This window comes from Lacticaseibacillus mingshuiensis, from assembly GCF_016861785.1.
In the GTDB taxonomy this organism is placed as follows: domain Bacteria; phylum Bacillota; class Bacilli; order Lactobacillales; family Lactobacillaceae; genus Lacticaseibacillus; species Lacticaseibacillus mingshuiensis.
On sequence record NZ_BOLS01000012.1, the window covers coordinates 1 to 86,502 of the forward strand.

The following is an 86,502-nucleotide window of genomic DNA, read 5'->3' on the forward strand; positions in this document are numbered from 1 at the left end:
TATGGTCGAGCAGCTAGTTTGGCCTAGACGCTTGGGGCCGGTCTTAGCCCCGAGTGACTGGGTCAACTAGATGTCTCGAGCATGCGCACCGAAGCCCGACTGAAATAGGGTGCGAAGGTGCGCGTATATGGTCGAGCAGCTAGTTTGGCCTAGACGCTTGGGGCCGGTCTTAGCCCCGAGTGACTGGGTCAACTAGATGTCTCGAGCATGCGCACCGAAGCCCAACTGGATAGGGTGCGAAGCCGAGCGTCTAGGTCTGAGCAGATAGTTCGGCCTGGGCGATTGATGGCGCCCTTGGCCATCGAACGACCAGGACGACTATCTGTCTCAGACCTGCTCGGCGAAGCCCAACTGGATAGGCTGCGAAGGCTCGCAATGAGCGTTGCCCAGCGCCAGCCAAAAAGTGGTGCACACGGTCAAACTCGTCTGTGCCACTTTTTGCGTCCTTCCGCAGCCGATTTTTAACGCTCGTATACGTTGGCAAAAAAAGGCAGAAATATGTAATCGGTTTCCGCTATAATGAGCAGGTAGAAGCCGCCTCGAGCGGGTCGATCTTTTCACTGAAGGAGTATGATCATGACACACTATATTGGAATCGCAGGCACAAATGCGGCGCATTCGACCAATCGCCAGCTGATCGCCTACATGAAGCAGCATTTTGCGGACCAGGCAACGATCGATATCGCCGAGATCGGCGGCTGGCCATTGTTCATGAAAAATCCGGGCAAAAAGTTGCCAGCCCAGGCGACCGCATTGGCCAAACAGATCGAAGAGGCGGATGGCGTGATCATCGCCACCCCCGAATATGACCATGCGGTGCCGGCCGTTTTGAGCTCGGCCTTGGCCTGGTTGTCGTATGGCATCGATCCGCTGGCCGGCAAGCCGGTGATGATTGTCGGCGCGTCATATGGCTCGCTGGGCACCTCGCGCGCGCAGGCCCAATTGCGCCAGATCCTCGATTCACCAGAAGTGCGTGCCAGTGTGATGCCGAGCTCCGAATTCTTGGTCGGCCATTCGCTGGATGCCTTTGATGAAAATGGTGACCTGAAGGATCCGCAATTGGTCGCCCCGCTGGATGTGTTGTTCAAGGAGTTTGGCGTGTTTGGCAAGATCACCCAGGAGCTCGTCGGGTCCCTGGCGGCCATCAAGAAGCAAGCCAGCTCTGTGAATTGGGTCAAAGATTAGGAGGAACGTCATGAAATTAGTTGCGATTGCCGGCTCCATTGCCGAAGAGTCTTTTAACCGCCAGCTCCTTGTATTTGCGGCCAATCAATATGCGGCCCAGGCGGACATTGAAGTGTTGAACATCAACGACGTGCCTGTTTTCAACCAGGACGAGGACACCGGCGCAAATGCCGCGGTCCTGTACCTGGCACGCAAGATCGAGCAGGCAGACGGCGTGATCTTCGCCACCCCAGAACATAACCACACCTTGGCCCCAGCCATGAAAAATATTATCGAGTGGCTGTCCAACAAGCTCCACCCCCTGGCCAACAAGCCGGTCCTGATTCTCGGCGCGTCCTGGCATGATCAAGGCTCCTCGCGCGCCCAGTTGTCCCTGCGGCAAGTGTTGGAAGCCCCAGGCGTCGGCGCCTTGGTGATGCCTGGCGACGAATTTTTGCTGGCCAACGCCAAGGATGCGTTTGATGAGTTAGGCAACCTCAAGGACCAGCGTACCGTCGCGTTTTTGGGCACGGTGATCACGAAGTTCGTCAAGTGGGTCCATGTGCTGGCGGCGATGCAGGAGAAAAAAGCGGCCCAACCGTGGCTGCAAGAGGATCTCACCGGCCACCATCCGGTCGATACCTCGATCGATCTCCCGCGCAGCGACGATTGGGTCGAGCAAGGCGCGGCCAAAACCGGCGCGGTCAATGGCGACAAATATGTCGAGCTCGATCGCGGGCTTTTGACGGTCGATCAGTTGAACTGGTTCCTCAACTCCATGCCGATGGAATTGACCTACATGGATGACAACGACCAATTCATCTATTACAACCACGCACTGGATCACGACGACATGTTGGCTTCGCGGTATCCAAAACAGGTCGGTGACATGGCCTCCGAGGTGCACCCGCCACGCGCCGTTGCCCATGTCCAACAGGTGATCTGGGCGCTTCGCCAACATCAGACTGACCTGGTATCCATGCCAGTGCCAGGCAACAAGGTCAATGAAAAATACATCATGCATTTTTATCGCGCCATGCGCGACGCCGACGATCGGTATCGCGGCGTGAACGAATGGGTGCTGGACATTTGGCCGATCATCGCGGACTACCTCAAGCGGACGGGCCAAAAACTCGTGCAGGATCCAAGCCACAAAGCGGATGCGACAACGGGCGCTTCTCAAGCCGGCGCCTCTGCCAAGCCAGATGCCTCAACGGGTGCTTCCGAATCAACCAGCACGCCAGCCGCAACGCCGACGCCGGATGCGTCAACTGGCGCATCCGAGTCCAGCGCGACGCCAACCCCAACGCCGGACGCCTCAACCGGGGCTTCTGAATCCGGCACCGACACAGCGGCCGATGCGTCGACGAGTGCTTCGAAAGCCGATGCGTCGACTGGCGCAAGTGAGTCGGTACCGACACCTGTTTTTCCAGATGCCGTGACCGGCGCGACGGAGATCTGATTTGAATGTAAATAAAAACCACGCCCGACTTTGGACGTGGTTTTTTGATTCCAGAAAAGCGAGGTCGATACTGCCTAAAATTCGACAGTCGATTCCTGATTTTTCACGGTGACATCCGCCTCGCTGAAAGTCAGGGTAAAGAAGGTGCCATGTGCCGCGTATTTTGCCGTCTGTGGGAATGCGGCCATGTATTGCGCGAGTTGGGCCTCATCCGGTGTGAGGCCATTGATCTTGGCGGCGTGGACCCGCACGACATCGTTGGTCTCACCGATCGGCAGGGTGGTGAAGGCGGCGGCGTCATGTGCGGCAAATTCCGCGACCTTGTTGGCATTGCCCGCCGTCATGAACAGCAAGGTGTTCACCTCTTTCAAATACGTGTACAAGACGATGCGGACATCTGGCGCGCTGCCATCCGTGGTCAAGCTGGCAACGGCGACCTGGCCGGATTCTGTCAAAATACGTTGTGCTTCTGTTTTTGCGTCCATAAGAAGGACCTCCATTTCTGTGTTCCCCTTCATTGTAGCCAGGCCTGCAAGCGCTTTTCAAGCCGCATCGCGATTTTGTCATAAAAGTGCGGACAAAGCTTGCAAGCCGGCCGCGTCTTGCTACAATAAAGCAGAAATCGAAAGCGCTTTATTGGAGGATAAAAATGACGACAACATTGCACGACGCGGCGCGGTTCACTCATCTGCCGCTGGGCGCGATTCACCCGGCCGGCTGGCTGCAGGACCAGCTGCGCATTCAGGCAAACGGCTTGACTGGCGGCCTTGAAGATCACTGGGACGATGTGAAAAATAGTGCCTGGAAGGGTGGCAACGGCGAGGATTGGGAGCGCGGCCCGTATTATCTCGACGGCCTGGTGCCACTGGCGTACCTGCTCAACGACGAAAAGCTGATCGCCAAGGCTCAACCATGGCTCGAGTGGATCTTAAACAGTCAACGCGAAGACGGTCAATTTGGCCCGACCACAAATGACGACTGGTGGCCGCGGATGGTCGCGCTGAAAGTTCTGATTCAGTATCAGGAAGCCACCGGCGATGCACGCGTCGTGCCCCTGATGACCAAGTACGCGCATTATCATTTGGCGCATGCCGAGGCGCAGCCGCTCACGGATTGGGGCGAGGCGCGCGGCTGGGATGAGATCATGAGCCTGCTTTGGCTTTATGGCAAGACGCAGGACGACCAGCTTCTCGACCTGATCGCGATCTTGCGTAACCAGACGGCCGATTGGGCAGATCTGTATAAGAATTTTCCGTTCCGCCGCTACACCCGCTTTTTCTCCCACCAAAATCATGTCGTGAACGTGGCGATGTCGCTGAAGAGTTATGCGCTGGCTTATGAACTGGATGGCGATGCGCAGGCCAAAGCCGATTTTGAAAATGCATGGGCGACGCTTCAGACTTATCACGGCCAGCTCCACGGCCTGTTTTCCGGCGACGAATGGCTGTCCGGTACCGATCCCACGCAGGGCACCGAATTGTGTTCGATCGTCGAGGCAATGTTCTCGTTTGAGACGTTGACCGCTGTTTTTGGCGACAGTAGTCTTGGCGACCGCCTCGAACGCCTGGCCTTCAACGCGCTGCCGGCTACGATCAGTCGTGACTGGACCGCGCATCAATATGATCAACAGGTCAACCAAGTTCGCGCCGATGTTGCCCATCGCAATTGGACGCAAAATGATGACCACGCCAACACCTTTGGCCTGGAACCGCATTTTGGCTGCTGCCTGGCCAACATGCATCAGGGTTGGCCAAAATTCGTGGCCAGCACCTGGCTCAAAGACCGCGATGGCCTCGTGTGCATCTCGCCGGTGCCGGCCACAGTGCAAGATGGTGCGCGCAGGATCGACGTCACCAGCAACTATCCCTTCACGCTGGGCGCCGGTTTCGCCGTGACCACTGATGCCCCGTTTACCTTGAAATTGCGTGTGCCGACCTGGGCGACAGGCACGACCCTGACCGTCAATGACGAGGCACAGCTGCTGACCCCGCAAGACGGCTATCTCGCGCTCACCGTCCAAGATGGCGATCAGCTGACCCTGGCATTTGCCGCAGAGGTCCGTTTTGCGCCGCGCGCCAACCGTGCCACCGGCGTGTTGTACGGCCCGCTGCTATTTGCCTTGCCGATCAAGGAACACTGGCAACGCCTTTTTGGCAACCAGCCGTATCCTGATTTTGGCCTGACCCCAGAATCCGAGTGGCGCTATGGCTTGTCCACCCATGCCAAGTTTGACGTCGTGGAAAATTCGGCGGCGGCACTCGTCAACGGCCAGGTCTTTGATAGCCTGCATTCGCCGATCAGCATTCGCACCACAGGCTGGCGCCTCAATAATTGGGACATGCGCGGCAACTCCGCGGACGAACCGCCGTACAACGTGGACGCAGGCGAGGCGACCGCACTTGAACTGGTCCCATATGGCGGTGCCAAACTGCGCATTGTGGAATTTCCGACGATCGATCCGCGGCCATAAGCGCATAGGCCGGCCCCGCACCAAACCGCTTCACCCGGCAAGGGACGCCGCCTGCTCTTTCGAAAGCTATTTCGCCGGCCCCTGCAAGCCGCTTCGCCGCACTTGACTCACCCAGCTGAATCAACTTGTTGGCCGCTTCGCTAGGTACCGGCGCGCCCTCCCCGTTATACTTTGCTTACAAGCAAACAACGGGGAGGGCTTTTGATGTGGATCGGGTTGCTTTACGCGGTGGTCATCGTCGTCTGCAATGCCCTTGGCGCGATCTCCGGCATGGGCGGTGGGGTGATCATCAAGCCAGTATTCGACGTGATCGGCTATGACAGCGTCGCCTCAGTCTCATTTCTGTCGACCGCGGCGGTGTTCACCATGTTGATCGTCTCGACTATCAGCCAGGTCAGCCATGGCATCCGGCTTCAGCTGAAAATGGTTCTCTGGCTGGCAGTCGGGGCGCTGGCCGGCGGGCTACTGGGGGAGCGTGCCCTCACCGGCTTGTTGGCCACGCTTGGCGATGCCCCAGTGCTCGCCATTCAGATCACGCTCACCATTTTGACCATTCTATTTGCGCTTCTCAATTCCGTTTACCACTGGGGAACGCTGGCGCTAAGGGGCGCCGGGTGGGTCATCGCGTGTGGCATCCTCTTAGGGTTTTTGGCCAGCTTGCTTGGCATCGGCGGGGGGCCGATCAACGTGGCGTTATTGATGCTCCTGTTCAACATGCCGATCAAGGCCGCCACGGTGTATTCCATCGCCACCATTTTTTTCTCCCAATTGGCAAAATTGGCCTCGATCGCGGTGGCTGGCCGGCTGGGCGATTTCGACTTGGGCATGCTGTGGTTTATCATTCCAGCGGCGATCATTGGCGGCTTGCTTGGCGCCCATTTCAGCCATGTGCTGAGCCCAGCCAAGGTCACACGCGTGTTTCAGCTGATGCTGGTGGCGGTGATCGTGATCAACCTGTATAACGGTGTGATGCTGGTGGTGCGGTGACCGTCCTGTATGGTGCACTAATGTGACAGCAGTGTCGTGGGCCAAATGTCAGGGCCCGAGCAGCTAAGGTTCCATTCACCTGGTCCAAAGTTCGGATCTGGCGATTGGAACACTTACCTGTCGGACCCAAGAGCGACATTTGTCCCACATCCAAAAAAGAGGCGCAGACTGAAAAATCGGTCTGCGCCTCTTTGAATCCGATGAAGCTTACAAAACAGAGATCTGCGAGTTCACATCGTAGCGGTCGGTCTTCAAGATGTCGGCCCCAGCGGCTGGCTTGCCGATCGCGATGGCCATTACAGGCACGAAGCGTTTCGGGTCAAGGCCCACTGCGGGAATGATCTTCTTGAAGTCGTAGCCGGACCACGCATTGGCCTCATAGCCATGTGCCCGGGCTGCCAGCAGGAGCTGCATGCCCACCATGGACCCGTCGATCGTCGCGTCCAAGGTCAAAAATTCTGGCGAGGCATTTTCATACAGCGGCAGGAAGGAGTTGAAGATCTGGTCCAATTTTTCCTTCGAGATCTTGCCGGCTTCATAGACCTTGGTCCAGACGTCGCGGTAGACCTTGTGCGATTGCGTGTCGCCGGCGATATAAATGATCGCCGAGCTGGAGTCGACTTGCGGGTAGTTGAACTTCATCGCCGCCTGCTTGAGTTTCTCCTTGGCTTCCGGCGTGTCGATGATGACAAAATGCCAGGACTGCAAGTTGCACGCGGATGGCGCGGTGGTTGCTTCTTGGATCATCGCGGTCAATTCGGCGCGGTCGATGGTCACGCTCGGGTCAAATTCGCGGACCGAATGGCGGTTGAGCATCACGTCTGCAAAATCATTGTTCTTAAATTCTTCTGTCAAAAGAATGCCTCCCTTTGCAAGCTATTGCCGATGGGGACGGCCCATATTCGCCGCCCGTTATGTTCAGTTTATCACCAATGAAACCGGTGTCAATTGGCCTGGCGACCCGATCCGTGCCCAGCCCCAGTCACAGAATCTCAAGTTGATCGCCGGTTAGCTCCTGCGCCAGCACGTCGCAACCCGGCGTTTCCAGATACAAAAAGGCGGTGGTGGCGAGGTCATCTTGTTGCGCCAAATAGCGGCCGCCACTGCGCCAGCCCAGCGACTGAAGTGTCACCCGCAGCCCCGTTGTGAAGCGAATCGCGTCGGCCAGATGCCAGCGATACAGGCCAAACCGCGGCTGACTTTGATACAGGCCATCTGGTTTGATCACCTGAGGCAACCCAAGAAATGGCGTCGAATAGCGCCCGTATTCGCCGGCGGGTTGTTCGAAGTTCCAGGCGCCGCCAAAATAGTCCTCAGTTCCGGTGCCACAGATCGTCGGAAATTCCCGGTCCTCATCGAGGTAGAACTTCATTTCGCCTTCTCCCCACCAGCCTGTGCTGTGGGATTCATACGCCAAGTACGTCCCGACATACTGCCCGCGCCCGCTGATCTGCGGCACCAGCTCGTGCACCGTTTTCGCAGGCAAGGGGTCACTGCGGCGCCAGGTCGCGTGAAAATAAAGCGTGTCAGCCGGTACTTCCTCAAGTGTGTAGTCGACCTGGTAGTAAAGCGGAAATTCCCGGTCGCCCAAATTGATCAGCTGAATGCGCGCATTTTTGCGAAACGGCATTGCCCAGTAACAATTCATTCCGCCGGCCGGATTGACCGCGATCGGCATGGAATTGACGTTGCACCGCTGGCCCCAGCCTTCGCAAAAAAAGTCGCCAAGTGGCACGTTCACGGCCGGCACCGTGGCATCGTCCCAGAAAAACTGCAGCACTGTTTCGCGCCAGACCTCAGGCGGGCAGGTGAGCCAGATGTGCCGAATCACACCCGGTCCGGTGATCGCTCCGACCAATTGCGTCGCGCCTGGTTCCACCATCACGGAAGGCGAGACCTTCCAGCCGACGCCGAGCTCGCGGGCGGCTGAAGCGCCTGTGCCAGTGGTGGCGCGCCCGCCGCCACCCGGTGTCCCCGTCGAATTTTCCGCGGAAATTGAGCGCGACCGTGCCTCGTGCCAGCGACTCGCATCTGTCAACAATGACATCTTGTTTCCTCCTATGAGACCGTTTTCATCAATATCATCCGACTTTGGCGCCGAAACACAAGTCTCAGTTTTGCGCCGCCGCGATACAACCACCGTCAAACCGCGCCGCGCCGGTGTTTTGAAAAAGACTACCCAACCTGCAAGCGCTGTCGTAGACTCGAGCTGACAAGAGAAATTAGGAGGAAATCCAATGAAGACGCTGTTTTTGATCAACCATTCGCACACGGATATCGGCTACACCGACCGCCAGGAAGATATCGCCTTGCAGCACGTCGAGTTCATTCGCCAGGCGATGGCAATCATCGACCAGGAACTCAAGGCAAATGGCCACACCGATTTCGTTTGGACCTGTGAAAATTACTGGCAGGTGCAGAACTTTTTTAGCGAAGCGACCGACGCCGAAAAACGCCGCTTCGATGAGTATGTCGAGCGCGGCTACATCGACGTGTCGCTCAATGCCTTCAACATGACCGAGTTGGTGGATAAAGACGTGTTGACGGATGTGCTCGGCGAAGGGCGCGCCTGGGCGAACACGCTGGAGCGCAAATTGGATTCCGGCATGGCCTGTGACGTCAACGGTTTCGGCTGGGCCTATGCCGACGCCTTGCTGGACAATCAGATCGACAATTTCTTTACCTGCGTGCACGGCCATCACGGCACCCCGCCGCTGTTTGAGGACCAGGTGCCGTTTTGGTGGCAAACCGCGGACGGCCGCAAGCTTCTTGTCTGGAACGGGACGCATTACCAGTTTGGCGACGAGCTGTACATCATTCCCGGCGGCCAAATGAGTTACCTGATCTCCGATGAACATAACGGCGACATCACTTCGCCTCAGATGCCGATCGCACACGAGCGCATTTTCAAGTACTTCGAGGCGCTGGCGGCGCGCGGTTATGCCTACGATTTTGCCCCGGCCATGATCTCCGGCTATGTCTCGGACAATGCCGGGCCCAATGAGGCGCTGCTGGCGTCAATCGCGGCCTGGAACGCGCAATATGGCGATGAGATCCGCATTCAGCTGATCGGCCTCAATCAATTTTTCGCGTATCTGCGCAGTCAGGACCTGAGCGCCTTGCCGACGTACAGCGGTGATTGGAACGATTGGTGGGCCGATGGGGTGGGTTCGACGCCGGCCGCCACAAAGATCTATCGCAACGCCCAGCGCCGGTATCACGTGGGGCAATTGCTCGCGACCCCAGCTGAAAAACAGCTCCCGACGGCGGCCGCGATTCGCCATCAATTGATGTTGTATGCCGAACACACTTGGGGCTATTCGTCTTCCGTTTCCGAGCCGTGGAACACGATGGTCAACGAGCTCTCGTTTCGCAAGGCCGCGTTTGCCACGCAGGCCTCAGTCTTGGCCAACAATTACCTCAACCAGCAGCTCCTTTACGACTACCACATGGCGACCCCGCGCGCCAATCGCCACAAGACGTACAAGGTGATCAATCCGCATGACCGTGCCGTCGACGTGCCGGCCGTGCTGAATTTCGAGTATCCGGAGCTGCTGGAGGGCCACCGGATGAGCGACGCGCTTCTGCCATATCTGGAGGTGGTGGATCTGCAGACCGGCGCCACGGTCCCACGCCAGATCGCAGGCACCCCGCGCGCCTATGAGGTGACCATCACCGCGCATCTCGCGCCAAAAGAGACTCGCCGTTACGCGATCAGGCTCGGGAAAAACGCGGCAGTCGATTCCCGTTATCTAGGTTTTGCCCGCGGCACAGAAGGCGTCCGCGACATCGCGCATTCCGGCGTGGCCAGCGACCTCGTCATCGAGACCGATGATTATGAATGCCGGCTGGATGGCACGATCGGCATCGCCTCACTCACCGACAAGTCAACGGGCCGCTCGCTGTTACGCGAGGACGCGCTGGTGCCTGCATTTTACGGGGTATACGAAGTGACCCCGGTGAAAACGGATCCATGTAACGAGCGCCGGCGGATGGGCCGCAACCGCAAAGGCAATGGCGTTCAGCGCAGTCTGTCGCAGCTGACCGACATTCGCACCATCGCGGATGGACCGATCTATCAGACGGTCGTACTCGATTTTTCACTGACCGGCACCCAGCTTTATTCGGTGCAACTCAAATTCTACAAGCACCTGCCGCTGATTCAGACCTCGGTGCGCGTCCACAAAGACAGCACCTGGGCGCCGGAAAATCTGTACGTCTCTTTGCCGTTTGCGGCGACCAGCGATCTGTATGCAGAAAAGATCGACCAACTCTTCCGCCCGGCGATCGACCAGCTGCCAGGCACCAACGCCGATTTCTGGGCGCTGGACTCGGGCTTCTTCTATCGCGATGAGGCGGGGAAAACGCTCGGCGTTTGCCCGCAGGATACGCCGCTGATCACCTTGGGCAGCTTACGCCCACACCAGATCGCGTTGGCTGGCCCAGAAACCGCGGCGAAAAATCACGAGCAGGTCTTCGCGTGGCTCATGAACAATTTCTGGGAGACCAATTTCAACGTCGACCTCGCCGGCTTCTACGAATTCGAGTTCGACCTCTTCACCACAACCACAACTGACCTCGACGATGCGCAGGCCGCACTGCGCACACAAGCACAAGGCGTGATCAGTATCGCAACGAATGAAAAGGAGGGTGCGTAGCCGAGCGTTTAGGGGAGGAAAGCTAGTTCGGCCTGGGCGGTTGATGGCGCACTAGGCCATCAGGCGACTGGGACGACTAGATGTCCCGCCCCTGCTCGGCGAAGCCCAACTGAGGGTGCGTAGCGCGGCGTTCAGGTCTGAGCAGCTAGTCGAGCCGCCCCAGTCGTACGCAAAAAGGCGCAGACCAACCTCTCTGCGCCTTTCTTGTGGCCAGCGAATCCATCCGACCCGCTAGACACAGCTCAACCCGCCAGAATCCGCTCAAAACGGTTCCGCCTCATGCCCATCGCTGGCGAAGTCCAAAATAAACCGATAGCGGTCCGCCGCATAGTAACAATCGCTGTATTCGCGATAATCCCCGCTGGCGCTGGCCACCACGCGCTGACGCCGAAGCAGCGGCCGGGCGTTTTTGAACCCGAAAATCGCGCGCAGTCCGGCATCCGCGTCCAGCGCCGTGACTTCTTCGCGCTGGACATGGGGGATGATCGCCTCCGCACGCAAAAAGGCATAAAATGAATGGCCACCGTTGAGACTTTGGCGTAAACGCCCAACAGAAAGCGCTTGTGCGGTAAAATAAGTCTGAAACAAGGCGACCATACCGTCCGCGTCAAACACATGGCGCGTCAGGCACAACAACGCCGTTCCAACTGGCACTTGAAGCCGCTGCGCCAGGCGTGCATCTGCATACGCCGGATTGAGCGTGAAGCGGGTCTGTTTTTCCGCGGCGAAGCGTTCCTGAATGAATCCGGTCGGCGGGGCGATCACCGTGGCGGCCGGCGCGAGCCGGGCCGCACTGGCGACCGTCGCGCTTGATCCGCGACGTTTCTGCACGGACTCGGCGGCGATCAAGACGCCGATCGCCTTGCGCACGGTAATGCGACTGACCGCATAATGCGCCGCCAAGACTTCCTCGGCGGGGAGCGCATTGCCAGGCGCCCATTCGCCGGCCTGAATGCGGCGCGTGAGATCGATCGCGACTTGTTGGTATAGGGGAGCTTGCGAGTTTGCCATAGAAGGCCTCCATGCCCCCGATTCTATCACGTATTAAGGAGAGAAAACTATTGAAGCAATATATCTTATTTGACGTTGGCGGCACCGGCATCAAGGGCAACACCTTCAGCGAAGACGGGCATTTCGGCTGGACGCAGCCAAAACACTATGCGGCCAAATCGGATCTGCCAACAGACGCGTTGCTCGCGCATTTTGCCGACTTGATCTGCGATGTCGTCGACGCCAGTGGCATCGCGCCTGCCGATATCGCGGGGCTCGCCTCGTCTTTTCCCGGCCCCTTCGACTATGCGGCGGGGAAGAGTTTGATGCACGGCCGGCGCAAATACGACAGCTTGTATGGCGTCGATCTCAAAGCGGCATTTGGCCAAGTGCTCGCCGATCATTACGGCGTGCACGTGCCCGTGTTGTTTGAAAATGACGCCACCGCATTTGGCCGCGGCGAATACGCGATGCGGCCGGACCCAGCCAGCAAGCGCGGGATGTACATCACCCTGGGCACCGGCACCGGGTCGTGTTTCATCATCGACGGCCAGGTGGTCACCGACGCCCAATACGGCTTGAACGATGAGGGGATGCTGTACCCGGTGCCGTTCAAAGATGGCGTGATCGATGATTGGCTGTGCAACCAGGGCTTGATGCGATTTGCCAAGGCCGCCGGAAGTGATGCGAGCGACGGCGCCGCGCTGGCTGGCCGCGCCGAAGCCGGCGACCCCGTGGCCCAACAGGCGTTCCGCGATTTTGGCGCCGCGATTCAAGACGCGCTTTTGCCATTTGTGTCGCGCTTTGCCCCAGATGACCTCGCGATCGGCGGCGGTGTCTCCGCTGGCTTTGCCCTGTTTGCACCGGGCATGCCCGAGCTCCAGGCGCAAGTGCCGGTCCGCAAGAGTGCCCAGACCAGCCTGAGCACCATGCGCGGCCTGGTCGCCATTTTGGAAGACGCACATGACTGAAAAACAGGCAGTGGCCGGCCTTCATCCAGGCGTGCCCTATGACCGCGACCCGCAGATCGAGGCCACCGGTCAAGTCGCAACAGGCACCGCCGCCATCGTGGCCGCCCTTCAACACGACCGCCTCAGTCGCCACGCCAAGCGCATCGTGATCGACTGTTTCCCCGGCGTGGACCAACAGGCGATCCGGCAACTCGCCGAAGCGACCTGGCCAAACGCCGACCTCGTGAGCGCCGACGACTTCGCCATTGCCCCAGCCGAATTGACCGCGCAACTCGCCCAGCAGCTCACCGATGACCGTGTCTTTGGCCGCCTCTCGCATCAAGTCTTCGCCGACTTTTTCCCGGCGACGACCCGTCAAGAAGTGAAAACATGTCTCGACGCAAGCGCGCGTCAGATTGTGGTGATTGGATGCGCCGCGAGCCTCTTTGTCGACCAGCCGGACCTGCTCCTCTACGCCGACATCACCCGCTGGCAGCTCCAACTGCGCCTGCGCGCCGGCCAACCGAATTGGCACGCGACCAACGGCGACGAAGACATGTTGCGCAAATATAAGCGCGGTTATTTCTTCGAATGGCGCCTTGGCGACCGCCAGCGCAACGCCGACATGCCGCACCTAAACTGGTACCTCGACACCACCGCGCGCGACGCCCCGCGCCTCGCCTCGGCCGTGACCCTGAACGCCTGCCTGGACAGCGCCGCGCACCGCCCATTTCGCCTTGTGCCCTATTTTGACCAAAGCGTCTGGGGCGGCCAGTGGATGAAACAGCAATTTGCCCTTGATCCAAGCGTCCCCAATTACGGCTGGGCGTTTGACGGCGTGCCCGAGGAAAATAGTCTGAAGTTCGCCCTCACCGGCGGCTTTCTTCGCGTGCCGGCCATCGCCCTGGTGCACCAACGACCGATGCAACTGTTAGGGGCGCTGGTCCAAGCGCGTTTTGGCAACGAGTTCCCGATTCGCTTCGATTATCTGGACACCATGGGCGGCGGCAACCTCAGCCTCCAGGTCCACCCGCGCATCGATTACATCCAAGACAAGTTTGGCATGACGTACACCCAAAGCGAGAGCTACTACATTCTCGAAGCAGGGGAAGGCGCCAGCGTCTATCTCGGCGTGAAAAATGGTTGCGAAAAGGAGCCACTTTTTGCGGCGCTCCATGCCGCCCAGGAAACCGAGCAGCCTTTTGATGACGCAAAATTCATCAACCGCGTGCCGGCCCACCGCGGGGATCATTTTTCCATTCCGGCGGGGACGATCCACAGCGGCGGGGCCAATACCGTGATTCTCGAGATCTCCCAGACGCCGTATATTTTCACCTTCAAGCTCTGGGACTGGGGCCGCATCGGCTTGGACGGCCGGCCGCGGCCCGTTCATCTGGCGCATGGCGAGGCCAATGCGAACATGGCCTTTGATGCCGATTTTGCCCGCCGCGAGCTGATCGATCCGATCGAACCTGTCGAAAGCGGGGATGGGCACATAGAGGAACACACCGGCCTGCAAGCCCTTGAGTTCATCGAGACGCGGCGCCATCACGTGGCCGCCAAGCCGATCACGATCGACGCCCACCACGGGGTGAACATGCTGAATCTCGTTTTGGGCACCGCCATTCGCATCGAGTCCCTGACGAATGAGTTTCCCGCCCAAACCTACCATTTCGGCGAGACCTTCATCGTTCCGGCCACGATCGGCGCGTACCGCGTGATCAATCTGACGCCAACGGAACCGGTCCTCTTGATGCAGGCCTTTGTGAGGGAACAACGATGACAAAACGCACACGGACATTACACGCCTTGGGCACCCGCATCAACCTGACCGTTTTCGGCGAGCAAGACGATGCGGCGCTTGAGGCAGCCGCCGTCTTGATTCAAAAAGAAGAGGACCGGCTCACCGTTAATCGACCGCAATCTGAAGTGATGGCGGTCAATCATGCGGCGGGGGAAAAGGCTGTCGCCGTTTCCAGCGCGACCTATGACCTGATCGATCAAGCCGTGGCCGCCAGTCGGGAAAATTTTGGCTTCAACGCCTTGATCGGGCCGCTGGTCAAACGCTGGCAGATCGGCTTTGCAGGCGCGCATGTGCCGGCGCCCGATGAGATCGCTGAAGGCCTGGCACTGAGCCACCCGGATGGCGTCCAGCTGGATGGGGCCGCGCAGACCGTGCGCCTGAACACCGCCGGCATGGAGCTGGATCTGGGCGGCATCGCCAAGGGCTTCATCGCCGATCAGATCAAGGTGCTCTGGCAGGCATATGGCGTAAGCGCAGGCATCATCGACCTGGGCGGGAATCTTTTGACAGTCGGACGGTCGCCACGCCGCGAAGATGGCCAGTGGGTGATCGGCGTGCAGGATCCCGGCCGCGCGCGCAGTGTCGACCTGGGCACAACGATTTTGCCGGCCTGCTCCGCCGTGACATCGGGCATTTATGAGCGCTTCTTGGTCAAAAATGGCGTGAAGTATCACCACCTGCTGGATCCGCGCACCGGCTGGCCGCTTCAGACCGACTTAGCCGGCGTCACGGTCTTCACGGCGACCTCCATTCAAGGGGAGCTGGAAGCCAAGCGCCTGTTTTTCGCCGGCCACGCCCCGGCGGACTGGCTCGCCGACCCGACGCATCTCGGGGCGGTCTTCGCCTATCAAGATGGCCGCAGTGAGGCGCTGGGATTGACGCTGGCCCGGTAGATTTTGCAGACGAGACAAAAAAACAGCGACCCGCAGCACGAAATCATGCATGCGGATCGCTGTTTTGTATTCGGTTTGGGTGCATCCTTGTACCCTGTAGTCAGGCTCCGGTGCGCATGGTCGAGACATCTAGGGACGCCCAGCACTCGGGGCAAAAAGCGCCCCAAGCACTAGACTAGCCTAGCTGCTCGACCATCCCGCGCCCCTCCGCACCCTAACGATGCCACGACATCTCCAGCACCGGCTCCCCCTGATCGACCGTCCGCCCGCTCACGTGAAAGTCGTGATGTAGGTAAAAATCACCCGCGCGCGAATTGGCCACATAGACCTCAAGTGATAAACGCGCATGGGCCGCTTGGCAGGCCGCCATCAACAGCCCGCCGATGCCGCGATCGCGCCACGTTGCGTCCACAAATAGGCCAGCCAAAAAGTCGCCTTGAAGCCCGGCAAAGCCGACGATCGCTGCGCCGTTTTTTGCGACGATCAATTCCGCCTCGCCCAGTGCCTCGCGCACCGCAGGAACATTGGCTTGCCAGTAATGCGGGTCAATAAAGCCATGAGCGTCGAGGTTGCTGGTGAGCCAGATCGACATCAATTGATCCAGTTCGGAGGCAGTCGGGTTTTCCAGTGTTGTGATCTCAATGGTCAATGTGGTGGCGCTCCTTTGTCAGTCGAGTTTAAGCATCAATTCTAGCACATGGCGCGCCGCCGTTTCCAGCTGTTCGCGCGTCAAGTCCCCGGACGCCAGCGCCTCGATCAAATTGCCTGCCTCGCCATCCGGCATCTTCAAGTCGTTGCCGGCCGCGATCTCTTTGGCGTGAAACGCCCGGTTCCACCAATCCGTCATGACCAGCCCGTCAAAGCCCCATTCGCCGCGCAGCACATCGTTTAACATCTCCCCGTTTTGCGCATTGAAGTTCTCGTTGAGCATATTGTAGCTGGTCATCACCGCCCACGGTTGGGCCAGGTGAACGGCGATCTCAAACGGCCGCAGATAGATCTCGCGCAGCGCCCGTTCGGACACACGCGAGTCGCTTTCGCCGCGATTTTCTTCCTTATTATTGCAGGCAAAATGCTTGATCGTCGCGCCGATATGCTGGTTCTGAATCCCAGTGATCTCAGCCGCCCCACACAGCCCATTTAAAAGCGGATCCTCGGAAAAATACTCAAAGTTGCGACCGCAGCGCGGATCTCGATGGATATTCAGCGCCGGCGCCAGCCAGACCTCCAAATTATTTTCCTTCATCTCGCTGGCCATCGCGGCGCCAAATTCTTGGAGCAACGCCGGTTCAAACGTTGAAGCGAGCAGCGTCTCGCACGGCCAGGCAGTGGCGGACTGGCCGATATTGCGCTCGACCCGAATACCGCCAGGGCCATCCGCCGTCATCACTTCCGGAATCCCATGTTGCGGGAGCCCGCCAAAGCCGCCAGTATTGGAGACACTTTGCTGAACATGAATGCCCGACACCAACGTCGCCAGTTCCCCATTGGTCATTTCGCCGACCAGATCTGCCAGCGACCCGCGACCCTCCGCAACATCCAGCAGATTGAGGCCGGCCACGCTTGGATCATTCCAGTCTTCCGGCCGGTCCACCGGCTGAGGCGTCAGACGCCGCACCTGGGTCAGCGGCAGCGTCGCATCCAGCGGCACACGGGCACTGCCATCATTGACGGCTGTCTTTTGCACGTCATCCGTCGGCAAGGCTTCGTAACTGCCATCCGCCAAGAGCCGCTTCGCCAGCTGATGCGGCGTCACAAGACTGGCCGCTTGGCGCACGATGCGATCGGCGGGCTCACGGTGATGCCAATCCAGCGTTTCAACGTCCGCAACTGAGGTGCCCAGGCTCAGCGCGTAGTCGCCGCGCTCCAGCACAAACGCGGATTTCGCGATCTTGCCGAGATCATCGAAGCTCGCGTGATCGTCCAAGTTGAAGCGGAGAAAAACAGTTTGCGCCTCGCCCGGCTGAAGTAGCCGGGTCTTTTGAAACGCGACGAGTTCCTTGGCCGGTTTGCCAAGCTGCCCCTGAGGCGCGGACAGATACAATTGCAGTGTCTCTTTGCCGGCGCGGTCGCCTGTGTTCAGCACCGTTGCCGTCACCTGGAAACCGTCGGACGCTTCGACTTGCCCGTCAGTGCCACCCGCCTTTGAAACGGTCGTGACGGTCGTGACAGCTTGCGGCGCAACACTGACGCCGCTGATCGCAAAATGGGTGTAGGATAACCCAAAGCCGAAGGGATAATTGACCTGTTTTCGCGCAGCGGCAAAGGTCTCGAAATAGCGATAGCCGACGAAGATATCCTCGGTGTAATCGACATAATCGAGGGAGTCGGTGAAATGCGCGGCGCCCGGGTAGGCATCGTCGCGGCCGGCAAAGGTGTCAGGGAGCTTGCCGCTCGGGGTCGTGTCGCCGACGAGCAGGTCCGCCGCGGCCGGGCCGCCTTCTTCGCCGCCTTGCCACGCCAAGAGGACAGCCTGAATTCGCGGATCATCCTTGAACCAGTTGGTATCGACGACGCCGCCGACATTCAAGACCACGATCACATGGGCAAAATTCACGGTCGCAGCGGCCACCATGGCGTCCTCTTCCGGTGCCAGATAATAGTCGCCATCGCCGGGCTTGAGCTGGCGGTCATTGCCTTCGCCGGAAAAACGGCCGATGGTGATGATCGCAGTGTCGGTGAAGCGCGCCGCGGCCTCGATCAGCGCGGGGTCCAGCGCCGGCTGCGTGGTGCGGCCGACTTCAATGTTCGCCGCGCGCTGCGTCTGCACACTTTCTCGGTAAAAATCGCTGAGTGGGGCAAACACGCTGAGTTGCCCGGCTGCCTCTTTTTCCGCAAGCCCGTCATTCAGGCCGTGTGCATAGGGAGCGACCACATCCGCGCTGCCACCGCCGCCTTTGACATAGTCGAATTGGTTGGTGCCAAACACTGCAAGCTTGACCCCATCCGTCAGTGGCAAGGCGTTGTCGTCATTCTTCAACAGCACCATCCCCTCGCGCGCCAGGCGCCGCGCCAGGTCCGCATGGGTCGTGGAGCTCGTGATTCGGGTACCGTTTGGGCCAAGTGTCGTGTTGGGATGATACTTGAGCCGCGTCCATTTTTTCATAGTATGTGTCCTTCCATCGCCAAATTTTCGCGTTCGCGTGAACGCTTTCATATGTATTTTGGGCTAATGGGCGGAAAAGGCAAGGGGAAGGGGCAAAGTTTTCGGCTGGTGCTGGGCAGAAAAATGAGCCAAAAAAATAGGCCATCGCTGACCTATCTGAATCTCGGCTGACCGATCCAGCACTAGCGACGAAAAAAGACGATCACTAAACCTTTCCGGAGGATGTGACTAGCCCTGTAGACTAAGATCGTAACTTCGACCGCTGTTTCGGTTCTGCGTTCCAGATGAGGGAACCCCGTTGTCGCATGGACCTCCTCGAATCTCAGATTACCATGGATATCGAGGGATGAAAAGCACTTTTGGGGAATACCAAAAAGTCGTTGGGAATACATAGAATCATTTTTAAAAATAACGTTAATGAAAACGGACAAGGCGCAGAATGTATTTCTCTAGAAGTCTGCATATTCTTTTAAAACAATAATTGTATTGAATTTATTTGAGCCGGTCCTACGATTTTTCTTCCCAAAAGATAACGAGCCGTGCTATCCTGATTAGACAGAACAGTGAACGGCGGTCGGCAGTTTCGATCGGAAGGAGATGGTGCCTATGGGCCCAACGAACGACTCTGACCGAAAGGGGGTGTCTGAGTGAGTGTCGCAGATTGCCTTGAACTGCTCCTTCAACTTGGTAGCTTCATTATCATGTTGATCGAGTTGGTTCATGGCCGAAGCAACACGAGCAATAAAAAAGACCGTCACTAACCTGTTGGGGGATGTGATGGTCTCGTAATATTGTGATCACCGAAACTCCGGCCGCTTTTAACGGTTCTGTAGCTTCAGGTTAGGGTCCGTGTTTGCCGCACGGGCTCTTTTCGTATTCAGTATATCATGGCCCAGCCAACTTTGGGAAGGGTTTTGAGCAGGGATATCTCTGCTTTTGGTTTGTCACTCAAACCCAACGCTCTGCCCGGTCTCGGTGGCCTGGAAGATCGCGTCGATCAGCCGCAAGAGGCGCAGGACTTCCTCATTTTTCACGATGCGCGCGGCGCCGGCCGTGATCACGTCATGGACATTGTCGTAGAAGCTCTCCGCAAGCGGCGTCCCGGCTGGCAGAGCGGCATGGCGCACCGCGTTTTCAGCCGGCGGGGCCATTGTTTTCGTCAGGCCGACGCCGGCTCTGATCGGGGCGGGCGCGGTGGTGTCAACGCCTGTCGCGATGACCTGCTCGCCGGCCAGGTCCCAGTCGATGATCTCGGCCGTGCCCTTGGTGCCCTTGACGTACCAGCGGGGCAGGGAGATGAAGTTCGTGGTGCCGACTTCGACCACGCAGCGGATGCCACTGGCAAAATCGAGCCGCACCGTGAAGCCATCGTCGCAATCATTCCCCAAAATGGTGCTGGTCTCCGCAGTCACGCGGCTGATCGGGCCATCCAGCAAAAATAGCAGCTGGTCCAGCAAATGCACGCCCCAATCGCGAATCATGCCGCCACCGTATTTGGCGTAATGCCGCCAATCGCCGGGAATTCCGTTGGCCCCATGCACGCGACTTTCGATGCGGAACACATCCCCGATCGAGTGGCTTTCAACGATCTCCGTGATCACGCGAAAATCGGGATCCCACCGCCGATTTTGATGCGTGAAAAATTCGCGGTGGGCGTCTTTTGCGACGGCGAGCACTTCCTCCAGTTCCGCCGGGCTCATCATCGCCGGCTTCTCCGAGATCACATGCTTGCCGGCGTTCAGCGCCTGAATCGCCAGCGGCTTGTGGCGGTCATTCGGCGTGGCGACCAGCACCAAGTCGATCTCTGGGTCGGCCAGCAGCGCGCCGTAACTCGGATACGACACGAAGCCGTCATCGGCGATCGCTTGCTGGCGCGCCGGGTCAATGTCGAACGCGCCTTTCAGGTGAATGTGGGCGGCGTCAGGAATCAGCGCGTGCGCATGATACGAGCCCATGCCGCCATACCCGACGATCGCCATCGTCAATTCTTTCATGAAAAATGCCTCCAGTTGTCAATTTAATAGTAGGAAAAATTCGCGGACCCGGACTTATGCTTCGCGGTCAAAACGCAAGCCAAAGCACTGTGTTGTCGTGGGCCAAATGTCCGGGTCCGAGCAGCTAAGGTCCTCAAGCGCCTGGTCCAAAGGGCGGACCTGGTGCTTGAGAACACTTACCTGTCGGACCCAAACCCGCCATTTGTCCCACTTCCCCTAGATCGTATCCCCCGTCCACCAGGTGGCGCCGGGGGTCTCCTTGATCAGGACGCTCTTCAGATTTTTCACCGCCTGATGCAGGCCTTCATCCACCGACATCAACGGGTCCTCGTGCTCGATCGACACCACATAGTCATACCCATACAGACGCAGGGCGGACATCATGTCGGACCACGTCTTCATATCATGCCCATAGCCGACCGTTCGGAACGTCCAGGCGCGGGACTTCATCGCCTCGTATGGCTGCATGTCCGTCAGCCCGTGCAGGTTGATGTTGTCCTGATCCAGGTACGTGTCCTTTGCGTGAAAATGCACCAGCGCGCCGGCCTCACCGAGAATCTTCACCGCCGCAACAGGATCGATGCCCTGCCACCACATATGACTCGGATCCAGATTGCAGCCGATATTCTCGCCAGCCGCATCGCGCAACTTCAACATCGTGTACGGCGTGTGGCACAAAAAGCCGCCGTGTAGCTCGATGCCGATCTTGACACCAGCCGCCCCGGCCTCGTCATTGATTCGTCGCCAATAAGGCACCAACCGTTTTTCCCACTGGAACTGATAACTATCGCTGTATTCAGTGGGCCACGCGATCGTCGGCCAATTAATAGAAGTATCCGTTTCATTCCCGCCGGACACCCCGGAAAATTCGTTGACCACTGGCACGTGCATCAGCTCCGCCAACCGAATCGCGTTGTGCAGCGTCCGGTCCGCCTCAGCCGCAACCGCCGGCACCGGCGAAATTGGATTATTGTGGCAGGACAGCGCCGAGATCGTCAGCCCATGCGCCGCCACCTTCTCCAGATACTCGCGCCGCTTGTCCGAGCTCGCGAGCAATTCTTCCGGATTCAAATGTGCCGTGCCGGGATTGCCGCCTGCGCCGATCTCGATCGCCTCAAGCCCCAGACTTTGCGCCTTGTCCAGCATCTCGTCAAACGACAACGCGTTGAATACAGGCGTAAATACACCGAGTTTCATTCTTCCAACCTCCCAATCAATTTCTTGAGATAAGACGCATTTTGCGCCGCGGCGGCCATGGGCGACATTTGGCTGAAGGTCTCCTGTTCGACCACCAGCCACTCGATTCCATGCGCCTGCGCGAATTTGGCGTAATCTTCTAATGGCAAGTCGCCTGTGCCAAGCACCACGCTTTCCCGCGCATCCCCGACACCGGCCATGTCCTTGATGTGCAACATCGCCACCCGGTCCGCATGCGCCTCAAGCCACGCCAGCACATTTTTCCCCGCATACGCGAGCCAGTAAGTGTCGACCTCCAGCTGCACATGCGGCGCCCGGCGCGTGAGCTCGTCCAGCAAGTCGACGCCCGCAAACGCCGTGAACTCGTGCCCATGGTTGTGATAGATCAGGGAAAAATCATGCGCGGCCAGCCGCAGCGCCAGCGCCTCGAGCCGAGCCATCGCATCCGCCCATTCATCAAGCGAGGCAAAATTCATCCAAGGCACGATCACATTGTGGTTCCCGAGTTTCGTCTCATAAGCCATTACCGACTCAAGATCCTCAAAGTTCTCCAGCCCGATGTGACTGCCTGCGACGACCATGCCATCGCACGCGACGTGATGGGCGAGGGTGCTCGCCGGCTGGTCAAAATAGCCCGCAAACTCGACCCCGTCATACCCCATGTCGCCGACTTGTTTGAGCGTGCCCAGCGAATCGGCCGCCATCGCCTCGCCCACGCTATAAAGCTGAAGGCCCGCCCGCAGCGGTTTACTGGTTGGCATCTGACAGATCCTCCAAGGCCTCGAAGTGGTCAAACAGCCGCTCGCGGGGATGATCCGGCGCACACCAGCGCACCGCGTTTTGAATCACGCGCTGCACATCCGGATTGTAATAACTCCGATACGTCTCATGCCCCGGCTGGAAATAGAAGATCTTGCCGTTGCCGCGATGATACGTCATCCCGCTGCGAAAGACCTCGCCGCCCGGGAACCAGCTGATGAAGATCAAGTCGTCCGGCGTCGGCACATCGAATTGCTCGCCGTACATTTCCTCTTGCTCAAGCTCGATATGATCGCCGATGCCCGCCGCGATCGGATGCGACGGCTTCACATTCCAGATCCGCGCGTGATGCCCGTCCTCGCGCCACTTCAGGTTGCAGGACGTGCCCATCAATTTCTTGAAGATCTTGGAAAAATGGCCAGAGTGCAGGACGATTAGCCCCATCCCGTCCATGACCCGTTGCCAGACCCGGTCCACCGTGGCGTCTTCAACGTCGCCATGCGCCATGTGTCCCCACCAAAGCAGGACATCCGTCTCGTCCAAAACACTTTGCGGCAGGCCGTTATCCGGCTCATCCAACGTCGCGGTGCGCACGCGCACATCCGGCGCCGCCAAAAAACTCGCCAGCTGGCCGTGAATGCCCTCCGGATAAACGGCGCGCACCGCGGGCTCACTTTTTTCATGCCGAAACTCGTTCCATACAGTCACACGAATCATGATCTATCCTCCTAGAAGAAAACTGGCTTGCGGGTACTGGACGACTGATAGATTCCCTCGAGAATCTGCGTGACCACCAGCGCCTGCGCCGGCTGCACGATCGGCTGCTTGCGGCTCTTCACTGCATCGATCCACTGCCGCGCCTCCGTCAGCGCCGGATCATCGCCTGCACCATCGAAAAAGTCCACCCCGCCGATCGTCAGATCCACGTCTTTTTGCCACAACATCTGATGGTCCTCGCCGTTGATCGTCAGGCCGTGGTTCATATCCGCGCCGCCCTTGGAGCCGGCCAGCGTCGTTTTGGCCTCGCGCACATCCAGCGTGTTGAGCGCCCAGCTGGATTCAAGAAAAATGCTGGCGCCATTTTTCATCACGACATAACCAAACGCGCTATCTTCCACCGTGAACTTCGCCGGATCCCAGGGTCCCCAGGCGTTGGCGGCATGCGGGTTGTCGCCGAGCTCGCGGTAGGTCTTGCCGACGACATAATCCGGCTCATAATTAGCCATCATCCACAGCGTCAGATCCAGCGCATGTGTGCCGATATCGATCAGCGGCCCGCCGCCTTGTGCCTCCTGGTTCAAAAAGACGCCCCACGTCGGCACCGCGCGCCGGCGAATGGCATGGGCCTTTGCAAAATAGATATCGCCCAGCGCGCCTTCCTCGCAGATCTCATGCAGATAAAGGGAATCCTTGCGAAAACGGTTCTGATAGCCAATCGTCAAAAGCTGGCCCGTGCGCTCCGCCGCCTCCAGCATCGCCTGCGCCTGCGCGTAAGTCTTCGCCATCGGTTTTTCGCACATCACATCCTTGCCCGCCTCAAGCGCCGCGATCGTGAGTGGGGCATGTTGGGCATTTTCCGTCAACACATGCACCACATCGAGATCCTGCTTGAGCAGTTCCTTATAATCCGTCCCCCAGGTCGCGCCCGGTGCGCCATACTCGTGGCACGCTTTCTCCGCGCGCTCCGGGATGAGGTCACAAAATGCGACAAGTGACACATCGGAAAGCTTGCTGAGAGCCGGCAAATGCTTCCCGTTGGCGATTCCGCCGCAACCAATGATGCCGATCTTGATAGTCATAAAGATCCTCCTTGCCGAAAAACCGGCTTTCTATTTGAGTCGGCTTTAGTATAATGATGACATGAAGCGCTTTCTTCCCAGGAACAAGACAAAATTGTGCCGAATAATGACAGGGTGCGGAGGCCCGCGGCGTTCAGGTCTGAGCAGCTAACAGGGTCTGGTGCTTGGGGCCGCTCTAAGCCCCGAGTGCCGGACCCAGTTAGCTGCCTCAGACCTGCCGCGCGGAGCCCTACTATTCTGAAATGGCGTCGCACCCACATAAACGTTCAGTCCCCACTGCTTTCAAACCCAATCCCGGAGGCTCCCCCAATGTCCACCTTCATCGAGATTCCCGTCTGGTCCGAACCGCTTCCGTTTCGCTACTTTGAAAACGATGGCGGCGGCCCTGTTTTTCCCCATCGCCACAAAGAGATCGAGATCATCCAGGCCGTGCAGAACCAGACGCGCATCGGCGTGGGGGACCGCATGTACACGCTTGAGGCAGGGGACATCTTCTTTTTTGCCGGGGGCCAGCCGCATTATTTTCTGCCGAGCCCGAATTCCTTGCGCAACGTCTTTCAGTTCGATATTGCGATCTTTGATGTGCAGTTGATGCAGACATCGCTGTCTGGCATCAACGAGACCATGCTGCACCGGCCGCCGTGCTCCCAGGACTGGCCCAAGCCCGTCGCCGCCGAAGTCACCCGAATCCTCGCCGCGCTGCGCCAGGCCGCAGGGGATGGGGGACTGCGCGCCACCATCATCGGCAACCTCTACCTGCTCCTGGACTGCTTCGTCCACCGCCTGCCCGAACTCAAAGATGTGCCCGCCCACAGCGCCGACCCCAACATCCTCCGCGCCCAGACCGTCACCCGCCAGCTCAACTTGATCTACGACTACATCAATGACCATTACTTTGAGCCCATCAGCCTGCCTGCCATCGCTGGGCTCGTCGGCTTTAACCCCCAGTACTTCGCGCGGTTCTTTAAACGCAACACCGGCTCGACATTCGGCCGCTTTCTCCTCAATTACCGTGTGATGAAAGCCTGCTTTGAACTCACCGAAAGCGATGACCCCATGCCCGACATCGCCGAGCGGTGCGGCTTTGGCAGCGTCAAGACCTTCCACCACGAATTTAAACGGGAAATGCAGACCTCGCCGCTTGAATACCGCAAGCGCATGCGCAAAGAAGGCACAGGCTGAGCCGTGCAAATCGCAGAATAAGCCTGACCCGCCGACCGAATGACCGTGCTCGACGATAAAGCCCAGCCCGCCCCCAAATGACCGTACCTGACCACGAGGCCCAGCCCGCCTTGGGAAAAATAGGCACGCGCCAGCCGCCCACAGCGCCGCCCAATTTTTCAACACAAAGCACTTGCAACTTGGGAACAAATGTTCGACAATAGAAACGACAAACGAAACGGAGGGCAAAGCGATGGATGTGGACGAATTAACAGCATACTTGGATGAGAACTCGAAGGTGGTCAGCAACTTTCGCGCCAAGATGATGGCGTATGAGGTGGAGAAGAATAAGCGCCGGCAGCCGGCCAAGCGCTGGAACCAGACGCAACTCGACCGCGCCGTCGATAAGTCGCAGGCCACGTTTATGAAAAGCGTGTTCGACCAGCTGAGCGGCTCGATCAGCGCCGACAAATCCGCCAAAGAGTGGGCGACCTTCATCGATGACAACGAGATCGCCGACAGCCTCGAGGAATCCGTGGACATGATCGACATGGACGAGGCGTAACCTGACCCGCTCCGCAACTGCGGGCACACAAATAGCGTCAACCAACTTCCTTCTCAATAGAAGGAAAGTGGTTGACGCTATTTTGGTCGGCCCGGGCACGCGCCGCAGAAACGCCATCCCGCGGGCCACTCTGTCCAAGCCCAAACCAATCCCAGCCCACCGCGGCCGCCGCGCGGCCAAAACAGTTCCTGATTCCCTGGTATGTCCTGGGTTTTGCCGCTTTTTGCCTGCTGGGAAGCGTCATCCAATTGCCAAAATTCGTCGCGGCCGATGCCCATTGGCTCTCAGGCTGGCTCGAAACCACGGCCCTTGCAGCGATCGGCCTGCGTCTGGACCTGCGCGCCTTTCTCAAAGAGGGGAAGCGCATCGCCTTGTTTGGCGGCGGGACCCTGGTGATGCAGGTGGCGCTTGGCGCGTTGTTGGTGCGGCTACTGGTGCGGTAAAGTCCGCACGCCAATCTACAGAACGCGACGCCCCACTTTAACGCCCGATGCGCCTCGTCCAGGCATCTGACCACGTTTCAGTTCACCACCTATCTTTTTCCAGTATCAGATGTGTTACACGAAGCACGCTCGAAATCCCGAGAGGCTATTATCAACATAAAAGGAAATGACGGGAATCGTTGGGTTTTCGCGAATTTCGTAAGAGCCGCGGGCACACGCGCTTTGGCCGGTCGGTCAGGCGCGTGATGAAAGGGTGAGTGCAGTGACGCAAGGGCAATACCGCTGTGATCAAAAACGTAATTACAAGAAAAAACGCTTCGACGAGCAAACGCATAAGTGGGTCACCGTGGTCGCATTATTGGCTATCGGGACAACGGCTGGCGTGGTCGCGCAAACACCAATAAGCGGCACGAACGTTCAGACTGTCCGTGCCGCCGATGCGGACTCGGATGGCCATTATTCACTGACATACACAGATCCCTCAACCGACACCTCATCTTTGGTTCAGGATGTCGCAGTTTCAGGTCAGCCAGGGACCGTGATCTCCGATGCCGCCAATGATACCTATTCCGCGGCTAACATCAACACCGCCGCGGGGGCCTTGGGCTCGGGAGACCTGGCTTCGTATGTCCTTGCCGACGACCCATTTGGCGAAAATCCGTTGCCGGCGATGACCATCACTGCGGATACCAGTGACAATCAGGTGCTTCAGCTGCAGAAAGTTGTTGCAAAAGGTATCTGGGGCACCTGCCATTGGTACATCGATACCGATAACGTCCTGCACATTGGGCCAGGGACTGGGACGGATACCAGTGCGGCTGTTTCACCATGGACGCCATACATGGCGACAGTCACTAAAATCTCAATCGATGGGAAAGTCACTTTTCCTGCTATCGCCGATTATCTTTTTGGGTCGCTTTATAGTAACCCAAATTGGGCCCAACTGACCACGATAACAGGATTAGCCAATGTTGATACGTCACAGACGACTAGTTTTGTTGGCACCTTTAAGTTCGATCTTAAGCTTACGTCCATTGATGATCTGAGCGAGTGGAATACCAGTCATGTAACAACGTTCGCAAACATGTTCGCGGATACCGGTTCGATTCTTACCCCATTTGAGATGGATCTGTCAGACTGGCAGACGGGCAGTGCAACAAGTCTAAATTCCATGTTCGATCACTGCTACGCCTCGGATCTAGGAAGTCTTGATAATTGGGATACCAGCCATGTCACGGACATGACTAATTTGTTTTCCTATGCCCAGTCACTCACCAACATCGGTAAGTTGACCAACTGGCAAGTAGGCAATGTCACCACGATGTCTGGTATGTTCAACATTGCTAATAAATTGACAGATATTGGTGATCTCTCCGGCTGGGATGTCAGTAAGGTCACGAACATGAATACGGCGTTCGGCTCAATGACCAGAATAGGTTCGCTTGGCGATCTCGGAAGTTGGAACACAAGTAGTGTCACAAACATGACGGCCATGTTTGGTGGAACCAGTGTGGCCAGCCTTGGGGATATCTCTCACTGGGATGTCTCTCATGTCACTGTTATGAGTGCCATGTTTTCAGGTATGCCCAACCTGACTGTGCTGGATCTGAGCGGCTGGGATACGAGGAGCGTGAGCGCGCCAACAAGTCCGACTGGCTCGTCATTTAATTTCTTCACGCCAGATACAAGCCCACTGACTTCGTCGATTGCTTCCGGCCTGCAACAAGTCACCTTTGGCCCTAATTTTACTCTTGTGCCATATTTGCCCAATCCCACCACAGACGGGTCCGACAATACAGTCTTAGAAAAAAATACTGGTTATCCGTTGATAATGGTACGGTGGATCATCCGGAGGGGCTCACCAATTTATCAAATTCAAAATGGTTTAAGTCAATGTATACCAGTGCCGTCTATACCGGTATTCCCGGCACTTATGTCTTGGCCGCCCCTCAGGATACCGCGACGGTGACCTTTGTGGACGATGATGACAGCCAGAAAGTAGTCAGCACCCAGGACATTGTTGGGGACCGAGGGACGGATGTGGCCTATACCTTGGATGTCCCAGAGAACTACGAACTGGCGACTGGCGAAAGTGCGACCGGGACCGTGGCGGTGACGCCCGATGATACGGATGATTTCACCGTCCATCTGACTCACAAACATAGGACTGATCAGCAATCTAAAACCTTCACCCGCAAGATCACCGTCACCAAGCCTGACAATACGGTAACGACGATCAACCAAAGCGTCACGTATAACCGCACCGTCTCTTACGATATGGTGACTGGGGCACTCGACGCAAGCGCAACTGGTTCATGGCAGCTAGAGGATGGCGACCCGTCGATCACTGGGGATGATGGCCAGCCGGTCGGCATCTGGGAGGCCTACACGCCAGATGCCATTGAGGGCTATCAGGTCGTGGGCTCCGATGGCTCGAGCGCGGCGAAGCAAGTCACCGTCGATCCGGACACGACCCAGGACACCGAGATCGACTACACCTATCAAGGTGCGACAGCCACCGCGACCATCACCTATGTGGATGAAAATGGCGATCCGGTCGGCGATCCGGTCACGGTCTCAGGCAACATCGGCGCCAACGTGACCTACACACCGCAATTGCCAGGTGGCTACGACTACGCGAATCCAGGCGACGCGGATCCAAAGACCATCACGATTTCCACAGGCTCGGATGACAACGTGATCATCAAAGTGGAAAAATGGCACTCCGAATTCCCACAAGCAGGGAGCGCCAGTGGGCTGGTCCTGCAGGTAGCTGGGGCGGTCGCGCTATTGGCCGGAGCAGTGGGCCTCTTGCTCTTCAGCCGCCGGAAACGCGAACACTAAATTGAATAGTTGATTGAAGCCGCTGACTCGAAAATGGGTCGGCGGTTTTTGCGTCTCGTGGGCCAAGTCATTCGCGCCTTTCACATGAGAAACCCCGTCATGACGCATGATTGCGCCGATTTTTCGCTCAAAATTGAAACAGTTTTGATACAGCTAAGTGTGTGGCCGGTGATCGCGGGCATACTGGAGATCGGGTATCGAATCTGTGGCGCGAGTCTGCTTCGTGGCCACGTATGGATCAGGCCTGCGCCAGTAAGGAGATTCCACCATCCCGCGTGCCTCCGCACCCTGAAGTTGGGCTGCGCGGGGCAGGGGTGAGGCATCTAACTGGTCCCGTCACTCGGGGCTAAGGGCGGCCCCAAGCGCCAGGCCCAAGTTAGCTGCTTACCCCTAAACGCCCCGCTTCGCACCCTGAAGTTGGGCTTCGGTCCGCATGGTGGAAACATCTAGGTGTCTCAAGCACTCGAGGGCTAAGACCACCCTCAAGCGCTTGAGCCAACCTAGCTGTTCCACCATCCCGCGTGCCTTCGCACCCTGAAGTTGGGCTTCGGCCCGCATGCTCGAGGCATATAGGTACGCCCAGCGCTCGGTGGCCAAGTGCGCCACCAAGCACTAGGCTACCCTATCTGCTCGAGCATCCCGCGTGCCTTCGCACCCTGATCAACATGGAGGAGTAATGTTATGTGGCAGACTTTAACGAATTCTTTTCGAAAAACACGTGGGCGTCCTCAGCGGTGTCCTCAGATCGTGCTATTATCCGCGGCCGCACTGACCCTTGGCGTCACCTATGTGGGAATGGCGCCGACAGCATTTTCCCCGCAAGTGGTGCATGCGGCTGATCCGGCTGACCGGGTGACGTTGCGTGTGCGGTTCCAGTATCAGTCCGATCCATACGATGACCCGCGCATCATCGCGACCAAGAGTTATTCCGGGCCAATTGGGGCCAGTGTGACGAGCTGGCTACCGGATGGGTACACGACGGAAAATGGGGATTACAGTGTCGCGTACACCCTGACGGCGGGGGCAAATACGGTGGATGTACTGATGCTCGCCGAAAGCGTCAATGTCACGACGAAGGTAATCGACTCGCGCGGTAAGGTAACCTTCAATTACGTGACCACGGCGGGGACGGTCGTTGGGACCGATACGATCAGTGGCAAGCCCGGCGCGACAGTTTCCTCGGCGGTACCGATTCGCTATATGTTAGCGAGCGGTTCTGGCACCGTTGCGACTGCGGTGGCGCCGGCGGATGGCAGCGACACCACCGTCACCATTCCCGTGATGCTCGATCCGAATTATACGACCCAGGCGGAAATGAGCGCGACGATCAATTTTGTCGATCAGCTCACTGGCTCGAGCCAGACCGTGATCATCACAGGCAAAGCCGGGTCCTCCGTGACAGTGCACTATCCCAATGAGCTCGGGGATGCCGATTATCTCCCGGCCACATTTGTCTACACATTCACCAACGCAGCGAACGGCCAGGGGACAACCGTGCCGGCCTGGCCGATGCAAGTCGCGCTGTACACGTTTTACACCGTCAATAATCGTGGGGCTCAAACGCCTGTCTATAAGATCAAATATATGGGCAAGCCCGGGGCCTTGATCGCGCCGACCGACATGTTCTACGATCAGGAGAACATCAACACGGCGGGTGGCGTCAAAGGCAGTGGGCCGCTTGCTGGGTACATTCGCACGGACGACCCATTCAGCCTGACCAATTTGCCGAGCACGACGATCACCACGGATTCGACCGATAACGTCAACGTGCAGGTGACCAACGTGGTGGCAAAGGGCATCTGGGGCACCTGCCGCTGGTACATCGATACCAGCAACGTGCTCCACATCGGGCCAGGCACCGGCGCTAATTCCATAGGCGAATCGCCGTGGCGCATCTACAGTAATGCCATCACCCAGATCTCGATCGATGGCCACGTGATCTTGCCAGCCAATTGCCGGTTCCTGTTTGGCACAGATGCGGCTGGGAAAAATGCGGGGAATTATCAGCGCCTCACGCAGGTCAAAGGACTTGCCAATGTGGATGCCTCGCAGGTGCAGGATCTGACCGCCATGTTCCAGCTTGATTCAAAATTGAAGACGGTCACGGGCCTCGATGATTGGGACGTCCAAAACGTCAACTGGTTCAGTTCCATGTTCGCCAGAACCACAGCCCTGAGCAACCTCGGCGATCTCTCGCAATGGGACACCGCCGCAGCAAAGGCGATGGACGGCATGTTCAGCGCTTGCGCCGTCCAGAATCCCGGTGATCTGAGCGGCTGGCAGACTGGCAACGTGATCGACATGTCGTTCATGTTTTACAACACGATGAAACTGAATTCGGTGGGGGACCTCGGCAACTGGGACACCAGCCAAGTGACCACCATGTCGCACATGTTCGCCTTCACCGCGCTCAAGACGCCTGGCCACCTGGATGACTGGAATACCGGAAACGTCACGGCGATGGACTATCTGTTTGCCCAAACCTCGACCCTGAACGATATTGGGAATCTGTCAGGCTGGGATACCAGCAAGGCGACCGATATGTCCTTCATGTTTGACGAAACGGCAGCGTTGACTGACATCGGTGACCTCGACAACTGGGACACGCACAACGTCACGACCATGTTGGCAATGTTCCAAGTGACCCAATTGCGCAATATCGGCAGCCTCGCGAAGTGGAACACGACCAATTTGACCACCACGCAAAATATGTTCACCCAGGCCGTTAATCTTGAAGTCCTGGATTTCTCCAACTGGGACACCAGCAAGGTCACGAATTTTACCAGCATGTTCGAGGACATGGATGCGCTGCGCCAGATCACCTTTGGCCCGCATTTCAATATCACGCCGGACATTCCAAACGCCACGACCACCCGTTCCTGGGTCTCCGTGGATGGCGGCACCCTCGATGCGCCCCAAGGATTGACCGACCTGACCACCATCCAAGGCAACACCGTCACCTCGACGTACACCGGGCGCAACGCCGCGACCTATGTCCTCTATTCCCGGCAGGCCAGTGCGATCATCACGTATCAAGATGAAAATAATGACCAAGTCGGAGACAGCGTGACGCTCACCGGCAACATCGGTGACACCCTGACCTACACGCCGCAACTGCCACTGGGCTATGACTTTGCGGATCCAAATGACGCCAAGCAAAAAGCCATCACGATCACCAACACCGATACAGACAATGTCCTGATCAAGCTGGAAAAATGGGTCTCGCAATTCCCGGCGGCCGGCAGTTCAAGCGGCCTGATTCTGTCGATCGTCGGCGGGTTCACCCTGTTGGCTGGGCTGATTGGCCTGATCTTCAGCGTGCGGCGGAAACGGGATTGATCGGAATTACTTCTCTCAGCGATTATTGTGCAGGTCCTCTTTCGGGAGGAGCTGTTTTGATTCGAGCAGACATTTCGCCGACAATTGGTGAATAAGTCAAATCACAATGTAGCACCCTCATATAAAATGTGCTGAGTAGACAAAACAGGTCTAAAGCTCCGTGTGCGATCAGCACTCGAAGTTTTAGACCTGTTTATGGTTATGTCAGTGGATTAGGCAACACTAGCCGTTTGTTTCGACATCTTTGAGGCTAGGTGCGTCATCCGCCAGCCAAACATGCAGCGACAAAGCGGTATTGGCAAGTTGCGGATAATAGGAAGGAAAATCCAGCTTCCGCACCGTCGCCAGCATCGACTCCACCTCGCTCAGGCACGCGTTGTCTTTTTTGTCGTAGTAATTTGCGTAGTCATTGTACAAACGGCGATAGAAATGAGGCGCCATGTAGCGCTCCTGGATGTGGGTCTCGTTGAACATGCCCAATAGCTTCTTGAACACGCCGTAATCGCGGTGATTGATCGCGACCTGGAAAGCCTGCACGAAGATCTCGCCGATCGTGGCCATGTTGGCATCCATCTGACTGACCTTGTTGATGCGCTGAAGATATAGCGGTAGGAGAATCAAGAGTTCGTCCACGGACAAAATTGGCAAGAGGTTGTACAACATCATCTGCTCGTAGGAATACCACGTCTCTGTTTTATCCAGATAATTGAGCAGGTCGCGCAGCTCCGGCATCGCATCGATCACCTGTCCATGATGTGCGTAGAAGTCCGCGTACACCTTCATCGTCAGATACATGTCGTGATCGGCGACATAGCCTTCCTCTTGCCAGCTCTTGTACACAATGCGGCTGGCCTCGCGAAAATTCTCAGGGTTCTTAGTCGCATGTCCTTCAGCGACGAGCTGGGTCATGCGGTCCGTTTCGGCCACCGCCGCAGCCGTGTCACGACCAGACAAATTGGCGAACTCAAACATCATTAAATTGATCCGTTTGAGCATCTCCATCAGGTTCTCGGCAGAGGTATCGATCTTACCACTTTCAAAACGCGAATAGTTCACGCGCGACATGATGTCGTTGTACATGTATTTCGCGCTGAGACCTTTGTTCGTGCGAATGTCTCTGATCGTCGGTCCAATATAACCCATAATGGGTCCCTCCTCACCACCAGACGCGCTACTCTCCCCACAGAAAAACGTGCCCTGTTGTTATTAGTGTGCCTCTTTTTTGTAGCTGATGCAAACAAACACTGAGCACACCTTACCAAACCGGATTGTATCAATATAATCGCTCAGTTTTGGCTAGTGTAGCAGATATGCGACGTTGATGACAATAGAAAAACAACCCGCAAATTAAAAGAATTATGTATCAGATGCGTACGCTTTTGGTTATCGCCGGCCGAATCCCTCTATGATGACGTTATCGAAAGGGGGAATCTAGGATGACCAGACGAATCGACTTAACGGGTAAGCGTTTCGGGCGGCTGGTCGTGGTGAGTTGGGTCGGCCACGCCGGAAATGGGAATGCGATGTGGCATTGTCAATGTGATTGCGGGAACACGCTTGACGTGGACAGTTATCGCTTGCGCAGGGGCACCACGCAAAGTTGTGGGTGTTTGCGCCGCGAACGTTCGCGGGAAGTGATGTTGACGACACCGGTGCTGCGGGAACACGCCGGGTGCGCCGCACAGCTGGGCGTTGCGAATGGGACCAACGTTTCGGCGTCGCTGAATATTCGCGTGACAAACCGCAGTGGGGTGGTCGGCGTCAGTTTTGATCAGGCCAGTCAGACTTGGAACGCGCGCTTGATGGTGCGCGGGCGCATTGTTTTGAACCAGCGTTTCCACCGCTCAATGAGGCGGTGGCCGCACGCCGGGAAGCGGAAGCACGCTATTTTCCAGATCGCACGCGGACCGCTTTACCACCTGCCGTCAATCAGAACACTGAAATGACCCATTAGAACCCGGGGCCGCACGGGATTTTAAAAATTCTCTGTATCAGATGTGTATCACATTGTTTCCGGGCTTAGCAAATTCCATAAGATGTCACTGTGATCAAGTTCAAGACGTATTGACCAGCTTTCACGAGCTTGGTTTCAGTCGCAAGGAAGGTGATGAAGTCGGACACAACAAGCCAATTACATCGCAGCAAACATAAGGTGGTGAGAGATGTTGACTAACCGGTTGCGCGTTTTCGCGTTAACAGTCGTGACATTTCTTCTGGCCATCAGTTGGTCGCAAGGGTCCACGGCGCAGGCGGCAACAAATGCGCCGAGCATCACCATTCAAAAACAGGTATCCGCAAAAAGCGAAGCCGGCACCGCCCAGACAACGGTGCCACTGGCCGGCACGCGATACCACCTTGTGAAGGTGCAGGCCCTTTCTTCCAAACAAAAGATCGATCCAGCAGATGCATCGTCCTATCAAGTGGTTGGCGGGACGGATGCATTGGATCAGATCTTAGTCACCGACCAGCAAGGCACCTCGACTATCAGCGGGCCTGAGCTGACCACCGGCGATTACCTGCTCGCGGAGTTAAAGGGCCCAGGCGTCCCGCAGCCCGCAGCGCCGATCGTTTTTTCTCTTCCTTATAAAATGGCTGGCCAGCTCATCAGTGACTTTGTTTATACCCCCAAGTCCGGGCTGGTCGCTCCGTCTGAAGGTGGCACCAAGAAGCAGACGCTTGGCGGCACCATCGTCGGTAAGGTCAAAGACAAAAAGATCATGCAGACCAGTGGTATCATACCCGCTGTGGGGTACAGCCTCTTGGTTCTTGCGGCCGGTGTGATGGCCGGATCATTTGTCCTTTTGCAATTGTTCAAAAAGCGCCGTGCCCATTCGGCCGGCAACTGAGCTGTGGAGCGCAGGTCTGACCTGCGTATCTTGACCGCGTGCTAGACGCGATCTTCGGAGGAATGATAATGAAAAAATCTGTACGTTTACTTTATACAATTGGCGTATGCGGCCTGGCCTTGGGTGCGCTCACCACAACCGCAGTGACCTTGGTCAATAACGGCCAAAGCACGATCGCGGCAGGCAGTTCATTAGTTTCAGATGACACGTCTACTCGTAGTATCACCATTCATAAGTATTCCGGCACAACGCCTACGACTGCTGCGACTGGGACAACTGCGGATGCCGATTCGATTGATACGACTGTTCACAAGCCGCTGTCTGGGATCAAGTTCACCGTTCAAAAAGTGACTCCAGTGAATGGTGCAAAGAACATGAGCGCCGCTGATGCGACGACTTACACGACAGACGGCGACGCAACGACCACCGCTGCCACTGATGATGATGGGACAACTGTTGCAGATCTTGGCACTGGCACAAGCGCTGATGGTTACTATCTGGTAACTGAAGTGGCTTCTGCAGCCGTTGCGACTCCAACCGATCCATTCATCGTCCACGTCCCACTGACCATCGCCGGCGTATCTGGCGGGGATGCAACGTTGGCCTACGATGTTAACGTGTATCCAAAGAACGATACGGAAAATATCACTCTGAACCCGAACAAGACCTTCCCAGATTCATCCAAGGCTGAATCTGTCAAAGTTGGTAGTGATGTTTCTTGGAATTTGCAGGTCGATACGCCAAAGGATATCTATACCGCCGGCAGCGAAGAGGATGACTCGGATGCTATCTACGCGAAGGACCTGACCATTTCCGATCCTATCAATAGCAAAACTCTTGCTTTCAAGTCGGTTGATAGTGTGAAGGCAATCGCTGAAGACGGGACTGCGACAGATCTTGTGGAGACTGACGACGACTATACGGTTTCCCACTCCTCTGATGTGACTGGTTATGATGTTGTGATGATTTCCCTGACTAAGAGTGGGATGAAGAAGGCCGCTGGCTCCAAGAATATTGTTGTCCAGTTGACAACCACGATTCAGGATGTGACCTCTGACGCTTCCATCGTCAACACGTTCGACTCGTTCTACACCCCGTCGACTGGCGGTACGCCGACGCATGAATCCACAACGCCTGGCGATCCAACCAATCCTTCTGACCCAGGGAACCCAACAGACCCAAAGGACCCGAACAAGCCTGACACCCCAGACCCAGATGACCCTGGTGATAACCCAGAGGTTGTTTATGGGAACGTTGATATCCTGAAGACGGACGATACCTCTGACGCAACACCGCTGGCTAACGCGACCTTCAAGCTTGCAGCGAGCGAGCAGGATGCCAAGGATGGTAAATGGATCACAGATAACGATGGCAATGTTATCTCCGGTACCACTAAGGCTGATGGTACACTTGAATTTACTGGCTTGCTTGTTGATCCGACGACCAAGACCCAGAAGTACTACCTCGTTGAAACTGACGCACCAGCCGGCTACAACGTTGACGGGACTGTTCATGAAGTCACCGCGCAAGCCGATACCACCCTCGATGCGACTATCAAGGATAGCGACAACCTGCTTCCAAACTTGCCTATGACCGGTTCCGATGCACGTCTGTTGATCCTTGTCACCGCGTCTGTGCTGATCGTTGGCTCTGGCTCGATGATCTACATCAAGCGTCGCAAGGACGAAAAGAACGCCTAAACACACGTATTTTGAATAAGAGCTTCGAGCCGGGCTCGGGGCTCTTGTTCTTTCCCGGAATAATATGTACCGGGTAAAATGTGGTATCCAGGAGGTGAGGACGATGCGCCATTGGTCAGATCGAACATTCTACCTGTTTTTCGGCTTCCTGTTTGCGCTGGGGCTGATCTTGCTATTGCTGCCGTTTGGTTTTGACGTCTATCATGACTACCAAAGCAAACAAGCGACCGTGGTCTATGAAAAAAACGCCAAGTCGCCGACCTCCAAGCAGACAAAAGACATCGAGGCGTACAATGCCATGATCGCCGCTTTTCAACAAGGCCAGCCGCCGAAGCGAAAAGTAAAGATCACCGACATTCAGCCGGACCTGCATGACCCCATTGGCTTCGTGCGGATTCCCGCCATTCACATTGCCGGCCAGACGATGTACTTCGGCGACTCAGATTGGGTGCTCGACCGTGCGATCGGCACGATGCCCGGCACCTCTCTGCCAAGCGGCACCAACACGCTCACCGTCATCACCGGGCACTCGGGCCTCGCAAACCGCATCGTCTTTGACAACATTCGCTACCTGAAAAATGGCGACATCTTCTACGTCACCAGCTTCGGGCAGGAAAAAGCCTACCAAGTCTACCAGCAAAAGGTGGTCGATCCCAATGCAAAATCAGCCATCAAGGCGACCTATGTGCAGCCGCACAAGGACATTGCCGTTTTGTTGACGTGCACGCCCTTGTTTATCAATACGCATCGGTTGATGGTCTACGGCAAGCGCGTCTCGCTGAAGACAGCGGCGAGCCATACCGTCACCACCCGCGATGGCTGGGGCATCGAGCGCCTCTGGATCTTGATCGTGATCTTACTATTATTGCTGATACTGATCTGGTTCCTGATCAAACAGCACCAGCGGCGAAAGGAGAAGGAAAAGGCCAATGCCGAAAAAGCAGCGCAAGAACAAGCAGCCCGCGAAGCAGGCGAGCGAGACGCCGGCCAACCAGCCGAACTCGGAACGCACCAACCAGGCGAACCCGGAGAACCACGACCAGGCGAACCCGGCGACACCGACGGACACTGAAACGCCAACGAACGCCGCCGCCCCGTCAACACCGGCGAACCCAACTGAGACGCAGCCAACCGCCCAGCCGCCGCGCAAGGTCAAGCATCACCGCGTCTACTATGCCTTTTTCACCCTGACGCTTCTGCTTGGGGTGTTCCTGCTGCTGCTGCCGCTGTTGTTCAACTGGCGAGAAACGCTCCAGCGCCAGCCGAAGATGCGCGAATACGAGGAAGCGTACATTCCGCCGACCGACAAAACGCTGGACCTGATCAACCGCTACAACGCCATGATCGACGCCAAGCAGCACAATAAGTCCCACGAGAACATCGACATCACGCAGATCCAGCCGGACCTGAAGTCGCCGATCGGGTATATCAACATTCCCAGCATCCACATCAAGAACATGCTGATCTATTTTGGCGACTCCGACTGGGTGCTCAACCGCGCGCTGGGCACCATGCCGTGGACGAGCTTGCCCACCGGCGGGAAAAACACGCTGGCCGCGATCACCGGGCATTCCGGCCTCGCCAATAAGATCTTCTTTGACAACATTCGCTACCTGAAAAAAGGCGACGTGTTCTATGTCAACGCATTCGGCCGTAATCGCGCCTATCAGGTAACCGGCCACAAAGTCGTCGCGCCATCGGGTAAGGCCGCCGTCCAGTCGTTTTACGTCCAGCCTGGCAAAGACCTGGTCGCCCTCATGACCTGCACCCCACTGTTCATCAACTCCCACCGCTTGATCGTCTATGGCAAACGCATTCCGATCAAGTCGGCGAAAAAAGTGGTCACGACCACCCGTGACCGCTGGAGCCTTGAACACATTTGGTACCTGACCCTGTTCATCCTGATCTTGCTCCTGCTGATCTGGTGGCTCATTCGCCGCTACCGCAAACGAGGCATAGAAAAGCAAAAGAAGCGCATCGCCGAAGAACAGGAAAAAGCTGAAGAAGAGGCAAAGACAGCGGCCGACGCAAAGGCGGAAGCAGACGCAACTGCCCAAGCATCTGTCGACCCCGCCAACCCCGACGATAAGTCACAGCACCACACTGAATGATCCTGCGAAAGGAGCGTGCCCGCGATGAAGCGACTGCTCAAATGGTTCGCGCTGCCGGCCATCGTGATCTTCGGCAGCCTACTGCTCCTGATCCGCGGCTACCACGTGTTTTTGACCCAACCGGCCAGCACCATGCCGGTCGCCTTCCAGACCACAGCCGCCGCCAACCTTGCGCGAAGCGGGCAAAACTCATCGGATGAGGCCATCCAAGAGGCGGACCTCAAGCTCCTTTTGGCCGCGCGGCAACAGAGCACCGGCTTGACCCAGCGTTACGGGGTGGGGCGGCTTGCGATTCCAAGCTGCCAGATCAGCCTGCCAATTTTTGGCGAAGCCACGGACCTGACCCTCAGCGCAGGCGTCGCGCTCTATTACCCCAAGCGTGGGCTCAGCGGTGGCAACATCGTCATGGCCGCGCACAACTTCTGGGGTGCAGGCGATCTGCTTCTCAACAAGATCGACCGCGCCAAAGTCGGCGACCTCATTCTCGTCTCCGACCTCAAGCAAGTCTGGCAGTATCGCATTGCCGTCAACCAGGTCGTCAAGGACACCCAAGTCGACGTCCTCGACAACACGCGCGACGACCGCCTGACCCTGATTCGCTGCGAAGGTGGGGCAGGGACCCAATACCGCCGAGTTGTGATCGCTAAGCTGCAAAAAACGCGAGGTGCCAAGTCCACCGAGTCGGCCCTCGGCATTCAGACCACGACCCCAACCACCAGCGGCTTCACCCAATTTGAAAATCAGCTCGGTTGGCTCGTCGCCCAGTCGCTGAGTCGGCGCTGGCTCGTTTGGCAATTATGGCTCCTCGTGCTGGTCTGGCTCCTCATGTGGGGCATCGCCAGCTGGGGCTACCTGCGCCAACGCGACTGAGGACTGTCAACTGAAACGAACCAGCCCTCGGCAAACTCTGTCAACTGAAACGAACCAAGACGCGGCCGGCACCCCCAGTCGGCCACCAGAATAGCGGATCCGCGTCCTGCTCATGCAGCGCGCGGGTCCGCTTTTGTGTTCATTTGTTTAACCGATTTAAATTGTCGGCAATCTAGCCACGAGGCATCCGGTATGGTACAATCTATCTCGTGATGTAGAACACAAGCAGCGTTTGAGAGGAGACTTTTTTGATGAAGATCATCGTTATTGGTGCCACCCATGCTGGCACATTTGCCACGCAACAGATCCTGACCGAACATCCAGATTATGACGTGCATGTCTATGAACGCAACACGAATCTGTCTTTCCTGTCCTGCGGGATCGCCTTGTGGGTGGGCGGTCACGTCTCGTCGCCCGAGAAAATGTTCTACTCCTCGCCCGAAGCCCTGAGCGCGCTCGGCGCCCATATGCACATGCAACATGACGTGCTCAGCGTCGACACCAAAGCCAAGCAAGTCGTCGTCAAAGACCTTGTGAGCGGCAGCACGACCACCGAAACATACGATAAGCTTGTCGTGACCACCGGCTCTGCGCCACTCACCCCGCCGATCCCCGGCATCGACGATCCGCGCGTGCACCTCGCCAAGAACTGGAGTCACGCCAAGACGCTCAAGGACCTCACCCCTGAGATCAAGTCCGTCATCGTCATTGGCGCAGGCTACATCGGCGCCGAGCTCGCCGAACAATACGCCCTGAACGGCAAGCAAGTCACCCTGATCGATGCCCTGCCACGCGTTTTGGCGAAAAATTTTGACAGCGACATCACCGATCGCGTGGAAAAACTCTACACCGATCACGGCGTCAAGCTGGCCCTCAGCGAAAAAGTCGTTGGTTTTGAAGGCGGCGACCAGCTGACCGTCACCACCGACAAAGGCAGCTACACCGCCGACATCGCTGTTCTCAGCATCGGTTTCCGCCCGCACACCGACCTCGTTCGCGACCAACTCGAGACCCTGCCAAACGGCGCGCTCATTACCGACGAATACATGCGCACCAGCGACCCGGATGTCTTTGCCGCCGGGGATTCCGCGACCGTGCACTACAACCCGACTGGCAAGGCTGACTACATTCCGCTGGCCACCAACGCCGTGCGCCAGGGCATTCTCGTGGGCCATAACATCGACAAGCCAACCGTTGCCTACATGGGCACGCAAAGCACCAGCGCCGTTGAGCTGTTCGGCATGACCATCGCGGCATCCGGCCTCACCACAGAAGGCGCGAAGGCCCGCGGCGTCGAAGCGGCCAGCGTGACGATCGAGCAGGATTATCGCCCGGACTTCATGTTGACGACGGCGAAAATTCTTGTGAGTCTGACGTGGGATCCAGAGACGCACCGCGTCCTGGGTGGGTCCGTCTTCTCGAGTCATGATGTGTCGCAGTCGGCCAACGCGCTGTCGATCGCGATCCAGGCCAACATGACGATCGAGCAGCTCAGCATGGTCGACATGTTCTTCCAGCCCAACTTCGACCAGCCGCTCAACTGGCTGAACGCCGTCGCGATGGAAGCTGTGGCCAAGGCTAACAAGTAAAATCAATCCTGTATATATGAGGGGGTCGCACTGTGTGCTCCCGGGTGGGCTCCGGCCGAAAATCGGCTGGAACGCTCCCAAGTGACTTTGAGCCCGCAAAAAGCGCGGTCTCAAAGCTCACTTTCGGTGTAAGCGGCAGAGCCGCTAACACCGACGAGGGGGCTGAGCCGTTTTCGGCCGGAGCCCACCCTCATATCCAGCATTGATGATACTTGGTGGGGCTGGCCACGGCTTGCCAGTGCAACGGGTTTTTCTGTTACGCGTTTAGTCGAATGGCTGAGATCCATGTCCAACCGTGATTGCCAAATAGATTTTTAGATCAAGAGGTCACTCATCGCGAGTGGCCTTTTTTTGTTGGCCGCTCGTTTGCATGCTCATTCGTTCGCTCAGATACCCAAGTCGTGACTGTCCGCGCCCCCAACCGTCCTAAAAATCACTATGCAACCGCTCGTTGACAAAATGCAACGCCCAGGTGGTAGGCAGTTTGGCTTCTTTCTGGCACAATTAAGACAACAAGTTGTCAGGAGGAGATAGGATGTTCGCAGATAATTTGATCATCTTGCGCAAGCGCGCCGGGTTGACGCAAGAGGCGTTGGGGGAGGCGCTGGGGGTCAGTCGCCAGGCCGTGTCGAAGTATGAGAATGGGTCCGCGGAGCCTGAGTTTGCCAAGCTCGCGCAGCTGACGAAACTGCTGAATGTGGATTATAATGCCCTGCTCGGCGACCCGACTGCGGGGACCACAGACGGCCAGTCCGCGGCGCACCCGATCGCCCCGGGGCACCTGATGATTCGCTCCTTGGTCAATGGCAAGCTCGTCCGCGTTTTTGGCTTTAGCCTGGCGACCAATCTGTCGTTTCGGAAAAACGCGGGGAAGGTGACGCTGATCGGGGAGACCGACCAGCACGATTTCTTTAATACGGGGCAAGTCGAGCTTGGCCGGTATGCCACCCGCGCGCAAGCCGAGCGTGAGGTGACCATGATCGAGGCTGCGATGGCGGCGGGCGAGGGGACGTATCGCCTGCAGTTTGCGCTTGCGCCGAAGGAAAAATAGGTCGCCTTGCCCGCAACGCTTGCGGGACCAGGCCATCGCACACTATTTTCCACGCCACACAAAGACCCGCTCCGGCGAGGCAAGCGCGAATTGCTTGCCCGGCTGAAGCGGGTCTTTTCACTGAGGCTGTGGGATCGATCGCTTCTGGAGGGCTGGCGATCGACGTTGTCAGTGCTGGCAGACGGCAGGTCGCATCAGTACGCCTGCCGACTCGCCAAATGAAATGGTTTCAGTCAACAAATGAATTCCGACGAGAAGCGGCTTAGTTCAAGCCCGTCGCAAGGGTCCAGGTCAAGGTCGTTTCGTAGATCCCGTTTTCAACAACGGAGGTCTTCGGCAAAACGAGCTTGATGTTGGTCTTGTTCCAACCAAAGACGTTGGCACCTTCGCCTTCGCCCGCCGCGGCACTTGCCACCTGGTGGTTCGTGTCACTGCCGGTGAGGTTCATGGAGATCGTGTTGGTCAAGTCGGAAACAGCGGTCAAGGCGCCACTTGGGGTGAAGCCGTCGTCCTGCGTTTCGTTGGTCAACGCGTAAACATCGCCGGTCTGGCCATATGCCGTGTTGAGCAGGGTGAGGGTCGCATCGTCGATGGTCTTGCCAGTAGATTCGCCAGCGTCATTGACCAGAGACAGCGGGCCGTCCGCCTTCACGTTCAGCGTCCATGTGCCGGCTGCGCTGTCCGTCTTGCCAGTCGTATCCTTGGCGTTTTCGTCGGCCGTGCGCGTGGTCTGCTTGTCAACGACCGTGGTCCATACCTTGCCCTGGACGTTTGCAAGCGCCGCGTCATCGGTGTTGAGAATCGCGGTCAAGTTGGTGCTCCCACTCTTGTAGTTCGGGTAACGGTTGTTGTCATCCTTCGCCACGTTTTTCCCATCAGCGGTGAAAATTGGGTACTCCGAGAAAAATTGCTCGTGGTTCCCGAAGTCGAGAATCTTCGGCACCATCTGCAGGCGCAGGTAGCCGGTGTTGCCGGTCGGGGAGGTCTGACCAAATGAGATGCCCGCTGTGGTTTGGGCGTCTTGTGGCAGTGCCTGGCCGCCGTTGATCTCGGCGTTGCCTTCAACCGTTGCGGCATTAGCGGTGAGTGGGGCGATCGCACCGATGGAAAGCAGTGCGGCGCCGGCGATCATCAAACCAGTATATTTCTTGAATTTCATCGTGAAATTCCTCCTAATAAAATATTTTCTACATCGCGGCCCAGACCGCGGTATAAAACCCTGTTAAATTACCCCAGACGATCAGAATAAGTTGATCGTCTTCCATGTATTGAAATCGTTGTACGTCTTGACGGTAAACACGAGACTGACAACAAATGCGACCAGCAGGAGAGCCGATAAAATGATCAGCGCCCATTTGACCTTTGGATAAGAAAACCTAGCGATCAGTCGGCTCAATGGCATCACCTCCTTTCATGCGACTGTGCCGCCGCCACCCGCGCCAGACCAAGAGTCCCAGCACCAAGATGACCAACCCAATGCCACCGCTTTTCACATACCGCCAGCGATCCTTCGCCCGGTTGAACGCCTGCTTGGAACTTGCCTGCACCGCACCGCTTTGCGCCACATGCAAGTACTGCACACGCGTGGTGGACTTGCCCGCCAGCGTGAAGGTCGTCGTCATCCGGTACGCGCCGGCCACCAGCTTTTGCCCCTGAAACAGATGCGTCAGGGAAAATTCGGTCTGCGGGGCGATGCGACTCAGCGGCTGGCGAAAAGATTGGGATAAAAAGCTACTTTCCGCATTCGTCAACGTGATGGTCGCCGTCGCATCCTTCAAAAGCGCCCGCGCAGCATTCGTAATCGTCGCCTCAAACACCACACCCTTGGTCGTCGCGCGCAGGGTCGGCTGGGTCACCGCCAGCGAAGCCAGGCCGCTGACCTGCTTGCCGCGCCGCAGCGCCACCGCAATCGTGTAGGCCAACTCTTTGCGCACATCGCGCTGCCCCGTGGCCGGCACCAGCGCCGAAAACCGTAACGCGCCCAGGTAGTAGCCGGCAGGGGCGGTCTTTGACGCCGCCACCGTGATCGCCACGTTTTTCTGCTGGCCCGCCGCTAACCGCACCGACTTTGGCGCCTTGATGAACGACCCGGCACTTGGCATCACCAGCTGACTGGCCGGCGACTCCTCGGCCTCATACACCACCTGGCCGTTCGTCTTCGTCGTCGCATTGAGCACCGCGATCGCCACCGTGATGGGCTTCTCACTGGCGTTGTACGTCGTCACCGTTATCTCGCGCGCCTCGGTGGTCGGCAGCGTCAGGTCAAAATAGCCCGCTGCCTTGCCAACATGATTGTCGCTGGGCAACACCGGCGCCACCATCAGGCCTTGGTCGCTGGCCGCAGACGCAGCCGCCACCGGTCGTGCGCCGGTCAGCGTACCGCCCAGCGCCCAAGCGCCCAGCAGGACCGCTGAGACGAGGGCCACATGCAGCGCGAGGCCGCGCAACCCGCGCCGCAATGAGGCCCAGCGCCACCCAAGCCTGTTTTTCAGCCCCGCGGCCGCAGTTTGATTGCCCATCCTAATGCCCCCAGACTCAGCAAAAGCGCCACGCCCGTTCCGATGCTCGCATACAGCCAGTGGTTGACCGGCTTGCGAATCGCCTGTTTATTCACCGTTTCCGCCGCCGCGCTGGTGACCTTCATCTGCTTCTTGAACGTCCAGCTCACCGGGAACCGATTTTGCGTATTGACGCCCTTGACCGTCACCTTGATCTGATATGTGCCCGGCTTCATGGTGTCGTAGCTCCACGAAACCGGGAACACGACTTTCGAGTTTGGCGCGATCATCAAGTTCGTCGCCTGATAACTGCGCACCGCACCATCCGGACCACTGATCGCCGCATCGACACTGACCTTGGACATCGCCATCGCCGCCGTGTTGCGCAGCGTGATGCCAAGCGCCGGATGCTTTTGATAGAGAATCGCTTCCGTCATGTCGTATTTCAAGTCGGGAAAAATCGCATCATCATGCCCGCGCAACACCACCCCAACCGAATACGCGTAGTTGGAACCCACCGCATTGGAGCTGGTCGCGCCCTTATCGACATGCTCGATGAAGTGCCAATCCCCATAGATCAGGCCCTTATAATCGCTGGTGGGCATCTTGATCGTGGCGCTGATGACCTTCATCTGCTTGGGCGCGAGCTTGATCGTGTCATCACCCGCCGCCAATTTTGCCAACGTTGTGAAAGGATGCTTCAGCGAGCGGTCCAAGTCCTTCGTGTTCGGCGTGAAATCGATTCCGCCGCCGATCTGCGTGTACGCATTCCGCAGGTCACTTTTCACCGTGATATTCTTATCGGAAAAATTCTGCACGCGCATCTGAATCGTGTGCGTCGTGGCTTTTTCATACACCAGATCAAAATAGTTGAGGTTCATATTCGTCTGGGCATCCGGCAAGACCGGCTGCACCTCAAAATCCGTTGTTTCCGTTTGGCTCGCGGCCTGGGTCGCTTGGCCCGGCGCCAAGGCAACCAGCCCCAGCACCAGGGCAAGCGCCCACCCCCATAATTGTTTACGCAACCGTTTGTCCTCCTATGGCACAAGTGACAGATTCCACGTGAGCGTCGTCTCATACCGCGTGTGATAGCGCGTGGTGCTGGCCGGCACATGCAAGCCAACACTCGTCGCGCCGCTTGCCTCATCGCCGAAATTCAGCCGCCACGTCCCAAAGCCGCTGGTGTCGTATTTCGTGCCAGCCGCCTCAGCCGTCGTCGCGTCCGGATCCAGAAAATGCCCCGTCCGCGTCAGCGTCGCCAAAATTGTCGGCGTGGTCGCCGCGGGATCAAGCGCCAGATCCGCCGGCGCCTCATACGTCGCATCATCTGCCGTGGCCCATGTCGGCGACGTCGCATCATTGGTCCGCTTCAGCGTCGGATTGAGCAAATGCAGCGTCGCGTCCGTTAACTCATGGGCAGTGTGCAGATCCGCATCCTGCGAGTCCGGGTTGGCAGTTGACGTGAACTGCCCATCCTGCTTGACACTCAGCTGCCAGTTGGCCACCCCGTAGTAATCCTCGATCGTCACCCCAAACGGCAACGCCTGATGCGTTTTTGCCTGGTTCTCGCCGATATAATACGTGCGGTCGACCTGCTGATCCGTGAACTCCCCGAAATCAAGCGTCTGATCCACACTTAGCTTCAACATCGGCCGTTCATACCGGTACGTGATCACCAGCGGGTCCGTATCAAACTGCGGATCCAGCACACTGGCCTGGTCAAAACTCGCCGTGGTGAGATCTTCGCTAGTGGCCTGATCGACCACCGTCCAGCCAGCGATCGACTTCGGCCGGATCGCCGAGCCATCCACCGTGGACACCACCTGCCCAACCGGCCCCGTGACCGTGACAGAAGGGGCGATCTCAGTCGGGTCCGCCATATCCGAGCTGCGGTCGACATACCGGAACGTCACCGTCCCATTCACCGGCGGCAAGTTGATCGTCGTCTGATTCGACTGCATCGTCGTCCCGCCGCTGACCACACTGGCCTGATTGAGAATCGTCTCCGCCGTCCCGGCCCGTGCGATCTTCACCTGAAAACGCACACTGAACCCATCACCATCCGCGATCGCATACGGAAAATTGATCGTGCCATTCTGCTTAAAACTCGTGTCATCCGCCGCCTGGAACGCCCCATTCGTATCCGCATCCGCGATCTGAAGCGACCCGTTTTGGTACACCGTCGACGCATCCAGCAAGTCCTTCAACACCCCGCTGCTCAGCCCCGCCAAGTTCGTGAAGTCCAGCTGATACGTCACCAGATCACCATCATGACCATCTGTCGCCGTGGAAAAAGTGGTCTCGCCCGTCGAGTCATTGCGCAACGATTTTTTCAACACATACTCCGCAGGTGGCTGACGCAACTGATACTGATACGTCACCGTGTACGGCGTGGTCGCGGAAAATTGGCCGTGGTCCTGGCCATCGGGCGTGTTGGCCGTGTAATGCTCCGTGTACTGATACCAATCGTTTTGATACTTGATCCACGCCGGCCGCCGCGTCGCCGCATCCCATGAGTTATTCGGATCCCCGGGAATGATCACCGGCGTTGCGATCGCCTTGCCCGTCGTGTCGACAAAATTCACCGTCACCGGCTGGGCATTTTGCGGCGTCTTGATCAACGCCACCGCCTGGAACGTCGGATTGGCCCCACTTGCACCCGTGTAGCCGTAATACACCTGATCCGATTTGAAATACGTCAGGACATTATCGATATGGAACGTGCTACCCTGCGTCGGGTCGTCATCCAGCGAATACGTCAGATCCCCGCCGAGAATGCGCGTCCCGTTTTGGTAAGTGACCTGCGGCGTCCACGTGACAACAAAGTGCCGAAACTTACCATTAGACAGCGGATTTTTCAGCTGAATGTACTGCAAGTGGCCAACCGTCCGAGAATTCGTCGACTTCAACGGATCATCCCCGGGCCGCACCACGCCTAAATGGCCGACGCCGAATGTGTTCGGATAATTGATATCGAACTGGTCATCCGCGACCCCAGAGCCGTTCCACCAGCTATCCATTTCGATGGACAGCGCGTTGTGAATGTAAGTCTTGACGATGGCGGTCGTGCTCGTGCCGTCCGTCGACCACGGATACGCGCCGAGCCCACCACCAGGGGAGCCATACGCGCCATTGCCCGCCGGATCATTTTGCAACGTGAACGTCATCCCATCGGCATCGTGCTGCGGGTCCGAGCCAAAATAATGCCAGGTGTCATAAGTGAAGGCACTATTTAGATCGATCTTGTTTTTCGACCACATCCCGCCAATCTGCCAGCTCTTGGTCTTGGTTTTCCCAGTCACCACCAGCGCCTGCGGATAGGAAGTACTGAACGCCGACATATTCGGAAAATTCGACGGATTGGCCGTACTCTTATTGAAATAGTCAGACGCCCGCAGCGTCGAAGCAGGCGGGGCCACAGGAAACCCATCCGCCGCAGCCTGCGCCGGCCGCCCCGGCAGCAGCACTGTCGAGATGATCAACATGATCACCATGAATAATGTCTCAGCCCGTCGTTTCAAAGCGATACCCCCCAGTCCAACCATTCGCCGTTATGTATCTGCCTTGAGTGTAACAAACGGTTATTTCTATTCACCGCAAGTTTCGTAAATTGTTATTGTATTAAATGGTATATTGCAAATGTGTGTTATAAAAGTTAGCTGGATCATTGGCGAATCTGAAACCATAACGTCTGTTTTCAGGACACATGGCAGGCTGAAAGTCAACGGACACAAGTGTCCTGTTTGGGGATGGGACGGGATTATTTGAGAAAAGGTGGGCAGAAGTTCTGCAAAACCTGAAACGTGCCTTTTGAAAGTTATTTTAATGATGAGAGCCACGTTCTTTAACAATTGGGGCCGTGTTTTTTCACCGGCTGGTCGGCGCGTTTCTTCCTATATAGAATGCTTGGGACGTAGCACCTAAAATTGGTGAGGTGTCAGCCCGGAAAATGCTGAGACGCACGACCGCAAAAAAGCCGGGCAAACATGTGATCGTGTTCGTCCGGCTCATGCCTAGTATTCAATTATTCCACGCGCCAGCTGTCCGTATAGCCGCCCGGTTTTCCCTGGCAACTGCGCCTGTTACCCCCGCACAGCCTTCTCCAAGCTCTCGCGAATGGCTGCCTTGACATCATGCGCCCGGATACCCAGCACCGGCATCGTGTCCTGCGGGTCCAGATACAGCTCGCGCGCCTGGATCTGGCCCGTCGTTGCGATGTGAATGCCGTGCTCCTTGCCCTGAGCGGCCACCGCGGCGTCCATCGCCTCATATTGCGCCTGGACCTGCTCGTACGTCACCACCGGAATCTGCGTTTTGCCCACTTGCCCCAGCGCCTCAACAATCATCTCGTAGAAGTCCTTGTACGTCATGTTCAGCGCGTCGATCGCGTAAGTCCCGCGGTGTACCCCGTTTTCCAGCGCGCCGACTGCGGCCTCCGCGACCTGCTCGACCGTGACCATCGCCGTTCCGCCTGGCAGGGCAGGGAAAACAGGCTGGTCCCGGATCTGATCGACGAACATCTTCCAAAGCGGCATCCGGCCTGGCATCGTCCCAAAAATGTAAGGCAACCGCAGCGACGACACCGTCATCTTGCTCTCGCCCTCCGCAAACGCGACCTGTTCCTGAAGCAGCCGCGTGTTCGGATAAGGATCATTTTTCAGCCCAGGCATCGAGTCCGCCCAGCGCTCGGAAAATTCTGCAAAGTAGGAGCCAAACACCACGAATTTTTTCACGCCAGCACGCGCCGCAAGTCGGGCGATGCGCTGCGTCGGCAATACATTCGCCTCATAAAAGAAGCTCAGCGCCGGCGCATCTGGCACCACACGCTCATCCGCGCCAGCCGCGTAAACAAATCCCTCGCAATCCGCAAGTAGCGCCTCGATCGCCGAATCCGACAGCTCATTGATATTGCCAAGCGACAGTTCCACCTCACTTGGCAACAAATTGTCCGCCGGCACCGGTGGCAAGGCCATCGTCTTCACCTGATACCCGCGCGCCAACAATTCCTTCGTCGTGTAATACCCCAAGAACCCAGTCCCGCCGAGCACAAACACTTTAGACATAAGAAGAACTCCCTTCGATGAGTGACCTGTTATTGACTTCACAATAAGTGTACGATGCTCGTGACTAGAAAAATCGGCAGAAAACCGTCAATTGTTCGGGAGGCTAAACCATGACTGAAAACTATCCTTACGTGAGCGCCGACTACTTTACCGATGACTATCGCCCCCAGGAAATGCGCCTCTGGGCCGAAACGATCACCCGCCAAGACAGCTCCCATTATGCCAACGAACCCGAGTTTTACTACGTTTTAGCCGGCCACGGCACACTTATCGTCAACACCCAGCCTATCTCCCTAGCAGCCGGCGACCTCATCCAACTCCTGCCCTATCACGTGCATCATTTCGGCAGGGAAAATCGGGCGCTGCAAGTGATCCATGTCCGCGCTTCGCTTGGCCTATTGCTTCTGACGGCCACACAGCAAGGGCGCTACCGAGCCGCTTTGAAAAACTTTGAGCAACAGCCGCCCCTTGTCCACCTCAACCCCGCCCAGCAGGCAGCCCTCACGCCGCTTTGCCAATTGGCCCTGAACGCCGGCAACGACGCCCAAAGCGCGAACCTCAACGTCGCCTTGATCAGCCTGCTCGAACATTTCCTCCAGATCGGCAAGCGCGCCATCCTCCCGGCCCCGCCGACCCCATACCAGGCGCTGGCCTATCTGCAGCTGCATCACCAAGCCCCGCTTACCGCCGCCACAGTGGGCACCGCGCTGGGTTGTTCCGGTGAGGCAGTGGAGGGGATGTTACAACAAGTGACCGGCCACGATTTTGCCACCTGCCTCGACCAAGTCCGCATCCGCAACGCCACCGGTCTCATGCAGTTCCCCGAACTGACCCTGCGCAAGATCGGCATGATCTGTGGCTACCGCTCACCCAGCACCTTCTACGCCCGCTTCACCGCCATTCACGGCATGACCCCAGGCGCGTATCGGGCGGGGGAGAAGCCGGGAAACGACGCGCAGCGAGAAGATAAGCAGAGACAAGATAAGCAGAGACAAGATAAGCAGAGACAAGATAAGCGTGCGGGCGGTGAACAGGCAACTGAAATGCTCAGCGTGAACGACGGCTGGACGATCGGTGCCTACCTCGTGGAACACTGCTGCGACCCACTCACATTGCCAGCCCTCGCTGCGCATTTTCACCAATCCGACGAGCGCGTGGCCCAGCTGCTTCAAGCAACCTTCAACGCTTCGTTTCCTCAGCTAAAGCACCATCTTCGTGTTCAACTGGCCGCCTCGCTCCTGACAGCCATGCCCACGCTCAGCATCGCCCAAGTGGCCCAGAAGGTCGGGTATGGGGATGTGACCACCTTTATCCGGCAATTCAAACGCGCGCTGGGCGTGACACCGGGGGCTTGGCGAAAAGAAGAACGACAAGCACCACGGGCATAGAAAGTAGGCGGAATATTATTTCCCTCTATATTAGAGGCGGTGGCACACGTTTCGCGTGATACCCGATCAGCGTTTGCTAAGCGTGCCTGACTGGCATCGACGTAGCTGACAATTGGTCTACACATTAGAGTTCGATGAAATTTCAAGAAAGCGCTTGACCGAAAACGTTTTCGGAATTATGGTTGTTTATGAAATCACTTACAAGTGCGAAATGGAGGCGGGAAGATGCATACACGCTATACGATTGTTCGAGCGCTTGCTGGACTGATTGACTTCATTGTTGCTTATGTGCCAGCTGTGATCATCTTTGCTTTTGGACTTCATACGTCGACTCGCAATGCCGATCTGCTCGGCCAAGCAATCTTCGTCTTGTACAATATCGTGGCTTTGACTGGTTTTCACGGGCAGACTGTCGGCAAATATTTCGGCCATTTGAAGGTCGATACGGCTAAGCTCGCCAGTCAAAACGTGATGTTTGTCGGCATTCGCGAAGTGACGAAAGTACTATTCTTCACCCCAGTGATCGGGATCCCGTTGCTGATCGTCAACTTGGTTGTCTGCCTGCTTAAAGGTCGAACAATCGAGGATTACGTCGGACAAACGGTTGTTACAGTCGTCGAGCCAAGGGAGGTCGCCAATGAAACAAAATAAGGCGATCACCTCTAGCCCGTTGTCGAATATCCCAACCGGTCCACTGCTTGCGATCGTATTCATTACGGTTGTCTTTGCGGCTTGGCTGGCCTGGCATTTTCGAGAGAATTACGACCCTAAGTCTTTGATCAAGTGGTATTGCTGGTATGCGGTTCCGCTGTTGATCTTGGCACTGATCTTGCACGTTCAGGTTGTACTTGTGCTCGCGACCTGGCTGGCAGGGGCAGGAATCTTGGCATTTCGGTCGAATCATTACTTCTATGGGCGCTAAATTTTTTGCCAGTTTCGAAAACGTTTTTGTTAGCGATTACAATTTAATTGGATGGAGTTAAGCAATGGAGACAACAATTAGGTACCCCAAGGACGATCCTTGGCGCATTTCAGAAGCAACGTTTGATCCGCGGTTTTTAGGCAAGTACGAGACGATCTTCGCATTAGGTAATGGGTACTTGGGTGCCCGTGCCGCCACTGAAGAACGGTATGTCGGGGAAAAACGTGACACATTCATCGCCGGGACATTTGACCGGTTCGATCGAGATGAGGTTACGGAACTGCCCAACATCCCAGATGTCTTCGCCGTTACGGTCATCCTCGATGGCCAACAGCTCGATCTGAACCAGGGTGAGGTCAGCGAGTATGACCGAACATTGAATGTCAAAACTGGTGAGCTGACCCGGAGCTTCTTATGGACATATGCGGGGAAGCAATATCGGTTCCAATCCTCTCGTTTCGTTTCATTCAAACAGCGTCATGTTCTCGCGGAGCGCATTTCGATCACACCAGTCGCGGCTAACGCAAACATTCGGTTGACCGCCGGCATCGATGGTCAGATGACTAATAATGGGACTCAGCATTTCAATGATGACGTTAAACGCCTTTACCCAGGCCAAGTCCTTCAGCTGAGCGCAAAGACAGATCAGTCCGAGATCTATTTTGTCCTGACATCCGAGCATCGGTTCTCGACCGAGGGTGTGACGATGGGCAAAACAAAAACAGAGATGTTGCGGCGGCAGCTGATGTCGACCTACACCGCCGACATCGAAGCCGGCCATCCCTTTGTCTTCACTAATATCACCAATGTATACACGTCACGGGACATCGATGTTATCTACAAAGATCGCAGCAGTCTTCAAGCGCAAGGACTTGAAACCGCAGAGGCACTGAAGCCTTTCAGCTATGAAACTTTACAGAAAGAAAGTGCTCAAGCCTGGGCAGACAAGATCTGGGATGCGATGCCGATCACGATCGACGCCGACGAGAGCCGTGATGCGTTGGCCATCAATTTTGCCCGTTATCATCTGGCAGTGATGACGCCAGCGCATGATCCGCGAATGAACATTGGGGCAAAGGGTCTTTCAGGGGAAGGCTACAAGGGCCACACCTTCTGGGATACCGAGATTTTCATGCTTCCGTATTATATCTTCACCTACCCAGAAGTGGCCAAGAAGCTTGAAACATATCGGTTCCTGAGCCTTGGCGGGGCACGGCGAAAGGCTTCAGATAATGGCTATCATGGGGCGCAATATCCATGGGAGTCTGCTTGGATCGATGATGGCGAGTCCACGCCAGTCTGGGGGGCGACTGATATCGTCACCGGCAAAGCGACTAAGATCTGGTCGGGCTTTATTGAACAGCACATCACGGCAGATGTGGCGTATGGCATCAACGAGTACATTCAGGCGACAGGCGATCAGGAATTTGCTGAGACGATGGGCCACGAAGTTATTCTCGATACCGCACGTTTCTGGGCAAGCCGGCTGGACTGGAATGAAGACAAGCGCCAGTATGAGATCTTGGACGTGATCGGTCCGGATGAGTACAAGGAGCACGCCAACAATAACGCCTTCACCAACCACATGGCCAAGTGGAACATGCAACTGGGTCTGGACCTGATCAAAAAGTTGCGTGACACCGCTCCGGCGGAATACACGCGGTTGGATGACCGGTTGAACCTCGACCAGTTGGAACAGGAAGTCAGCGAAAAAATTGACAAGTTATACTTGCCTGAGCCGAACGCAAATGATGTCATCCCTCAAGACGATGACTATCTGAGTAAAAAGCTGATCGACCTGGCACCATACACGGTGAATGGCAAAGTTGGCAGTCTATTTGACCATTTCAACCTGGATCAGGTCGACCAGATGCAGGTCACCAAACAAGCGGATGTCATCTTGCTTCTGTTCTTGTTTGAAAAGCATTTCTCCAAAGACGTCAAGCTGAAAAACTGGGAATACTACGAGCCAAAAACGACTCACGATTCCTCGCTTTCGCTATTGACCCACACAATCTTTGCCGCTGACCTCGGCGATAAGAAGATGGCTTATGACTTCTATCAACGGGCACGCGACATCGATATGGGACCGAACATGAGCAGTAGTGATGAAGGGATTCACGCTGCCTCGATCGGTGGTATTTGGTCCATGACTGTCTTTGGATTTGGCGGTGTTCGTTATCTCGATGGCAATCTGCGCATCGTGCCGAACCTGCCAGATGCTTGGCATGAATTATCGTTTCAAATTTGGTGGCATCAGCAGAAACTCGCGATCACCGAGACGCATGATGCGCTAAAGATCAAGAATTTGACAGGAACGGCTGATATCCAGCTGGATTCTGTCGGGGGATCCTACACTGTTTCAGGGCATGACGAGTTAGTTATCAAATTGGCATAAGCCAGGGGGGAAACACCATGAAGAAATTTGGAAAACGGCTCTTATCGATCGGCGCGACCGTCGCCGCAGTATTGACACTTGCAGCATGCGGCAACAAGTCAAACTCCAGCAGTAGTGACTCGACCAACTTCAAGGGACAAAACTTGAAGATTGGTGTCTGGATCGGCAACGATAACGAAAAGAAAGGTATGAACGACTTGATCAGCGGCTTCGAAAAGAAGACCGGCGCTAAAGTGACCGAAAAAGTTTATACCGACTTTAATACTCAGATTCAGGCTGACTTAGCGGGTCATCGTGCACCCGATGTTTGGTACATGGACTCCTCCATGTATCCATTCTTCCAGAAGCAAGGTGTCTTGCAAGAGTTGAATAAGAAGGATGTCGGCGAAAGCAACTTCTATCCTGCCCTGACAAAGGCTTACACCACCGATGGCAAGCTGTATGGTGTGCCGAAGGATACCTCGACGCTGGCACTGTACGTCAACAATGACATGTTTAAGAAGGTCGGCGTTTCGATCGACAGCATTCCAAAGTCTTATGAAGACCTCCTCAAGTGGTTGCCTGGGTTCCAAGCAAAGCTTGATAAGGCATACGGCAAGAACAAAGTGAAGGCTTGGAGCTACAACCAGGATCTGGCACGTAACCTCTACATCCTTGAACGTAATGGCGGCAAGCCGATCAAGAGCAACGGCAACGCCAACTTGTCCAGTGATGCGGTCCTTAAGAACCTGCAGCTCTACAAAGACCTTGTTGCGACGGGTGCAGCTGTCACGCCTAAGGGCATTGGCCAGGGCGATAACGGGACTGCCTTTGGTGCTGGCAAAGTTGCCATGATGGAAGAAGGCAACTGGACCTACGAAGTACAAAAGCAGCAATACAAGACCAACTTCACTGTTTTGCCAATGCTTAGCTATGAAGGCAAGCAAGGCGGGATGATCTTCACCGTTGGTTGGGGCGAATACGCAAACTCCAAGGTTAAGCCACTGGCGACTGCTTGGATCAAGTATGTGACCTCCAAGAATGTCATGAAGAAGTACATCACCACCACTGGGACCTTGCCAAGTCGCCCAGATGTCGCAAAAGCAGCGGATCTGACCTCTGACGCTTCTCTGAAGGTTCATCTCGATGCCAACGCTTATTCAACTGTTTGGCAGGACGGTACCACACTTGTCACCGTTAATACCTCCTACCAGAACTTTGTTGCCAATGGCCTGGCAGGCAAGACGACCTTGAAGTCGGCCATGAAGAGCGCTGACGACCAGGCAAATGCCGCGATCGCCAAAGCAAAATAGGCCTTAACAAACGCACTGGGGAGGTGCAATGAGTATGGAAGCACCAGTAAATACGCCAAAGAAGAAACGGTTCCACTTGAACCGCAGTCAATCTGAAGCCGTCCAGGCCTATGCGTTCCTGCTCCCAGCCGCGATCATCGTTTTGGTCTTCTTTGTTGCCGCGATCGTCTTCGCGCTATACATGTCGTTCAACAAAGTCAACATGTACAGTGAGACATACGAGTTCCGGGGACTGCAGAACTACACCAATATTTTTTCTGACGGTATCGCGCTGACGGCGCTGAAGAACACAGCCTTATTCTCGCTGGTCGTTGTGCCGACGCAGACTTTTTTCGCCTTGCTGATCGCATACGCCCTCAGCAACAAGAACATTCGCTTCAAGAAGATGTTTCGCTTGATCTATTTCCTGCCAACGCTGACTTCTAGTGCGGCATTGACCCTGATCTTCATGTTTATCTTCAACATCAACGGGCCAATCAACGGATTCTTTACAGGAATTGGATTGTATAAAGATCCAATCAACTTCCTGCAGGAGCCACAATACGCGTTGAAAGTCATCATGGTCATGAATATCTGGTCGACAGTACCAAACTTTATGACTGTCTATCTGGCCTCGTTGGTGGATCTGCCTGATTCACTGTATGAAGCGGCGGAAATGGATGGCGCCTCGTCCTGGCAGAAATTAGTTCACATCACAGTGCCATATCTGCGACCAATCACCACTTATGTTCTGTTGATGGGGATCATTGGGACCTTCCAGATGTTTGACCAAGCGTACATTTTCTCGAACGGGTCAGGTGGCCCAGACAACTCGACTTTGACGGTCGCGCTGATGGTCTACCAATACGCTTTCGGTCAAATGAACACCATGGGTTATGCCTGTGCGCTGGCGATCTTCTTGGCTGTTGTGATCTACATTGTTTCCAGATTGGCTGAAAAGCTGAATGGCGGCAACGGCTTGAAGGATATGTAAGGGGGCTTGAACAGTGAAAAAAGGTCATATCGGTCGGACGATCCTTTATATCGTCATGACGATCTACGCGCTGATCACCCTTTATCCGTTCTTGTGGGCGCTGTCAGCATCGTTTGAACCGTTGAAAGTGATCGTCAGTGGCAACATGAGTTTGATACCAAAGGCGTTCACGCTCGACAATTATAAGTACATGTTTAGTTCTTCCGCGCTTTTCCCGCGTTGGTTCCTGAACTCGGTCATTGTCTCGGTACTGGGGACCGTGATCAACATCTTCTTGAATACCATGGCAGGTTATGCGCTGGCACGTTTGCAATTTCCTGGCCGTGAACGCATCTACTACGCGTTTCTCTCGCTGATGATGATTCCGGCGCAGGTCCTGCTTATTCCTAACTATTTGATCTTGATGAACTTGGGGATGCTCGACACCTATCAGTCCTTGATCTTGCCGTCTGCGATCAACATCGGCAACATCTTCATGATGCGCCAATTCTTCCTGTCCTTCCCTAAAGACGTGGAAGAGGCGGCCAGCATCGACGGTTTGAGTCGTGTGCAAGTGTTCTTCCGCATTGTGTTCCCACTGGCTCGTCCGTCGATCGCGACACAAGCGATCTTCACCTTCATGGGCTTTTGGAACAACTTCATGCAGCCGATGCTGTATATCACAACACCGAGCAAGTACACCTTGACCCTAGGGCTGCAGTCGTTCACCAACCAACAGGCCGGCGTCCGCTGGGATCACACCATGGCAGCAAGTATCATCTCAATATTGCCGATCGTAATTCTGTATATTATCTTTAACAAGTTCTTCCTTCAGGGGATTAGAATGGACAATGAGAAGTGATACGACCAGAGACCGGAACAGATTCTCGTTCCGGTTTTCTTTGTAGATGGGGGTAATGACAAATGGCAGTGAAGATCTATGATGTCGCAAAGGCGGCCGGGGTGACGTCAAGCACCGTCTCCCGTGTATTTAACGGGTACCCAGATATTAGCGAACACACCCGGAAAAAAGTGTATGAGGTCGCTGCCAAGCTGGGGTATACCCCCAACATCGCCGCACGCACTTTATCTTCGAAATCGTTGAAAACGGTTGCGCTGATCTTGAACGATCTGGTTGCCTCACGCTTTGATGGCGTCTCGATGCAAACGATTCTGGGTGTTTACAACTATTGCGAGACGCACGCCATGCAATTTGTTCTTTACCCAACAACGACAAAGCTGCAGCACGAAAAAACGTTTGATCAGTTCTGCATGGAACGCAACGTCGCAGGCGCTGTGGTGCAGGGGCTGCACATCGATGACCCTTACATTCAACAGATCTCCGAAAGTCAGACGCCGGTCGTGATGATCGACCTTGAGATTCCTGGTGCCAACACGGTCTCGATCTCTGTGGATAATGTGGCGGCCGAAAAAGAGGCGACCCAGGCGATTCTCAGACACGGGAAATCTCACCCCGTCATGATGAATGGGATTCCATCCGCTCAAGTTAGCAATCTCCGCGAAAAAGGGTTTCGCGAAGCGATTCACGATGCTGGATTGAGTCTATCTGATGATGCGATCATGTACGCCGATTTTGATATCGACAAGGCTGAGGCCGCCATGCGCAACGCGCTGGCAAGCGGTCGGGAGATCGATGCCGTGATCTGCGCCAGCGATGCAATGGCAATGGGCGTCATGACTGCCCTAAAAGCGGCCCATCGCCGCGTCCCAGAAGACTGTGAAGTGGTTGGCTTTGATAACATCGCCATCACCGAGTATTCACAGCCGACCATCAGTACCATCGATCAGCATATGGAAAAAATCGGTGGCATGGCCGCTCAGCTGGTCGACAAACTGTTGAATGGTAAAGTGGCACCAAATATGCGGCACATCTTTTCGCCGCATAAATTTATTCAGCGCGAAAGCACTGGCGTTTATCCTGACAAGTAATCACGAGGAAGTGACAGTATGAGTCCTGCCTATCAGATCGCGCTCGAGGATCTCGCAAATCGCGAACCCGACACGGTCGCAACGATTTTTTCCCAAGGGAATGGCACCTTTGGGGTCCGCGCTACAGATCCACTTCTGGCGGTGGATGGTACAGTGGTCAACGGGTTCTTTGAGACCTCGCCAATCATTTATGGCGAGGCGGCCCACGGCTACGCAAAGGAACACCAGACCATTGTCCCTTTACCATCACTGCGGCATCTGACGATCATCGATCAAGCCGGTCACCCTGCGGCCACGCACGCGTTAAAAGACGTTCGGTTGGACATGCAGACGGGCGCACTGACGATGACAACAGAGATCGTCTTTCCAGATGATGACCGCCCACTTGAATTAACGACGACCTCATTGATCGGGCAAGCTGACCAAGATCTTACCGCCTATTTGCTGGGCTACACCTTGACGACAACCGCTTATGAAGGAGTGATCACCTTCACCAAGGGACCGCTGGTTTTCCAGGAAAAAGAATCCGATATTGAACGAGATCCCCGTGTAGTGGTCCGGCCGTTGCAACTTAAGCACGCAATAATTGACAGTAGCGCGACGGCCGTGGTGCAGCGGATTCAAACGACCGAGAGTCAGTTGACCCGCTTCATCAAAACCAGCAATGTTGCGGGGCTGACTCAGACAGTCAAAGTGGCACCCGCTCAACCGGCGCACTTTGAGGCATATGTCCAAGTTGCCCAACAAGATAGTTTTGCACTTGACCTGGACGCTGCCGTTGCGCAACGGACGAAGGCCTTCTGGCACCAATTCTGGGCATCCGCGGCGATCGACATCACCGGCGACGACAAAATGGCGCAAGGCCTTCATTTCAACGTCTTCCAATTGGCCCAGTCGGCTAACCGGACAGGCGAGTATAGTATTGCGGCAAAAGGCGTCTCAGGACCGGGCTATGAAGGCCATTTCTTCTGGGATACTGAAATGTACATGCTGCCGTTCTTCACCTATACCCATCCGGAAATTGCGCGCAAGCTACTGGAATTCCGCTATCGTCAATTGCCGCTCGCACGCAAACGGGCACGCGACATGGGCGTTGCTCAAGGTGGCCTATTTCCATGGCGATCGATCAACGGCGCCGAAGCCAGCGCCTTTTTCCCGGCCGGCACGGCGCAGTATCACATTGATGCCGATATTGCCTATGCAGTGGCCCAGTACTTTGAGGTGACGCAAGACAAAGATTTCATGGAGAAGTTTGGCCTGCCGATTCTATGGGAGACCGCTCAATTCTGGCGCTATTTTGGCGCCTGGAGTGAGCGCGATGGTCGTCGCGTCTTCATGTTTCATGATGTGACCGGCCCCGATGAGTACACGGCTCTGGTCGATAACAATACTTACACCAACCGAATGGCGAAGGCCAACATTGAGGATTTTCTCAGTGCCTATGCGCAATTGGCCGCCAGCAGTTCATTGGATATTGAGGAAGCGGACCTTCAAGCGTTAAAGGATATTGCAGCAGGCATCTATCTTCCCGAACCTGGGGACAACGGAGTCACGGCTCAAGACGACACGTTCTTGAGCAAGCCGATTTGGCCGTTTGCGACCACCCCGGCAGATCATTATCCACTACTGCTACACTATCACCCGCTGACGATCTACCGCTATCAGGTCAGCAAACAACCAGATGAGCTAATGCTTGATATGCTGTTTCCTGATGACAAGGCTGTCTCACAGAAAAAGATCGACTACGCCTATTACGAGCGGCTGGCGACCCACGATTCGTCGCTATCACGTAGCGCCTATGCAGTGCTGGCAGCCAACCTTGGCGATACAGAAAAGGCGTATCACTACTTCATGGATTCAGCATTGCTGGACCTGACGGATCTTCAGGGTAACACCAAAGACGGCCTCCACATGGCAAATTTAGGTGGTAGCTGGATGAGCGCTGCTTATGGATTCGCCGGGCTCAAGGTGGTTGAGGGTCAATTAAGCATTAGCAATCGACTGCCCGCCCAGTGGCAAACACTTGCACTGAACCTGCTCTTCCGCGGCCGCCAGCTTCACATCGTGCTGACCCATGACAACACTGTGGTGACGCTTTTGGCTGGTGAGCCATTGACGCTGGCCGTTGATGACCAAGAACAAGAAATTTCTCGAAAATAAATCAACGAGGTAATAAAATGACAATTACTGGTTTTGTATTTGACCTAGATGGTGTGATCACCGACACCGCAAAGTTTCACTATCAGGCGTGGAAAGAAATCGCGCAGGAAAAACTCGACATCACGATCACCCCGGCCGTGAACGAATTGCTCAAAGGCCGTAGCCGTATGGATTCCCTTGAAGAAATCATCAAATTCGGGCATCAAGAGGGGCAGCATACCCTGGCTGAAAAAGAGGCTATCGCCACTGAAAAAAACGATCGCTATAAACAGTTGATTCAAACAATGACCCCAGCCGACATTCTGCCGGGGATGGGCGAATTTCTGCAAGAATTAGCGGATCACCATTACCCGATGTCGGTCGCATCGGCCTCCTTTAACGCCCCATTTATCATCAAGCGTTTGAAGCTTGAAGACCTCCTTGGCAAAATTGTGGATCCTGCGTCGGTCAAGCATGGTAAGCCCGCCCCTGATATCTTTGAGGCAGCGGCCGACCAGATCGATAGTCCTTATGCGACCACGGTCGGATTTGAGGATGCGACCGCCGGCATCTCGGGTATTAATGATGCAGGAATGTTCTCCGTGGGCATTGGTGATCCGACCATTCTCGACGAAGCTGACCTTGTGTTCGCCTCCACCGCGGATGTCTCGCTCAGTGCGATCGAGCAGGCTTTTGCCTCGAAGAATGCCTAACATGAAGACTGCTTGAGAAGGAGATGAACTGAAACTAATGGGACTTTCAAATCAAGTCATGCTGATCACGTATGCAGATAGTCTTGGCTCGAACCTTCAGGCATTGAATCGCATGCTGGTAAGTGATCTGACGGACGCAATCGGTGGCCTTCATATTCTGCCGTTCTTCCCTTCGTCAGGCGACCGCGGATTTTCCCCTGAGCGCTATGACGTGATCGATTCACGGTTTGGTGATTGGACAGATATCGCGGCGCTGGCGAGTCAGTATTTTTTAATGACGGATCTGATGATCAATCATCTGTCTCGGAAGTCACCGGAGTTCAAGGACTTTATCGCTAAAGGGGATGCATCGCCTTCAAGCACGCTATTCCTCGATTGGGACAAGTTCTGGCCGGCGGGGCACCCCACTCAAGAAGAAGTCGATCAGATCTATAAGCGCAAGGACAAGGCACCTGTTCAGGAAGTTCAAATGGCGGATGGTTCGGTGCGCCACGTCTGGAATACCTTCAGCGATGAACAGATCGATCTCGATGTCACAACACCGGAGACATGGCAGTATCTGACCAAGGCAATGAAACGATTTGCCGCGAATGGCGTGGCACTGATCAGGCTGGATGCATTTGCCTATGCCGTGAAAAAACGTGGCACCAATGACTTTTTCGTCGAGCCCGAGATCTGGGACCTGCTCGATCGCATCTCAGAAGCCGCTGGTGAAGATGGCGTAGAAGTCTTGCCCGAGATTCATGAGCATTATACGTTGGTCGACAAGGTCAACCAGCGCGGCTATTGGACCTATGATTTTGCGTTGCCGATGCTGGTGCTCTACACGCTTTTTGCGCAGGACGCGCGGCCACTGTTGAAGTGGTTGCGGCGAAGTCCGATGCACCAGTTCACCACGCTGGATACGCATGACGGTATCGGTGTTGTCGATGTGAAAGACATCCTATCTGATGACCAGATCGATTTCACGACACAGCAGCTTTATCAGCGCGGCTCCAACGTGAAGAAAGTCTATTCAAGCGCTGCCTATCATAATCTTGACGTGTACCAGATCAACTCGACCTATTTCTCCGCGCTGGGAGAAAACGAGGCAGCTTATCTGATCGCGCGGGCCATTCAAATGTTCGCCCCAGGCATTCCGCAGGTCTATTACGTCGGTCTCTTGGCTGGCGCAAATGACCTGGACCTTCTCGAAAAAACAAAGGAAGGTCGAAACATCAACCGGCATTATTACACTGAGGACGAAGTTGCCGAAGAGGTGCAACGCCCAGTAGTGTCGACGCTTCTTAACTTGATGCGCTTCCGTAATCGAAGCCGGGCGTTCGATCTGGATGGTCAGTTCGAGGCCAAAGCGGTGGACCCGGCACATTTTGTGCTGACGCGCACGAGTCAGGATGGTCAAACCAATGCAACGCTTTGCGTGGACTTGGTCAATGACCAGATGGCGGTCTCGGAAAACGGGGTCGTGATCGACCTGACGAAGCGGTAGCAGTTATCAACATTTGGAAACGTGAATCATTGAGATCAATGGGAAAGGCCAAGTCGCGTGTGTTAGTGACTTGGCCTTTTGCTTTGCCTTGCTGAAGGGGGCGAACAGAGCCAGTTGTTTCATCCAAACCGTCCTGTGCCGGAGCCGCGGCAATACAGCCTGAATAGAAGCCATTGCGGAGGACTACTCAAAAATTTCCCCTTGCCTTTAAAATGGAAGCGCTATACAATACAATCGAAACGTTTCACCAAGGAGGAGAAACTAGATGGAAAATACACAGGTACAGGCACTTCTTGAAGAAATGACCATCGAGGAGAAGATCGGGCAACTTGGTCAACTGAGCGCCGACTTCTTTCCAAACGGGCAGGCGACGATCACCGGCCCGATGCAAGCACAACATATGGATCTGGACACACTTTACCGGTCCGGCTCTGTGCTGGGAATCTCCGGCGCAAAGCAGGTTCGAGCGATTCAAGCCGACTTTTTAGCGCACAATCGGTTGCATATTCCGTTGCTCTTCATGGCTGACGTGGTCCATGGGTATAAGACCATCTTCCCGATTCCGCTGGGGATGGCAGCAAGCTTTGACCCTGAGATCGTTAAAAATGCGAGCGCTGTGGCGGCGAGTGAATCCGCAGCTGGCGGCATTCACGTGACGTTTGCGCCGATGGTCGACCTTGTGCGCGATCCGCGTTGGGGCCGCGTCATGGAATCGACCGGTGAGGACACTTATCTGAATACCGTACTGGCCGCCGCAAGCGTTCAGGGGTTTCAGGGTGAGGACCCACTGGATGAGGAGCACATTGCGGCGTGCGTCAAACACTTCGCCGCTTATGGTGCGCCAGAGGCCGGCCGCGAGTATAACACGGTCGATATTTCGGAGTGGCGGTTCCGCGAACAGTATCTGCCTTCCTATGCCGCAGCAATCAAGGCGCAAGCCCTTCTAGTCATGACGTCTTTCAACACCCTGTTTGGCGTGCCGGCAACTGCCAATCAGCATCTCATGCGCGACATTTTGCGTGAAGAACTGGATTTCTCAGGTGTCCTGATCTCTGACTGGGACGCGATCGGCGAGCTCATCAATCACGGTGTGGCAGGAGACCTCGATCACGCTTCTGACCTCGCGCTCAAGGCTGGTGTGGATATCGACATGATGTCCTTCGCTTATTCCCGGTACCTGAAGCGTGCGGCGACATTGGATGCCGAAACGAAGCGTTTGATCGACGAGTCCGTCCTGCGTATTTTGGAATTGAAAAATACGCTCGGGTTGTTTGAAGATCCGTATCGAAACATTTCTATTGAACGGGAGACAGCGACAGAGCTGAGCCCAGCCCACCTCGTCGACGCCCAGCATGCTGCCGAGGAAAGCATTGTTCTGTTGAAAAATGCCGGGCAGATTCTCCCGCTTCAGCCAGGCACCTCAGTCTTCTTGACCGGCCCTCTGAGCGAATCGAACGATCTACTTGGTAGCTGGTCTTGGCAGGGCAAGAGTACGCCGGACAACACGATCGCGGCGGCGCTCGGCCAGCGCTGTGAGGTCAAGAGCGTACCAGACGTGGGTTACCACGCGCTGAACGAAAAACAATTAAAGGTTGCGCTCGGCGGGGCACACCATTATGACACGGTCATCGCTTGTCTTGGCATCCCGAGCTCCGAAAGTGGGGAAGCCACCAGTATGACGGACATTCGCCTGCCAGAAGAACAAATGACCCTGCTTCGGGCGTTGGCTGCGGATGGCAAGAGGATCATCTCGATCGTCATCGCCGGCCGGCCACTCGACCTGAGTGAAGTCGATGCAGTCTCAGACGCCGTCGTGTTTGGCTGGTTCCCGGGCAGCCGCGGGGCAGAGGCAATCGCCCGCATTTTGACCGGCGAAGTTGAACCTTCTGGCCGTCTGCCGATGAGTTTTCCGCGTAGCGTTGGCCAAGTGCCGATCTACTACAACCAATACAACACTGGCCGGCCGCTGACGCACACACCGAATGATGCCGAAAATAAATACCTGTCCAAATATATCGACGAAGAAAACACCCCGCTCTATCCGTTCGGCTATGGCTTGGGCTACGCGCAGGTGACGCTTCAAAGTCTCACGATCGAGAACACCGAGATGAGCAGCCAGAAGCCAATGGTCGCGCATGTCCGGCTTGAAAATTCCTCAAATCGTGACGGACGTGCTGTCGTGCAACTCTATCTGCACCAAAAAATCGGTGAGACAGTTCGACCAGTCAAACGCCTGATCGCGTTTGAAAAAGTCGCAGTAGGGGCAGGCGAGACAGCGGATCTGTTGTTTTCAGTCACCGAAGACAGCCTACGTTATATGCACACAGATCTCACAAATACCGCAGATGCCGGTGAGTACGAGTTGTTGGCGGGGCTGAGCTCGGATGCGACCCAAGCAGTTGGGTTTACGTTCACCAATGGTTTGAAGGAGAAGTCAGATGATTAAGCTTCGACACGGGAATACCGCGATCGGGTTGAGCGATGCCGGCGCACCGATTCATATTGAGACGTCAGGCATCATGATCAACCAAGTCGATGGCAACGCGCTTGACGGTAGTATGGCGGGCCTCTATCTGCGCGATGGGACGAGTTATCGCCTTTTGACCGGGGCCGAGAGTCGGCTCAACCACGACAAAGAGCAGGTGTCTTGGGAAGGCGTGTTCAGCGACGTTTCCTATAGCGTTCGGCTGACGATTGGCGATTCTGGTTGGTATTGGACGGTCGATCTTGACGGCGAAGTCACAGAAGAGACAACGCTGACCTATGTTCAAGACCTCGGCTTGGGCGCCGCTTCGTTTGTGCAGTCAAACGAAGCCTATGCCTCGCAATACATCGATCATTTTGTAGCGCGCAATGGGCAGCACATCACCATCGCGTCGCGGCAAAATCAACCGCAATCCGGAAAAAATCCTTATCTACAACAAGGCGCCTTCACGCCTCTTGCGAGTTATGCCACCGATGGCATGCAATTTTTCGGGCCAGCCTATCGCGCCGATGCTTCGCCGGTTGGCATGCAAGCGCCGAATCTGGCCAACGTCAAATTGCAATATGAAGCGACGCTGATCGCGCTTCGAACCCCAGCTGGTCAAGCGGCGAAACATGCGGTCTTTTATGCCGCCTTTTTGCCGGATCAGCCACAGGACAACCGAACAATTCTGCTTTCCGAGATTGAATTGCAAGCCGATTATCAGCGCTCTTTGCGGATGCCGTTAGCGCCACGAGTCTATTCGCAGATTCAGACGGAGCCGGTGCTGGGCCCAAGAGTATCAGGCATTCCTTTGAAAGCGCGGGAGATCATGGCCCTTTTCCCTGCTCGCAGCTTAGAAGAGCGTCAAGATGGCGACTTGTTGTCGTTCTTTTTGCCGGACCATCGCCATGTTGTCTTGCAAGCCAAGGAGTTGCTTCAACAGCGGCAGACAGGCAATATCGTGATGGCGGGGCACACCCTCACGCCAACAACGCCGGTGCTGGCAACGACGCAATTCATGGCAGGAGTCTTTGAGTCACATACTGTGTACGGCAACACCAATATGCAGAATCTGACCAGTGACGTGCGCGACCCGTTCAACTTCTTCACGACGGCGGGCCGCCGCATCTATATCAAATTGGCGGATCAGCAATTTCATCTGCTGAGCTTACCCAGTGCCTTTGAGATGGCCTATAACGGGGCGACCTGGTATTACCAACTGGAAGATGATCTGCTGATCATTACAGACGATGCCGCCGCTGACTCGGATCAGTTGACCCTTCATTTTCAGTCGCAGCGAGGCAACCATTATGACCTGCTGATCACGGATCAACTGAACGCAGGCACCATGGGCCATCAGCCCGTTGTGGTGGCACACGGGGAGCAACTCTCGATCAAAGCAGAGTCGGGGATGCCGATGCACTCCGCAAATCCGGACCTAACCTACTGGCTTGATTACAGTCAGCATGACGGGCGCTTTGAGCTTGGCGATACTGCGAACGTGTTGGGTGAGGCGTTGCCATCACTCGAGATGGTCACCGCGAGTTATCGAAACACTTCTGATCTGAAGATCTCAACGGCGCTCGCTAATCACTTCGACGAACTGGACGCGGCAACAATGCGGAAGGCGCATGCGGAGCACATTGAAGACCTCTTGCACCATCTGACATTAAAGGACGAGGCCCCGGCAAGAAAGGACGACGCACAAGAGATCACCACGATTCTGCGCTGGTTCGCCCATGATGCCCTGGTCCACCTGTTATCTCCGCATGGTCTTGAACAATACGGCGGGGCCGCTTGGGGGACGCGCGACGTCTCCCAGGGCCCAGTCGAGCTGTTTTTAGCCACGGGCCACTACGCAGAAGTGCGGCAGATTCTGACGACCCTTTACTCGCATCAATTCGTTGAGACAGGCAACTGGCCACAGTGGTTTATGTACGATGAGTATCGCGCGCAGTTTGCGGATGAAAGTCACGGCGATGTCGTCGTTTGGCCGCTGAAAGTACTCGGGGATTATCTCAAGGCGACCCACGACCTTCAGATTCTGGACGAGCAGTTGCCATACATGAGCGCGACGACCCACGACTTCATTGGTGAAAAGACTTCGCTGCGGGCACATGTCGAGCATCAGCTTGATTATCTCGTGGCGCATTTTCTGGCCGGCACCCACGTTTCGGCGTACGGGGATGGCGACTGGGATGATACGCTCCAGCCTGCCGATCCAGCCCAAAAGGCGACCATGGCAAGCACGTGGACAGAGGAGCTGACGCTTGAGACACTGACGACCTTGACAAGCGCATTGCCAGAAGGGGATGCGCTTCAGCACCGAGCTGCGGCACTCAAAGCTGAAATGGCAACTGACTTCCAACGCTATTTCATGCGCGATGACGTCTTGCCTGGCTTTATTCAGATCGCACCAGATGGGCGGGTCAAAGAAATCATCCATCCCGGAGATCAACAGACCGGTATCGATTATCGCCTGTTGCCATTGTCGCAAGGGGTTTTGAGCGGCATTTTGACCGGAAAACAGGCAGATCATGCGTTGGCATTGATCGACCAACACCTACTTTTCCCAGATGGGGTCCGCTTGATGAACCGCCCGTCGACTTATCGAGGTGGTGTCAGCAAGATCTTCAAGCGCGCGGAGCAAGCCGCTAATTTTGGCCGGGAGATTGGGCTGCTTTATGTCCATGCCCATATTCGCTACGCCGGGGCGTTGGCGGTTGCCGGCCGGCGACAAGAAGCCTGGCAAATGCTGCAGCTGGTCGACCCGATCAAACTGACCGAACGTGTTTCGAATGCCGAGCTACGCCAGGCCAATGTTTATTTCTCGAGCTCGGATGCTGATTTTGCGGATCGCTATCAGGCTCAAAATGATTTTGAGCGGGTGCGGGCGCAGCAGGTTGGCGTCAAAGGTGGTTGGCGCTTGTACAGCAGCGGACCAGGCATCTTCATCGGGACGCTACTCAGCGAGATATTATCAATTCGTAACGAAACGTTTAACCGAGAATCATCGACGGATACGGCCGATTTTGATCCGAATATCCGCATTGATTGGCAGCCATCGAAGGATTCGAAAATCGGGGCGGAGATTGAGGAAACGCGGCCTTAGCGGGTTAAAGACAACCGAGGTCCGAAAAAAATTTTTAAACCAGAAAAGAAAGCGCTTGCGCAAAAAAGGTTCGCGTGCTAGTATCCTATTTGGAGAAACGTTTCACCAAAAATCTCGAGGATACTCAGAGGGGAGCGGCCTGTAATGAGCGCAGCAGATGAGTGATCAATATGAGTATATTCAAGCGATTTATTAAGCAAGGACAGCTTCAGTTAATGGTGTGGCCGGGGGTCATCTTCATGGTGATCTTCAATTTCATCCCGATCTACGGGATCATTACTGCTTTCAAGCACTATACGATTGTTGACACGATGAGCAGCGCACCTTGGGTCGGGATGGAGAACTTCAAGACGATCGTCTCAGATCAGTTCTTCTGGCAATCTGTCCGCAACACGCTCGCCATCAGTTTCTTGAAACTTGCCATTGGATTTGTCATTCCCATCGTGCTGTCAGTGATGATCTTTGAGCTCAAGAATATGCGGTTCAAGAAGATCGTGCAGACGATCTCCTACATTCCTCATTTCTTCTCATGGATCGTCCTGGGCGGGATGTTGATCTCATGGCTCTCGACGAACGGATTCTTCAACCAGATCCTCATGGCGCTGGGAATCATCGACAAGGGGACCAACCACTTGCTGGCCGGCAACCAGTACTGGTGGATCGCTGTTTTGTCAGATCTTTGGAAGGAAGTCGGGTGGGGCACCATCTTGTATCTTGCCGGGATGTCGCGCATCGACCCGACGCTTTATGAAGCCGCCCGCATTGACGGGGCCTCGAAGGTGACACAGGTCAGAACGATCACCCTGCCGCTACTTGGCCCGATCATCTCACTCAACTTGATCTTGACGGTCAGCGGGCTGCTTGGGTCGAACCTTGACCAGACCTTGGTCCTGATGAACTCACAGAACCAGGATTACGCGGATGTGATCAATTCCTTTGTTTATCGGATGGGGTTGACTCAAGGGGACTTCTCGTATGCGACAGCTGTTGGGTTAGGTATCTCGGTCGTCTCCGTCATTTTGCTGATCATCACTGATCGCATCACGCGCAAGTTGAACGACGGCCATTCGGTCATTGTCTAGGAGGCGAGTCGGATGAAAATTGCGATCCATAGTAAGAAGACTCGAAAAGAAGGATTTTGGTTCAACCTAGTCAATACCATTGTCCTGACGCTGTTTTCGCTGATCATCATTGTGCCGATCTGGAATATCCTCGTTTCCTCCGTTTCATCAAACGCAGGATTGGCCAGCGGCGGCTTAATGTTATGGCCACAGGGCTTCACATTGGAAAACTACACGAAAGTCTTTTCCGATAGCAGTATCCCCAAGGCCTTTGGAATCTCGGTCCTCAAGACGGTGATCGGCGCCGGCACGCATACTTTGTTCTGCGCGATCGTGGCCTATGGGCTGAGCAAGTCCCGGTTGATCGGACGCCGGCTTTATACCTCGATGGGTGTCATCACGATGTACTTCGGCGGTGGCATGATCCCGACCTACTTGCTGATCAAGTCCTTGGGGTTGCTGGACACGTTCTGGGTCTACATTATTCCGGCCCTGTTCAGCTATTACGACTGTGTCATCTTGATGAACTTCTTCCGGGAGATTCCTGACTCGCTTGAGGAATCGGCGAAGATCGATGGCGCCGGCGAATGGCGGATCTTTACCTCGATCTACCTGCCACTGACAAAACCGGCCCTGGCAACCATCGTTTTGTTCAACGGAGTCGGCCAGTGGAATGACTTCATGACGACCAAGCTCTACATCACCAAACAATATCTTTACCCGCTTCAGATGAAGATCTATGAGATCATCGTCAACTCTAATCTCAGCAATATGACTCAAAGCGGCTCGACTGACGTGGTGTTTAAGGCGACAACGCGCGGCGTGCAGCTTGCAACAATTGTGATCACCACGGTCCCAATTCTCATCATCTATCCGTTGCTTCAAAAGCATTTCATCGCGGGGATGATGGAAGGTGCCGTTAAGGAATAAGGGGAAAAAGGGAAGAAAGAAGGATATAAAGATGAAGAAGGCTTTTCTAGGCGCGATGGTTGCCGTAGCGGCGTTGGCGTTGGCCAGCTGCGGCAACAAAGAGGATGCAGGCAACTCGAATTTTTCGATCAAAGATCGTTACACTCCGAGTGCAAAAACGCCGGCGTGGAAGCTCGACAAGAAGAAAAAGATGACCACGATCACTTGGTACATCAATTCTGATTGGACGACTCTCCCGTTTGGTGAAGATGCGACCACAGCGAAGATCAAGAAGGATCTGAACATCAACATCAAGTTCGTCACTGGTGACGACTCGAAGCTGAATGCCTTGATCTCAGGTGGTGACATGCCAGACATCGTGACCTTGATGGATAAGACAAGTCAGGCGGCAACGAAGGCGAACAGCTGGGCGTACTCCCTCAACGACCTGGCAAAGAAATATGATCCGTATTTCCTGAAAGTTGCCAACAAAGACACCATGAAGTGGTTCACGCTGTCTGACAACAAGACGTATGGGTATCCAAACTATTCCAACACGAAGAAAGACTACGAGAGCGGCACCATTCCGGTGAATGATAATTTCGTCATCCGTGAAGATGTCTATGACGCCCTCGGCAAGCCGGACTTCACCAAGCCGGGGAACTTTGAAAAGGCGATGAAAGAGATCGCCGCCAAGTATCCGAAGCTCACGCCATTTGGCTTCACCCCAGTTGGCACGACGGCGGGCGGCTTCACCGACAAGCTGCAAGACTTCCTCGGTGTCCCGCTTGAAACAGATGATGGCGCCTATTACGACCGGAGCCTGGATTCAGAATATATCCAATGGCTCAAGACCTTGAACACCGTTTATCGCAACAAGGATATCAGCGATGACAGCTTTACCGATGATGGTGCGACCTTCGATCAAAAGGTCAAGACCGGTCAATACGCGACCATGTTTGTGTCCGGCACTAGTGGCCAAGGCGGGAACTTCACTGAATTCATGAAGAACTCCAAGACGCGTTACATCGCCGTGGATGGCCCGTCCAGCACATCTGGCCGCAAAGCGACATTGAACCAGACAGGGATCTCAGGCTGGCTGATCAACTACATCACCAAAGACGCCAAGGATCCAGCCAAAGTCATGGAACTCTTCACCTATCTTGTTGATCGCCCAGGCCAGATCCTGACCAAGTACGGCATCGAAGGCGTAACCTTCAAGTACAACTCTGATGGCAAGATCGAATACCTGCCAGAAGTCAACAAACTCGAACAAACCGATAACGACCTGTACAACAAGAAGTACGGCATCAGCCGCTTCCTCTACTTCAACAACGACCGAATGAACGCTTTGAAGGCACCGACGACTTCCGCTTTGACCCAGATGCAGAAGTGGGGCGTTGGCAAGCTGTACCCGCATTTCGTGATCGAAAACATCAAGCCGCAAGCCGGGACTGCTGAAGCACGTGTCTATGATCAGGTTCAAACGAAGATGAATAGTACCGTTATTTCCCTGATCCGCGCCAACAGTGACGCAAGCTTTGACAGCACCCTCAGCAATTACAAGGACTTCTTGAAGAAGAATAACTATTCCAACGTTGAAAAGACGCTGACAAAGAATATGGCCTCTAACCGCAAGAAGCTAAACTAAAGGATGTGAAAGAAGAAAGAGCTGCGGAAACTGTAGCTCTTTCTTTGCTTGTTATGAAAGAGATATTTAGGGTCGATGGGCTTTACTACCGGTTGATGACGCTTGCCGCCAATGCCTTCATTATCAATTTAGTGTTCGTGTTGTCCGGCTTGACGGTGGTTCTCTTAGGGCCTGCCATCATCGCGTTGTACCAGATCACCAAGCGCGTGATGGCTGGCGAAGAAGATCATGTGCTCACCACGTATTTTAAAATTATGAAGAAGAACCTTGTCCGCGGCTGGCTACTTTTTGGCATCCTACTGGTCGGGGCAGGCTTGGCGATCGGGTTAACGCTGCTGGTTGGCGCGCTCGGACAATGGGCCGCCGCCGTGATGATCTTTTTCGTGGCCAGCGTGGCGCTACTTCTTGGAACCTTTGCATATGACTTTGCACTCAGTCAAGACAGCGTTCGCCAGGCATTCAACAACGCGCTGATTCTGTTCTTTCAGCATATTGTATACAGCATCGTGATCCTGCTGATTCCAGTCGTGGTGTTATCGCTGATTGGCAAGGTCAATCTATATCTGGCCCTGTGTCTCGGTTTCTTTGTGGCATGTTACCTTCAGATCTACTTTGTCAGGAAAGTTGGCGTTTTTGATGAATGAAGCAGGCGTCTTTTGGCAGGGCCTCATCGATGAGCTCTATGCCAGTGATATCAAGCTTTCAATCGTTCCCTCCAAGGTGGCCGCCACGACGGTCAATGTCGCTGATGTCGCGTTCACGAGCCTCTATGGCGAACGCGTGCATGGCTATCTGATTCAGCCCCAACGCGATCACACCTCCCCCCTAGTGATCGATTATCTTGGGTACATGAATCATCTGGAAGATCCGATGCAGTTTTACCACTGGCCTTCGATTGGGTTTTCGGTGTTGGTGATCGATAATCGCGGCCAAGGTGGCAAGACTTTGGACACGTCTCCCTATGCCATGACCTATGGAAAAATGCCGATGGGTCAAGGCTTCACAGACCCCGACGATTTCTATATGAAGCGCGTCATTGCGGACCACCTTCTGGAGCTGAAAATTGCGCATGACCTCGTGGCCTCGTCTGGTCAACCACTCTTTCTGCGCGGCGGCAGCCAAGGCGGGGGATTGGCCACGATGATCGGGGCACTGTCGCCATATGACTTGACCGCTATCTTTAGCGATGTGCCGAGCCAGTCCAACCTCATGGCGCGCATCGATGCCCGAGCCGGCTCGTATGGCGTGATTGGTGAGTATCTGGCTGTGTATCCGGAAAAACGGGCGGCGGTCGAACGTACCATGCGGTTTTACGACACACAATTCTTTGCCGCGCAGATCAAGGCCCCAGTTTTTGCCTCTTGCGGCGATCAAGATACGACGTGTCCGATGGCGGATTACCTCCCCACTTTTGATCAGATCCAATCCCCCAAGGAATTGAAAGTGTACACGGGGCACGCACACGAAGGCGGCGGTATTGCGAGGATCCGCTGGGAAGTTGATAAGGCCGCAACCCTTGCGCAACGTGTGTGAAAATAATAAGGAGAAATTAGCTGATGAGAATCGCAACCTATAATCTTCGTGTCGATACGGATTATGATAAAGAATGGCAATGGCCATATCGTGCCCAGTACGTGCTTGATCTGATCAAGTTTCATAATTGGGATGTCCTGGCCGTTGAAGAGATTCGGCCGACCCAAGTCAAAGACCTGACGGAAGGCCTTCCCGAGTATCACTTGCTCAGTCAGGAGCGGGATGGGGACGGCACAGGCGAAGGAATCGGTTTACTCTTTAAGGAAAACAATTATAATTTGATTGATAACGGCGCCTTCTGGTTATCCCAGACGCCGGCGCAACCGAGCATTTATCCGGGGGCCGCGTATCCGCGTGTCTGTGTCTGGGCCATTTTGCAGGATCGTGCGACTTGCGTTGAGACCTTGGTCATCTCGGTCCATCTGGATAATATCTCGGAAGAGGCGCGCACGAACGGGATGAAGGTCATTTTGAAGCAGTTGGCATCGCAGATCGCGGCGTACCCGACAGTGATCTTGGGTGATTACAATGCAGAGCCTGAGGAAGCCGTTCACACGCTTTTGACGGAAGCCGCATTTGTGAACGTCAAAACGTTGCCAGACATTCAACACTATGGGCCGACGGGGACATTCCAGAATTTCACCTACACCATGCCCTGGCGCGATCTTGAGAATATCGATTATATCTACGTCAAAGGGTTAAAGACTCTAAAAACTGGGGTGTTGACCGACTCGTTTGACGGCCGCTATGCGTCTGACCATTTCCCGCTTTGCGCGGAGTTGGCGGCTGAATGAGTGGGGCTGTCCCTCATTAATAATAAGAAATTGAATGAACACGAGACGCGTTGCTGTTTTGTGTATCGTCATGCTTAATCAATATCAAGTGGAGGTAACGCGCTTTGGTTGGAATTAGAGAAATCGCCGAACGGGCAGGCGTTTCGATCTCGACAGTCTCATATGCGCTGAACGACAACGCAAAAGTCACTTCGGAGACCCGGGAACGCATCAAAGCTATCGCGGCAGAGTTGAACTACACCCCAAGTCTTGCTGGGCGGATGCTGAAGAAACAAAAGACCAACATGATCGGCCTTTACGTCAATGGCTTCGGTGGTGATTTTTATAGTCACGTGATCGATGGCGTTGCCAACACGCTGCGCGCCCATCACTATGAGTTGATCGTTGGCTCTGGTGGTAGTCGCTCGCGCGCGTTTGTGCCGCAACGATTTGTGGATGGCGCGATCATCTTAGATGTCTCGTTTCCGACTGACCTAATTCGCGAATACGCAGACGCGGGCAACAAACTGGTCGTCATGGATCGTGATATCACGCACCCAAACGTTGCACGAGTCATCGTCAACAACGCAGCCGGTGCCAGACAGGCAATCGATGCGCTTGCCGCCGCGAACGTGGACCATTTCGTGATGGTCACCGGGCCTTCCGATTCGTGGGATTCACAAGCCCGTGCGCAGGCCGCCATCCAGGAAGTGGAGAAGATCTCCGGCAAATCGATCTTGGTCATCCCGGGAGATTTCACCATCGAAGGCGGGCGCAAAGCCGCGGAGGTCATCTGCAATACAGGTGATACCAATATCGGCGTCTTCGCCCTGAACGATGAGCTCGCGATCGGGCTGTATGACGGGTTCAACGCGCGCGGTCGCGTGGTCGGTCAAGACATCAAGATCGTTGGCTTTGATAATGACTATATCGATACTTATTTGGACCCTAAACTCACTTCGATCGACTACTCCAAACATCGCTGGGGCGAAATGGCCGCAGAGACTGTTTTGAAGATGATCGAGACTGACGAGACGCCAGCAGATCAGTTCCTGAAGACAAAGGTGCTTCACCGCGGGTCGCTTGGCGAAAAGCTGACTGACTAACCCCCGGTCGGCCAGCTGAAAATCTCCCTGCTTATATAACTTCATAATATATTTATCCCCCCAACCAAAGAGCCCACCGAGCGAAAACTCGGCGGGCTCTTTGCGATAGGGATGGAATTCCTAGGTGTCAGGTATTTTCGGTTTCCGCTAAACAGAGAGACTGCTCAGCCCCTAAACCCGCCCGCTCAGCACCTCTTCGGCCAACTCAAACCGGTTGGTGATCAACCCTACCACATGGTCCTTGCTGGCGGCGTCGAGCATCTGCATCGGCTCGTCGATGGTCCACAGCCGCTGGGGCATCGCCACATCCGGTAGGTAATGCTCCAGATGCAGCACATCGACCACCGGCAGGGCCGCCGTCACCTCGGCGCTGGTGCGGCCAGATGTGAGAAATGCCAGCGACTGTTCTGGGGCGATGTCGCGCATGATTTTCAGGCTATCGAGATTGAATGAGCAATACATCGTGGTGGGGGCGAGGCCGGCCGCCTTGATCTTGTCGTGGACCTCGGCCTCGATGCCCGGGTAGCGGTGCTTGCCAGTCTTGAACTCAATATTCAGCCGCACCGGAAACTGTCGCGCCAGCGCGATCAGCTCGTCCAGCGTCGGCACCACCTCGCCGTCTGCCATATGCCAGTGGCGCAACTGGCGCAGGGTCATGTCGCAGACCTCGCCTTCGCCGCTGGTGACGCGGTCGATTTTTTCGTCGTGGATGATGACCAGGTGGCCGTCTTGCGTGCGCTGGACATCGGTCTCGATCACATCGACATGATGCAGCGCGGCATAGAGGAACCCCCGCAGACTATTTTCCGGAAAACGGGCCGGATAGCCGCGGTGACCGTGAATCTGAAAGCTTGTCGTGTCGGCCACGGATGGTTGAATCTTGAACATGTTATCACTCCTCTTTGGAAAAATAGGGCGCAGCTGGGGTCTCCAGGCGCGTGTGGATGTGCCAAAACAGGCGGCCATTGAGCCAGGCGGTCAGGCCGAAACCGATGAAGGTGAAAAGATATACAACGCTGAGCAGCCCTGCGCTACCGCCGGCGATGATCAGCCCAAGTGGCCACGCGTTCACGGCGACCAAGGTCAGGCAAGCCAGCCAGTGATGCGCGAAGATCAGCCGCGCGTGATAGAGGATCAGCCGCCAGCCGCCGGTGTAACGGCAATGATAGACCACCGCGGCAATGAGTAGGCTGACCAGAATCAGCGTCGGCAGCCCCAACGCGCCCAGCAACAGGACGCGCCAGGGTTGCGGCAGGCGAAGCAGCGTGATGCCGCTCACCAGCAGGTCGCCGAGAAGCGCAACGCCGACCACTTCAAGGCCGATGCCCAGCCCGAGGTTTTGGCGAAAATGGTGGCGGAACGTTCTGGTGATCGCGGTGCGCGGCTCCCGCAAACAGCTTTCGACTGTCATGATCGCCGCCAGCATCGCCGGTCCCAGGGTCACCAGTGGCAGGCTGGCAACGAGGATCAAAACGTTCAGCCAGATCATCAGGAAAATGTGCTCGAAAAACCGGGTCAGCCGGCCGGTGGGGGCGAGGACTGGGTGCTTCATAAGTTTCGCTGATCTCCCTTCAATACTATGACACGAGGCAGGCGCCGTGACCAGGGGCGGCGCGGTCATTTTACGCACAGTTTGTGGCCGGCCGCGCCTGGTGTTCGAGACGCTTACCTGTCGGGCCCAAGTTCGCCAGGTGGCCCACTTCTACTTGTCGTGGTCCACCTGGCCGGGTCCGAACAGCTAAGGTCTCAAACACCTGGTCCAAGGAGCGGACCTGGTGTTCGAGACGCTTACCTGTCGGGCCCAGGTTCACCAGCTGGTCCACTTTGTTTACTTACTAGATTTGATCCACCGATCATAGGCGGTCTGCTGGATCTTCATATAATCTTTCAGCCCCATCTGATCCAGTCGCTTCTTAAACCCGGCCCATTCCGCCTCGACGCCGCCCTTCATGATCCATTTCGCCCGGCATTGTGAGACGTAGGTGTTGATATCCGTTTGCAGGCGCGCCATTTGCTTCAGCTCCTGCGCGGTGTATTGCAGGTTGGGGTAGGCGGGCAGCGCATACTTATTGAACTGCTTGTCGATCGCCAGTTTCTTGTAGTCGGTGTTGTTCTTGTCGAACACGAGCTTCTTTTCAAACGCCGGCGACATGAACTTCATGCCATCATCACGGAGGGAGTGTTCCCAGGAAAAACCAGAGGAGTTGCCGGTCTTGGGTTCGAGAATCTGGACGTTACCGTTGGCCAATTTCTTGGTGCCGATGCCAAAAGAGCCGTAGAACGTCTGGACGCTGGCTTCATCCGTGTAAAAAGAATCCGCCCAAGCCATGAGTTTTTTGACATCTTTTTTCGCGGCGTTCTTGGTCACGACCAGCTCGTTGCGGTTGTAGCTCAAATGCGTCGGGTCGGAGTTGATGTAGCGGTTGCCATCCGGGCCTTTCAGCGGCGGCAAGGCGACGTATTGATCGCCGTTTTGGCCAAATTCGGTCTCGGCGGTCCAGCACACGGCCACGCCGACGATTGGGGTCTTGGCCTGCTTTTTGGCCATCGAGGTCGCGCCGTCATCGGTGAAAAAGCGTGAGTCGATCAGCCCTTCTGCCATCGCCTTGTGCATCGCGATCATCGCCGTTTTGAAGCGGTCGGTGGTCGGCTGGAAGGTCGGCACGCCGTCGTCCAGCGTGATGTTTTGCGGCCCGTTGGCAGGCACAAACGGGGACAGGACGCCAAATGGCAGGGCGAAGTTCATGATCCGCTCGACCCGGGCGTTGGCCGCCCCGCCGCCGTAAGGAATCTCATCCTTTTTCCCGTTGCCGTTGGGGTCCTTGTCGCGAAATGCGCGCAGCACGTCGAGAAATTCATCGTAGGTGTCCGGCATTTTCAGTCCCAGCTTGTCCAGCCATTTCTTGTTGATAAACAGTTGGTTGCCGATCTTCGGGCGCGGCGCGAGCTTGCTGGGCAGGGAGTAAATGTGGCCATCCGTCGAGGTGCACAGCGCCTTGAGCGACGGGTCTTCCTTAAACGCGCGCTGGAGGTTGGGCATGTCCTTCACATAGTCGTCGAGCTTGAGAATCACGGCCTTGTTTTGCACGACGTCTTGGTCGTTCAACGTTGAGTGCGCCATGAACGCGTCGGGCAGCTTGCCGGACGAGAGGTAGGCCGGTTTCTTGGTGCCCCAGTCGCTGTTCAAGATGATCTCCCAGTCGAGGTCGATGCCGTTTTTCTTCGCGGAATCGTTGATGAAGCCCTGAGCGAATTTTTTGCCCCAATCCGAGCGGCGGGTCAAAACGATGTGAAATTTGTCCTTATCAGCGCTGCTGGCTTTGGCGTCTTTGGTGCCGCCGCAGCCGCTGAGCATGAGCAACGCCGCCAGCGCACCAGTCGCGCCGGCCATCAGTGTTTTCTTTTTCATCAATACTCTCCTTCAGTGTGATCAGCCCTTGACCGAGCCGATCAACACCCCTTTATTGAAATATTTTTGCAGGAACGGGTAGACCAACATGATCGGCAGCGTCGAGACCACGATCGCCGAGTACTTCATCATTTCGGCCAGCTGCTTGAGTTCTTCGCCCAGCGCGCCGACCGTGGCGGCTGAGGCTTGTTGGTTGGTGATCAAGATCTGGCGCAGCAGGAGCTGAATCGGCTGGTAGGCCTCGTCCTGCAGGTAGATCAACGCGTTGAACCACGAGTTCCAGATGCCGACCGCTTTCCACAGGCCGATCACCGCCACGATCGCTTTTGACAGCGGCAAGACGATCCGGATAAAAAATCGGAAGGTGCTGGCGCCATCGATCTGCGCCGCTTCCCACAGACTGTCTGGAATGCTTTGCTTGAAAAACGTGCGGGCCACGATGATGTCGTAACACGACACCGAAAATGGCACGATCATGACTAACGGGTTGTTCATCAAGCCGACATGGCGAATCACCATGTACGTTGGAATGAGGCCACCGCTAACGAACATCGGAATGACGTACAGGATGCCGAGCAATTTTTTCCCGTAAAGGTCCTTGCGTGACAGGACGTAGCCGGCGGGGGATGTTGATGATCAGCGCAAACAGCGTGCCGAACACGGTGTAAAGAATCGTGTTGAGGTAGCTGTGCCAGATCGTCCGCTGGTGAAACAGCAGGGTGTACCCCCGCAGTGTCCATTCCTTGGGCCAAAATAGGACGGCGCCATTGGCTACATCGCGCGGGTCACTGAACGAGGCGATCAGGATGAACCAGAGTGGGTACAAAATTGTGAGGATCATCACACCGGCGAGAAGGTACACGCCCACTTGAAACGCGCGGTCGCCGCGGGAGAGTTTGACTTTCATTGCGGGTTTGGTTGCCATTTGAGACGCACACCTCCTAAAAAAGACTCAGCTTGGCCAGCCGCTTGGAGAACCAATTGACACTGATCAACAAGGTGCCATTAATCAAGGTGTTGAACAGGCCAATCGCGGTGGACAGGCTGTATTGCGAGCTGCCGAGGCCGACTTTGTAAACATAAGTGGAGATGATCTCGCTGGCCGGCATATTCAATGGGTTTTGGAGCAACAGGACCTTTTCAAAGCCGACATTGAGCAAGCGCCCAACGCTCATGATGAGCAAGATGACGATGGTCGGCATGATCAGTGGCAGGTCCAAATGCCAGATCTTTTGCCACGCAGACGCCCCATCGATGCTGGCGGCCTCATAGTAGACGGGGTCGATCGCGGACAAGGCGGCCAGGTAGATGATGCTGTGCCAGCCGAGGTTCTGCCAAACGTTGCTCCAAACGTAGATATGGACAAAATTCTTCGGATCGGCGATCACATCCGGCAGATGCAAGCCGACCAATTGTGAAAAATGTGCCAGCAAGCCTGTCGCCGGGTTGAGGAACAAGAGAATCATCCCGCACATGACCATGGTGCTGATAAAATGCGGCAGGTAGGTGATGACCTGGAACGTTTTTTTAAACCGCTCGTGGCGGATCTGATTACACAAGATCGCCAGCGCCACCGGCAGCGGCGTGTTCACCAGCAGGCTGTACACGCTGATGACCAGGGTGTTCTTGATCGTCAGCCAAAACTGATAGGATCTGAAATACTGAATGAAATTCTCAAAGCCGACCCACTCACTGCCGCTGATGCCAAGCACCGGCGCGTAATCCTGAAACGCGATCACCAGCCCGTAAATGGGAATGTAGGAAAAAATGACCAGTAGCGTCAACGACGGCGCCAGCAAGACATACAGCGGCGCGCTTTTTTTCAGCCGGAGCTTGACGGTCTGCCAGCGGGTCACCTGGCGCGGCCGGGATGGCGCAAGTGGAGCGGTCAGTTGGTTGTCGCTCATGGCGGCCTCCTTTTCTGATGCAAAACACAACGACCAGCGTCTGCAAAGGGGCGATCATCTCCTTTTGGGTATTGTGCTCACTATAAAACGAAAAGCGGCGGCCTTGCCCTCGCGAAACCCGAAATGAGTCTCAAATAATACGTGTATTTCTTGTAAATAACTATTTTACATATCGCATCGAGGCCTGTTTATCCCGCTTCAGACCGGCGATATTCTTGTATTAAGCAATCGATATTAGTTTTCTAATTGTCCCGCTGGTTGAAGATGGCATTGCCTATGGTATCATTTGTCCCGTTAAGACGGCGGCAGGGTTTCGCCGGCACAGGCAGGCGCTGAAAGCCGCGCACGCCTTCGCCGACACCTGAACAGGGGGACAAGAACTTGGCAGAGACGATGCGCCACACCACAGACGGGCAGACCGTCACCATCTTCACGGGGAAAATAGACTGGCGGCTGACGGTCATCACGGAGGCGATCATTCGCATCCAGCGCGCCGATCAGCCGGACCACCGCTCGACCGCCATTGAAGGGGATAAAATGCGGCCGACCGCCTTCACTGTGGCGGCCGTGGCGCGGGGCCTTGCGCTCAAGACCAGCGAGTTAACTGTCTGCGTGACGCCACGCGGCCATGTGGATGTGTACGCCGCAGACGGGACGCCGCTGGTGCTCGACTACCGCGGCCCCCGCGTGCCACTGGTGCGCGACGTGGATGCGGCGCTGGCGCGGCTGGCCGCCAAAGAGGGCCACGAAATGGCGGCCGGCGCGATCGCAGACAGACGCGCGGCCGGCGATACGGGCGGCGCCACAACTGAAGCTGGTGCCATCAAAGACGGGCGCGACGCCGCAACCGCGCCAGCCGCCGCGGCCGCCAGCACTACAGCCGCCCCGGCCCCGACCCACGCGACTGCCCCAGTCGAGCTGATCAAAAAAATGCCCGCGGCCAAGTGTTTTTATGGTCTCGGGGATAAAACGGGTTTTATCAATAAATATGGCTACGAATACGATAACTGGAATACCGGCAATTCGCGGCCGCAACTGGAGAATTTTACCAAGCTGTATAAGAGTGTTCCGATTCTTTATGGTCTGGCGGAGCGCCACGCATTCGGCCTGTTTTTCGACAACGCCTACGCCAGCCACCTCGACCTGGGCAAGGAAAGCGCAGATTATTATACGTATTCGGCGCAGGGTGGGGTGCTCGACTACTATGTGCTGGGCGGGCGGAGCTTGGCGGCGGTGGTCGCCAACTACACCTATCTGACAGGCACCACGCCGCTGCCGCAAAAATGGACGCTGGGGTATCACCAATCGCGCTGGAGCTATCAAACGGCGGCTCAGGTCACGGCGATCGCGACGCAGATGCGCGCGCATGCCCTGCCTTGTGACGCCATTCACCTGGATATCGACTACATGGCCGGGTACCGGGTGTTCACCATCGATCAAGCGCGGTTTCCGGCGCTGCAAGACCTGGCGACGGCCCTGGGCAAAACAGGCATCAAGCTGATCCCCATCATCGATCCCGGGGTCAAAGAAGAGCCTGGCTACCCGGTCTATGACGAAGGGTGCACGCAGGACTATTTTGTCAAAACGCCGAGTGGGCCATTTACGCCAATGAAGTCTGGCCCGGGCAGACGGTTTATCCCGACTTTGGCCGGGCCGCGGTGCGCCAGTGGTGGGCGGACAAGCACAAGCTGCTGACGGACTTAGGGGTCGCCGGCATCTGGAACGACATGAATGAGCCGCAGTCTTTTCACGGCGAGATTCCAGACGACACCGTGTTTTTCGATGAGGACCAGCCGTCGACCCACGCGCAGATGCACAATCTGTATGCGCATCACATGGCCCGCGCGACCTATCAGGGGTTGCTTGCGCAGACCGGCAAGCGGCCGTTTGTGATCACCCGCGCGGCGTTTGCCGGCACGCAAAAGTACAGCACCGTGTGGACCGGCGACAACCACAGTCTGTGGGTCTACCTCCAGATGATGGTCCCGCAGCTCTGTAGCCTCGGCTTGTCCGGTTTCGCGTTCGCCGGCACCGACATCGGCGGGTTTGGCTCGGACACGACGAAGGAACTCCTGATCAGGTGGCTTGAGGCCGGCATCTTCAGCCCGCTGCTGCGCAATCATTCGAAAATGGGATCGCGCTTGCAGGAACCTTGGCAGTTCGACGAGGAGAGCCTGACGATCTATCGCCGCTATCTGGAGCTGCGATACCAGCTGCTGGACTATCTGTATGACCTGTTTGCGGCCGGTGAAAAAACAGGTCTGCCCGTGATGCGGCCGCTGGTGCTGCACTATCAACAGGACCCCGAAGTTCGCAACTTAAACGATGAATTTTTGGTCGGCGAGTCCCTGCTCGTGGCGCCAGTTTTGACGCCGGGCACCACTCACCGGCTCGTGTACCTGCCGGCGGGCGAGTGGTGCGACTTTTGGACCGGCGCCCGGTTGCATGGCGGGCGCTATCTGATCACGCCGGCGCCGCTGGACCACCTGCCATTATTTGTGAAGGCCAACACGATTTTACCCTGGCGTCCGGTCACGCAATCTGTGAACGTCGAAACAGAGCAGGCGTTATCATTTCGCGTGTTCGGCGACCGCGGCCAATACCTCCATTATCAGGACAACGGCGTGGACCATGCCTACCAAAGCGGCGCGTTCAACACCTATCTGGTCAAGGCGGATGGCGCCCGCGTGTCGGTGCGGCTCCTGCATGCCGGCTATGACAAACCGTATCAGACGCTCACCATCGACTGCGGCGGCACGGTGCATCACCTCGTGTATCGGGCTGCGACTCAGCAATATGAGGTGGTGGCGACGGCGCTGGCTGAAGCGGATGAAACGGGCGAACCGGGCGAACAGATCGCGTCAAACGTGGCGGAAAAGGGTGCGACTCGCCTCGAATTAAATCAGGGGCCCGCCCGCGCCTGACCGAATCGCAAAAAAGGAGGCCTCACCGTGACCGTGCGAATCGAATCCACCGGCATGCAGCTGGACTACCCCCTGACCGTCAGTGAAGGCAAAGACGCCTCGATCGCGCCGCATTGGCACACCGACATCGAGATTCTTTACATCCGTGAGGGCGCCGTGGAACTGGGGTTGCCCGCGCGCCGATACCGGCTGGCCAGCGGCAGTTTTTTCATTATTCCGTCCGCTTTGCCGCATTCGCTGGTGAACAAGCATCACGCCAAATGGCTCCAGTACCGCCTGCACCCCGCGATGCTCGCCGCGCTTGAAACGGGCAACGGCGCGTATGCGCTGGCCGAGACCCTGCGCCATCGCCGCTGGTTCAGCGAGGAATGGCCGACCCTGGCCGCCCAGCGCGTTCGCCAGTTGTTGCTCCAGATCAACGCGGAGCATTTAGCTGAAAATCGGCGGTTCGTGCAGCTCATTGCGGTGGCCGGCATCTTTGATTGCCTGACCCGCGACGTTCCCGCTAGCGCTGACCCGCTGCACCTCACACTGCCCCTGACGGACGGGGATGCGCTGACCACGCTGCTCAAGGTGGCCAATTTTGTGGAAGCCAACTATAGCCACCCGTTCACACTGGCCGAGGTGGCGGCTGCGGTGGGCTTTTCACCGCACTATTTTGCCACCTTCTTTCGCAAAACGACCGGCCTCACCTTCATGACTTATCTGACGCGGTACCGGCTGGGCGTGGCGAAATACCTTCTGCGAAGCGCCACCATGCCGATCAGCCTCGTTGCCTTCCGCGCGGGATTTGGCAGTCTGAAGACCTTCTACCGCGTGTTCAAGGCGGAAACGGGGACTAGCCCGCTGAAGTTTCGGGAGGTCGGGGCGGAGTGACGCGTAGTGCGAAAATGAGGCTTGTGGGCGAAGCACAGCGTTGGAGGCGAAGTGCAGCGTGAAGGCAAAGTGAAGCGGGGAAGCGAAGCACATGGCGGCGTGCGCGAAACAACGCACGCGCTTGCATGCCGACAGCCTGGCCTATTTACGTTAGCATATCAGAGCGATAGACTGAGCTCAGATGGAAAGGGGAATGATGATCAATGGCAAACGATAAAAAAGCGACGCATCTCACTGTCCGCATCGATCCAGAACTAAAAAAGGCGGCAACGGCCGTCGTAAACGAGCTGGGAATGGATCTGAACACAGCTATCACCATATTCTTGACCCAAATGGTGCGGGATCGCGGGCTGCCATTCACGCCAACCACTTTGCCAATTGAGACACGGCTGGCATTACGGGAAGCAGACCTGTCAGAACGCCTCAGGACATATCGCACAACTGATGAGATGTGGCGAGACTTAGACGACTGAAACCAGCCCTAACCTCAGGAGGTCACAGGCATGCAACTGATTCACGAAACGCTCACCACGCCGCTGTCCAGCGATGCTGTGCTTGACGGCTACATTCGCGACGCATCCGCCAACATCGAGCCCAACCGCAAGCGCATCGCCGTGATCATCTGTCCCGGCGGCGCCTACAGCTTCGTCGCCGATCGCGAGGCGGAACCCGTGGCGCTCGCACTTTTGGCCCGCGGGCAACAGGCTTTTGTCCTCCATTACAGCGTCGGCCCGGCCCGCCCGTTTCCAACCGCGCTTCTGGAGCTGGCCGCCGCCGTGCGCCTGGTCCGCACCCGCGCCGCAGAATGGGCCATCGATCCCGACAAAATCATCGTGGCCGGTTTTTCCGCGGGCGGTCATTTGGCGGCGAGCCTGGCCGATTTTTGGCACACGCCGGCGCTCGTCGACCACGTATTTTCCCCGGCCGACGTGCAACCGAACGGCCTGATGCTGGCGTATCCCGTGATCACCAGCGGCCCGCACGCGCACCGCGGCTCGTTCCGCAACCTGCTGGGGGATCAGCCGACGCCGGACCAGCTTGAGGCCGTCTCGTTGGAAAAACACGTCTCTGCGCAAAATCCGCCCACGTTCCTCTGGTCGACCTTTGCGGATGACGCCGTGCCAGTGGAAAATAGTTTGCTCCTGGATTATTCACCTCGGTATTTGGGACATGAAATCGCATCTGGCCGGTCTGAAAGCAACGTTTGGAGCGTTGCGA

Annotated in this window: 69 protein-coding genes and 2 pseudogenes; 48 read left to right on the forward strand and 23 right to left on the reverse strand. The window is 56.0% G+C overall.

Annotation, left to right across the window (positions count from 1 at the left end; genetic code table 11):
- Nucleotides 1-576 precede the first annotated feature (576 nt).
- Nucleotides 577-1,185 (forward strand): NADPH-dependent FMN reductase, encoded by a 609-nt coding sequence (locus JUE67_RS08365; RefSeq protein ID WP_203626130.1) that lies wholly within the window; start codon nucleotides 577-579, stop codon nucleotides 1,183-1,185.
- 10 nt (nucleotides 1,186-1,195) lie between these two features.
- Complete coding sequence (locus JUE67_RS08370; RefSeq protein WP_203626131.1) at nucleotides 1,196-2,626, forward strand: NADPH-dependent oxidoreductase; 1,431 nt, start codon at nucleotides 1,196-1,198, stop codon at nucleotides 2,624-2,626.
- Nucleotides 2,627-2,700: 74 nt separating this feature from the next.
- Here the strand turns inward: JUE67_RS08370 and JUE67_RS08375 are convergent, their stop codons facing one another.
- Nucleotides 2,701-3,111 carry a pyridoxamine 5'-phosphate oxidase family protein gene (locus tag JUE67_RS08375; RefSeq protein WP_203626132.1) on the reverse strand — a complete coding sequence of 137 codons (411 nt, stop codon included), beginning with the start codon at nucleotides 3,109-3,111 and terminating at the stop codon, nucleotides 2,701-2,703.
- Nucleotides 3,112-3,275: 164 nt separating this feature from the next.
- On the opposite strand from JUE67_RS08375, the gene JUE67_RS08380 reads away from it, so the two are divergent.
- Together JUE67_RS08380 and JUE67_RS08385 are read left to right on the forward strand one after the other, a co-directional pair.
- Nucleotides 3,276-5,096 carry a beta-L-arabinofuranosidase domain-containing protein gene (locus JUE67_RS08380; RefSeq protein WP_203626133.1) on the forward strand — a complete coding sequence of 607 codons (1,821 nt, stop codon included), beginning with the start codon at nucleotides 3,276-3,278 and terminating at the stop codon, nucleotides 5,094-5,096.
- A 204-nt stretch (nucleotides 5,097-5,300) separates the two neighbouring features.
- Entirely contained in the window at nucleotides 5,301-6,083 is a 783-nt protein-coding gene (locus JUE67_RS08385) for a sulfite exporter TauE/SafE family protein (RefSeq protein WP_203626134.1), read from the forward strand.
- Between the two features lie 207 nt (nucleotides 6,084-6,290).
- On the opposite strand, the gene JUE67_RS08390 is transcribed toward JUE67_RS08385, so the two are convergent.
- Nucleotides 6,291-6,899, reverse strand: coding sequence for a nitroreductase family protein (locus tag JUE67_RS08390; protein ID WP_125696184.1), 609 nt, complete (start codon nucleotides 6,897-6,899; stop codon nucleotides 6,291-6,293).
- Nucleotides 6,900-7,065: 166 nt separating this feature from the next.
- On the reverse strand, nucleotides 7,066-8,130 hold the full coding sequence (locus tag JUE67_RS08395) for a glycoside hydrolase family 172 protein (RefSeq protein WP_203626135.1): 1,065 nt from the start codon (nucleotides 8,128-8,130) through the stop codon (nucleotides 7,066-7,068).
- Between the two features lie 190 nt (nucleotides 8,131-8,320).
- On the opposite strand from JUE67_RS08395, the gene JUE67_RS08400 reads away from it, so the two are divergent.
- Nucleotides 8,321-10,741 carry a glycoside hydrolase family 38 N-terminal domain-containing protein gene (locus JUE67_RS08400; protein ID WP_203626136.1) on the forward strand — a complete coding sequence of 807 codons (2,421 nt, stop codon included), beginning with the start codon at nucleotides 8,321-8,323 and terminating at the stop codon, nucleotides 10,739-10,741.
- A 261-nt stretch (nucleotides 10,742-11,002) separates the two neighbouring features.
- On the opposite strand, the gene JUE67_RS08405 is transcribed toward JUE67_RS08400, so the two are convergent.
- The gene (locus tag JUE67_RS08405; protein ID WP_203626137.1) at nucleotides 11,003-11,752 is read right to left on the reverse strand and encodes a GntR family transcriptional regulator; all 750 of its coding nucleotides are present in this window, start codon (nucleotides 11,750-11,752) and stop codon (nucleotides 11,003-11,005) included.
- Nucleotides 11,753-11,802: 50 nt separating this feature from the next.
- On the opposite strand from JUE67_RS08405, the gene JUE67_RS08410 reads away from it, so the two are divergent.
- Genes JUE67_RS08410 through JUE67_RS08420 form a run of 3 tightly spaced genes read left to right on the forward strand, consistent with a single transcriptional unit; the run spans nucleotide 11,803 to nucleotide 15,378 of the window.
- Nucleotides 11,803-12,702, forward strand: coding sequence for an ROK family protein (locus tag JUE67_RS08410; protein ID WP_203626138.1), 900 nt, complete (start codon nucleotides 11,803-11,805; stop codon nucleotides 12,700-12,702).
- Nucleotides 12,695-14,464, forward strand: coding sequence for a class I mannose-6-phosphate isomerase (locus tag JUE67_RS08415; RefSeq protein ID WP_203626139.1), 1,770 nt, complete (start codon nucleotides 12,695-12,697; stop codon nucleotides 14,462-14,464). Before JUE67_RS08410 ends, JUE67_RS08415 begins: the two co-directional genes overlap by 8 nt.
- Nucleotides 14,461-15,378, forward strand: coding sequence for an FAD:protein FMN transferase (locus JUE67_RS08420; protein WP_203626140.1), 918 nt, complete (start codon nucleotides 14,461-14,463; stop codon nucleotides 15,376-15,378). Before JUE67_RS08415 ends, JUE67_RS08420 begins: the two co-directional genes overlap by 4 nt.
- A gap of 214 nt (nucleotides 15,379-15,592) precedes the next feature.
- Here the strand turns inward: JUE67_RS08420 and JUE67_RS08425 are convergent, their stop codons facing one another.
- Entirely contained in the window at nucleotides 15,593-16,027 is a 435-nt protein-coding gene (locus JUE67_RS08425; protein ID WP_203626141.1) for a GNAT family N-acetyltransferase, read from the reverse strand.
- Between the two features lie 18 nt (nucleotides 16,028-16,045).
- Entirely contained in the window at nucleotides 16,046-18,484 is a 2,439-nt protein-coding gene (locus tag JUE67_RS08430; RefSeq protein ID WP_203626142.1) for a glycoside hydrolase family 3 protein, read from the reverse strand.
- Between the two features lie 647 nt (nucleotides 18,485-19,131).
- On the opposite strand from JUE67_RS08430, the gene JUE67_RS12900 reads away from it, so the two are divergent.
- Nucleotides 19,132-19,245 (forward strand): putative holin-like toxin, encoded by a 114-nt coding sequence (locus tag JUE67_RS12900; RefSeq protein ID WP_225877867.1) that lies wholly within the window; start codon nucleotides 19,132-19,134, stop codon nucleotides 19,243-19,245.
- Nucleotides 19,246-19,428: 183 nt separating this feature from the next.
- Here JUE67_RS12900 and JUE67_RS08435 read toward each other — a convergent pair whose 3' ends face one another.
- The 5 genes from JUE67_RS08435 to JUE67_RS08455 form a co-directional block, all read right to left on the reverse strand.
- Nucleotides 19,429-20,478, reverse strand: coding sequence for a Gfo/Idh/MocA family protein (locus JUE67_RS08435; RefSeq protein ID WP_203626143.1), 1,050 nt, complete (start codon nucleotides 20,476-20,478; stop codon nucleotides 19,429-19,431).
- A 216-nt stretch (nucleotides 20,479-20,694) separates the two neighbouring features.
- Nucleotides 20,695-21,675 (reverse strand): sugar phosphate isomerase/epimerase family protein, encoded by a 981-nt coding sequence (locus JUE67_RS08440; protein ID WP_203626144.1) that lies wholly within the window; start codon nucleotides 21,673-21,675, stop codon nucleotides 20,695-20,697.
- Nucleotides 21,672-22,436, reverse strand: a complete 765-nt coding sequence (locus JUE67_RS08445; RefSeq protein ID WP_203626145.1) for a sugar phosphate isomerase/epimerase family protein — start codon at nucleotides 22,434-22,436, stop codon at nucleotides 21,672-21,674. The genes JUE67_RS08440 and JUE67_RS08445 overlap by 4 nt, the downstream gene beginning before the upstream one ends.
- Nucleotides 22,423-23,151 carry a ThuA domain-containing protein gene (locus JUE67_RS08450; protein WP_203626146.1) on the reverse strand — a complete coding sequence of 243 codons (729 nt, stop codon included), beginning with the start codon at nucleotides 23,149-23,151 and terminating at the stop codon, nucleotides 22,423-22,425. The genes JUE67_RS08445 and JUE67_RS08450 overlap by 14 nt, the downstream gene beginning before the upstream one ends.
- Before the next feature lie 11 nt (nucleotides 23,152-23,162).
- Nucleotides 23,163-24,233, reverse strand: a complete 1,071-nt coding sequence (locus JUE67_RS08455) for a Gfo/Idh/MocA family protein (RefSeq protein ID WP_203626147.1) — start codon at nucleotides 24,231-24,233, stop codon at nucleotides 23,163-23,165.
- A 309-nt stretch (nucleotides 24,234-24,542) separates the two neighbouring features.
- Between JUE67_RS08455 and JUE67_RS08460 the strand changes: the two genes are divergently transcribed.
- The 6 genes from JUE67_RS08460 (at nucleotide 24,543) to JUE67_RS08485 (ending at nucleotide 32,585) form a co-directional block, all read left to right on the forward strand.
- Entirely contained in the window at nucleotides 24,543-25,415 is an 873-nt protein-coding gene (locus tag JUE67_RS08460; RefSeq protein ID WP_203626148.1) for an AraC family transcriptional regulator, read from the forward strand.
- Nucleotides 25,416-25,647: 232 nt separating this feature from the next.
- Nucleotides 25,648-25,959: a hypothetical protein gene (locus JUE67_RS08465; protein WP_203626149.1), complete on the forward strand. Its 312-nt coding sequence runs from the start codon at nucleotides 25,648-25,650 to the stop codon at nucleotides 25,957-25,959.
- Between the two features lie 71 nt (nucleotides 25,960-26,030).
- On the forward strand, nucleotides 26,031-26,402 hold the full coding sequence (locus JUE67_RS08470; RefSeq protein WP_203626150.1) for a putative sulfate exporter family transporter: 372 nt from the start codon (nucleotides 26,031-26,033) through the stop codon (nucleotides 26,400-26,402).
- Nucleotides 26,403-26,655: 253 nt separating this feature from the next.
- Nucleotides 26,656-28,371 (forward strand): BspA family leucine-rich repeat surface protein, encoded by a 1,716-nt coding sequence (locus tag JUE67_RS08475; RefSeq protein WP_203637121.1) that lies wholly within the window; start codon nucleotides 26,656-26,658, stop codon nucleotides 28,369-28,371.
- A complete protein-coding gene (locus JUE67_RS08480; protein WP_203626190.1) occupies nucleotides 28,296-29,246 on the forward strand; it encodes a mucin-binding protein in 951 nt (316 codons plus the stop codon). The genes JUE67_RS08475 and JUE67_RS08480 overlap by 76 nt, the downstream gene beginning before the upstream one ends.
- Nucleotides 29,247-29,927: 681 nt before the next feature.
- Nucleotides 29,928-32,585 (forward strand): BspA family leucine-rich repeat surface protein, encoded by a 2,658-nt coding sequence (locus JUE67_RS08485; RefSeq protein WP_203626152.1) that lies wholly within the window; start codon nucleotides 29,928-29,930, stop codon nucleotides 32,583-32,585.
- A gap of 222 nt (nucleotides 32,586-32,807) precedes the next feature.
- Here JUE67_RS08485 and JUE67_RS08490 read toward each other — a convergent pair whose 3' ends face one another.
- On the reverse strand, nucleotides 32,808-33,728 hold the full coding sequence (locus JUE67_RS08490; RefSeq protein ID WP_203626153.1) for a helix-turn-helix domain-containing protein: 921 nt from the start codon (nucleotides 33,726-33,728) through the stop codon (nucleotides 32,808-32,810).
- Between the two features lie 293 nt (nucleotides 33,729-34,021).
- Here JUE67_RS08490 and JUE67_RS08495 point away from each other — a divergent pair, with 293 nt between their 5' ends.
- From JUE67_RS08495 to JUE67_RS08525, 8 genes are all read left to right on the forward strand, one after another.
- A complete protein-coding gene (locus JUE67_RS08495) occupies nucleotides 34,022-34,531 on the forward strand; it encodes an alcohol dehydrogenase (RefSeq protein ID WP_225877868.1) in 510 nt (169 codons plus the stop codon).
- 216 nt (nucleotides 34,532-34,747) lie between these two features.
- Nucleotides 34,748-35,431, forward strand: coding sequence for a hypothetical protein (locus JUE67_RS08500; protein ID WP_203626154.1), 684 nt, complete (start codon nucleotides 34,748-34,750; stop codon nucleotides 35,429-35,431).
- Between the two features lie 68 nt (nucleotides 35,432-35,499).
- Nucleotides 35,500-37,131, forward strand: coding sequence for a SpaH/EbpB family LPXTG-anchored major pilin (locus JUE67_RS08505; RefSeq protein WP_203626155.1), 1,632 nt, complete (start codon nucleotides 35,500-35,502; stop codon nucleotides 37,129-37,131).
- Nucleotides 37,132-37,234: 103 nt separating this feature from the next.
- Nucleotides 37,235-38,203 (forward strand): class C sortase, encoded by a 969-nt coding sequence (locus JUE67_RS12700; RefSeq protein ID WP_225877869.1) that lies wholly within the window; start codon nucleotides 37,235-37,237, stop codon nucleotides 38,201-38,203.
- Nucleotides 38,204-38,327: 124 nt separating this feature from the next.
- The gene (locus tag JUE67_RS08510) at nucleotides 38,328-39,242 is read left to right on the forward strand and encodes a class C sortase (protein WP_225877870.1); all 915 of its coding nucleotides are present in this window, start codon (nucleotides 38,328-38,330) and stop codon (nucleotides 39,240-39,242) included.
- A 24-nt stretch (nucleotides 39,243-39,266) separates the two neighbouring features.
- The gene (locus JUE67_RS08515; RefSeq protein WP_203626157.1) at nucleotides 39,267-40,112 is read left to right on the forward strand and encodes a class A sortase; all 846 of its coding nucleotides are present in this window, start codon (nucleotides 39,267-39,269) and stop codon (nucleotides 40,110-40,112) included.
- A gap of 251 nt (nucleotides 40,113-40,363) precedes the next feature.
- On the forward strand, nucleotides 40,364-41,701 hold the full coding sequence (locus JUE67_RS08520) for an FAD-dependent oxidoreductase (RefSeq protein ID WP_203626158.1): 1,338 nt from the start codon (nucleotides 40,364-40,366) through the stop codon (nucleotides 41,699-41,701).
- Between the two features lie 535 nt (nucleotides 41,702-42,236).
- On the forward strand, nucleotides 42,237-42,752 hold the full coding sequence (locus JUE67_RS08525) for a helix-turn-helix domain-containing protein (RefSeq protein ID WP_203626159.1): 516 nt from the start codon (nucleotides 42,237-42,239) through the stop codon (nucleotides 42,750-42,752).
- Between the two features lie 262 nt (nucleotides 42,753-43,014).
- On the opposite strand, the gene JUE67_RS08530 is transcribed toward JUE67_RS08525, so the two are convergent.
- From JUE67_RS08530 to JUE67_RS08555, 6 genes are all read right to left on the reverse strand, one after another.
- Nucleotides 43,015-43,911 carry a WxL domain-containing protein gene (locus JUE67_RS08530; RefSeq protein WP_203626160.1) on the reverse strand — a complete coding sequence of 299 codons (897 nt, stop codon included), beginning with the start codon at nucleotides 43,909-43,911 and terminating at the stop codon, nucleotides 43,015-43,017.
- 81 nt (nucleotides 43,912-43,992) lie between these two features.
- Nucleotides 43,993-44,148, reverse strand: a complete 156-nt coding sequence (locus tag JUE67_RS08535) for a hypothetical protein (protein ID WP_203626161.1) — start codon at nucleotides 44,146-44,148, stop codon at nucleotides 43,993-43,995.
- A complete protein-coding gene (locus JUE67_RS08540; RefSeq protein WP_203626162.1) occupies nucleotides 44,129-45,271 on the reverse strand; it encodes a WxL protein peptidoglycan domain-containing protein in 1,143 nt (380 codons plus the stop codon). The genes JUE67_RS08535 and JUE67_RS08540 overlap by 20 nt, the downstream gene beginning before the upstream one ends.
- Nucleotides 45,241-46,275: a WxLIP family cell surface protein gene (locus JUE67_RS08545; RefSeq protein ID WP_203626163.1), complete on the reverse strand. Its 1,035-nt coding sequence runs from the start codon at nucleotides 46,273-46,275 to the stop codon at nucleotides 45,241-45,243. Before JUE67_RS08545 ends, JUE67_RS08540 begins: the two co-directional genes overlap by 31 nt.
- A gap of 12 nt (nucleotides 46,276-46,287) precedes the next feature.
- On the reverse strand, nucleotides 46,288-48,744 hold the full coding sequence (locus JUE67_RS08550; protein WP_373300884.1) for a lectin-like domain-containing protein: 2,457 nt from the start codon (nucleotides 48,742-48,744) through the stop codon (nucleotides 46,288-46,290).
- 588 nt (nucleotides 48,745-49,332) lie between these two features.
- Nucleotides 49,333-50,313 (reverse strand): NAD-dependent epimerase/dehydratase family protein, encoded by a 981-nt coding sequence (locus JUE67_RS08555; RefSeq protein WP_203626165.1) that lies wholly within the window; start codon nucleotides 50,311-50,313, stop codon nucleotides 49,333-49,335.
- Between the two features lie 110 nt (nucleotides 50,314-50,423).
- On the opposite strand from JUE67_RS08555, the gene JUE67_RS08560 reads away from it, so the two are divergent.
- The 20 genes from JUE67_RS08560 to JUE67_RS08655 all read left to right on the forward strand — a co-directional run bounded on the left by JUE67_RS08560 (nucleotide 50,424) and on the right by JUE67_RS08655 (nucleotide 76,168).
- Nucleotides 50,424-51,701 carry a helix-turn-helix transcriptional regulator gene (locus JUE67_RS08560; RefSeq protein WP_203626166.1) on the forward strand — a complete coding sequence of 426 codons (1,278 nt, stop codon included), beginning with the start codon at nucleotides 50,424-50,426 and terminating at the stop codon, nucleotides 51,699-51,701.
- A gap of 225 nt (nucleotides 51,702-51,926) precedes the next feature.
- Entirely contained in the window at nucleotides 51,927-52,352 is a 426-nt protein-coding gene (locus tag JUE67_RS08565; RefSeq protein ID WP_203626167.1) for an RDD family protein, read from the forward strand.
- A complete protein-coding gene (locus JUE67_RS08570; RefSeq protein WP_125697434.1) occupies nucleotides 52,339-52,623 on the forward strand; it encodes a hypothetical protein in 285 nt (94 codons plus the stop codon). The genes JUE67_RS08565 and JUE67_RS08570 overlap by 14 nt, the downstream gene beginning before the upstream one ends.
- A gap of 64 nt (nucleotides 52,624-52,687) precedes the next feature.
- On the forward strand, nucleotides 52,688-55,021 hold the full coding sequence (locus JUE67_RS08575) for a glycoside hydrolase family 65 protein (RefSeq protein WP_203626168.1): 2,334 nt from the start codon (nucleotides 52,688-52,690) through the stop codon (nucleotides 55,019-55,021).
- A gap of 17 nt (nucleotides 55,022-55,038) precedes the next feature.
- Entirely contained in the window at nucleotides 55,039-56,313 is a 1,275-nt protein-coding gene (locus tag JUE67_RS08580; RefSeq protein WP_203626169.1) for a sugar ABC transporter substrate-binding protein, read from the forward strand.
- A 34-nt stretch (nucleotides 56,314-56,347) separates the two neighbouring features.
- Entirely contained in the window at nucleotides 56,348-57,286 is a 939-nt protein-coding gene (locus JUE67_RS08585) for a carbohydrate ABC transporter permease (protein WP_203626170.1), read from the forward strand.
- A 55-nt stretch (nucleotides 57,287-57,341) separates the two neighbouring features.
- Entirely contained in the window at nucleotides 57,342-58,127 is a 786-nt protein-coding gene (locus JUE67_RS08590; RefSeq protein WP_125697461.1) for a carbohydrate ABC transporter permease, read from the forward strand.
- A 62-nt stretch (nucleotides 58,128-58,189) separates the two neighbouring features.
- Nucleotides 58,190-59,215, forward strand: a complete 1,026-nt coding sequence (locus JUE67_RS08595) for a LacI family DNA-binding transcriptional regulator (protein WP_203626171.1) — start codon at nucleotides 58,190-58,192, stop codon at nucleotides 59,213-59,215.
- 18 nt (nucleotides 59,216-59,233) lie between these two features.
- A complete protein-coding gene (locus JUE67_RS08600; RefSeq protein WP_203626172.1) occupies nucleotides 59,234-61,375 on the forward strand; it encodes a glycoside hydrolase family 65 protein in 2,142 nt (713 codons plus the stop codon).
- 17 nt (nucleotides 61,376-61,392) lie between these two features.
- The gene (pgmB, locus tag JUE67_RS08605; protein ID WP_203626173.1) at nucleotides 61,393-62,067 is read left to right on the forward strand and encodes a beta-phosphoglucomutase; all 675 of its coding nucleotides are present in this window, start codon (nucleotides 61,393-61,395) and stop codon (nucleotides 62,065-62,067) included.
- A gap of 37 nt (nucleotides 62,068-62,104) precedes the next feature.
- Nucleotides 62,105-63,556: a sucrose phosphorylase gene (gtfA, locus tag JUE67_RS08610; RefSeq protein ID WP_203626174.1), complete on the forward strand. Its 1,452-nt coding sequence runs from the start codon at nucleotides 62,105-62,107 to the stop codon at nucleotides 63,554-63,556.
- A 265-nt stretch (nucleotides 63,557-63,821) separates the two neighbouring features.
- Nucleotides 63,822-66,002 carry a glycoside hydrolase family 3 N-terminal domain-containing protein gene (locus tag JUE67_RS08615; protein ID WP_203626175.1) on the forward strand — a complete coding sequence of 727 codons (2,181 nt, stop codon included), beginning with the start codon at nucleotides 63,822-63,824 and terminating at the stop codon, nucleotides 66,000-66,002.
- Nucleotides 65,995-69,135, forward strand: coding sequence for a GH36-type glycosyl hydrolase domain-containing protein (locus JUE67_RS08620; protein ID WP_203626176.1), 3,141 nt, complete (start codon nucleotides 65,995-65,997; stop codon nucleotides 69,133-69,135). Before JUE67_RS08615 ends, JUE67_RS08620 begins: the two co-directional genes overlap by 8 nt.
- 170 nt (nucleotides 69,136-69,305) lie before the next feature.
- Nucleotides 69,306-70,217, forward strand: a complete 912-nt coding sequence (locus JUE67_RS08625; RefSeq protein WP_125697414.1) for an ABC transporter permease — start codon at nucleotides 69,306-69,308, stop codon at nucleotides 70,215-70,217.
- 12 nt (nucleotides 70,218-70,229) lie between these two features.
- Nucleotides 70,230-71,126 (forward strand): carbohydrate ABC transporter permease, encoded by an 897-nt coding sequence (locus JUE67_RS08630; RefSeq protein ID WP_125697412.1) that lies wholly within the window; start codon nucleotides 70,230-70,232, stop codon nucleotides 71,124-71,126.
- A 31-nt stretch (nucleotides 71,127-71,157) separates the two neighbouring features.
- On the forward strand, nucleotides 71,158-72,756 hold the full coding sequence (locus JUE67_RS08635; protein WP_203626177.1) for a type 2 periplasmic-binding domain-containing protein: 1,599 nt from the start codon (nucleotides 71,158-71,160) through the stop codon (nucleotides 72,754-72,756).
- A 5-nt stretch (nucleotides 72,757-72,761) separates the two neighbouring features.
- Nucleotides 72,762-73,400 (forward strand): DUF624 domain-containing protein, encoded by a 639-nt coding sequence (locus JUE67_RS08640; RefSeq protein ID WP_203626178.1) that lies wholly within the window; start codon nucleotides 72,762-72,764, stop codon nucleotides 73,398-73,400.
- On the forward strand, nucleotides 73,393-74,289 hold the full coding sequence (locus JUE67_RS08645) for an acetylxylan esterase (RefSeq protein ID WP_203626179.1): 897 nt from the start codon (nucleotides 73,393-73,395) through the stop codon (nucleotides 74,287-74,289). The genes JUE67_RS08640 and JUE67_RS08645 overlap by 8 nt, the downstream gene beginning before the upstream one ends.
- Before the next feature lie 23 nt (nucleotides 74,290-74,312).
- A complete protein-coding gene (locus JUE67_RS08650; protein WP_203626180.1) occupies nucleotides 74,313-75,083 on the forward strand; it encodes an endonuclease/exonuclease/phosphatase family protein in 771 nt (256 codons plus the stop codon).
- Nucleotides 75,084-75,187: 104 nt separating this feature from the next.
- On the forward strand, nucleotides 75,188-76,168 hold the full coding sequence (locus tag JUE67_RS08655) for a LacI family DNA-binding transcriptional regulator (protein ID WP_203626181.1): 981 nt from the start codon (nucleotides 75,188-75,190) through the stop codon (nucleotides 76,166-76,168).
- A gap of 171 nt (nucleotides 76,169-76,339) precedes the next feature.
- On the opposite strand, the gene JUE67_RS08660 is transcribed toward JUE67_RS08655, so the two are convergent.
- From JUE67_RS08660 to JUE67_RS08680, 5 genes and pseudogenes are all read right to left on the reverse strand, one after another.
- Nucleotides 76,340-77,056, reverse strand: coding sequence for a glycerophosphodiester phosphodiesterase (locus JUE67_RS08660; RefSeq protein WP_203626182.1), 717 nt, complete (start codon nucleotides 77,054-77,056; stop codon nucleotides 76,340-76,342).
- 4 nt (nucleotides 77,057-77,060) lie between these two features.
- Nucleotides 77,061-77,720, reverse strand: a complete 660-nt coding sequence (locus tag JUE67_RS08665) for a YesL family protein (protein ID WP_203626183.1) — start codon at nucleotides 77,718-77,720, stop codon at nucleotides 77,061-77,063.
- Between the two features lie 276 nt (nucleotides 77,721-77,996).
- On the reverse strand, nucleotides 77,997-79,577 hold the full coding sequence (locus JUE67_RS08670; RefSeq protein ID WP_203626184.1) for a type 2 periplasmic-binding domain-containing protein: 1,581 nt from the start codon (nucleotides 79,575-79,577) through the stop codon (nucleotides 77,997-77,999).
- Between the two features lie 21 nt (nucleotides 79,578-79,598).
- Nucleotides 79,599-80,484, reverse strand: a pseudogene (locus JUE67_RS08675) (carbohydrate ABC transporter permease).
- Nucleotides 80,485-80,518: 34 nt separating this feature from the next.
- Nucleotides 80,519-81,484: an ABC transporter permease gene (locus tag JUE67_RS08680; RefSeq protein ID WP_203637122.1), complete on the reverse strand. Its 966-nt coding sequence runs from the start codon at nucleotides 81,482-81,484 to the stop codon at nucleotides 80,519-80,521.
- Between the two features lie 393 nt (nucleotides 81,485-81,877).
- On the opposite strand from JUE67_RS08680, the pseudogene JUE67_RS08690 reads away from it, so the two are divergent.
- The 5 genes and pseudogenes from JUE67_RS08690 to JUE67_RS08705 form a co-directional block, all read left to right on the forward strand.
- A pseudogene (locus tag JUE67_RS08690) lies at nucleotides 81,878-83,661 on the forward strand (TIM-barrel domain-containing protein); the annotation flags it as partial.
- Between the two features lie 93 nt (nucleotides 83,662-83,754).
- Nucleotides 83,755-84,408, forward strand: a complete 654-nt coding sequence (locus tag JUE67_RS12905) for a DUF5110 domain-containing protein (RefSeq protein ID WP_373300885.1) — start codon at nucleotides 83,755-83,757, stop codon at nucleotides 84,406-84,408.
- Nucleotides 84,409-84,435: 27 nt separating this feature from the next.
- Entirely contained in the window at nucleotides 84,436-85,284 is an 849-nt protein-coding gene (locus tag JUE67_RS08695) for a helix-turn-helix transcriptional regulator (protein WP_203626186.1), read from the forward strand.
- Between the two features lie 203 nt (nucleotides 85,285-85,487).
- Nucleotides 85,488-85,757 (forward strand): type II toxin-antitoxin system RelB/DinJ family antitoxin, encoded by a 270-nt coding sequence (locus JUE67_RS08700; RefSeq protein WP_203626187.1) that lies wholly within the window; start codon nucleotides 85,488-85,490, stop codon nucleotides 85,755-85,757.
- Between the two features lie 30 nt (nucleotides 85,758-85,787).
- Nucleotides 85,788-86,502 (forward strand): alpha/beta hydrolase (locus tag JUE67_RS08705; protein ID WP_203637123.1); only part of this gene is annotated, 715 nt, incomplete at its 3' end.

What these genes read in the sequence shown, in the direction of transcription:
- JUE67_RS08595 (WP_203626171.1), top strand. Translation starts at nt 58,190, where the DNA reads ATGGCAGTGAAGATCTATGATGTCGCAAAGGCGGCCGGGGTGACGTCA.
- JUE67_RS08400 (WP_203626136.1), top strand. Translation starts at nt 8,321, where the DNA reads ATGAAGACGCTGTTTTTGATCAACCATTCGCACACGGATATCGGCTAC.
- JUE67_RS08500 (WP_203626154.1), top strand. Translation starts at nt 34,748, where the DNA reads ATGTTGACTAACCGGTTGCGCGTTTTCGCGTTAACAGTCGTGACATTT.
- JUE67_RS08480 (WP_203626190.1), top strand. Translation starts at nt 28,296, where the DNA reads ATGTATACCAGTGCCGTCTATACCGGTATTCCCGGCACTTATGTCTTG.
- JUE67_RS08365 (WP_203626130.1), top strand. Translation starts at nt 577, where the DNA reads ATGACACACTATATTGGAATCGCAGGCACAAATGCGGCGCATTCGACC.
- JUE67_RS08635 (WP_203626177.1), top strand. Translation starts at nt 71,158, where the DNA reads ATGAAGAAGGCTTTTCTAGGCGCGATGGTTGCCGTAGCGGCGTTGGCG.
- pgmB (WP_203626173.1), top strand. Translation starts at nt 61,393, where the DNA reads ATGACAATTACTGGTTTTGTATTTGACCTAGATGGTGTGATCACCGAC.
- JUE67_RS08565 (WP_203626167.1), top strand. Translation starts at nt 51,927, where the DNA reads ATGCATACACGCTATACGATTGTTCGAGCGCTTGCTGGACTGATTGAC.
- JUE67_RS08650 (WP_203626180.1), top strand. Translation starts at nt 74,313, where the DNA reads ATGAGAATCGCAACCTATAATCTTCGTGTCGATACGGATTATGATAAA.
- JUE67_RS08440 (WP_203626144.1), bottom strand. Translation starts at nt 21,675, where the DNA reads ATGAAACTCGGTGTATTTACGCCTGTATTCAACGCGTTGTCGTTTGAC.
- JUE67_RS08435 (WP_203626143.1), bottom strand. Translation starts at nt 20,478, where the DNA reads ATGAAAGAATTGACGATGGCGATCGTCGGGTATGGCGGCATGGGCTCG.
- JUE67_RS08450 (WP_203626146.1), bottom strand. Translation starts at nt 23,151, where the DNA reads ATGATTCGTGTGACTGTATGGAACGAGTTTCGGCATGAAAAAAGTGAG.
- JUE67_RS08615 (WP_203626175.1), top strand. Translation starts at nt 63,822, where the DNA reads ATGGAAAATACACAGGTACAGGCACTTCTTGAAGAAATGACCATCGAG.
- JUE67_RS08600 (WP_203626172.1), top strand. Translation starts at nt 59,234, where the DNA reads ATGAGTCCTGCCTATCAGATCGCGCTCGAGGATCTCGCAAATCGCGAA.
- JUE67_RS08460 (WP_203626148.1), top strand. Translation starts at nt 24,543, where the DNA reads ATGTCCACCTTCATCGAGATTCCCGTCTGGTCCGAACCGCTTCCGTTT.
- JUE67_RS08580 (WP_203626169.1), top strand. Translation starts at nt 55,039, where the DNA reads ATGAAGAAATTTGGAAAACGGCTCTTATCGATCGGCGCGACCGTCGCC.
- JUE67_RS08505 (WP_203626155.1), top strand. Translation starts at nt 35,500, where the DNA reads ATGAAAAAATCTGTACGTTTACTTTATACAATTGGCGTATGCGGCCTG.
- JUE67_RS08485 (WP_203626152.1), top strand. Translation starts at nt 29,928, where the DNA reads ATGTGGCAGACTTTAACGAATTCTTTTCGAAAAACACGTGGGCGTCCT.
- JUE67_RS08540 (WP_203626162.1), bottom strand. Translation starts at nt 45,271, where the DNA reads ATGGGCAATCAAACTGCGGCCGCGGGGCTGAAAAACAGGCTTGGGTGG.
- JUE67_RS08520 (WP_203626158.1), top strand. Translation starts at nt 40,364, where the DNA reads ATGAAGATCATCGTTATTGGTGCCACCCATGCTGGCACATTTGCCACG.
- JUE67_RS08660 (WP_203626182.1), bottom strand. Translation starts at nt 77,056, where the DNA reads ATGTTCAAGATTCAACCATCCGTGGCCGACACGACAAGCTTTCAGATT.
- JUE67_RS12905 (WP_373300885.1), top strand. Translation starts at nt 83,755, where the DNA reads ATGCGGCCGCTGGTGCTGCACTATCAACAGGACCCCGAAGTTCGCAAC.
- JUE67_RS08670 (WP_203626184.1), bottom strand. Translation starts at nt 79,577, where the DNA reads ATGAAAAAGAAAACACTGATGGCCGGCGCGACTGGTGCGCTGGCGGCG.
- JUE67_RS08560 (WP_203626166.1), top strand. Translation starts at nt 50,424, where the DNA reads ATGACTGAAAACTATCCTTACGTGAGCGCCGACTACTTTACCGATGAC.
- JUE67_RS08525 (WP_203626159.1), top strand. Translation starts at nt 42,237, where the DNA reads ATGTTCGCAGATAATTTGATCATCTTGCGCAAGCGCGCCGGGTTGACG.
- JUE67_RS08405 (WP_203626137.1), bottom strand. Translation starts at nt 11,752, where the DNA reads ATGGCAAACTCGCAAGCTCCCCTATACCAACAAGTCGCGATCGATCTC.
- JUE67_RS08575 (WP_203626168.1), top strand. Translation starts at nt 52,688, where the DNA reads ATGGAGACAACAATTAGGTACCCCAAGGACGATCCTTGGCGCATTTCA.
- JUE67_RS08570 (WP_125697434.1), top strand. Translation starts at nt 52,339, where the DNA reads ATGAAACAAAATAAGGCGATCACCTCTAGCCCGTTGTCGAATATCCCA.
- JUE67_RS08645 (WP_203626179.1), top strand. Translation starts at nt 73,393, where the DNA reads ATGAATGAAGCAGGCGTCTTTTGGCAGGGCCTCATCGATGAGCTCTAT.
- JUE67_RS08555 (WP_203626165.1), bottom strand. Translation starts at nt 50,313, where the DNA reads ATGTCTAAAGTGTTTGTGCTCGGCGGGACTGGGTTCTTGGGGTATTAC.
- JUE67_RS08420 (WP_203626140.1), top strand. Translation starts at nt 14,461, where the DNA reads ATGACAAAACGCACACGGACATTACACGCCTTGGGCACCCGCATCAAC.
- JUE67_RS12700 (WP_225877869.1), top strand. Translation starts at nt 37,235, where the DNA reads ATGCGCCATTGGTCAGATCGAACATTCTACCTGTTTTTCGGCTTCCTG.
- JUE67_RS08590 (WP_125697461.1), top strand. Translation starts at nt 57,342, where the DNA reads ATGACGATCTACGCGCTGATCACCCTTTATCCGTTCTTGTGGGCGCTG.
- JUE67_RS08550 (WP_373300884.1), bottom strand. Translation starts at nt 48,744, where the DNA reads ATGGTGATCATGTTGATCATCTCGACAGTGCTGCTGCCGGGGCGGCCG.
- JUE67_RS08380 (WP_203626133.1), top strand. Translation starts at nt 3,276, where the DNA reads ATGACGACAACATTGCACGACGCGGCGCGGTTCACTCATCTGCCGCTG.
- JUE67_RS08465 (WP_203626149.1), top strand. Translation starts at nt 25,648, where the DNA reads ATGGATGTGGACGAATTAACAGCATACTTGGATGAGAACTCGAAGGTG.
- JUE67_RS08415 (WP_203626139.1), top strand. Translation starts at nt 12,695, where the DNA reads ATGACTGAAAAACAGGCAGTGGCCGGCCTTCATCCAGGCGTGCCCTAT.
- JUE67_RS08490 (WP_203626153.1), bottom strand. Translation starts at nt 33,728, where the DNA reads ATGGGTTATATTGGACCGACGATCAGAGACATTCGCACGAACAAAGGT.
- gtfA (WP_203626174.1), top strand. Translation starts at nt 62,105, where the DNA reads ATGGGACTTTCAAATCAAGTCATGCTGATCACGTATGCAGATAGTCTT.
- JUE67_RS08585 (WP_203626170.1), top strand. Translation starts at nt 56,348, where the DNA reads ATGGAAGCACCAGTAAATACGCCAAAGAAGAAACGGTTCCACTTGAAC.
- JUE67_RS08430 (WP_203626142.1), bottom strand. Translation starts at nt 18,484, where the DNA reads ATGAAAAAATGGACGCGGCTCAAGTATCATCCCAACACGACACTTGGC.
- JUE67_RS08700 (WP_203626187.1), top strand. Translation starts at nt 85,488, where the DNA reads ATGGCAAACGATAAAAAAGCGACGCATCTCACTGTCCGCATCGATCCA.
- JUE67_RS08625 (WP_125697414.1), top strand. Translation starts at nt 69,306, where the DNA reads ATGAGTATATTCAAGCGATTTATTAAGCAAGGACAGCTTCAGTTAATG.
- JUE67_RS08445 (WP_203626145.1), bottom strand. Translation starts at nt 22,436, where the DNA reads ATGCCAACCAGTAAACCGCTGCGGGCGGGCCTTCAGCTTTATAGCGTG.
- JUE67_RS08665 (WP_203626183.1), bottom strand. Translation starts at nt 77,720, where the DNA reads ATGAAGCACCCAGTCCTCGCCCCCACCGGCCGGCTGACCCGGTTTTTC.
- JUE67_RS08620 (WP_203626176.1), top strand. Translation starts at nt 65,995, where the DNA reads ATGATTAAGCTTCGACACGGGAATACCGCGATCGGGTTGAGCGATGCC.
- JUE67_RS08390 (WP_125696184.1), bottom strand. Translation starts at nt 6,899, where the DNA reads ATGCTCAACCGCCATTCGGTCCGCGAATTTGACCCGAGCGTGACCATC.
- JUE67_RS08630 (WP_125697412.1), top strand. Translation starts at nt 70,230, where the DNA reads ATGAAAATTGCGATCCATAGTAAGAAGACTCGAAAAGAAGGATTTTGG.
- JUE67_RS08385 (WP_203626134.1), top strand. Translation starts at nt 5,301, where the DNA reads ATGTGGATCGGGTTGCTTTACGCGGTGGTCATCGTCGTCTGCAATGCC.
- JUE67_RS08370 (WP_203626131.1), top strand. Translation starts at nt 1,196, where the DNA reads ATGAAATTAGTTGCGATTGCCGGCTCCATTGCCGAAGAGTCTTTTAAC.
- JUE67_RS08530 (WP_203626160.1), bottom strand. Translation starts at nt 43,911, where the DNA reads ATGAAATTCAAGAAATATACTGGTTTGATGATCGCCGGCGCCGCACTG.
- JUE67_RS08375 (WP_203626132.1), bottom strand. Translation starts at nt 3,111, where the DNA reads ATGGACGCAAAAACAGAAGCACAACGTATTTTGACAGAATCCGGCCAG.
- JUE67_RS08395 (WP_203626135.1), bottom strand. Translation starts at nt 8,130, where the DNA reads ATGTCATTGTTGACAGATGCGAGTCGCTGGCACGAGGCACGGTCGCGC.
- JUE67_RS08495 (WP_225877868.1), top strand. Translation starts at nt 34,022, where the DNA reads ATGACCAGACGAATCGACTTAACGGGTAAGCGTTTCGGGCGGCTGGTC.
- JUE67_RS08515 (WP_203626157.1), top strand. Translation starts at nt 39,267, where the DNA reads ATGAAGCGACTGCTCAAATGGTTCGCGCTGCCGGCCATCGTGATCTTC.
- JUE67_RS08680 (WP_203637122.1), bottom strand. Translation starts at nt 81,484, where the DNA reads ATGAGCGACAACCAACTGACCGCTCCACTTGCGCCATCCCGGCCGCGC.
- JUE67_RS08455 (WP_203626147.1), bottom strand. Translation starts at nt 24,233, where the DNA reads ATGACTATCAAGATCGGCATCATTGGTTGCGGCGGAATCGCCAACGGG.